Below are 115343 nucleotides of genomic sequence, written 5' to 3'. Positions count from 1 at the left end.
TTAAGCTGCTCCGCAATGACACGATACCCTCTTGCATTGGGATGCACTCTGTCCCAGAACAACAGTTCACGTTCACGACCTTCAAACCTGTCATACACCTGAGCACACGCATAGTTGCCTGATCCCACACCATTCAAAAACGAATTATATTGGCGCACCCAGTACGCAGCTTCCGTCGCTTGTGGATACGGGTTGTACAATCCGATGGATCGGACCATATACCCATGGTTGCCCTTTAACTGCCGAATGTGCCGCATGATCTGGGATACATTACTGCGGGTTTCTCCGAGCACCTGTGTCATTTTGCTGGCATTTGGAATGCCATTACTTGCTTTAAACGTACGAATCAGATCATTCCCGCCAATGGATATGGTAATGATATCCGCTTCACGGAGCGATTGCCGTACACGGGGATGCGAAGAGATCATCTGTAACATTTCTCCCGACGTCAGTCCATTCACGCCCATATTTTCCATGGATACAAACGTACGAACATTCATTTCCGCCATTCGCCGATATAAAGGAACAAAGCCGGTGCCCAGCAACGCTCCTGTACCTACCGTTAATGAATCGCCTATAGCCACATATCGATATACCATCCCGTCGCCCCTCTCTGCTGTGATGTCTCTGAACAATAATGAACTGCTCTATATCTTATGATGAGTGGGACGACAAAGCGCGGGATGGTGTCCTTAGGCATGCACCTTTCTTTTGCACAAGTTGCAGCTTTCTGTAGAGGCAAAAAATAAAAAAAGCCCTGCCACATAACGCGGCAGAGCCAGATTCATTGCAAAGCATTACATGCCTATGGTCCGATCCGAATCAACGGAATCTGATTGTTCCTTGTTCGGGAACGGCCACCAGTTGGCCCGGCCAAACATCTTCACCATCACTGGGACGAAGAATGGCAGGAACAACAGAGAGTACAAGATCAATCCGCTAAGGACTACTGTGGCAATCTGCATCATCGAGAGAACACCAGATGGATACATGGCAGCAAATGTACCGCTGAGAATGACCGCGGCAGATAGAATAACGGTGCCCATGTTCTTCATCGCGTACAACATGGCATCCTGTACTTTCATGCCTTTGTTCTCATTGAAACGGTCCATCAGGAAGATGCTATAATCCACACCGAGTGCAATCAGCATGACAAATCCGAAGAACGGAGTAACCCAGCTGATACCTGCGAATCCGAGGATATTAACAAAGATCACTTCGGTTAACGCCATCGATGTGAAATAAGCCAGTAATAAGGAAACGATCAGATACAGTGGCATAATGACTGAGCGGAGCAGCACAACCAGAATAATAAATGTGCCTGCCAGCATCAGCATTACAGTACGTGTATAATCGTTATTCGAGATCTCCTGCAGATCTGCAAACGTACTGGTAACGCCACCTATGGCGATGTCTGCTTTTTCAAGCGTACTGCCTTGTACCGCGCGATGTACTGCCGCCTCAATGTCAGGAACACGATCAATGGCTTCTGTTCCGTATGGATTTTCGGCGAAAATAACATCAATTGTCATCGTTTTCCGATCTTCGGACAGATACGTATCAAATACCTGTGTGAAGTCTTTGCTGTTCAGTGCTTCATCAGGAACGTACCAACCTGCCAGATCGGAATCTGGTGAATTTTGCAATTGCGTCAGGTAGTCCTGCGCTGAATCCAGTCCCCCGGATACCTGTTTAATACCATCGACACTTTGATTCAAGCCATCTGTCAGTTGTGTTAGCTGACCACTCAGATCTGAGAAGCCTTGCTGAATTTTCTCCTGACCACCCTGAAGCTGGCCAAGTCCATCCTGTATGGAAGGAATTTCGCTAATCACTTTGCCTTGACCATCTGCAGCCTGTTTGAGACCGGATTGCAACTGACCAATTCCCGTTACAATCTGGCCCAGGCCATCGGCAAGCGCCTTTTGTCCAGCTGCGGCGGAGGCAAACCCTTCATTGGCCTGATTAATTCCAGCAGCGGCTTCCCCAAGTTTGGTCTTAATCTGACCCAGACCTTGAGCAAGCTGCGCTGTGCCAGAACCCGTTTCACCAATCGTGCCTTTGATACGCTGGTAATCAGCATCTTGCTGCAATTCAGGATAACGCTCTTCAAGTGCTGTGAAGGATTCGGACAGACTGGTTAGAGCTGATGAAACCCCGTTCAGCTGTTGTTCCAGTTCGCGGGTTCCATCCCCCAGTGCAGCGACTCCTGCTCCCGCCTGACGATAGGCTTCAAGCAACTGATTGTTCGCCTGTGCAAGTTGATCTGCACTTGTTTTGGCTTGCTGGAGCCCTGCTTTCAGATCCCCTGCACCTGCCGAACCATCTCGAATGCCTTTTTCAATCTGCCCAAGTCCCTGACTGAGTTGCGTGATACCCGATTGCAACTGGGAGGTTCCTTTGGTAAGTTCACCTGCTCCATCAGCAGCTTCTTTTAACTGTGGTTCATTTTTACTTAGCTGACTGCTGGCTTCACTCAGACCATCACGGATTTTGTCCAGACCCGTCTTGCCTTCACCCAGTCCATCCGATAATGTTCCCACTTGCTGTGTAACTTCAAAATCTTTAATCTCATCCCCCGTAGGTCGTGTCATACTGCGGACACCAGCGACTCCGGCTACTTTCTCTACTTCCCGGCTAATTTTCTCGGCAACGGCCATATACTTCGCATTATCCATCGCTTCATCGTTCTGAATAACGATCTGACCTGGCAGCGATTCACCCGGACCAAAGCTGTCAGAGATAATGTTAAATGCTTTTACGGAATCATATTTCTCGCCAATCTCATCAAGACTGTTGAACGACAGTTTGCCATCGTAGGTTGCCAGAAGAGGCACACAGACAGCTGCAACGATGAGCAGCGCAGCCCATGGACGTTTAAGTGAAAAGCGACCAGCTGCACCATAGATCTTGCTCTCGGCATGTTCAAGTGAACCCTTCGACGGCCAGAATAACTTCTTGCCCAGCACCGCCATGAAGAATGGCACGATGGTCACCAAGGCAAGCATCATCACAGCAATACCTACAGCTACGGCAACCGCAGAACGGTACAACATAAACTGGGCAAAGCCGATCGCAATGAATCCAACCAGCACAGCTAGTGCTGAGAAGAGTACCGTTTTACCGGCAGTACGATAGGTAGCAATGATGGCATCCCACGTATTCTCATGATGAGCCAGTTCTTCCTTGAACCGACTGATCAGCAGGATGCAGTAATCCGTACCAATCCCGAACATGACGGCGACCATAAAGATCTGTGTAAATGTGGATATCGGGAAGTCGAGCCCATCCACCAGGAATGCAACAATCTGTTGCGATACAATGTAACTGATCCCTACCGTCAGTAGCGGTACAAACGGAGCTACAAACGAACGGAACACCAGGAACAGAATAAGTAAAATAAAGACAACGGTAATATATTCCGATTTCTTAAGCCCCTCTTGTGAACTTTCAATGGTGTCCTCATCAATCAGACCTTTACCGGTTATGTAGTGCTCCACATTGACGGACTTCAATGCTTCATTCAGGTCTTCACGCATTTCCTTGACCGTACGATCTCCCTGATCAATGGATAGCGATGTTAGAATCGTTTTGCCATCAGCTGAGATCATCTTCTCTGACAATTCAGGCTGAGAGAAAGGTTCCAGAATGGACAGAATGCCCAGCTTCTCCTTGTCGGCCTCCAAGTTTTTAACGGCCTTCTCTGCTTCTTGTTTCCCCGTGGTACCCAGCCCATCGGGATTATAGAATACAAGGGCGATCTGGCTGCCTTGCTGCTCTCCCTTTTGTGCTGCAGCTTCATTCAGAATCGCCGCTGCCTGTGTGGAAGAATAGCCTTCCGGAACCGAAAACTGTCCCTTTTCCCGAATCAGTTCACTCATGTTAGGGGCGGTAAACATCAACACGGCAGCTACAACAACCCATAGCCCCATTAACCACCATCTTGCTTTTAGTATCGTTCTCATTCGTTCTCCCGTCCTCCTTCATGCGATAGCAAAGCTGCAAGCTTCTCAAAAGATTCAATGAAAATTCGGACTTCTTCCGGTTTAAAATGAACCAGATACGGCTCCAGAATCTGCTGTATTTCCTGTTCTGTTTCCCTGTATACCTGTCGTCCGGTATCCGTCAGTGTCAGATATACAACGCGGCGGTCGCGTTCATCCCCGGCCCGATGGACCAAATCGCGATCCACCAGCTTGTTGACCAAAGCAGTAATGCTGCTCTTGCCTATGCACAGAAGCTCTGCCAGATCAGAGGGTGTGCAGAAAGGTTTCTCTTCAATCAGACGAAGTGCGCAGAACTGATCGGTCGTTATGGTCTGCCCCACTTGTTCACGTATCCGCGTATCAAACCGCTTATTGACCATAAAGGAAGCATCCAAATAGCGGTTCACCAAACTTTTTGCATCCGGTGTAGTCATTCTTCATTCTCCTTTCCCGAATCTATATAGTTCACTTGACGAACTATTCTTCTGTGAAACTATTCTATAATGAAACAATCTCACAAAGCAATACTTTTTTCCTGCTTTTTTGATGAAAACGACAAAAAAACAGGACGTCCGACTCAGCTCATTGCCAAATCCAACATCCTGTAATGATTATAATCCATATATTCCTAAAGTAATAAAAGGCCTCTGTGCTACTCTTCGTCTGTATCTTCCTCTTTTTCGAGCACACAACGGAATCGCTCCACACCTGGGTATAATTCACCCAGACTATATACCACAAACCCCGTATTCCGATAAAACTCGACGGCTTCCAGCTCGGTCTCCGCAATCAGTCTATCGGGATTGTATGTTGCCAGCAGTTGTGAGATCATACCACGTCCATAATTTTTAAAGCGGTTTTCAGGCAAAACCGAGATATGATGTATGGTAACCTCACTTGTTCCTGTCTTCTCATATCCAATCAGACCGATCAATTGTCCCTCATCTTCGTAACCGCCCATTTGCAGTTCGTCTCTCTCTACATATTGTTGCAACGCACGGTTCAAGTGATCCGGATCAGGGAAAACCGAGTAGGACAACAGCTCCTGTACTTCCGGCTCCTGTATGCGTGATTTCAGATTAATTAACACCTTGATTCCTCCTATACCTTGCTTGTTTCCGTTATCGTATTGTAGTCGTTAGCCTCTAAAAGTTCAAGTCGTGTGCCGATTCAGCTCCGATTGAAGCACAGTTGAGATGTTATCCGATACGTTGATCTGCGCCAAATAATAGGCATCCAGCAGTGCGCCCCCAACTGCCGGCAGGTTACTGGTTATGTATTGAATTCTTTTTCCTTCGGGCATATAGGCAGCATCCAGCCCTTTCTGAACAGCCTCCACCATATATGGTGAACGCAGACAGCTTCCGGTAAGCGTCATGGACACTGTGGGCTGATCGAAACAGGATGCCAGCATGAGGATACCGACAACAGCCGTGTCAGCAGCCGAGTCGCATACCCTAACTGCGAGGGGAATATTGCGAAGTAGCAGCTTCAGTCACCATAGACGCCATCTGACCAAATTTCCGGTTGGTCGCCTGTTTATTTTCGGCAAAACCGGCTATCCCCAGCGCAGCGAGCTCTCGAATTGAGGCAACATTCCAATACGTTAAAACCTGCTCAATCCATTCTTGATCCTGCAACTCATAACGTCCAGCCAGTATGGAATGAACCGTGTCGTAAGCCAGAAAACGTGCTGCTGTCGGCGCATAATGACCGAACTGATCATTGCGGAGCCAAGCTCCCTGTTCGGTTCTGCCAAGGATCAGAGATCCTGTTCCTCCAATAGCGACAATACCTGGCTCACCGTCGAAGGCCGCTGTATGTGCGATGTGCGTATCGTTTACCGCACTGATCCTGCCTGTAATCCCCGTACGAGCGAGTAATGCCTCCGCCCAAACTGTATCTTCAGGTCGATTCAGACCCGCCATTCCGGCCTGAATGGCAGCGATCTGATCTGATTGGAGTCCAGCCTGAGTTATGGCTTCAGCGATACCCTCCAGCACATTTTGCTCAGCATTGGTATCGTGATAACGGTTGCAACCATTCTTTTGCACATAGGATACAATCTTCCCGTTCTGCTCTGCGACAGCCACACGCGTGTGGCTCCCTCCTCCATCGATCCCTATTACATATGTATTCATCCTTAACGATCTCCCTTCAAACCACACATTAAGAGTGCCGGGTCCATGGTCAGGTCCCGGCAGAGAATTCATTGCTTTTGTACAGCGAAACGAAGCAGTTCACAACGAAATTGTGTCGGTTCATCATACTTTTCCTCTTCAATCGTCTGTGTAACATGTTCCTGAAGCAGAATATTCCATCCTTTGTAGACATCCTCCAGCAATGCGATCGCTTCAACTGTCGACAAGTTCAGTTCAATTAATGGTTCAATCTCCTTGCCTGTATTGATTTCTTTTTCCTCCACATTGGTACTCATGGTAATACAATGAATACCACCTGTGCGAGTTCCGGCCTGTAACCGGTCTATCGCTTCCATGAAGGCTTGCTTATTGGAGACATGCTCCAGACAAGAACAAGCAGCGATATAATCAAAATAGTTTGGTTCCACAGCATAATGTTCAACATCTGCTCTCACTGCCTGCACGATATGATCAACCTGATATTCTTTCGCATACTTGCGAAGTCCGTCTACTGCCTCATCCAGCAAATCCACACCGATGACTTCACTGTTCGTTTTAGCAAGACGCTGTGCAATCGGTATCGTATGCCTTCCCACTCCGCATCCCAGATCGAGGACACGCAACTCCTCCTTGTGAGCAAGTAGACGTTCCAGCATATCCATCACCATAGGCATGGGCCTCGACATCCAGGTACCGGAGGCAAATAATTCATTATTCTGATAGAAGTTGGAGTGATAACCTGCCTCTGCTTTTCGCGCAGCCTCAAATTGTTCATTTCCCATCAAGATACCCCCATCGTTTAGAAAATGATTTGCATCTTCTACTTAATACCCAGATTGTCACAAAAGAAAATCAATTAAAAGCAGGCGACAGATTTTTCTTCATAAAGGATTCCAGTGCCACCTCATATCCGGTGCGATCGACTTGAAACGCTGTGCCATGGCCCGCACAGGGGACGGTCAGCAATTCCTTTTTGGTTGGGCAAGCTTCATACAACCTGTACACCATTTCCGTTGGTACAAACGTATCAGCCTCACCGTGGATGAATAACACGGGAACGTTAACTTTGGCAAGCTGCTTGAGAGCCGAAGCCTCTCTAAAGGAATACCCTGCTTTCCATCGGGAGATTAGACTTGTGACAGGTATAAACGGAAATGCAGGAAGTTTGTATAATTGCTTTAACTGGAACGTCAGTTCTTCTTCCACGGATGTATACGCACAATCAGAGACAATCGCTTTAACCTGAGTCGGCAGGGCTTCACCACCTGTCATCAGTACGGTTGCTCCTCCCATGGATATGCCGTGCAATAGGATTTCCCCTTGTGTACCCACTTTTTCAAGCACCCAGTTGGTCCACTTGACATAATCCTTCCGATCTAACCAACCAAAACCGATGATATCACCTTCGCTCCGGCCATGACCCCGATCATCTGGCATGAGTACGTTATAACCGTGCTTTTCCGCATAAAACCGGGCAAATCCAGCCATTTCTCTGCCTCTCCCCGAATAACCATGTGCCAGAATAACCGTCTGATCCGACCCTTTATTGGAACCGAGCCATGTACCATACAGTTTTAATCCATCATGTGATTGAAGAGATATCTCTTCTGTAGGCTGAGCATCCAGCCACTTCAGGTCAGAAGCACTGCTAATGATTTCATTGTCCGGTTCAGGCATCAGATTCGGATTATCCACCAAAAATGTTTTTGGCGTACGGCGAATGGCCGTTTTGAAAAAATAAAGCCCACCTGTCCACAGAAGAGCAAGAACGATCAGTACCAGTGCTGCAAGTACGTAGAATAACATGAACGAGTCCTACCCTCTTTCCTCATTAAGATATGTTCAATCTTTACTTATTTGTTGCAGTGATGCACATGCTGCTTGATAGGCGGGTAACAAAGCATCCAGCAAAGGTTCTGCTTTCCGTGATTGACCTTCCTTCGCGAACTGCTCTACCCGCGCAAACAAAGTTGATAGATAACGAATCCCCAGACTCAGACTCCCTGATTTCAGATCATGGGCTACCTCGGTTGCAGCAACATGGTCGCCCGACACAATATGTCTACGCAGCACCTCAATCTTGCCGGGTGCTTCGGTACGATACATGTCCAACAATATACCGAGGAGTGTACGATCACCATCGGTGTTTAATTCCGCAATCTCACGTACGATGCTCATATTTAGTACCTCGGTCGGTTCGGAGGATTGCTGCCACTTCTGGATCATCTTACTCAGAATATCCAGCGTGAAGGGTTTGCCAATAAAGTCATTCATCCCGGCTTCCATACACTTGTCTTTCTCTTCCTGCATGACATTACCTGTCATTGCAATAATGGGTGTGGTATGGCGCATTTCATCCATTTCTATCGCGCGGATTTTGCGTGTTGCCTCCAAACCGTCCATCAATGGCATCATATAGTCCATGAGAATCAAACTGTATTTTTTGCTGAGAAAAGCAGCTATTGCCTCTTCCCCATTCACTACAGCGTCCACTTGGGTTATTCCCAGTTTCTTGAGCTGCAACATAACAAGCTGCCGGTTGATGACATTATCATCGGCCAGCAATACAGATACAGAAGGAGCTTCATCATCCATATTCTGCTCCTGATGCTCTTGAGTGGAAGCAACAGATGGGTTAGCGGACTGATTACCGTCTTTCTTACCAAGTGTAAGTTCGAACCAGAATGTTGATCCTTCACCCTCCTGACTGTCTACTCCAATCTGACCTTCCATCAGTGTAACGAGCGACCTGCAGATCGATAATCCAAGGCCCGTTCCTCCATATTCACTTGAGCGTCCTCGTTCAGTCTGCATGTAGGGTTGAAATAACTGGTTCTGATCTTCTTCCGAGATACCAATCCCCGTGTCTTCCACTTCAAAGCGGATCATTTGTGTAGTTTCATCATCTTTCATAAGGGTGACTCTTATCCGCACCGAACCTTCTGATGTGAATTTGTTCGCATTCTGAATTAGATTGATCAGTATCTGTGTGATTCTCGTTGAATCCCCTACAAGAAGAGTAGAGATTCTGGGGTCACAGTCTATCGATAACTGATTTCCGTTCTTTCTGACTTGGGGTTCGAGCAAACGAATAATATAGTTTATCGTCTCTTGCAGATCCACTTCCCCCAGTTCAAGTCGCATCTGACCCGCCTCAAGTTTGGACAGATCCAGAAGATCCTGAATCAGCTTAAGCAGCAGTTTGGCAGCATCCTGTATAACGGAAACGGAATTCTCCTGTTCTTCAGACAAGGGGGACAACTTAAGCATCTCAGCCATCCCCAATATTCCATTTAATGGCGTGCGAAAATCATGACTGATGCCTGCAATAAATGCGTTTTTTGAATCACCCGCATCTACTGCTTGCTGACGTGCAGCTTCAAGACTTTTATTGTTCTTCGCAAGCAGACGCTGGAGTGTCACCAGTTCATTATTCATATCCGAGAATTCCGAGAGTGTCCGTTCCTCTTGCTCTTTACTCCGGATCATCTGATCCGATAACTGCTCAATCGTTCTGCGTAGCCTCTGTATCTCTCCGCTCTCATTAGACATCACATCATCCCTCTCCTAATCCCTAACCATATCAAGATGATTACACGCAGCTGGCTGAGCCAGTAATTGTTCTGCAACCGCCACCGCTTCATCGGCTCCTGGAGCATAACCGTCAGCTCCTATCGTTTTCCACAACTCCTGATCAATATTGAAGGGATATCCTCCAACCATAATCTTCACATGTGCCGTTGCCGGATGATGACGGATCAGATGAATCAACTCTTTGGCCAGATGAAGGTGATACGTCATCGTAACTGAAATCGCAACAACATCGCCCTGATGCCGCTCTATAGCCTCTATTACACTTCCATTGGGGACATTGGCTCCCAGATAGTGCGTATCCCAACCTTCCATCTCGAACACATCTGTGAGCATACGCAGCCCGATCTCATGTTGTTCACTGCCTACACAGGTAGCCATTAGTTTTTTATCCTGACCTGTATGAATCAACCAGCGAGAATAAAGACGTGATATGAATGACTGGGTCGCTGCCGTACAAAAGTGTTCTTGCCCCACACTGATACGATGGCATTGCCACAATCGTCCAATTTCATATTGGGTGGGCTGAAAGATATATCGATAAATATCACGAATCGTCACCCCAGCTTCTAACTGGGCTTCAATGATCTCGAAGGCTTCTGTCCGTTTATTCTCCAGCAAACACTGTAAGTACGATTGCGCGGCATCTCCATATGGCATGGATTCGTTGATGTAACCCGCCTGTGACTCCGTGTGTGTTGCTCTATATATTCCCATCTCCAGATACTCGAGCAGAAGTGCCTTTGACGGATGGTCAAATTCTTCTTCCAATGTCTCTTTGATCAGATTGAGATTAATAATAAGGTCTTCTGGTGATACCTTATAACCCTCAAGTAGAACTTTCAGCCAGGCAATATAATGAGTAAACAGACCTGGACTCTGTACGAGCGCACTTTCTGCCAAATAGTTCAAGCTATACTCCGAATCCTGTTTGGTTCGCATTTTTCCATTCTCGCCAAATCGCTCAAGTAAATCAGGCTGTCTGAGATACTGTTTCTCCGTTATTTTATCAGCTAAGTTTGCAGATTCTTGGAGCAATCGTTCTCCTGCTTCTTGATGACTCATAGATGCCCCTCTCCTCATACCCGCATCACACTCAATCTTCATTTGTGGCTAATCCAGAATGAGATCAATGTTAGCTAACTTGCAATCGGGATAGGTTCTTCTACTTATTCCAATCCATCCATTCCGCTCCTAATTGTTCTGTTCCATTATACATAAACTTTCGATAATCATGTTTTACACACGATGAAGGTATAGAACAATCTTCCTATATTAAGGAGGGCCTTGCAAGTCAGTCAGCCAGTATATGCCTGTACTTTTCGAGTTCCACAAAAAAACTGACCTGCGTTATGAACGCAAGTCAGTTTTCCCTTCTGCAGCCAGTCCCAGCTTCTTCAACATCTTAATCGCATCCACTTTCTCAGAAGGATCAAGTCCTTCCAAAGCATCAATGATAACCTGATGATGTTGAGGAAATATCTGTGTAAACAATTCTCTTCCTTCCTCGGTTAACTCAGCGTAAATGACACGCCGATCTTCCTTGGATGGTCGACGAAACAGCAGATTTTTATTTTGCAACTTATCTACAACATACGTAATATTACCACTGGACATTAAGACCTTTTCACCAATCTTTTGCAATGCCTGCGGTCCCTTATGATATAACAAATCAAGCACACCAAATTCTGTCGTATTCAGTCCGTGACTCTGAATGTCCCGATTGGAACGTGAGGTCACAGAATTGTAGGCCCGAACAAGAACCACGAATAATTGTAAAGACAGTTCCCGGTTGTCCTCCGTGTTCAGCATTTCAATAATCCTCCATCAGTTGTTTACATTTCGGCTCGTATGGGGGGCCAGCCTCTGCTCCCACTCCTCACGGAGCATCCCCATACGAATTGAATCATAGTACTGCCCGCGAACGATACGACACTTCCGCATTCGCCCCTCCACCTGTAGTCCGGCTTTCACAGCCGCACGCATCATTCGTTCATTACCAGACCAAGTAGTCAATCCAACCCGAACCAAAGGCAGCTGTTCAAACAAATGACTTGACCACATGACAAGTGAACGTGTGCCAACCCCACGTCCCCACTGAACAGATCTGTATATTACAATCCCCATTTCCAGCCACATGGATAACTCATCTTCTATGTAATAGCTGACTGTACCCACAATTTGTCTGTCGGATTCAATAATACGGATTGATACGGGTTTGGAATCGCCTGGATCTACGTCCATACGTTTGAGCATACCTTGTTCAAAACTTTCATAACTTTCGTGTTTAAGTGGGTAATAGGGTGCATCCCATTGCTTCCATTCAGGTACGTCATCACTGTAGATCAATTCATAGAGTTCTTTCAGATCCTCTTTCTCCACACACCTGAGTACAAGTTCACCATCAACGATTGGCAGTTCTTTCATACGATGAAAAGCACCCTCTTCCATATTAAGAACGATGAAGCTCTTCGATACTTCCGTCCGCATTGGCAAGAATGACTGTACTAGCCATATCCACAAATAGTCCGTTATCAACAACACCTGGTAACATGTTCAATTGAACATTAAGATCGGCAGCGTGATCAATCGCCTCCAAGTGGCAATCTGCTATCAGGTTTCCATTGTCTGTCAGATAACGTTGCTGTCCATCCATCCGCCACTGTGGTTGACACCCCAATTTTTCGAGCGCCTGGAAGGTCCACTCAGAAGCAAATGGAACCACCTCAACTGGAAGCGGGAATTTCCCCAACTTTTGCACGGCTTTGCTGCCATCCGCCACAATAATCAATTTGTCACTATTGGCTGCCACGATTTTCTCACGCAAAAGAGCCCCGCCCCCCCCTTTAATCAGGTTAAATTCGGGATCTACCTCATCAGCGCCATCAATGGTCAGATCCAGACGTCCAATCTGGTCAAATGGGACGATGGGAATCCCCCATTCACGGGCAAGTTTGTCCGAAGCCTCTGAAGTGGCAACCGCTTGAATGTTCAATCCATCGCGTACCCGCTCACCGATTCGGCAGATGGCATAATAAGCTGTTGAACCTGTACCCAATCCAACCTTCATTCCATCTTCAACATATTCTGCCGCACGCTCTGCTGCTATCTGTTTAAGATTCATCTATAAACCCCCGCTGCTCATAATTTGAGAAATGCATATGTAGTTATTATAGATAAAACCGCTTCCGATGTATATCCGTGCCTTCTGTTGCATCTTTGCCAACATATTTTTGTTTTGTTGAAGGATGTATTTTTACCCACCATGTTATAGAATACAGAATGAAGCTAAAAAATGGGAAATTTAAAAATAAACAGTTCTAAATACCTATAAACCATCTGATATGTCCATAAATACGTAAAATATTAAAAAAAATTTAACGATACTATTCAATTTAACGACATTTTATACGACATATTAATTATAGATGTGTTTTAATAATTAGACACCTATGGTTCATACGGTACATAAGTCTCTACGAAAGCGACTGATAAACCAAGACCATGGTCGCATAAATTTCCTTTGGAGGGGATCACGGAATGATCTAGTTCACTGTACCAATGCAAACCTAAAGTTTCTTAATTTAAAGAAGATCAGGAGTGGAATTTAGTGAAATCATTAAGTTGGAAAAGCATGTCGTTTTTCTCCAAAAATTTGTTACTCTCATTTACTAATATCGTTATCATCGGGGTAGCACTTATCGCAAGCAGTTACTATTTTCAAAAAACAGTTCTTGTTGATCAACTGCATGGACAGGTGGAGCAAATTACCAAGAAGTGGGCTGAAGATATCAATCCTGCCGAGGTACAAGCTGCTATTACGGAAGGTAGCTATGATGGAGCAACACAAACGAAATTACGAGCGTATTTCGATGAAATGCAAGAATATTATCCTAACATTGCACAAGCCTACATCTTCGGTGTTGAGCTCGGTGGCGATAACAAGAGATTAACTTCCCTTGTAGCGATGCCGACCAACCTAAGAGAGGCTTTTCAAAGTGAGAACGTAAATATTGGTGACATGTATGAGCAGCCAGTCGTTGTAGCCAATGCACTGAAAGAAATGCTTAATACGGATCGCCCAACATTCACAACATTTTATTCTGATGATTTCGGTACATGGACAACCATTGCATATCCTATCAAAGACAGCAACGGTAAGATTTTCTCATATTTTGCCGTTGATGCAGATGCATCAGCCGTACCCGCGGGACTGAACTCCTTGCTCAAAAACGGAATTATCATCCTTGTGGCCTTCTTGCTGTTATTCCTGATTATCCAATACCTTGTAGTTAAAAACACACTTTCCCCTATCCGTCACTTGATCAAAGGAATTGATGACGTCAGTCGGGGTAATTTGAATGTCAACATTCCGACAGGCAAAGACGATCTGGGACTCGTTAACGAGAAGTTCAACACCATGGTTCGCAAAATCAACGATACTATCGTAAAAGTGCAAATCACATCTCAAGAAGTAAATCAGTCTGCCAAAGAGCTATATGAAGTTTCCGAGCGCAACAGTGAGAATGCAGATTCTATTAATAATAATGTGACTCAAATTACTTCCAACATTCGTTCACAGGAACAGGCAACCCGGGATAGTGCACGTGCCATGTCCGAGATGGCTACCGTAATCCAGACGATTGCCAGCAGCTCGGCAAGTGTAGCGGATGAAGCCTATGAGATGGAACGTCGTTCGCAACAAGGTAACAGCGTTGTCCGTCAGGTATCTGAACAGATGAATCTGATTACGGAATCGGTTAAGAATACCGCTTCTGCCATTGAGGTTCTGGAGAGTCGTTCACAGGAAATCGGCGATATTCTCAATATTATCTCGGGAATCTCCAGCCAGACCAACTTGCTTGCTCTTAATGCATCCATTGAAGCAGCTCGTGTTGGTGAAGAAGGAAGAGGATTTGCAGTTGTTGCAGGTGAAGTACGCAAACTTGCCGAGCAGTCTGAACAAGCAACCAGCCAGGTTGGCGTGTTGATCCAAGAGATTCAAGCTGGAATTAAACAAGCTGTACGTGCTATGGAACAAGGTACTTCAGAAGTAGATACAGGGCTCAGCGTAGCCGATCAAACAGGACAACTGTTCGAAGATATTTTAGAAGCAGCGAAAAAGGTATCTAATCAGATTCAGGAAGTATCAAGCGCGACGGAAGAAATCTCTGCGGGTACGGAGGAAATGACCGCTACAGCAGACGACTTGTCTTCAAGCGTAAGTAAAACAGCAAACAGCAGTGAACAGATTTCCTCATCTGTTGATGAGCAAAAAGCATCTTTGATTACACTGGTAGACTCCTCCACACGTCTTAACAGCATGTCTGAGGAACTCCAAGAATTGATCTCTCATTTCAATGTAAGCAAACAATAATTCAAATCCAAAACATTCGGTTTGAACCAAGGAGGAATAACTGAAGTGATTGAAAACCAAGCATCTTTTTCCCATTCCACGGAATCTAGCTTGCCAGTTCTGCAGATTCCACTGGATTTTGGGCGACGTCAACAATCATTCTCTTATCAGTCTGCTCAAATCACATTACATGCTTCTCTGAGCCGTGAACTTAAACAGAAGTATGGAGAACAGATGGTGTACCCGGTACTCCTCTCAGCTTATGCAGCCTTGTTATTCCGATTGTCAGCTGAACAGGAACTTGCCATAGGTATACTTTCCCCAGATCAGGCAGCTTCCTATCTTTCATTACAGATTCAGGGAAAATTGACCTTCAGCCAACTATGTCATGAGGTGTCAGAGCAGCTCAAGATTGAATACACGTTGCAAAACGGTGGATACCCTGAAACGTTTTTTATGCTGAATAGTGTGCAGTTGCCTCAAGCTCCTCAAATATTAAACTGGAACGTTCGAGATGATCAGAACATGCTCATTCTCGATCTGTTCTATGATAGTTCACTGTTGAAAGAGTCTACCGTGCTGAGATATGCAGAATATTATCAGACTCTTCTACTCGCCCTAGTGCGTGACGGTGAAAAAGCAATCGGTACGGTAGATATTCTTTCCGCCTCAGATCGATTGCTTTACCGTGAAATGAACGATACTTCTGTTCTCGAACCAGAGAACCAAACGGTTCATGGCTGGTTCGAAGCAACGGCAGCGGCATATCCGGATTCACCGGCGATAACATCGCCATCCAAAAGTTATACGTACAGGGAATTGAATGAACGAGCTAATCAGGTTGCACGTGTTCTGTTATCCAATGGATTGCAGAAAGGTGAATTCGTCAGTATCTTTATGGATCGAAGTCTGGAGACCATCATCTCTCTGCTTGGTATTCTGAAAGCAGGTGGTGCATATGTTCCGATCGACCCTGAGCATCCACAAGAACGTAACAGTTATATCGTGGAAGATACGGCGTCCTCATTCGTGCTGACAACGGAGGCTTCTTATGCCCAAGCTTCCAGCTTGTTCTCCAGTATAGCTACGGTCCGTCAGATTCTCGCTGTGGATGGTCGTTTAGCCGGATTTGCAGCAAGTAATCCCAATCTGGATATTCAGCCAGATGATCTTGCGTATATTATCTATACGTCAGGGTCGACCGGTAAACCCAAAGGTGCACTGATTGCCCACCGGGGTGTAACCAATCTTGGCAGTGTGGTTCAGCGTGATTGTGACATTCAACCAGGTGATGTATTAACCCAGTTTGCCACATACAGCTTTGATGCATCCGTGTGGGATACCATTGGCGCCTTGTTCTATGGAGCAGAATTATATCTGTTGTCTGCGGAAGAACGTGTATCCGTTGAAGAGTTCGCAAGTGCAATTGAACGGACAGGAACAACCATCATTACGATACTGCCTACGATTTTCTTCAATCAGCTTGCTTCCTACTTATCCGATGAAGGTTTCCACAAGCTGGCCAAAGTCAGAATCATTACTGTAGCCGGAGAAGCGTTATATGGTGAACAAGTTCGTGCCTTCCAGCGTAAATTTGGAAACCAGATTGATATTGTTAATGTGTACGGACCTACCGAATGTACAGTAGCCACAACTACTCACCGCATCAGTGAGCAGGTTCCCGAACATGTGGTGAACATCCCTATCGGTAAACCGATTCATAACTATAAAGTATACATTGTAAATGAAGAACAACAGCTCTGTCCGGCAGGTGTACCTGGTGAGGTATATATCGCTACCCCTGCACTGGCCAAAGGTTATCTGAATCAGCCAGAACGTACAGAGCAAGCATTCATTGAGAACCCGTTTGCGATAGGTGAGAAAATCTACAAATCTGGCGATATTGCCAAATTGCTGGATTCCGGTTTGCTTGAATATGTTGGCCGCAGTGACTCACAGCTAAAAATTCGTGGTCACCGGATTGAGATCGGGGAGATTGAAGATCACTTTGCACGGCTTGATCAGATCCAGAACGTTGCCGTCATTCCGAAGAAAGAATCCGACGGACAAAATATGCTGGTTGGTTACTTTACATCGAAAGATGGCAGTACGCTCTCTGTTTCGGACATCAAGGCAGAACTGGCGGAGAAACTTCCTTCTTATTTTGTACCGAAGTGGATCTGTCAGCTGGATGAAATGCCGATTGCACCGACTGGGAAAATCAATCGCAAAGCGATGGTATCCCTGCCTCATGTGGAACGACATGAAGATCGTCCTGACCGAGTCATGCCTGAGACGGAGACGGAATCCATTATCCTGGACGCATGGAAAGAAATCCTTCAGCATGATGACTTCGGTGTCGAAGACAGCTTCTTCAATATCGGTGGGGATTCACTCCGGGTCATTCATGTACTGGTCATTTTGAAGCCACATTATCCGCAACTGAAAATTGCCGATTTCTTTGCCGAGAAAACAGTCCGCGCTCTCGCTCGTCGTGTAGAAGTATTGTCCCTCAGTGCAGCAGAAGTTACGGATTCAGTGGTGACCGATGGTATGATTACACAATTATCCGAACACCCTGTGGAGCTAACATCCCAGTTGGGGTATCCGCTCATTCGTGAACCTGAGCATGTGTTACTGACCGGAGCAACTGGTTATCTGGGCTCTCATGTGCTGCAACAGTTAATTCTGAATTCCAGTACACGAATCTACACCCTTGTTCGTCGACCATCCAATGGAATAACTGCAATGGAACGTTTGGCTAACGTACTGGAAGGTTATTTCGGCAAACAACTGACTGACCAGCTCTCCACTCGTGTGGAGATTATTGAAGGGGATCTCGAACAACCTAATCTCGGTCTATCCGCTGAACAAACGGCATATGTACAAGATCGAATTGACCGTGTTATCCACTGCGCTGCAGACGTACGTCATTTCGGAGATGCCGATCAGTTCGCCAAAACAAACGTGGAAGGAACGGTCGCATTGTTAGACTTGATTCGCAGCAAACCAGGTGCCTCCTTCCACCATGTATCCACGATGGGTATTCCGGAAGATCTGGCACTCAGCGGACAATGGGAATCTTCCCTGCAATATGATCGGTTCCCGGCTGACTTGCATGTGGACAACCTGTATTCGGACAGCAAGCTTGAAGCCGAGAAAGTGCTCATGATTGCCGCTGAGCAAGGTGTACCTGTCAGCATCTATCGTGCAGGTAACCTCACTTGCCACTCTGAGACTGGACGCTTCCAGTCCAATATTGACAGCAACGCCTTCTATCGTATGATCAAAGCGATGTTATTGCTCGGCAAGGCTCCTGCGGCAGACTGGATGGTTGATTTCACACCGATTAACTATGCAAGTGAAGCGATCGTTCATCTGGCCTTACGTCAGGATACCGCCGGTCGTGTATTCCACATCTGTAATCCGGAGCCTATCCGCTATGATGAGCTGATCCGTTCTGTGAATCGGGCTGGTTACGAAGTCGAGACGCTACCATTCGCGGATTACACACGCTGGTTGTTCGATGCAAGCATCAGCAAGGAGCCGGAAGCTCTTCAGTTGGCTATTGCACAGCTTGAAGGCGACGGTGCGAAGGATTCAGCATATGTCTATGCTTGCCCTGTCACAACGGCTTATGTGGAGCCTGCCGGAATCTCATGTGCGAGAACAGATGATCGCTTCATCTCCGCCATGTTGGACTACGCCGTTCAGATTGGATATTTCCCGTCTGCAATCCGCCACCATAACGGCACTTCTACAGCAATGGAGTAAGTTCACACTATCACGAAGAGAAGCCATCTATCGTCATTCACTGACGATAAGATGGCTTCTTTACTTCGCATTTTTGGATCATTCTTTTAGACCCATCGGATAATTGCAATAATGGCGAGATGCGCAGGATAGAAATAGCGCCACACCCAACGTGGCCCCTTCATACGGAATCCCGCTTGGTAATACTGAGCAATAGCAATGCCGGCGGTTGCGAGCACACTATACATTTGCACAGAGCTGTTATGCAGCAGAAGATATAGTGCATTTAACAAGACATGTGCCACGACAAGTACAGGACCCTGGAAATAGCGGAATAACAGAACCAATAACAACCCGTACATCCCGTAATCCATTTGGCTAATTTCCATGAACCAACCTGCTCCAATTACAATCGGAATCCCCAATAGTTTGGATGGCAATTTATCAATAACGAATAATACCAACAGGGCTGACCATAATGTCCATACCACGTTCAGAGAATAATGATTAAACGCAGCCATAAACGGCACCTGTGATATGATCGCGATCCAGAACAGCCGCCATATGTATTTTTGTACGTCTCGTGTATGTTTATAACCGATATATACTGCAAATGCATAGATTGGAAAAGCGATACGACCTATGATCCTCAACTCTATAATATGTGGAAAAAAGACAGCTCCTATATGATCAATTAACATCGTGATCATGGCAATCCACTGCATCATGTTGCGACTCCCCCCCTTGTTCCCGACGACACGAGTCTGCCATTCATTTATATAGGCTTATATATTGCGCCTTTTGGAGCATCCCTTTATACATTAAGTTCATAATACATGAATTTGGTATCCTGTGCATATCCTTCGGATTCATATAAAGCTTGGGCTTGCTTGTTACTTAACTCAGTTGAGAGTGATATACGAAGAACTCCACGCTCAGATGCCAATTGCTTGGCTACTTGCAAGAGCTTCCTCGCAATGCCTTGCTGACGATAATTCGGATGCACATATAGATCATTAAGCACCCAAACAGGCCCCATCGATACCGAACTGAAACTGGGATATAACTGAACGAATCCAGTACAAATTAAGCCATCCGAGAGTGGCTTTTCTGCTACCAAAATCACCGATTCATGGCGTTCCATTCGTTCTCTAATATACTGACGTGCTGCCTCAATGGCAGCATTTTGGTTGTAGAACATCCTGTACTCATTGAACATTTGTCCCACTTCGTTACAATCTGAAAGACCCGCTTGTCTGATTCGATGCTGCATTTCACTCAACTCCTCTGGGATGGAGACCATCGTCTCATCGTTTGTATTTCTTCAATTGTAAAACAGTCCCCTCCCTTTCCCCATTCATCATCTGTATCAATGTTTGTAGTATCCAGAACTTTTCTCTAGAGATACCGAACATTCATCGTTCGGAGTATATTTCAGTCGAAGCGTTGCACACTATAGTATCGCTCATAGCGGACAGGCAACCGAACCATTCATTGATTTAGGAGGAAGGGATCTATGAAAGAAAGCATTCTGATACAGGTGCAATCACGTCTAGTCGGCGTGGCAGATATGATCTATCAGCCTCTTCAGATCGGTCCGCTCCATTGCACTTTGCTCTATATTCAATCTATTGTCGATACACAGATCATGCGTGAAGCTATTGTCAAGCCTTTGCTTGAGGAGGCTGCACGGAACGAGGTCGGTCCCGATTTCATTACGCAAGTCGTGAGCGGAACCTTTTTTTCTCTTGAAAACGAGCACAGGGATTCAGCGGAAACGTTGGTAGATGATATCGTAACCGGTAACGCAGCACTCTATATCGAAGGCATGTCTGGCATGATCATTTTTTCAATTCAAAATTATCAGAAGCGCTCCGTACCTGAATCAACAAATGAAGTCGTCGTCGTTGGCCCCCAGGAAGCATTTATCGAAGATATTAATGTAAATATGTCTCTGCTGCGACACAAAATCAAACATCCCGATTTTAAAATGATCAAATTTACCATCGGCAAATATACCAAAACCGAAGTTTTTGTTATTTACATTCAAGGATTATGCAAACCTGAGATTTTGGAAAATGTATTAACCAGTCTGGGTGAGATTGATATGGACAGCAGTCTCGGGGTCAGCTATCTATCAGAGTTTCTGGAAGACCATCCGCTTTCTCCATTTCCACAGTATCAATATACCGAAAGACCAGATACCGTTGCAGCTGCTCTCGTAGAAGGACGAATCGGGGTCATGCAGGATGGAACACCCTTCTCCCTGCTTATTCCAGTCACATTTTTCTCTTTGATGCAGTCGTCCGAGGACTATTATCAGCGGTTCCATTCGGCTTCATTTATCCGAATTATCCGTTTGCTGTTTGCCGTCATTGCTTTCCTGCTGCCCTCCGTATATGTAGCAGTTACTACATTTCATCCCGAGATCATTCCAACCAATCTGCTCATTACAATTGCCTCCGCGAGAGAGAACATTCCTTTTCCGGCATTAATTGAAGCCTTCATTATGGAGATTACCTTCGAAGGATTACGTGAAGCCGGAATACGTATTCCCAAGCCGCTTGGACAGACGGTTTCTATTATTGGCGGTATTGTCATTGGACAAGCTGCTGTACAGGCAGGTATAGTCTCTGCCCCTTTGGTTATTGTGGTGTCCATTACAGGCATTGCAGCCTTTATTATTCCGCATTTCGAGTTAGGTCTGGCCTTCCGACTGCTCCGCTTTCCTGTTCTGTTGATGGGTGGAACACTGGGCCTATTCGGTGTAGTCATTTCTATCTATCTGTTGTACTGGTATATGGTCAGCATGCGTTCATTTGGTGTTCCGTACATGCAGCCTTTTGCCCCACTCGTCCTGCGTGATTTTAAGGATACGTTTATTCGGGTACCTTGGTTCTTGATGAAAAAACGAACCAAAGCCTATGCGACCGATAATGAAAGGAGGCAGGATACATCATAATATTTCGAAAGTCTCCCCTTCCACTTATGGTCGTCATTATTTGTTGTCTGTTATGTACCGGATGCTGGTCGAAAGTCGAGATTAATGAGCGCACCTTTATTACGGCCATGTACGTGGACAAAGCAGATACTCCTGGAGAGATCGAGGTCACCCTTAGCATGCCGCTCCCCAATCGTCTTTCTCCCGAAGGTGGTGGTACAGGCAAAGATCCCTATGCAGCGGTTTCGGCAACTGCACCGACAATTGCCGATGCGATAGAGCGTATCCAGACAGACTTGACACGTAAAATATCCTGGGGACATACGCGAGTGATTGTCTTTGGCCAAGCTTATGCACGTGAGGGGATTGAAGACACGATGGAATGGATTGCACGTCAGCCCCTTTTCCACCTGAGTAGCTACGTAATGGTTGCGAATGGCAGAGCCAAGGACGTTTCTGATCTGACTCCGGTGTTCGAAGAAACGCCGAGTGACGTGCTTCGGGAATTCTCCACCGAGGAAAACCTGCTAAAAACCCAGGTGTTAAGCATATTTACATCCGATAAAATGAATCAGGGATTTGCCTCATCGATGTTAGGCAGCAAACAAACCAACATGGTCAGTGAAGAGGGAGAATCCAAAAAGTGGGTCAGTCAAATCGGTGGCTCCATATTCAGTCAGATGCGGATGGTTGGAACACTCTCACCGGATGAAGCACGCGCTGTTGCCTGGGCAGGACAAAACCTGGATTCGATGACCATTTCGGTTAGAACCAAAAAACAAAAAGCAAGCATGAAGTTATACCGCATGCATTCGGATATACATGTAAAGCTCCAGAATGGTGAACCACATTTTGTAATCAATTTGTCGGGCAAAGCGGAGTTGAATTCGGTCATTCCTGTACTAAAGGCCGAAGATATTGTTGGGATTAAGGACATTGAACAAGCTGCTAATGAAAAAGTGAGTGCTCATCTTACTCAGGCCATTCAAACCGCGAAACACCAAGGCTCCGACATACTCATGCTTGGATATCGGCTCGAATGGAGATATCCGAAGGTATGGAAGAAGCTGCGGCCTACATGGATCAACTATGTAAAGAATGATCTTCAGTTTACTGTCAACACAAATATCAACATTCAGTTTGTTGGCTCGGAGTCAAGCTTCTAGCTTGCACGGGAATGGATTTTTAAGGAGGTTACATACGTGTTAGCCGTTTTAGTATTTGCGGGACTGTATTTACTGGATTGGTCATCTGTAAAAACAAGCAAAAAAACAATCAGACGTGCCTATTTCATACTGCTCGGCCTATTTCTCGTATGGAACACGCTCGCTGTAAGCTGGTCAGCATGGCCTAATCCCAATGATGTAATCCAGTTGGTCTTTGGCTGGGCTGATCACATGATTAAGAAAGGAGATTAACCATGAACCATCTGACTGCGGGGCAGGGTTACCGCTTCATGTTTGTTTACCTGTATTCCGAACCCATTGCCTTTCTTCTGCAACGTTTATTCAAAATGAGTGGCTATCAGGGATGGTTATCCACGATCGGCGGATTTTTAATCAGTCTGATTTTTCTGTTCTTTACATACCGTTTGGGTTCCATTAACCCCGACAAACCCTGGATTTCCTATGGAGAAGATATCGTGGGCAAGGTTGTGCATCGCTTTTATATCGGGTTAATTGTAATGTTGTGTATCTACTTGTTGTCCATTGATGTGGAGAATTTCATTATCTTCCTGCAATCGATGTATCTGCCACAGACTCCGATATGGTTAACATCAACCCTCACTTTGCTGTGCATCTGCCTGACTGCGCGTTCAGGATTGGTTACCATTGTATTTATGTCGGAAGGTATTTTTCTGGTACAGCTTCTCACTTCCGGCTTACTTATTCCGGCGGTTGGGGGTGGGGGTAATCCTGGCATACTGCTTGCGATGGCAACCCATCATGATCTGGGTGAGATCATGATGGGTTCTTTGTCCACCATGCCATGGTTCTCCGAATGGATGTTTTTCCTCTTCCTCGCACCGGTCGTTGCTTTCAGGCGTCCTATGCTGAAAAGCATGTTATTTGCCGGCATCACCGTTGTTATATTCATCGTTGTATTCTGGATATTCATCTTGATGAATTTTGGTCCGTATGTTGCCGCCGGGCTTCGCTATCCTTTACTTGAGATGGTACGCTTTGCGCGATACGGAGATTTTCTGGATAATCTGGACCCTGTTCTGATCGCAATTTGGTCAACAACGATGTTCACCCGCAGCTCATTTCTGTTGTATGTCGCTTCCGTCTGTCTCTCCAAACTCAGCGGGATCAGGCAGCAAAAATCTGTTGTGTATCTAATTGGGGGAACGGCTGCTGCCATTGTCCTTCAATATGCCAGAGATGCCGCCTCTTACGAGTTGGCTATCCGCTCTTACGCCGTACCTTTGTACACGGTACTTATCGAATCCATGCCCATTCTGTACGTTCTGGTATACTGGCTCCGCAATGGTAAAAATAAAAAGGCGACCAGAGCATCCACTGCTCCGTCGCCGTAATTATTCAGTTCGATTCAGCATTCTGCTGTTCCTGACCAGGATCAGCATCGGGGAAAATGACACCTTTCTTCAAAATCAGATTGGCATATTGCGCTCGCTCACCAGTTGCAACAATCACATAGGCATTCGAAGCACGTTTATAAAAATCAAATCGCTCTTCATGATCAAAAGCATCCGTTATGCCTTCATATTCTTCAATCAACCGGCGATAGTCTTCCCATATGATCGGGATCACCTGGTCCCCTTCCACAACCTGCATGACAGCAGCGGGACGCTCAGCATAGGTGTCCAGTGGATATAATTGCAGGATGGCATCCAGCAATTCAACGACTCCCAGTGCATCACAGCGTACCAGTCGCTTGGCATGACTGGCTGCGGGGAAATTGCCATCCGCCAGAACCAACTCGTCTCCATGGCCCATTTCGGACATGATTTTGAGTAACTCTGGAGGTAGTATTGCGGGTATATTCTTTAGCATGCACAGCTCTCCTTGGTCATCTCCAACATTTGTTAGAGCAAATTGGTTTTCTACATTTTTCAGAGCACTCTAGACATCGATTCCATAAAAGCGGTTTCATTACTATTCTAACAGTATTTTCAGATCATTGCACAGCGTACCCGTACGTTCAATATGAGAATATTTCATTTTGACAAAAATACTTGTTTAACATATAGTTGTTATAACAAGTAATTGATTGGGACATTTTATTAGGGAAGCGAGGTCTAGCAATCACATGGACTATACACTGGAACAATCTGTTGGATTCATGCTGGGTTTCACACATCGTAAAGCTGTAGCTTTACTTGCAACACGATTCAAACCTTATGATATTACGACAGAGCAATTTTCTGTTCTCTTTAATGTTGACCGCGGTGAAGGTGTGAATCAGAAGGAGCTCGCTGCACGTGTCTTCAAAGACCAACCCACCACTGCGCGGATTATTGATCTGCTTGAGAAAAAAGGCTGGGTAGAACGCCGGACCAGTGAACAGGATCGCAGAGCCTATCTGTTATATCTCACCACAGGAGGCAAAGCGTTAATTGATATCCTCGTTCCGATTGAAAGAGAAATGAATAAAGAACTTGCTGAAGGTATACCCGAAGACCAGATGGAAGCATTTAAACATACTCTTTCCCTCATTAACCGCAACTTGTAATGAATCACAACTCAGGGGGAATACATCATCATGAAAGAACAATCTACACAAGTTAGACTATGGACCACCGATTTTATTCTGCTGATGCTGTGCAACTTCTTGTTGTTCTTGCAACTGCACATGATCGTCTCTCCGCTTCCGTCCTACGTTCAGGAGCGATTTCACGCCAATGCATTTGAAGTAAGTTTATTCACCTGTCTGTTTGCACTAAGTGCCATTGCAGCCCGTCTTTATTCCGCGAAAGCACTGGAGAAGGGCCTTCGTAACGCCATGATCTATATAGGCCTGTCCGTAGCCCTGCTGGCAACGCTCGGCTATTATTTTGCTGCCGGTATAGCTGTGCTCTTGTTGCTGAGAATGTTGTTTGGTATCGGGTTTGGTATGAGCAGTACCGCTTTTCCAACGATGGCCTCGGACATTGTGCCTGTCAAACGAATGGGTGAAGGTATGGGTTACTTTGGTCTATCGACTAGCCTGGCTATGTCTATGGGGCCAATTATTGGGGTCACTCTGCTACAGGGTGCTGGATTTGTAACCCTCATGTTATGTACTGCGGGTGTCCTCGCTGTGATCTATCCACTGAGTTATTCGCTGACACGCAAAAAAGCAGTCAGAACCGATAACAGTACAACCATCATGCCACAAGCCACAACAAGTGCTTCAGGGTCCAACCCAAAACAGAAGACACCTTTCAACCGCAAGCTGATTCTGCCCAGTGTGCTGAATTGCCTGTTATCCATCACCTATGGTGGGCTTGTTGGATTCATCGTTCTGTATGGCAAGGAAGCCAATCTGGCCAATCCTGCGCTGTTCTTTTTGTTCAATGCACTCGCCGTGTTATTGGTTAGACCCTTTGCAGGACGGATCTATGACACTAAGGGTCCAAAAGCACTTCTCATTCCAGGGGCTATATTTATTGCTGTTGGCCTCATTCTGCTCTCGTATGCAACCTCCATGTCCATCTTGTTCATTGCTGCCTTTATCTACGGGATCGGCTATGGTTCCATGCAATCGTCTCTGCAGACCTGGATGATTCAAGTTGTATCTCCATCTCAACGGGGTATGGCTAACGGTATGTTTTTGAACTCGCTGGATCTGGGTATCGCAACCGGTGCCCTTCTTCTTGGCGCCATTGCGGCCATAACCAGTTATACCGATATGTATCGATATTCCGTGATGTTTATGATTCTGTTCTTGCTTATCTATCTGATTCAGGGAAAACGAAGCGGCAGTTTCTCCATTGAACCTCATGCTCTGCTCGCTCATACGCATATACCTGCAACAAATACAGATCAGCCCAAGGATTCGGAACATAATACGCAAGATACCAGAAATAAGAAATAAACCCGTCCATGGGAATGACACGATTATGTGGTTTATTCTTATGATCAAGAAAACGCGTTTACACCGAGAATGCATACTTTCTCAGGCGTAAACGCGTTTTTTATGGTCCATGGTATTCAATTAAAGATAAGAATGAATTGTCGGCTAATACCTTCCATCTAGAGTGGACTTTTCTTGCGCCGTATAGGAGCATAACCTCGACTCGTCTCAATCCGATCGATATGCCGTTCATCCTGTTTATGTCCGCTTCCTGAAGTAGGTTGGTCTCCCTTATCGGGTTTGACCGCAAATAAGGTGAGCAATGCCCCTACAGCTCCAGATGCGGCGAGCACACCAAAAAGCCAAAAATGTTGTGTGCCAATCAACAGGGACACAACAGGAGGACCAAGCGATACACCGATGAATCGCATGCTGCTGAACAAACCTGTAATTGTACCACGCTGTTTCTTATCCACACCTTCAGTAATAAGGGCATCCAGACATGGTAAGGTTGCTCCTACTCCGGCACTTCCTAATGTGAACAGTCCCAACACAACGTAGATATTATCAAAAATCCCAATAACACCCAGCGAAACGGTTACAAGAACTAGTCCTGCGAATCCGAGCCATTTCATGCGAGGCTTACTCTTTCCAATCCACTTTCCTCCGAAAAAGGAAAAAAGACATAAGGCTGCCAACGGAATCGCAAGTACAAGACCTTTTACGACCCCTTTCATGCCGAACTCACTCTCCAACGTCTCGGATAGATAATAAAGCACACCAAAAAGAATAAACATGCAAATTCCACCGATTGCAAACAAAGCATATAACCATCGACCTTTTTCTTTCAATACGTCCCGAATGGAAGCCACAAATTCCGTAAAGGTGGGTGGCTTTTCTTTTTTCTTGGGAGACTTCACCAGGAAAATAACCAGAATCACCGAGATTAAACACAATACAGGAATAGCCATAAATGGTAAAAACCATAGCCAAACAGCCAGTGCTGCACCCAAAATCGGACTTAACACTTTACCAAATGTATTCGAGGTTTCAATGATTCCCAGGCTTTTGCTAACCTGATCTTCATCATTAAACATGTCCCCAACCAATGGAATGACAATAGGGAATGCGCCGGCTGCTCCAACCCCCTGTAATAACCTGCCACCCAAAATGGTCCAGTAAGCTACATTTCCATCCAGCATCCATGCACCTACACCAGCTACAGCACCCCCGACGGCTGCAATGATGAGGCTGGGAATAATGACTGCTTTTCTGCCAAAACGATCAGACAAATACCCTGCGATTGGAATAAGCAGGATGGCAACTACAGCGTAGACTGTAATAAGCATACTGACCTTGAATGCAGATACCTTCAATTCACGTTCAATCTGTGGCAAGATCGGTATAAGCATGGAGTTACCCAAGGTCATAATTAAAGGGATGGAAGCAAGTGCGACGAGGTCCCACTTTTTATCATTCATACCACAACCACCTTTACAGATTCTACACACAACAGCATTATTGTGCTTGTTTCGGAGGTTGATTATTCAGGACATGCTACAACTACAACAATCTAAAGTGCCGTAACGCTGCTCCGCCTTTGAAAATAATATACAGCTCATTCACCTTATGTGGCGCCTCAAGCGAACACTGGACTGTTGTCCACTTGATATCTTTCCCATTCACACTGCCTCCAGGTCCAGAAACTTCACATACACCGAGCAGTTCGCCCTCCAGTCCTCCAGAACGAATCTCCAGACTGCCCTCTTCCCCAAAAGCTGCCACTCTGGCTTCAAATCCTTGCACTTCTTGAACAGCATTATGGTTGAAAGCGATCCAGGACAACTGCGTCTCTTGATATAAGGGTTCTTCCCGAATGATTGCCCGAACTGCCGAACGCCCTTCCAGACATTCATCCAGTAGAACACCTGCACAAGCATCGTAATTCTCGGCAAAGGTAAGCAAGTTCAGCGGACGATCAGGAATCGCCTCACCTTCAATTTCAATATCAGCCGACTGACGTATATCTGCGGAAGAGCGCCCTGCCAGGATGGACCAGGTTGCTGTCTCCAGGCAGTATCGATCTCGGGTAACATCCCATAGCGCCAGCTTCTGAACAGGGACTTCTAGACTTATCGTAACACGTGTCCCTGCTTTGACATGAACACGGCGGAAAGCAAGGAGTTGCTTCTGAGCACGTTTCACTCGGGAGGTATGCGAAGATCCATAGATCTGTACGACTTCATCACTGTCACGTTGACCTGTATTGTGTACCTCCACTTCAATTTTCAATTGATCTGTGGTCGTGGATTCCTCTGTAGCACTGCGACTTACACGAATCGCTTCGTATTCGAATTCCGAATACGTCAGGCCATGACCAAATGCATATTGAACCGGTCCTTCATGATACATATAGGTCATGCCATTCTGAATGATGTCATAATCCATCATGTCAGGAAGCTGTGATTCATCTTCATACCATGTCATGTTCAATCTGCCTGCTGGGGCATAATGACCTAACAGCACATCTGCAAGCGCGTTCCCCAATTCCTGACCTGCATGTGTCATATAAACGATTGCGCGGGCAATACCTTTCAACTCCTGCAAGGCAAATGGATAACTGCCCATAATGACAACCACTGTATTGGAATTGGCTTCACACACAGCTTTGACAAGTTCGACCTGACTCGGCGGAAGCAGCAGACTTGGGCGGTCAATTTCTTCTTTGCCGTTTATGTATGGGCTGTTGCCAACAACAACGACAGATGCCTGACTGCTACGTGCAGCTTCTACAGCTTGTTGTATTCCGCTTGTCACAATATCAATATTGAATGCAGAAGGTATCTGTGTATTGCCAGGTGATTGACTTGCGTGTCCAGAGTCACCAATATCATTCGGATTTGTACCTGTAGCTGTAGTCTGTTCTCCTTGTGGCCGGAGTGGAGATACAGCAGACTGTCCCTGATATTCGCTCAGCCCAACAGGAATACCGTTCCACGCCCGCAAGGTGTTACTTCCATCCGTTAGAGGATCTATGCGAACAACTTCCTTCACGAACCAGCCACCAATCTCCGGTGCATTTGCCTGATAGATACCTTGCTCGGTTAAGCTAACGTATCGATTATTGTTCACACTTCTCAGCGTATGACTTCCCCAACCCCAATCCTGATGTACAAATTCGGCGGTTGGAGGTGCACTGGCTTCCGGTACAGCGACGAGTGTACCTTGCGCACCAAGAGTTACAACTTGTCCATCTGTTGTCTTCAGCTGAATACGGTCATTCCCATCTGCATACGTTATGTCTGATTGAGGTAGTCGATTACGCAGTCCATCGAGGACGGATACACGATAAGGCAGTGTGCCACTGTACCAATCGGTATAGACAACATCCGCAAGGGGTCCAATCACACTGATTTTCTGCAACGCTTCTGGCTGCAATGGAAGCAATCCATCATTTTGGAGCAAAACAATGGATTCGGCAGCGGCACGATAACTGAGTTTGGCGTGCTCCGGTGCACATAATACCGACTCGGGAATAGACGCATATGGATTTTGCCCCGACTGATCCAGTTGTCCAAGTCGCATCCGCACACCAAAGATGTTACGAATCGCTCGGTCCATATCAGTGACATCCAACAGATTCCGGTCAAGAGCCTCCTCCAGAGCAGACACAACAAGATCAACTTCATCTGTAAGACAATCCACTCCTGCCTTCAACGCACCTGCTGCTGACTCGGCATGGCTGGTATGATAACCATGATAATTCACCGTCTGTGACAGGTCTCCACCATCACATACAATGAAACCTGGCATCGCCCACTCACCCTTAACCACATCATTCACATATGGACTTTCAATAGCAGGTGTACCATTGATGGAATTGTAAGCTGTCATCATGGACAAGGCTCCGCCTTCCACAAATGGCGTTTCAAATGCTTTTAAATAATATTCCCGCAGATTGCGAGGGTCGATGCTGGATGAACAATTCAGACGATCTTTCTCATTATTATTGGCAAAAAAGTGTTTCAATGTCGCGACCATTTTCAGATAAAAAGGATCATTTCCCTGCATGCCTTTAACGAGTGCTGCCGACATTTCTCCCGTGAGGACCGGGTCTTCGCCATATCCCTCTTCCGTTCTGCCCCAGCGTGGATCACGTTCCAAGTCAACTGTTGGTGCCCACAGTGTTAACCCGTGAACTTCAGGATCACGGTGATGATATGCCCTCGCTTCATCGCCAATGACTGAACCAATCTCCCGCATAAGTCTCGTATTCCAGGTACTTGATAGACCGAGAGGTTGCGGAAATACCGTTGCCTCCCCTTTCCATGCAACCCCGTGGGCAGCTTCGCCCCCAACGTTGTAGGCTGGAATGCCCAGTCTTGGTACAGCTGCTTCGCGTGTAGGAATTAGTCTGATCTTCTCCTCTGTTGTCAATCGTGCAATCAGGTCATCCAAACGTTCCTCAAGTGAACGTGACGCGTCCCACATCGGGTATTGATGATACTCCTTCATCCTTCATTCCTCCTACGAGTTAGTTGTATTCCAGTCGCTTCCATTGCTCCAATAAATCCAGCGTACGCTGGCGATACTTCTGACCATCTTCAGGTTGATTAACCTGATGTTCATGAACGTAGGCATTGAAATACGAAGACAGTATTCGGTAGGCAAGCCTGCGTGCCTGTCCTTCAATAGATGAGTCCAGAGGACGATCATATCCTTCATGGAAAGCCACCGACTCTGTCGACAATATGGCTTCAAACTCCCTGTCGGCAAACATGGATCGATCCCCGTCAATGATTGCCGCAATGTTCAGCTCACCCTTTTCCTGATGAACAAGTACATTTGCTTCCCAGAGGTCATTATGAACGAGTACCGGGCGGGTCACTTGATCAAATAAGTCTTTATTTTTGATGAAAATAGCGGCGATCTCTTCCCCTACACCTAGCATATAATCGGCTTGGGCCGCTTTAAGAGCAGTTTCTTCTGCAAAAGAGTGCAGCACCTCGGACCATTGATCCGAGCCTTTAATCGTCCCATCACCCTGCGGCCAGCCAAACGATGTACCCTCGATCTGATGCATGATGGCGGTATATACACCAAGCTGATGATACAATCGCTCTTTGTCTATGTCTGAAATTGATACGTGATCCAGCTGCTTACTCGGGATAAACGCCATAAACATGTACGTTCTCGGAATGATGGACCCGCTGTCATCACAGGCGATAATGTTGGGAGCAGGAATGCCTGCCTTGCGGTAATATTCATATACAATCGGTTCAGCCGCCATCATCGTGCGTTCGAACGAAAATAGTGGATCCCCCGCAGAACCAGCGGCCATCTCTCCCCGCTCTGGAGCCAAACGTAAAATCACATCCGTATAGGATGTATGTTCAAGGTGAATCCGATAGGTTGTATTAAAAAGTCCACCTTGCAGGAGACCAAACCCCTTCACTTTGGTATCGCTTCCAAAATGAATTTCTACCAGTTGATGCAGCATCTCTGCTGATATCGTACAGTGCAAACCCGAATTCATTGTACTCATTTCATTCAATCTCCTATCATCGTAGACAAACAGACGGCACCTTTCGGCACCGTCCTTTTCTTCTACTATATCATGTTACAGTTGGATTGTAAGCGCGTTTGAGCCTGTTGCTGCCGTAACGACAACACCATTTGCACCAGACACTTGGGAACCGCCTTCAACGCTGGATACACTCTCAATGCCGCGAAGCACCAAGCTCCATGGTTTGCCCGCACCTTCTGCACGAACATCCAGCACTGATCCATTACGTGTAACGTTAACTGTCAGCTCCTGTTCAGCCGCTTGGTTCACAACGACAGCTTGAGCCGTTTGACCATCAGCCAGTTCGAACAAGTGCAAGGACACATCATTCGCAAAGTCATAATCTGGTTTACTATCCACCGCACCGACAGCGATCAGGCTGTTTGGCTTAACCATCATTGGCAGTGTTTTGAAGTCATGGTTTTCACTGATCCAGCGTCCACCTTGTACTTTCGCTCCAGTCAGATAGTTCGTCCAAGTTCCTTCAGGCAGGTAGTAACGAACATCGCCTTCCTTGTTGAAGATTGGAGCCACCAGGATTGAATCGCCAAACATATATTGCGTATCCAGGCTGTATGTTGTTGGGTCCTCTGGGAAGTCCAGCAACATAGCGCGCATCATCGGAATTCCTTTTACCGTTGACTCCACCGCAGAATTGTACAGATATGGCATCAGGCTGATTTTGAGTTTGGTAAAGTCGCGAACAACGTCCACGGATTCCTCGTCAAACAACCAAGGTACACGATACGAAGTGCTTCCGTGCAGGCGGCTGTGTGAAGATAACAATCCGAATTGTACCCAGCGTTTGTATACGTCAGGGCTCGCCGTGCTTTCAAAACCACTGATATCATGGCTCCAGAATCCGAAACCGGAAAGTCCCAGTGAAAGGCCACCGCGAAGTGATTCGGCCATGGATTCATACGTGGAAGAGCAGTCACCGCCCCAGTGAACCGGGAATTGTTGCCCACCTGCTGTTGCAGAGCGTGCAAACAGGGCAGCTTCGTTTTTGCCAATCTTCTCTTCGAGCAATTCAAATACAGCTTTGTTATAGAGCTGTGTATAATAGTTGTGCATTTTAACCGGATCAGAGCCATCGAAGTACACAACATCAGTCGGAATTCTTTCACCAAAGTCGGTCTTGAAGGAATCTACACCTTGATCCAGAAGGACTTCAAGCTTACTCTTATACCAATTCACAGCATCCGGGTTCGTGAAATCAACCAGAGCCATACCTGCTTGCCACATATCCCATTGCCATACGCTGCCATCGGCTGTTTTAACCAGATAACCATTCTCCATACCTTCATCGAACAAGTAGGATTTTTCTGCAATATATGGATTGATCCAAGCACAGATTTTAAGTCCCTTTTCTTTCAGACGTGCAAGCATGCCTTCTGGATCCGGGAACATCGCTTCATCCCATACAAAATCAGACCATTGGTATTCCTTCATCCAGAAGCAGTCAAAATGGAATACAGACAGCGGAAGATCACGTTCAGCCATGCCATCTACGAAATGGTTAACCGTTGCTTCGTCATAATCCGTTGTGAATGATGTTGTCAGCCACAGACCAAATGTCCATGCTGGTGGAAGCGCTGGTTTACCTGTTAATTTCGTATAATTATCAAGTACATCCTTAGGATTGTCACCGCCGATAATGAAGTACTCCAACGTCTCGCCCTCTACGCTGAACTGCACTTTGGATACATTCTCGGATGCAATCTCGTATGATACGCGTTCAGGATGATTTACAAATACGCCATATCCTTTATTGGACAAATAGAACGGAATGTTCTTATAAGACTGCTCACTGCTTGTACCGCCGTCCTCATTCCAGGTATCTACGATTTGACCATTCTTAACAAACGGCGTGAAGCGCTCACCGAGTCCGTAAACGTATTCACCAATACCGAGATCAAGCTGTTCGCGGAAATATGCTTCCTTGCTTGGACCTGTAATATAACCAGCAGCTCTTTGACCGCTACCTGTAATCCGTTTTCCTCCATACAGGAAGCTAATGTCCCAACCATTTGTTTTGTCGATTTGAACTTCCAGATTGCCGCTTTTCAAAACAGCACCTTGTTCATTTTTTGCGATCTCAACGTTGGCTTCTTGTGTGTTAAGCTCAAATACAGGTCCTTTTTTCACGCCGCCTTTATGGTGATTCAGAGTTACACGAATAACGTTAGGCATTGGTGAGCTGTACGTTGCTTTCAGCAATGTACCGTTCAGAGTGTCGCCTTTGCTACGAATATATTTAGTTGCCGCATATACGGTCACAGAATTGTCTTTTTGCACAATATCACGAATGTCAGTCGGGTTTTGAATCTGGTACCCTTCACGAGTCATCCAGAATCCATCAGTAAATTTCATGTTTTCTTTCCCCCTTTGGTTATATTATAATAATATTGATATTAATAATGAATTTCTTCTCTTATTTTGACCAAATATATCACGATTTTGATAATAAACATCCGATTCTTGAACATCATCACCAATCTATGGAAACGATTACATTAATAATGATACAAAAGGAGAATCTGATATGGAACGTGAACGATTACGGGAAGACCGGATTCACGGCAATGCCATGTATCCCGTCAGTGTGTACCCGGATATTCAACAACTAAACGGGGATAGCATTCTCGATTGCCACTGGCATGATGAGATGGAGTTCACCATGGTGACCAAGGGCTGCGCTGTCTTTCAGATTGATATGAACACCGTTGAGGTACAAGCTGGAGAAGCCATTTTCATTAATAGAGGCGAGATTCATGCGGGGTATCTGAAGGGCGATGTTCCCTGTGTATTCTCTTCCATTGTATTTAATCCCGAGCTGCTTGGCAGCCGTACCTTCGATACAGTTCAAGAGAAATTCATCGGTCCACTAGTACGCAAAACGGTGATTCCCCCCAGTCATATCAAGGCAGATGAGGATTGGGGACAAGAAATTCTGGATCTTCTGAAACGTATATTTGCAGACCATGCTACCCGAACCGAAACGTGTGAAATGTCAACAAAAGCGTACCTGTACCTCATATTTTCCAGAATGTTCGAACATATGAAACCTGCTCCGCTCAAAGGCACCGTGGCTACAGGGAGTCATGACAAGGTAGAGCGCCTGAAATCCGTGCTCGGTTATATCCACAAACGTTATCCTGAACCATTAAAGCTGAAAGAACTGGCCGATGAAGCCAATATGAGCGAGGGACACTTCTGCCGTTTCTTCAAACAGATGGTGCAGAAAACCCCTGTAGATTACATTAACTATTACCGTGTTCAACAGGCCTGCGTTCAGCTTGAGAATACAGATCACAAGATTGTTGATATCGCCATGGATGTGGGTTTTGAGCATCTAAGCTACTTCATCACTACATTTAAAAAGCATAAAGCCACCACACCTTCACAGTATCGCAAAATGTTCTATGAGAACGTGGCCATGGATTCTGCCCTGGTTCAGGTGTAAAAGAAGAAGGTGCTCGCAGCTATTCAGCTGCAAACACCTTCTTTTATCAACTTCCAATTCCCGAAAACTAACAAAGTAACGCTCTGAGACACGTTGTTTCAGTTAGAACTCTTTCATATATTACTTCGAGCATTGCGCTAAGAAGCTTATTGGTGTCTTACTTTTTCAGGGTCTTCCATGAAGTGTACTCATGTACGGAGAAACCGTTAAAGGAGGCATGTACTGAAGCCATTTTTTCGACCAACTTTAATTGTGTTTCCATATAAGCAGATCCCTCTTCATAAAAAGTAATGAAGTCGCCTTCCTTACTTTGCTTTGTCTCCACCGCGATCGAGATCGTCTTGCCAAGCAGAGCTGCTTCTGCAAGTTCATCCTTCGCTACACTATAGATTGCAGCAGCTGTATCGCGGTAAGCCATAATGGTGATGGAATCAAATTTGCGAATCATCCAACTGCTTACGGCCATCGTGGAACCCGGGATTTTGTAGTTATCGAGCCAGAAAGGCAGATCAGCCGCTACCGGCATCTTCATCCGTGATGCTCGCTCAACAATGTACTCCACATTGCCTTGCCACTGGGTAATTACACTAGCCTGATTGATTTTCCACTGCGGGTGCACATGTGGCTCAATATCCAGATGGATACCAGCAAACTTCTCATTAGGCAACGCCTGCGCCTGATATGTCTCGATCCAGTCCAGGAAAGAAGCAATCTGCTCCCGGCTTTCCGTCAAACCCCAGGCTGATCTTCCGTCCATGACATCCACCGCAATATTCTTGACTCTCGCCTGGCGGATAAAACTTTTATACTCAGGAATCTTTATATCCCGGTTTATCTGCAGATAGATCGTATTGATCTTGTTCGCTGTAGCGTAATTTAACACCTCTTGAGGATTACTTCGGATCTGGGTCGTATCCCACACCCAAGTCGCTCTCACCGGCACATCAAGTTCTCCATGAATCGTTGCATAACTGTCGACTGAACCATCCGCAATGGCTTTGGAAGAACAGGCTGTACTCACACACAGGATCAAACAACTCAGTAATAAGATAAAACGGTAACCCCTTTTGCTTTTCATATTTGTACACTCCCTCTGAAGTTATCAGCTCTGACGTGCAAATCTGGATGAAATTGTGTCGTTTCATATTCATTTAATGGATACTTATTAGGTACGACGAATTTGGATTGCTTTTATATGCAATATCATCTTTAAGACTTACGACGAAAGAATCATATAACTATATTTCGGGAATTCGTAGTTCTGTATGTATAGTTCAAAAGTCGCAATTATTCATTTTTTTTAAATTCAATCCTTATTTCAGCATGACTTCAGTCATTATTGCCATATGTACATCAAGCTCCAGAAGACCTAGAAAGCGTTTTCTCCCAAAATACACCAAAAAACCGCCCTAAGGCGGCTTTATATGGAACCCTATTTAATGATGTTCTAGTCGACATTTCCGTTCATTCATTACCCGATGGAGCTACAGGTGTATTCTCAACCACTTCATCGAAAAGGGACACCAGTTCAATACCTTCTGCCGAGATCCGCACAAGCCCCTTGTCGGACAAACGTAATTCCGGAATTACAACCAGCGCGAGCAACGAAAGCGTCATGAACGCATTATTCAACGTACATCCTCCGGACTGTAAAGCTTCACTGACTGCTGCCGATTGGGCTGCAACGACTTCAAATGGCTCGGTTGACATCAAACCTGCAATCCGCAGCGGGAATTCGGTTACACCTGCTGCCGTTACCACGGCAACCCCGCCCTGCATACGAATGACGCGATTACCGGCTTCAGCCATTAGCTCATCATCATTACCGATAATCAACAGATTGTGACTATCATGAGCAACCGTCATCGCAATCGCTGCAGGTGATGTGAAGCCGATGCCTCCAACAAGCGCTACCGCTCGATTCCCGGTTTGTTTGTGACGCTCCAAGACCGCAATTTTACATACTTCCCCTGAAGTTGAAACCACAACCTTGCCGTTCTCTACGGAGACTGGCAGGTGTTTCTCCTTTGTATCCACATGATTCTCTGTCACATGAATGATTTTGGCACCAATCGTCCCCTCTTGAATCGGTGCAGCCAACTCCAGATCTTCCGGCTGAATATTAGCTTCTAATTTCACCGTGTTCAGCGCTTCCTCAGGGTACGTGAAGCTGTCCCATACCGCCGTCATTTTCCCATTCTCGGCTACAACTTGCCCGGCAGCAATCGTCATGCCCACACGTACATCCGCCAACCGGCCGTCCAGCAGAATAATATCGGCTATATTGCCAGGAATGACCGCACCAATGTCGCGCGCAACTCCGAAGCGCTCAGCCGTGTTAATGGTTGCCATCTGAAAAGCCGTAACCGGCTTCACTCCTTGGGAGATTGCTAGACGAACAACAAAATCCATATGTCCTTCTTTGAGCAGGGATTCAGAGCTTCGGTCATCGGTCACCAGCATCATCCGGCGTGTATCCAGACCCAGCTCAGTACAAGCTTTGATCGTCTCTGCTACATCATGCCATGCCGAACCTTGGCGCATCTTCGCGTACATTCCGAGTCGCAGACGTTCAACCACATCTTCCTTGGTCACACATTCATGATCTCCCGTAACGCCACTCGCTGCATACGCTGGCAGACGCCAGTCATCTGCAGCCCAGGTGAAATGACCGTCTGCCACTTTACCTGCCCGGAGGGTCGCCTGTATCTCACCGATCATCGTCTCGTCCCCATAGACTACCCCAGGGAAGTTCATCACTTCACCAAGACCAATCATGTCCGGACCCCAGGAAAGAGCCTCCGCTACCTCTTCAGGCCCGATATAAGCACCTGTTGTCTCCAGTCCTGGATGAGTGGAAGGCACACAGGAAGCCACCTGCATATAAGCAGCCATCGGTGTGGTCCGTGCTTCATCCAGCATCAGTCTCAGTCCTTTGAGACCAAGCACGTTAGAGATCTCATGAGGGTCAAAGAAACCTCCGGTCGTGCCTGAAGGCAACACCGCTCTCGCAAATTCGGTTACTTTCATCTGTGTGCTTTCGATATGGCAGTGTCCATCCAGCAGACCAGGAGCGATATACTTACCGTTCGCTTCAATAATCCGGGTATGTTCTCCTATGGTGTGGCTTACATCTTTACCGACATAAGCGATTCGAGCTCCCTGTACAGCTATGGACATCTCAGGCAAAATCTCACCCGATATCACGTTTACCAGCGTACCTCCCCGAATGACCAAAGTCGCTGGCAAATCTCCCCGTGCTGTAGCGACCAGATCAGGTACACAATCGGCCATAAGTGGCCGTTCAAATGATGGTTTGTTCATTTTGTTGCCTCCTTTAATAAACGATCCAAAAAAAAATATATTGTTACGATTATATGAGTCCGGACTTCATGTGTAAAGAAAAATCACATCCATTGTGCTTTAATACAAATTATGCCGTCGTATTTATTCACGGGACCCAATCCTTACGGATTCACGTTAGGTATTTCCATTTCATACGATCAACTATATATGGCCGAAACCTCATCATGTACACTTCTCTCGCTAAGCTAGCTTCTTCCCGAGAAATGTATCATATACAGAAAAACTCCCGTTCCATTGAACGGAAGCCTTCTTCATGCATATGAAATGTTAGGTCAGTCCACTTGCACAGCAGACACCTTGCCAAGATCATACCATTCTTCCGACTGGGCGGTAATGAACGGACTCGGTGTGCCGACACAGTATACGTGCAGTAGATGCATCGCTCGTGTGCAAGCCGTGTAGAACAACTTGCGTTCATGCTCCTGGGCATACTGCTTCGCAGAGCCGTCATAGATCAGGACAGCATCGAACTCCACGCCTTTGGCCAGATACGCCGGGATGACATGAACACCCTGCTCAAAAGCCAGCGTCGTTTTTTTGATTAACTTCGGTGCTGTGGGCAGTGCCTTGCTCAATGCAGCATGGACGTCTCTGCTCTGTTCGGCGGTCTTGCAGATGACTGCAACCGATTCATACCCTTCCTTAATCAAGTGCTTAAGGTCTGTTGTGATGACATTTATATGACGCTCTGAATCAGAAGAAACGATCACTTTAGGTTTCTCACCGCTACGGTTAAATGGAATAATCTCTTCCCCACCAGGCACCATGCCACGTGTAAACTCCACGATCTCCCGGGTAGATCGATAACTTCTGGTCAGCTCAATCACTTCCGTATTGTCTGGTCCGTACAGGTTAGTCAAGGGTCCTGTTCCGCTAAGTACTGAAGAGTGGGCATAGATTGCCTGATTAAAGTCACCAAGTGCTGTTATTTTCGCCCGTGGGAACAGTCTCTTCATAAATGCCAACTGAAACGCAGAATAATCCTGGGCTTCATCAATGATGACATGGCGAATATTGGAGTTAATATGGAATCCAAGCATAAGCTCACGCAAGTATAAGTATGGCGTAATATCTTCATATGCCAACTCCTGAAGCTTCAATCTGCGTAAAGTCATCTTACAGATTTCATCCCATTGAGCAGGCAACGCTTCGTCACCCAGCAATCGCTCCATCTGAGCCTGATCGTTGAATAGATGTGCATATAATTGTCTTATATCAACGAATCGTAAGGACTTAATCCATTTACGCAACGGTTTGAGTCGGTCACTGACCACCATACGTGCCAGAATTTCTCTTTCCTGCTCGAAGTCATTAAACGTATGGGTCTTTCCTTTTTGTTTGCGCTTCAACCGTTGATACGCACGTTGCAGATCCTCCGGCTCCATCAGATCAAGTTGCTGATCCACCCAAGGCGCATCCAGTTCACCTTTACCAAAGGCAGACAGTTCTTTCAGCATCCAGTCCCGCAGCATCTCCAGTCGACTCACCAGCTTGACGGACGACTCGAAACTGTAGAACTTCTCAGCCATAGCCTCTGACGTGACAATCGCTCGGCCCTGGAAGCGTACCGGCTTGAATTTCATGCCACCTGACAACATGCTTTCCTTATAACGTGTAATGACTTTCAGGAAAGATTCGGATGACTTGAAGCGAATGCTGGACATGCGCACATCGTAATCGGGATCTTCCGTCCCCGTAAGTACATATTCAAGTTGAATAAACGGATCTTCCAGTTGATATTCACGACCCAAACGGCGCTCCAGATACTCCTGGAAGGTCGTTTGCAACATGTTTTCCTCCCCAAGCTCAGGCAGTACCGTGGAGACATAACTGTTGAACATGGGATTTGGTGAAAAAAGAACCATCTGATCCGCTTGCAGATGCTCGCGGTATTTATAGAGAAGATATGCCACTCGCTGGAGCGCCGCGGATGTTTTGCCACTGCCGGCTGCGCCTTGCACAATGAGCATACGTGTCCGGTCATTACGGATAATCCGGTTCTGCTCCTTCTGAATGGTCGCCACAATGCTCTTCATCTGTGCATCCGAAGTTCGACTGAGCACGGCCTGCAACAACTCATCACCAATCGTAACCCCCGTGTCAAACATAAAACGGATACGTCCGTCCCTAATGACAAACTGCCGCTTCATCTCTATATCACCGCTGATCTCACCGCTTGGAGTCTGGTACGTAATTGGACCCGGCGCTCCGTCATAATACAGGTTAGAGATTGGTGCACGCCAGTCGTAGACCAGAAAGGATTCTTCCTTCTCATCCAGTAACGAGGCAATACCCAGATAAATGCGTTCTGCATTTGGATACCCATCTTCCTTAAAATCAATGCGGCCAAAATACGGTGAATGATGCAGTCGTTTCATTTTGTCCAATGCAGCCGCTGTATTGAGATGACTGCGCTCCCGATCAGACAGTACCTGTGACTGCTGCCGCATACTGGTTGAAGTTTCCCCGACATCATCCGCTTCACTAAAGTTCATTGTGACTTCGTCCCAGAAATCTTTTCTCATGCCAACCACTTCGTCCCGGAAGGAACCTACTTCATCTTCCAGCGTTGTGATCTTGCGCTCAATCTGATCGGTCACCGTGTTGACCCGTTGTTGTTCTTCACTCCACTGCTGCTCTGTACTCATATGTTAATAGCCCCTCTTTCCCCGGATTGTGTCCTCAAAATCCCATTTGACAAGCCCGAAAAGGCAATGGTATAATTATTAGAAAGTAAACATTTTAATTATATGTTAATTAGTTCTAATTTTCTGAAAACCATTTTTTATTGTACCAGTGACAACGTCCCGATGCAAGCGGAGGCGTTTTTTGTTGTTTTCTTCTTCATTATTACCCAATCACCGGGTCCTCATCTGACTTAGCTACTCCTGCCTATTTTCGTAATTCTTCAATCGTCTCTTTCCAACGTGTAATTGCTCCATGTTCATCTTTTAATTGAAAGGTTATTCCTGAAGTGATCTCCGCATATGGCGCGTGATCCACACGTATTTGGAGCACTTGTGCTTCAAAACGATCTCTCGGATGAACAGCGCCCTTCATCTCAGGCAGTCGTACTGCTTCTATACGGATATGCAGCAATCGATGTCCTTGAACCGCAATCAAGGTAGCCTTGCCTGTTTTGCTCATGTTCATACTGGTCTGTGTACCCTGCCATAAAGCCAGTCTTAGCTGATGCGGATTTATCGCAATCACTTCCCCCATACTGATCATCGCCTGATGGGGCCATTGATCCTCAGATACGGTCAGCAGTTGCATGGCTTCATGCTGTTTATGCGCCAGATTTGTCCCACTCAACCATTCCATTAGTCCAGCGTCCAATTCCTCTATAATCATGTCTCTATCCCTCAGTTCGTTAATATTCATTCATGCCCTTCAGCCGTATGTATGACAAAACAACCCGGACACGATTGTCCGGGCAATGTTGTAACTACATTGTATATGATCGCCAAGCAGGTGCGCAATTCGCACTTAGAGGTTGTTCAAAAAGTCTAATTTTGATTACAAATCATGCCTAACGGCATCATCAGCATCGAATATGAAATTCAGCCGAAATGTCCGTTGCTCACGTAGTTGTCCTACGCTCCGCTACTCCATTTCTATCTTCATTCCATCTTCTTGGTACTGAAAACCAGACTTTTTGAACTTGAATTTAAGGCCACTTAAGCCAATTCAAAATTTTATCCTGTGATTCTTTGTCTTCGCTAGCGCTATGCACATGTTCGGCAAGTCGATTCAAACGTTCCAGCTGATATCCGTAATCATAGATCGCAGCGGCCACGATGGACAATCGTAACATCCCTTCCTTGTCGATATCAAACTGGGTGATCGCCTGCTCCATGAAACGGTCATTATCCAATACAAACTGTGCGGCCTCTTCACCATTAGGCTTCAGCTTATCCTCGAACTTGAGCAGTGCATGCTCATGGAATTTGATAACCAGTTCAAGATGTGAGTCAAAAAACTGATCCATGGCCGTTGTCCGCGGTGCCTGGAAATAGTGGCGTTCCACCGAATCCAGCACCTCATACCCTTTTTGCAGACTCAGCAGCATTTGTTTGTAGACCACCATCTGACGAGTTTCGCTGAATTTCGAACGTTTCATCTTTTTCTGTTCCTCTTCGAACAAGTTATACTTGTCGGACAAAGACTTAATGGAACCGCCCAGGTTGCTTTTCTCCTCCCGGAATACAACTTCCTTGATCTCATCCGAGATCGAGGTTCGCAGAAGCAACGACATACCGCTGAATACACTATGGATCTGCTTCACGAACTGAACCTTCGGTTTCGGCGGAAATACCGTAATGTTGATGAGAAACGCCGATACAATACCAACCAGTGTCAACAGAAAACGATTGAGTGCAAAATGCCAGTCACCCGATGCTTCCATAATGGATACAACCGTGACCAGTGTCAGGCCAACCGTCTCACCCATATTCAATTTAAGACAGATCATGATGACAAGTACAATAATTAATCCAACAGCGATTGGCTCATTGGACAACACCATGCCCCCCACCAGGGCGACAATAGCTCCCAGCGTGGTCGTTTGCAATTGATCCAGGAAGTATTTCCAGGAACGATAGATGGAAGGCTGCATGGCGAATATAGCCGCGATTGCGGCAGGCACGGGAGATTGCGGGTTCAAGAACAGGCTGCTAAGGTACAAGGCAAGCGTAACCGCGATCCCCGTCTTAAGTACACGTGCACCAAACGACATGGTGGTGACCCCTCCTCTTTACCGAACCTGAAATTTTACATTTGATAATCATGTTCATTATTACCCCATATTTCTTTTTTTGCCTGAATTCATTCAGGAGAACGATTTATTGTACCATGTAAGGTCTTCCGTTGCCATGTCATAAGTCAGAGCTATTGTGAAATTAATTTCTTTATGTATGTTAATACACATTATTAACCCAAAAAGAAGCAAATCTTCAAAATGGATTTTCGCCACTTCAAAGATTCGCCTCGGTTACTAATTATACCTCTGTGGAATACTCATGCTTATTATGCCTGCCTAACGGTCCGTGCCCTCCCATTCCCTTTTGAACTGGTCCACGAACTGCACCATATAATCATGACGCTGTTCCGCCAGCTCCCTGCCATAGGAGGTATTCATCAGATCCTTGAGCTTGAACAACTTCTCGTAAAAGTGATTTATCGTTGTGCTGCGCCCATTGCGATATTCCTCACGGGTCATCTGCTCCCGTGGGGGAAGGGACGGATCGTACATCTCGCGCCCTCTGGCTCCTGAAAAGGCAAAGGTTCGCGCGATCCCAATCGCACCCAGTGCATCCAGTCGATCTGCATCCTGAACAACCTGTGCTTCAAGCGAACTGACCGCAGGACGCTGACCTCCCGCATATGAGATGGTGCTAATAATACCCACAACCTTATTACATATATCCGAGTCAAGAGGCTGGGTATCCAACCAGTCATTCAGTTTGGCCATCCCGGCTTCCAAGCTCTCATTCAGCTTCTCATCCGGTACATCATGTAATAATGCAGCCAGCTCACAGACAAATGGGTCTGCACCCATGCGGTGAGCGAGTTCAACCGCAAGTGCCGTTACCCGTTCAATGTGCGGCCAGTCATGACCATCACTATGCTTGGATGAGTCCCCTTGAACAAAGGATCGCGCGGCGCGCAGAACAGCCTCTCCTGCCGTTATTCCATCTATATTATGCATGTGCCCTGATTCTTGCAAATTCCCACCAGGTTGAAGAGGGTTCTCTGGCATCTTACGATTCCCCACCTTCACGGGCCTGTTCACGAGGAATACGCCGAGCTACACCCGTCTTAACAGCTGCTTCAATCACGCGACTGCGCATCGATTTGACCACTTTATCATTGAACACACTCGGAATAATGTAATAGCGTGTACGCTCTTCATCCGTAATGGCCGAAGCGATCGCTTGAGCGGCTGCCAGCTTCATTTCTTCATTAATTTCGGTGGCTCGGCAATCCAGAACTGCCCTGAACATGCCCGGGAAACATAACACGTTGTTGATCTGATTCGGATAATCGGATCGGCCTGTTGCCATTACAGCCACAATGTCTTCCACCAAGGCAGGCATAATCTCTGGTACCGGGTTTGCCATTGCAAACACGATTGGATCTTCCGCCATGGTCTGCACATCTTCGCGAGTTAACAGATTCCCTCGGGACAGGCCAATGAACACGTCGGCTCCGCGAATGACATCACGCAGCGAGCCAGTCTCCAGTTCGGGGTTAGTACGAGCTGCATAGTCACTCCAGACTTCATTCTCATAGGTTTGTGTCCGTACAATCGCACCCTCACGATCGACACCTATAAGTCGACTGGCTCCTGCGGACAATAAGATGTTACTGCATGCTACACCTGCTGCACCGATACCACAGACCACAATCTTCACATCTTCAATGGACTTGCCCACCAGTTTAAGCGCATTGATCAGACCGGCATATAACACAACCGCTGTGCCATGCTGGTCATCATGAAATACAGGAATGTCCAATTCCTCATTCAGACGACGTTCAATTTCGAAACAACGCGGTGAAGAGATATCCTCCAGATTAATGCCGCCAAAACCAGGTGATATCGCTTTCACAGTGCGTATGATTTCCTCGGTATCCTGTGTGTCCAGGCAGATTGGGAAAGCATCCACACCTGCAAACTGTTTGAATAACATTGCTTTACCTTCCATGACGGGCATCGCTGCACGAGGCCCAATATTACCAAGCCCAAGCACCGCACTGCCATCAGATACGACGGCCACTGTATTCCGTTTAATTGTCAATGAGAAGGCTTTGCCGGGTTCTTCTGAAATGGCTGAACATACACGAGCCACATCCGGAGTGTACACACGTGACAGATCTTCCCGGTTTTGAATTGGGGTCTTTGGTGTTACTTCGATCTTACCGCCCAGATGAAGCAGGAACGTCCGATCCGATACATTAATAATGGATACACCTTTAAGCTGGCGCACCCCTTCTATAATTTTACTGTTATCTTGTGCATCTGTAACTGCGACCGTCAAGTCGCGCACGCTTACATCCTGATTGGTGGAAATCACGTCGATGGCAATGATGTCTCCCCCAGCTTCCGAGATGACCGAAGCCACTTCGCCAAACTTGATATCCTTAGTTGTCATTTCCAGTCGAATAATAATGCTGTTACCATCCAGATTTCTTTGATTCATTTCCATTCCTCCCAGACTGAAAGTCTTGAGTTACATGTTACGTGTTTGTCTTCGCTACGCGGACACGTTTATCCTTTATCTTGTCCAGAAAAAGTGGTTCAACAGCCAAATGCATAAATAAAAAAGATGGCTTGAACACCAATGCAGGCGTTCAAGCCATCTTTTCTCAATACTAACTTCATTCATTTAGTACCATATAGAATCTATATTATTTCCGTGCAACTGGTCTGCGCAGAACACAAATGTCATATGGCTTCAAGCTGAGACTTGCTTCCACAGCATCACCACTGAGCAGATCGGTATAGGACTGTCCATCTAATTCAACCAGCTTCTCATCTGGTGTGTAGTTCTGTACAAACACATAATCAGCTGTACCATCTGTACGCGTATGCGCCGTTGTTCCGGCAGGCAGCTCGGTTTCAAGTCCACGCTCAATGTTCAGGTCAGCGATTAGTTTCGCATAGAAATCATCATAGAATGGTGCTTTCAGACGTGTCGCTACATAATATGCTTTCCCTGAACCCAACTGGTTAACCGTCAATGCCGGACGTCCGGCATAAAAGTCTGAACGGTACGTAGCCAGGGACTTCGCGCCTTCCAGATGAATCAGATCACACAGTTCAATTGCATCGTACGCTGTATTGAGCTGAAGCTCATTGCCCTTCTCCGGGATGATTCCGTTCAGATCACGATCATGCAATCCGTCAATTTCCTCGGACCAGATACCAAGTGTCTTACGCAGTGGGCCTGGGAATCCACCCAGGAAGCACAGATCGTTTTCGTTAACAATACCAGACCAGTAAGTTGCTACGAACGTACCACCTTGTTCTACAAACTTCTCAATACGTTCCCCGACACCTTCACGTACCAGATAGAGCATTGGCGCAATCAGCAGCTTATACTTGGACAGATCTGCATCCATATCAATAACGTCTACAGCGACTCCCTTTTTCCAAAACGCTTCGTAATGCTCTTCCACCGTCTGCTCATACTTCACACCGATATTACGCGGACCCTGGGAATCATTAACGGCCCAGCGGTTTTCCCAATCAAATATGATTGCAACTTCTGCCGGAACCGCTGTTCCTACAATAGCTTCCATGCCTTCAAGAGCCGTTCCTACGTCGGTGACATCTTGGAACACTCGAGTGTGTTCCGTTCCTACGTGGTCTACCACCGCACCATGAAGTTTCTCACTAGACCCCCGGCTTTTTCTCCACTGGAAGTACTGAACACTATCGGAACCGTGTGCCACAGCCTGGAGGGAAGATAGCAAATGCATGCCAGGTTTTTTCAGTTTGCTGACATCTTGCCAATTCGTCGAACTTGGAGTACTCTCCATCAGCAAGAACGGCTGACCCCCTTTGATGGAACGAACGATATCATGCATCATGGCGATCCGGGATGCCTGTTTCGCGTCATCATCTGCATCATGCCAAGTCGGATAGCTGTCCCAAGAGAGGAAATCCAGAATATCGGCGAACTTCCAATAGTTCAGACCACCATAGAATTCCATCAGGTTCGTTGTGACTGGCAGATCGGGATTTTGAGCTTTCAATGGTTTCGTTTCATGCACGATAAAATCAGCTGTCTGATCCGTAACGAAACGGCGCCAATCCAGATTCATTGCGTGTACCTGTGTCTCACCGTGTGGAGCCGGAGATTCCACTTGACTCCAGTCTGTAACCGTATGGCTCCAGAATGTCGTCCACCACGAATGATTCAGTTCATCGAGTGTTTTATACTTCTTCTGAACCCAACCACGGAACGCTTCCTGACAATAATCACAATGACAGTCTCCGCCGAACTCGTTCGAGATATGCCAGCCGATTACAGCCGGATGATCCGAATAACGTTCTGCCAGTTTTGTGTTGATTGCAGTAACCTTCTCACGGTATACCGGGGAAGTATAACAATGGTTGTGACGGAAACCATGCAGATTACGGACACGTTTCTCAGAGACACGGAGTACTTCCGGGTACTTGGCGGACATCCAGGCTGGTCTCGCACCACTTGGTGTAGCCAAAAATGCATAGATGCCATTAGCTGCAAAACGATCCAACACCTGATCCAGCCATTCGAATGTATATACGCCTTCTTCCGGCTCAAGGGACACCCATGAGAAGATACCAACAGACATCACGTTACACTTGGCAAGCTTCATCAAGCGAATATCTTCTTCCAGGATTTCAGGATAGCGGAGCCATTGCTCCGGGTTATAGTCTGCGCCATGCAACATGTGCGGGGCTTTGGAACTTACAGGTGGAAATTTGTATGTCATAAGGACAACTCCCTTGCTTTAATTGCTGTTTTTTTAAATTTATATACGATAACAACGACTTCACAGACAATACATATTACGCTAGATTACACGTATGTCACGACATCTGATTCTTCAACAGTAGTGAGTGCTGTAAACGATTCCAACTTGCGACCTTTAAAATCAAACATGGTGAGGTTGCCCCAGTTATTCGGATGACCGACGGACCATTCTTCTTTACTTGGTATCCAGGCAGGTTCCCAATAATAGAATCCGTGCCCCAAACCACCAGGAACTTCGCGAATAATTTGCAATAGATCCTTCAGATATTTGGTCTGTCCCTCTACACTTGCAGGGTATCCTGGTAACAACATATCTTCCTGATTCAAAATCCATTCAATGCCTTCCGGCTGCTCCAGCGTCCATGGATAAGCGGTTTCAACTACATTGATCGGTTTGCCATAACGCTCAGCCAGATCATGAAGATTGTCACGTAACGCTTCGAGTGTGCCATGCCACCAAGGGTAATACGAGAGACCAATGATATCGAACTCCACACCCAGTGCTTCAAAGCGATCATAAAACTTGCGGCTCTCGGCGTTATCTCCACCACGATCAATATGTATCATAATCTGAATATCCGCGTCAACGGATTTGACCGCAGCAATTCCGTACTTCACAAGGCCTGCAAAACGCTCCCACTGTTCATCCGTATCATGCTCTTCTCCACCGACACGTCCCTCATTCCATAACATGCCTGGTGTAATCTCGTTGCCCACCTGCACCATGTCCGGAAGCGCATCGTGTTCCTTCAACGTTCTCAGAACGTCAGCCGTATACATGCATACCGCACGTTGAAGCTCTTCATAGGACAGATTCTCCCATGCTTTCGGCTTCCATTGATTGGCTGGATCAGCCCAGCGATCGGAATAATGGAAATCAAGCAAAAATTTCAATCCCTGTTTCTTGATCCGTTTGGCTACCTCCACCGTCCGCTCCAGATTGCAGAATCCACCAACAGGATCATTCCAGATTCGAAGTCGTATCGCGTTAGTGTCATTAATCTTCAGGATGGACAGCAAGTCTTGTTCCTTGCCATCCACATCACTATAACTCCCGCCATGTTGTTCGATTTCATCCATAAAGGACACATCCATTCCCAGAATGAATGTCTTTTCCGTCAAGTTGCTCACTGTATCAACCTCCATTAATTTGGGGTACAGGCTCAGCCTTTAACTGAGCCCAACGTCATACCTTTGACAAAGAAACGTTGCAGGAAAGGATACACAATCAATATCGGTGCACTTCCGATGAAGATCTGAGCTGCCCTTACCGTGGTTTGAGAGAGAGCTTCCATTTCTTTTGGATTCATGCTCATGCTACTCATATCACGTCCAATAATGACCGTTTGCATAAATGTAGCAAGTGGATAATCCTTGGCGTTATTCATGTAGAGTAATCCATCAAACCAGGAATTCCAGTGGAACACCATACTGAACAATGCAATTGTTGCAATGGACGGCATCGAAATGGGAAGGAAGATCCTGAATAATGTTCTGAAATGGTTAGCTCCATCCATCAGCGCCGCTTCCTCCAGCTCTTTTGGAATACCGCGGAAGAAGTTCAGCATCAAAATGACAAGGAATGTGTTCACTGCCCCTGGGAGTACCAGTACCCAGAAGGAATCCATCAACCCGATCTTCTGGATAACCATGTAAAATGGCACCAGTCCCCCGTTAAAAATCATACTGAATACAAAAATCCAGGAGTAGATCGTTCTGCCTTTGAATTCACTATTCTCTTTGGACAACGGATACGCCGCCAGGAACGTAATCAGCAAGGTAATCGCTGTACCAATTACTGTACGTAGAAGTGAAATCCAGAGCGAGTTCAAGAAAATTGGATTGTTCATCGTCTTTTTGTATGCCTCAAGTGAAAAACCTACGGGCCAGAGATTGACCAGATTGGCGTCGGCAGCAGCCTTTGTACTAAAGGATACTGCCAGTACATGAATCATTGGTACAATACACATAATGGCGACCAAAATCAGAAAGCAGGTATTGATTATATTAAACACGCGATAAGGCAATGATTTATGATACATCGTGGTCCCTTCTTTCTCTGTTCATTCGTTTAGAATATGCGATATCCGGCGTATTTTTTGGCTAAGCTGTACGATACAAGAATCAAGATCATACTAATGACCGATTTGAATAATCCGATCGCGGTTGCAAAGCCCATCTCACCATTCTGCATTGCGGAACGATATACGAATGTATCAATGATGTCACCCGTTTGATATACGAGCGGGTTATACAAGTTGAATATCTGGTCAAATCCGGCATTCAGTACGTTACCAAGTGCCAGTGTTCCTACAACCATCAGCATCGGCACAAGCGAAGGGATTGTAATGTGCAGTGTCTGTTTCCAGCGTCCTGCTCCGTCAATTTCCGCTGCTTCGTACAATGCTGGATTAATTCCGGCAAGCGCAGCCAGAAAGACAATCATGTTATAGCCAAATTCTTTCCACACATCTGTCAGAATGACCGTAGATCGGAACCAACTGTTGTCTCCCAGGAAGAAATATGGCCCGAGTCCGAAGGTTCCCAGAACCCGGTTAACCAAGCCGCCTGTTGACAACAGATCTATCAAAATCCCGCCCAGAATGACCCAGGACAAGAAGTGAGGTAAATAGACAAGTGTTTGAATCGTTCGCTGTACAGCCATCTTGCGAACCTCATTCAAAAGAATGGCAAAAACAAATGGAACAAATAAATTAAAGATCAGTTTAAGTACAGCAATAATCAATGTGTTCCAGATGACCTGTAAGCTGTCTTCACGTTCAAACAAATATCTAAAGTTGTCCAGCCCAACCCATTCAGAACCGCTAATCCCAAGCCATGGCTTGTAGTTCTGGAATGCCATAATAATCCCGCCCATAGGCACATAACTGAAGATAATCAGAAAGATAATGGCTGGCAACAGCATAACGTGGAATGGCCAAGTGCGTTTCAAAGTTCTCATGATTGCTCCCCCTGTATTTCTTCCTACTCAAGTACTCCCTGAGTGGCTTATAAAGCGATTATATCAACCTTTTACGGGGTCCAAACAGCACATAAAAGCAATATAAATGGCACAAATTCAACCACTTTGCCTTAGCATGAATAAACATAAAAAAGCGCCCAGACGTTAGTCGTCTGGGCGCTGCTTGTAACTATTTTTTCACACTGTCATACCATTCGTTAACCTCTTGCGTGATTTGGTCGCCGCCACCCGATTTCCAGGTTTGTACAAAGGTATCAAACGCATCAACCGGATTTTTGCCATAGATAATTTCGTTAAATGCCTGATTCTCGATTTTGTTCAGATAGTCAAGCTTGGATTTCATCGTCTTTGTTGTCGGACCTGTGAACATGTTTTTGAAGGAAATTTCTTCTTGGCTAAGTAAGACTTTCGCTGCTGCTGGAGTTTCTTTACCATAGTTGACAGCAACATCTTTCTCAAGCTTGGTTTCAGGCTCTTTGCCATTGGCCAAATTCATCAGAGCTTTCATCTGTGCATCTGGAATACGAGCACCGTCACGAACAAGCAAATAACGTACAACGTTAACATATCCGCCTTCGATCTCGTCAATCGGCATTTGTTTTCCATTTGCATCTAATTGATAGTCATAGCCTGCAAACAGACCATTGTCATAAGGGCTACCTGGTGCCGGGTCTGCATAATTGTCGAACAGGTAGTTCTGGTACGTAAAGAATGCTTCTGGGTGCGCCATGTCTTTTTTGATCAACGTAACACCATTAACGAACTGTGTCCCGTGACGCATCGCTTTGCCTTCAGGACCAGACGGAATTTCAATCGGTTTCCACACGGCACTCGGTACATTTTTCACTGTATCGAGAAGTGGCCATCCACTCATCCAGTAAGGTCCTGGAATAATACCGGCAGTTCCTGCAACTGCTGGCTCTGCTGTTTTGTTCTCATCCCATAGAGCTGCTTCCTGCGGGATATATCCTTTTTTGAGCCATTCGCTCAATTTGGTCAGACCTTGTTTCATACCCGGATTGATGGAGCCATACTCCAGCTTGCCGTCTTCCCCCAGATTCCATTGGAACGGCAATGTTCCATATGCTCCGAAGATCCATGATGGGTCTCCCATCCATGTATTCATGGAAGTTTTGAAGCCAATGCTGAGCGGAGTGACTTTATCAGGAGCCAAGCCGTCAGGGTTATTATTTTTGAATGCTTCCATAACAACTTCTAATTCATCAATTGTTTTTGGCGCTTTCAGATTTAGCTTGTCCAGCCAATCCTGACGAATCCACAATAGATAATCATTGTTGTAGGCATAGTCCAGAACAGGGATACCCATTCTTTTGCCATCACGACTATATTGGTTCCATACGTTTGGATCTTGTTCAATTGCTTTTTTCCATGTATCCGAAGCATACTTATCGAACAGTGGCCCTACTTCTTGATACATTCCAGAATCAATCAGATCCTGAGCAAGCAGATTATCACCCACGTTTACAATATCAGGCATTTCCTGTCCTGATGACATCGCAAGACGAAGCTTGGTTGCAAATGCTCCGTTTGTGTCTGTTACTGACCACAACGATTTGATTTCAATACCGAATTGATCTTTGGCCCACTTGGTTGCCACGTTATTTTCCATGGATTCGCCATTTTTGAATTTCAGCTCTGGATCGATTCCCCAGGCTGTTGTAATCGTAACTGGCGGATCGTATTTCTCTTTGTATTCGTTTTCAGTTCCTGTTGTGTTTGAAGCTGCATTATCTCCGCCTCCACTGCCTCCTGAACATCCTGCAAGAACGACAGTCAGACACAGCGTTGTAGCGAGAAGCGACAAGAATCTCTTTTTCGTTGATTGCGCTCTCATGTTGTTCCCCCTTAAATCGTTTTGGTTACCCTTTCATTATAGGCTGACCAGGCCTTTGAGCCTATGATACGAAATCAAGATTTCTGCACCTTTGCCAACCTATATTCTGGAATGTTGTTGTAATTATGCCTGATCCCGAAATTCATTGGGTGTCATGCCATAATGCTTTTTGAACATTTTGCTGAAATATTGCGGATTTTGATAGCCAAGTTCACTCGTAATCTCGTATATTTTTTTGTTGCTATTCTTAAGCAGATATAGAGCACGTTCCATGCGCATACGAATCATGTAGTCCCCAAGACCTTCCCCAGTCTCTGCCTTGTAAATTTTCGATAGATATACGGGGTGTAAATATACCTTGTCCGCAATCATCTTCACCGACAGAACCTGTCCTGTATCTCTTGTCACCAGCTCCTGAACTTGCTTGATCACATGTCTGCGGCTCTGTACACCTTCCTGATCGGACAACTCTTCCTGAAGCTTCGCCAGCATCTCGGTTGCCCAGCGCCGCAGCTTCTCGGGTGATTGAATCAACTGATGGGCAAGGAGCAGGTCGAATCCCGCATGATCAATCTCATGCACCAGATGCCCCTGTTTATGGGCGATATACATAAATGCATTGGTTACCGACAGATACATCTCATACACATGTTCTCTGGACAATCGTACCTGTTCTGCCGCGTCAAAGACCATGTTCAGCTTACGGGCTGCCGCTTCCCATTGCTTGGTCTCAAGCAATTGCGGAAGTACAGGCGGTTTGTACAGCTCTTCGAGCGCCTGCGTCGCATCATTCTCCGGTCTTTTGCTGAGTGCCTGATCCATGTCCATATATATGATCTTGTGTTCTTCCGGTCCAGAAAGGACAAGCGAACCCAGACTTTTTCGATAAGCTGCTGTCAACTCATTAAAGGGAAATGACGGGGTAACTACCATGGACAGATCTCCCTGTAAATATCGAATGACATGCTCACGGAATGTTTCAGCGGAGATTCTCAACGTCTCCAAGTCCATCTGCGGAGATTCGATCTGATCTTGATTCTGCAAGAACATAACCAGACACTCATGGGGTCCGCGACCAAACCACACGTTAAATTGCTCTCCGAGTACTTCCTCAGCAATATTACCTACCGCAAAATCCATCAGATCCAGAGACTGCTGGTCCATTGATGAGAAACGTCCTGTTAGGCGAATCAGCATCATCACAGCCGATTGTTCCGGATCAATATGAATCTCATACTGTTGCAGTTGTTCCCGAAGTGCCCTCGCCGTGATTTCACGTCCCAGCAGCAGATCATGCATGAGATTTTCCCGTAAAATTTTATAGTCAGACTTCCGGCTGTATAAGAGCCGGTGATATTTATCGAATTCATCCCATTCATCGCGAAGAGACGTGATGGCTGCCGACACGGAACTCATAAATTCATCATCGTTTACGGGTTTCAGGATATAATCCGCTGCCTGCAATTGAATAGCTTTCTTCGCATAAGTAAAATCACTGTGACCGGTCAGCAAGATACAGCGGATATGAGACCAGCGTTTGCTTACCTCTGCAATGAGATCCAATCCCGACATACCAGGCATTCGAATATCGGTAACTACGATGTCTACTGCATTTTCCTCCATAATCTCCAGCGCTTCCTTACCGGATGCGGCACGCAGCACGGTCGTTACCCCAAGTTCTCCCCAGGGGATCGTAAGTTCCAGACTTTCTGTTACGTATGTCTCATCATCTACCAGTAATATATCAATCAAGTGATTCACTCCCTATTTCGTTCATTCTGCCAATAGATTCCATCGTTCATCATACGCTGCACATTCCAAGTGCTTATCCTTCATTCTCCAGAAGAAACTCCTGCTCGGCAGGCCATGACAGCGTAACTCGTAATCCACCAAGTTCCGATTCCGTTATATCAAGCCCTGCCTGCTCCCCATATCGAAGCTGGAGTCTCTGATTCACATTCCACAGGCCACAGCCCATCTCCTGATCCATCGTTCCCCTGAGCTTATTCAGAAGCGCCTCACGTGCCTCCTGCGTCATGCCTTGCCCATCATCTTCTACCACAAGAACCATGACACCACCCTGTTTTTCCCCGGATACTCTTATTTCTCCGGCTTCCGCGTCCGCCTCGATACCGTGAATCACCGCATTCTCCACTAGTGGTTGCACGATGAGTGGCGGTACCTCCTGTCTTAACATCTCATCAGTCAGATCAATCTTGTAATGAATGCGGTCCATACGCATCCGTTGGATCTCCAGATAACAGCTGACAAATTCAATCTCTTCTGTCAACGGTACCACGTCCCGCTCCTGTCTTGTCGTATACCGATAATATCGCGATAGATTATGCGACATCGCTACAACAGCGTCCATACGCTTCAGCTTCGCCATACTTGTGATGAAGGAGAAACAATTGTAGAAAAAGTGCGGGTTAATCTGCGACTGCAGCTGCTTCAACCGGGCTTCACGCACATGAATCTGTTCCAGGTAAACGTGTTCAAACAACTGCTGGATCTGCTCCACCATCAAGTTGAAACGTTCGGACAGAAAACTGAATTCATTGCGGCCTTTTGGCTTAATCCTCACTGAATAATCTTCCTGCTTCAACCGCTGGAACCCGCGAATGAGTTGTTTCACTGGTACCTGTACCTGAACATAGAACAAGTACGCCACACCAAAACTCATTAACAACAAACAAATCATGGAAGAATAGAACAACATATTGGATTGATGAATGGGCTTCAGAATATCTGACAGGGGCATGTAGTCCACCAAATACCAGCCTGTTGTACTGGATTTCACGGTGTTAACCATGTAAGGTTCATTCCCGATCACTACTGTACGATTATCAACGTCCTGAAGTTTATGGGCGGACAGTTCTTCCATCAATTGATTCGTTAATGAATGGTCTGAAGTCCGATTATAGATAACCCCCGACTCTTCTCGGAAATAGAAGGGATCATGCCTGCCATCGTCTTTGAATTTGTCGAGCATATCCCGAATGTTGTCACTATCAAACTCCAGTTTGATAATCGTTTCCGCATTATTAGCTGGGTCTTTAATGCCGTACGGAGATACTGTAATCCAGCTAAACATGAACCGATCTTCTTCCCCATCCTGAATTTTGCGTACATCCCAGCCGGAACTGATATTCTCCCTTAACGCTTGTTTATCGTAAGAACGTGCGTCCCTTTCGGAAACTACCCTGCCTAGCGAAGGGGAGTACAGATATAATTTCGTGGCCCAATTGGATGAGCTTTCCTGAATACTCAGCTTATTCTGAATACGTTTGACCAGGTTGATCGCATCTAGGTCAAAGTAATTACTGTCCGCATAGATTCGGCGGAAGCTGGCAATATCAGGATCATGTATGAGCAGATTTGGCCATGAGGATAACAGTTCGATGTGTGTGTTCACTTGATTTTGGAAAAATTCAAGCTGGTTACTATTCGATCGATTCAACTCGTCTCTGAGAACAGCTGTTGTTTTGTGATTGGAGTACCAGTACAGAAGCACTACAGGGATCAGCATAATCAGAATAAGAATGACCATTTTGGAAAACAGGTTTGTCCGATATGACATCTTTTCATCTCACCTTGTCTAAATTTGTCGTGACATTAATTGTAATGATGTAAGCGCTAAAGACAAACTATTTTTTTGAGACAAACCGATTCATTATCTAGCGTAAGCGTTACCAATTCAAGGGGGAAGGAGATAAAACCAACATTTCTGCACTAATTGCAACTTCCACGCACAAAAAGAGCCAGCGATTAGCCAGCTCTCTCTAATTTCAGTATATGCCTTTGATCTTTCTATTCTACTCAAACCTTATTCCACTTCTGTTTATGTAATTATTCTTTTTTACTATAAAAATATCAACTATGGAATATCATAATCAAATACCGTATTCGCTCCATCCACGCCTACATCCAGCACAATATCCATAAGCTTCCCATTGACGAACAGAGGGGATTCCGCTTTCCCGTAAAACTCCAACTTGCCTGTAAACGTTCCATGGGGTTCAATCTCAACATGTACCGGCCTTAACTGGACAGACTGCAAGGCTTCCAACAGTGGATCGTCCTTAAACTTATAACTGCGTGCGAGATCAGGCAATAACACGGCGGATACGGAATCTCTGCCGTAATTTTTGAGTGTCAGGTCACAGGTGGCTCGGGTCTCACCCGTTTTTAGCACGTTAAAGGTACAAGAGCTTGCATTCTGTACATAGGATACCGCATTAATGCCTGTAGCTCCCCACTTGGCTACATACATCAATTTATCCGTCATGTACGAATAACTGAGAATGATAGCGATAACTACGATCCATAAGCCTTTTGCAAGACCGGGGAATGATTTCCCGATTTCTTTGCGTGTAAGGTAGAAGCCGCAGGCGAAAATCCCCAATCCGAGGAAAAGTGTGATATGTACACCACTTAAATAAGACGTAGTATACGGTGATATACCTATTGCTGACAGCATGGTATCCCCAACAGAAAAACCAAGATGATGGTTAAATGTAAAGATGATAGCAAATAGCAATAAAGCCCCTGAGAACACAAGTCTGGTTCTCGACACACGAACACCCCCTAATCAACCACCTGATTATATCATATTTTTCCTATTTATGATTAACAATCCAAATCAAAAAACAACAATAAAAAGAACGTCTTCGGTTGTTCACCGAAAACGTCCTCCATTTTCACCGCTGACAAGAGCTTGTAGTAACACAGGTCTCTCTGGCATGGCTGACGATCATTTATTGCTTAGACAAGAATGTATCGAGTTGTTCCTGTTTGGCTGCAATAATTTTATCAATTCCCGCTGCTTTCAATTTCTCCAGATATTTCGGAATCATCTCATTTGGATCAACGGCGCCCGATGTCATACCCGGCTTGAACTGTTTGTTCACGTTGTTGACCGCAGCAATTTCATTTTTGACAGATTGGCTGTTGAACGTAAAGCCCAGTGCTGGCGACTTCACACCTTTGGCGTTAAACTCTTTGAACTTCTCCCATTTCTGTGGATCTTCATTATCCCAGAGGAAGTTCAGGAACTGGTTACCCAGTTGCCATTGTGCACCTGGATTGTAGGTACGACTGTTGGCATCTACGCCATCAGGGAGAGCAATGATATTATCCTGTCCGTCTTTTTTCACATAATGTGTACCTTCAATTCCGAAGTTCAGCAAGTTGTTAATTTCCTTGTCCGAATGCAGCAGGTTAATGACCTGCATCGCTTTCTCCGGTTGCTCGGAAGAACGGGAGATTGCAAGCATCGCTCCAGATGCATCACCCGTCGTGATTGTTGGCTGTGTCATCTCAATCTGAGTGAGCGGGAAACCCACATACCCTTCTTCTTCTTTATCCTTGCCTGGCTTCATGCCATCCGTCCAGAGAAACGCTTTTCCAGCCTTCGCCTGGTCTTTCGGGAACACATTGGACGTAGCAGCATCACTGTTGATATATCCCGCTTGATACCACTTGCGAGCGAGTTCAGCCGCTTCTTTGAATTCAGGGGTCTCCACTTCATTCAGCACCGTTGTTCCGCCTGCTGTTTTGGAGATGACTCCAGGTACGGAAGCATCACCGAGATAATCCCAATCCAGATTCTCCAATAGCCCGTTACCATTGGTATTGGACATATAGAACGGTGTAATGGCTGGCTCGTTTTCCTTGATTGTTTTGAGAAGTGGCTCCAGATCAGCCCATGTCTTTACAGCTGTCAGGTCCAGCTTATACTTGTCAGCCAGATCTTTACGTACCAACACACCACGTGTGGCAGCAAGTTCCTTATTCGTAGGAACGCCGTAATTCACGCCGTCTACCTGGGAACCTTCCAGAAAGGCAGGGTCCAGGTTTTTCTTAATATCCTGACCATGTGCATCAAGCAGATCATTCAAGGGCAAGAATGCGCCTTTAGCTACATTCACCGTGTAGTTCTGCCAAGCTGCTGTGAAGATAATGTCTGATTTTTCACCTGAGGAAATCATGAGATTCAGCTTGTTATCCCATTGTCCCCAGTCAATCGCATTGATCTTAAGCGTGGCCCCGATCTTTGGTTCCATCTTTTTGTTGATCTCAGCTTCCACCAGAGCGACATCCTTCTGTGGTGTCCCTGGGTAGAACAGTGTCACTTCATAGGGTTTGCCCCCACCTTCACTTGCTCCTCCGCCTTCTGCGCCAGGTGTTGTTGTTCCACCTTTGTCTGATGAGCAAGCTGCCAGCACCAGGCTCAGCGTCATCACCGTTGCCATCATGCGTGACCATACCTTTAATGATCTAACCAATTGAACCCCTCCTGTCATGTGTTGAACCATACAACCGAATTCCCCAATTCACAATTAAACCGATAACTACTTCTGTATATGCCCTTTCAGTCCATCTTCATTTACCTTGCCCACTCCGCTAACCGGTTCAGAGTTATCCCTTCACAGCGCCAACCGTAAGACCTTTGATGAAATAACGCTGGAAGAACGGATATGCCAGTACAATTGGACCAATACCGACCACAGCCATCGCCATTTGCAGAGTTTTGTTAGGCAGATTCAGCAATCCACCCTGCGACGAAATCTGTGAAGAGACGTTGGAGTTGGTTGTTAAATATTGAATATCGAGCAGCGTCCGATACATAAGGTACTGAAGGCTGATCGTCCGGTTATCTGATATAAAAATCATGCTAAGGTACCAGTCATTCCAGTAATTCAGTGTACTGAACAACGCGACGGTTGCCATTACGGGAAGAGAGAGCGGAAGCACGATACGTGCAAACGTTCTCAATTCTCCCGCACCATCAATCCGAGCCGATTCCAGAATGGACACCGGAATGGAGTTCGCGAAGAATGTACGCATGACCAGTACAAAGAATGGGGATAGCAGTAGCGGCATAATGAGTGCCAGTAGGGAGTTTTTCAGATCCAATACGTTGACATAGACCAGGTACCAAGGTACCAGACCCCCATTGAACAACATTGTGAAGAAGATGAAAAAGGCGAACCAGCCCCGGTAAGGCAGATCTCTCCGTGAGAGCGGATACGCATACAATGCGGTCAACGCAACACTTGTAATGGTACCTACAACGGTAACAATAAAGGATATACCATACGAGTGAATGATCTGATCCATATCTCTGAACAGAAACTCATAAGCCGTCAGGCTGAATTTCTCTGGAATAAGCTTATATCCATTGGCAATTACTGTTGTCTCGTCCGAAAATGAGATGGCGAAGACAAGCAGGATCGGCACGATACAGGCAATGGCATAGAATAGAAACATCGCATGAATAACGGATGCGGAACGCTTCGATACGGCTAGTGGATCACGTGATTTCACAGCTGACTTGCCTCCTCTCAAAATAATGCATTATCTTTATCTATTCGCCTTACGATGGTATTGGATACAAGAACCAACACAAATCCAACGATTGCCTGATATAGACCGGCTGCTGATGACATCCCGATATCTCCACCGATAAGGAACGTACGATATACGTAGGTATCCAGTACATTCGTTACAGGGAACAGCGCTCCTGATTCCAGTGGAACCTGGTAGAACAGACTGAAGTCTGCATAGAATATACGACCAATTTGCAATAACGTCATAATGACGATTAATGGCACGAGAAACGGAATGGTAATGAAGCGTATCTGATGCCATTTGGTTGCGCCATCGAGCACAGCTGCTTCATAATATTCTTCATCGATACCCACGACAGCTGCCAGATAAATGACGGCATAATATCCAATATTCTTCCATGTGTTCACCAGTGGCAAAATATACGGCCAATACTTCGGCTCTGAATACCAATCGATCGGCTGACCGCCGAACATCTGCAGAACCGTTGAGTTCATGAAGCCTGAATCCTTGCCCAGGAAAGCCAGTACCAGATAACTGACCACAATCATGGACAGGAAATACGGTAATAACATAAGTGATTGATATAACTTGGACATTGCCTTGTTCTTCACTTCATTGAGCAGAATAGCAAGCCCGACACCTACTAAGAGATTTAGTGCAATAAACACCGTGTTATACGCGAGTGTATTTCGGGTAATTTCCCATGCATCACTGGTTGAGAACAAATATTTAAAATTGTCCCATCCACTCCATGGGCTACCCCAAATACCATCAGCATAGTTTACATTTTTGAATGCGATCAGAACGCCGAACATCGGCATATAGTTGTTCACCAGCAGAAACAGGACACCTGGCAAGAACATGAGATACAGCACCTTGAATTTGCCAAGATTGTGCCACACCGACTTGCGCTTTCGGACTGTTTCTCCCGGTATTTCCGATATCCGTACTCCCTTACCCGCCTGGGGTTGTGTCTTCATAACTTGTTCTCCCTCACTCCTCTTGAATTCTTCCTCAGGATGAAGCTCCGTTGCGGCTCCTGTGGTTCAAGTATACGGCGGGGCGAGTAAGACCTCTATCTGCTGTGGTGACCTGTTGACTTATCAAATTATGACTTTAGTTCCAAAATAAACAAATCAAAAGGCGCAGCATGCTGCGCCCTTAACTATACGGTACGTGACTGTTTTCTGAACTCCTGTGGCGTTATACCCGTGCACTTTTTGAACATTTTGGTGAAATGCGAGTAATTATAGTACCCCACCTTGCCAGCGATATCCGTCACTTTGACGGTGGACTGGGACAACAATGTCTTCGCTTTGGCTACTCTGCCCTGCAGGATAAACTCAGATAGGGACATCCCCTTCTCTTTCCGAAACAGACGCGATAGATAAGCGGGATTGAATCCGGCAAAAGCTGCAAGCTCCTCTCGCATAAGTTCTTCACCAATATGAGTTTCAATATAAACGCACAACTGATCCACAATGGTCATGGGGCTATGATCGTCCGGGTACAACACCGGGATAACACGATCAATCAGATCAGACGTCCACTGCTTCAACTGCGGCAACGACCTTGTCACCATCCCCTCTTCCGGCTCCCGTTCACCCGTATACAGACTGCGTATGGACACGTTTTTCTGATGAAGCAACGGATAGACCACATGCAGCATGGCATGATAGTAGAGATGCAGCATTTCAGGAGACAAACCCTCCTGGGCAGCAAGCAACTCAAAAATCTCATCCACACGTTCTCGCAAATCCCCTACTTTACCCGTCTCAAAAAGAATAGATAATTCCGAAAACCATGGAATAGGCAAAAAGCGATCTTCCTGATCTCTTCCCCGCTCATCATAGACAAACACTTCTTCAAGCTCCTTAATATTGCGCCGCTCCATATCCATCAGTTCATTTAACATGCCTTGCAGCTCAGTTACAGCAACCGGGGCTCCAACATAACAGGACAACCGGCAGTAGAAATACGTACCACATTCCTGAATATACCCCTGACAACGTTGTGCCACTTCGCTCGCACTCGGAATGATACTGTCTTGCTCGTAAGCAAGGACAATATTTAATCCACTTTGATCCTGAAATACCTCACCGGGCTTGTCGCCAAGCAGCATCTCCTTGGCTGCATTACGAAGGGCATATTCCAATACCTCTTCGTCACGCAAATCAAAGTCACGCACCCATTCCTCTACCGAGATCACAATGGGTAACACACGAGCTTGCGGGTCAATCTCGGCACCATACAATTCTGCGAGCTCTTGTAGCCGTTGTTCGGTTAACGTGATACGCTGAGAGATGGCATCTTTCCAGAAGCGTTCTGTCAGCAGCGGTTTATGGGTTTTCCAGCGTTTGTATACGGTCTCATAAACTTCGTTGGTACGGGTACGCTGCTCTCCATCCTTGATCTTCTCCACCGCCTGGGTTACTACCTTAATCAATTGATCCGCTGGAGCCGGCTTCAACACATAATCAAAGCTGTTTAGCTTAATTGCTGTCTGAGCATAATCGAATAAAGCATGCCCTGTCAGGAAAATGGTCAGTATACCTGGATCATGTTTCAACACCCAACTTTGCAGGTCAAGCCCTGTTTCACCAGGCATCTCGATATCACAGATCATGATATCAATAGCATCTGCCCTTAAAATCTTTCTTGCCTCTTCGGCATCACCAGCACTGTATACCTGGTCAATGCCTGCTGCTTGCCAATCGACTCCTTCAACCATTGCTTGTAATGCATACACTTCATCATCCACGATCAACAGGTTCCGCATAGGCTCCCCCTTCTTCCTCTTCGGTCTGAGCGGGTAAATCAATGATGACTTTGGCGCCATGATCCACCTCATTGCCAAACTGCAAACTGGCTTGATCACCATACTTCACTAATAGCCGATGAGCCACGTTCCATATCCCGATATGCTGTCCATTCGGGTCTTCAGCGTATTGTCCATGTTGCAGACGCCCCAACAATTCCTCATCAAATCCGACGCCGTTGTCCACAATCATCAGTTGAAGCACCGTCCCATCGACCTGACCGGACGACTTCTCATCGAGGCGCGCCACGATCCGAATGACAAAGGCTTGTGTCCGGCGCTGAAATCCATGAATAATGGCATTCTCCACAAAAGGCTGAATGGTTAATGGCGGAATCACATAATGTCCCAGATTCGGTTCAACATCCAGTTCAAAATCGAATCTGCTTGGAAACCTCAGCTTTTGAATTTCTAAGTAATGACGAATGTGCTCCAGCTCTTCATCCAGACGAATAATACGTTTGCCTGCACGCAGACTGAATCGAAAATAATCGGCCAGATGACCCGCCATCTGCTGCACCAACTCATGCTTTTGCAAGGAAGCCAGACTATGAATAATATTGAGTGAATTCAGGTAAAAGTGAGGATTGATCTGCATCTGCAGTTGTTTGAACTCGGCCTCCCGCGTCCGCAGCTGTTCCTCATACACATCAATCTTCAGATGCCTGATTTCACTGGTCATTTGATTGAAACTTCGTGTCATAAATTCAAGCTCAGAGGAAGATGGCGGGTCCAGCTTCACATCGAGATCTCCACGACTCACCCTTCTCATGCCTCGAATTAACGCATTCATCGGGCGGAATAACAGATGCCGCAAAAAGATCAGTGCAGTAACCAGAATTACTGCCGCACCAATGGGGAGCAGACGAATGATCTGCTGGAAAAACGGGAGGTTACGCATCATGTCTTCCTCAGGCAGCAGCACGATATAATTCATCTGGGACATGGCCGAGGCAGTACCCAACATCAAATATTGACGTGCTTCTCCCTTATTCACAACTTCAGAGATCACCTGATACGGATTCTTCAAGCCGGGAAGATGTGCTGCAGCCAGCTGAATCTGTGCAGTATTCAATGTGGAATCCGATAGTGCCCCACCATCTGTTCCAACAATGACTGCACCTCCCCGATCTCCGGATTCAGTGAATTGTTGTGTATGATTCAGTGCATTCATATCGACAAGTGCACCTGCATAGAACTGTTGGTTGATTCGCACCGTTTTCACCAGCGCATTCCACGTCCCGCCACGCACGATGCTCCATTCCGGCTTCTGGATATCCCCTTCCAATTGCTGCATCTGGACTGGCATACTCTCCTGCACAACCGACTTTTTGACATCATAATTGCCTGAAGTGGCGAGCAGAAGATCATCATTCACGGCATCGTATAGAAAAAAAGAATCGATTAGATTATAAAAACCGATATCTGTCATGAATTTGTTCATAATCCGTTGCTTTGCAATGATATAATCACCGCTGCCGTATTTCAGAAAAAACAGAGAGATAATATCCGGGTCCCGCTCGCCCAGACTATATAAATACCGATTCGTCTCCTGTAACACACGTTCATTCTGCTCCACACTCTTGGCGAGATGATTCATATTGGTGAGGGATACTTTGTCACGTACAACTTTCATGGCGTAGACATTGTTATAATAAAGCAGCATGAATAATGGCAGCATGATCAATGTAAGACCCACTATAAATTTAAAACGAAGTGAACGGATTAAACTCATGGATTATGGATTCCCGCCCTCTTAGAGGTAGTTCAAAAAGTCCGCTGTACTGAACCAGACTTTTTGAACACACACTTTATTTCAACATAGTTTTTCTATTTTCTTCCTTATGATGGCATGTTTATTGTAATCACCCCTGCTTGCCATTGTCTATGGGGTCCCGTGACCTTCACATATCAATTCTGGTGACTTTCATCCGCTCCAATTTCAAAAGTAACACGCTCCATGTTGTAATAAATTCTCCAGTTGTAAAATAAATCCTTCATTTATAGCTCAGAAGCTTCTCCCTAAAAATAAATGCTGCGGCAAGCCCCGGACTCCATGAACGCCCGATCTTGACATGCATACGATATATCACTCCTCGGGTTAGTCACCAGGATGTAGGGAGGCCTGTTCGATGAATATTCAACTCACTGCGTTACACTATGTCTATCTGGCATTTATCGTCTTGATCATCGCCGTAATGATCCGGCGCAGGGACACCACGATCATCTGTGTTGCGGGTATTATGACCATTGGACTTCTGGCAACCGAAACCTTAAGCGGGTCAGTTGCTGGGATCTTCAGCAGTTTTATCTATGCAACAAAAGAATTGCTGAGTACGATCTTCATCATCTCGATTATTGTGGCAATGAGCCGTGTTCTGATCAGAACAGGCATTAATGAGGTCATGGTAACACCCGTCACCCGGTTTATCCGTTCTCCTCAGGTCGCGTATTGGGGTATCGGATTGATCATGATGGTAGTATCACTATTTTTCTGGCCATCCCCAGCCGTAGCACTCGTCGGTGCAGTACTGCTTCCTGTAGCCGTGCGTGTAGGTCTTCCTCCGATTGGAGCTGCTATTGCCATGAACCTGTTCGGACATGGGATTGCACTGTCGGGGGATTACATTATTCAGGGGGCTCCCAAACTTACAGCTGATGCGGCGGGTATACCGGTTACTTCCGTCATGACGGCCAGCATACCTCTGGTCATCGTCATGGGAACGGTATCTACACTTACAGCCTTCTGGATGCTGCGCAAAGAGATGAAATCAGGTTCACCTGCTCATTCCCCAAACGTTATATCAGGTACCATGAGCACGGAACCTTCTTCCTCATCAGAGGCTGTGTCTACTTCTCAACCAGGCAATTTGTCTGTTGAACGTCAAGCAATTTCACTCCGTTTGCAAAAAGCATTCGCTCTGCTTATCCCTCTGTTATTCGCAGTTGATGTGATTCTGATGTTTGTATTGAAGTTGCAAGGCGGCGACGCAACAGCTCTGATTGGCGGAACCGCTGTGGTTATATTGATCGCTGTCACCCTTGCCGCACATCGTCATGCCGGACCAGAGGAAACGACCAATTATTTAATAGAAGGATTTCAGTTTGGTTTCAAGGTGTTTGGACCGGTTATTCCTATAGCTGCATTTTTTTATCTGGGAGATGCTGCGATTACGGAGTTGTTCATCACCCCTCTTCCTGAAGGTTCACACGGGATCGTGAATGACCTGGGGGTCGCACTTGCTGGGCTGGTGCCATTAAATGATACGGTGGGCGCCATTACAATGACGGTGACCGGAGCAGTTACTGGAATGGATGGTTCGGGGTTCTCGGGGATATCCCTGGTTGGCTCGATTGCGTCCATGTTTGCAGGATCGGCAGATTCCGCACCTGTGCTGACAGCATTAGGTCAGGTTGCAGCTATATGGGTGGGTGGTGGAACCTTGATTCCATGGGCATTGATTCCTGCTGCTGCAATCTGCGGCGTCAATCCTTTTGAACTTGCAAGACGCAACCTGAAGCCTGTACTGCTGGGACTTACGGTAACAACAATTGTAGCCATCTTTCTAATCTGACCAAAAGTTATGCTAAACCGTTTAAAAAGACGTGCGTGAACGTGCCCAGTTCCAGAGATCTTCTCGCTGCATCTCGGCCAGATGCAGCATGTCCACATATGGATCTCCCTGTAATCCAAGAACAGAAGCAAATGCAGGCTCCGTCTTCCACCCTGCCTGTTTCAGTCTGCGGATCTCACGGTGTCCCGCGTCTCCCCACAGTTGCAACAATCTCCACTCTACGATCATATGTAGGTATGCATTCTGCCTGTTAACTGGCACGGATTGGGCAAAAATCTCCACAGGCCAATGTCCCACTTGCAAATTACAAGTCACATAAGGACGTTGGTCTGGAAGATCCCCACCACGTACACATTGAAATTCAGCAACGGCTCCGATTCGATCGTATATCTCGGCTTCAAACATATCCAGATCCTCTGCATAACACAGCAGATCCAGATCACTGCCCGGAAGATCAATATCAATCGGTACCGTTCCTGCTGGATATGGGTGATAGTCAGCTAATATATCGAGCAATCCACTGCTCTGCAACACATGATAGGCGTCCTGCTGACGTGAATTACCCGAAACCAGATGTGCCATTACTTCTGCGGTAGTACTCATCTCCCCGCCTTGGGCCACAGTTAGTTCGTGCCTCCTGTAATGACCTGTTTCACACGTCCCACTTGACCGCTCGTCAGTCGTACTTTAATTCCGTGTGGATGCGTAGGTGACTTGGTTAACAGATCCTTCACAATGCCACGCGTCAGCTTTCCTGTAGCTTGGTCCTGCTTCAGCACAATGTCCACTTCCAGACCTGGTTTAATATTTACACGTTGTTGTCCATTCATTATGTTCGCTCTCCTCTATGTCGTGATTCATACCATGTATACTATATAACCCTTAAACACAAAGCTCCATCTATTGTAGACGTTTTGGTTTCAAAACAAAAGGGACACGGTAATAACCTCCTAAAGGCTGATTCCATGGTTGATATGAAGACCAAGATAAAGAAACCGCAGGTCTCTTCATCTGAGACCTACGGTTTCTATTTGGATTGGCCATGTTCGGGCTGCACATGCTTCAGAATAGACGAAGGCGAAGTTCCATCCTTCGCAGCTTCGCGTGCCTTCACAGCAAGCAGCTCAGACACCGTCACGAATTGATATCCCTGCTGCTGTAACTTCGGCAAGATTGTTTTGAGTGCAGCTACCGTATGGGACTTGCCCTCCACCTTATCGTGGAAAAGTACAATATCCCCATTGCGCGCGTTATTCAGTACTTTTTTAACGATAGCCGATACACCTGGAGAAGCCCAGTCCCGTGTATCCTGATGCCAGGACCAGAGTACAATGGTATACCCTTTTTGTTTGGCAGCCTGGATGACCATGTCATTGTAATAGCCGCCCGGTGGCCTGAACAACAGGGGACGCTCCGCGCCTGCTTGAATGATGGAACTTTCTGCTTCGTTCATATCCTTCATGTACTTGTCCGCACTAGTTGATCGAACTGCATACGTGTGCGCATACGTATGATTGGCGATTTCATGCCCTTCGAGCTGTTCCTGCTTAATCAGTTTAGGAAATTTATCTGCCCATTTGCCAAGTACAAAAAAAGTTCCTTTAGCATGATACTGCTGTAACAAAGCCAGGATCTGCGGAGTCTGAATCGGATCTGGCCCATCATCAAAGGTAAGGGCGATGAGTTTATCCTGTGTGGGAACTTCCCACACAATCTCTCCTCGTTCCTCATAATACTGACGGTTCTTCTGTACAGGCTTTGCATAGGCAGAACTGCTACCCAGCAAAATAATTAGCGTGAACATTCCGATGACTCGGGCTGCCTTCAGGTTCATGTGGTGTCCTCACTTTGTCTTCATACGTAAACTCCCTGTTAGCATTTCCCGATTCACCCGAACTCATTAACGAAAGATCTGATCCACGACTGCAATTTCCTCAGCAGTTAATTCCACATTTAATGTTTGCAGATTGTTAATGACCTGCTCAGGTCGCTTGGCACCCGGAATCAATGCATCAATAGAAGGCTGAGTCAGGTACCAGGCCAGAACCAGATGGGCGACCTCAACATCCTTGGATTGTGCTATGCTGCGCAGTTGCTCAACTTTATCGAGATTGTCAATGAAAGCTTCACCTGTGAACAGCGGGTTCTTTGCCCGTCCATCCTGAAAAGTTGTATTGCGATTATATTTCCCGCCCAGCAGTCCCGCTGCCAGAGGGAAGTAAGGAACAAAAGAAATGTTATGCTCAGCCGTATACGGCAACAGCTCTTTCTCCGCATCTCTTTTGAACAGATTATATTCAGATTGCAGTACGTCTACATGCCCGTCCTTGTTGGCTTCACGCAACTGATCGATGGAGAAGTTGGATACACCAATGGCACGAATTTTGCCAGCGTCTTTCAATTGTTTTAACGTATCTACCGCTTCATCCTTAGGTGTAAGTTCATCCGGAAAGTGGATGTAGAACAGATCAATGTAATCGGTTTGCAGACGTTTCAACGCCTCATCCACGGATGTTTTCAGAAAAGCAGGTGAGTTATCTATGACAATTTTGCCATCCACTAATTTATGAGCTGCCTTGGTTGCAATGATGGTATTCTGCCGCTGACCGGTTTCCTTCAGTACTTCACCAATCAGTCGTTCGGAATGCTCCGGTCCATAGATGTACGCCGTATCCACAAAGTTAATACCTTGTTTCAAAGCTGTACGAACCACTTCCTTACCTGTCTCATCATTCAGCATGTCCGGATATATATTATGTCCGCCTACTGCATTCGCACCCAATCCAATGGGATTCACGATCAGATCCGTCTTGCCCAACCGAATTTGTTGTTCTGCCATGTCTCATCTCTCCTTCACTGATCGAATAAGTACAATTTAGTTGTAACGTCTTTCTTGTCCCATATTATATCAAACCATTTAGCATATTTAAAATATCGGATTTATCGGATTAGGTATTTTTCAGCGCAGTTGCTTCCACGTCGTTAATAAACCGGCGCAGTTTCGCAGCCACATCACGGGTGATTTCGCCGTTTTCATACAGTTGTTGCACTGTATTGCGCTGTTCCTGAATCGCCACCATCTGCAACTCCAATTTCTCCTGATTAAACGGATCTTCCGTTTTACCCTGGTTCCAGGTGCGCAATTTGGCAATTACACGCTCATACTTGGCAATGACCGACAGTGCGACGACTCGATTCCCATCATTCATATGAGCACGAATGGCCTTAATTGCCGCTTCGGAGGTCCGCAGCTTCACCTGACGGAACAGTTCTGCATTTTCAAGCATGAATGGTTGATTCGGCTTCTGGGACCGTTTGGTGAACAGATGTCCTAACACACGCCCGATCTCGCTGATCGACGTCATGAACTGAGTGTTTGCGCGATTCGCCAGCATCATTTCCTTGCGATCCAGCCAGCTATCACATTTGAAGGCCGCATCAGAAGCAATTGCATTTTCGTCCAGCATTACTTCAACTTCTTTACGCTCCGCCCGGGTGGCGATCAGGTTAATAGCCGTTTCTTGTTTCTGAATATCTTTGCGTTTACCGGCGGTGAGCTGACCTGCGGTCTGCCTGATGTATTTGGACAGATCTGAGACGACCGCGAGAGCCGCAGCTTTGTTCTCATCGTTCATTTCGGATTTGACAGCTCGTATTGCCGCATTCAGCATAATGTCATGTGCTTTTCGTTCTGACTTCTGCGGGGTTTCTTCTGTGGATTTCCCATCGTCCTTGGCCAGAACTGGAAGAAACACACTCGCCGCAATCAGAGAGAAGAGGATAACCCCTGCCGCCAGGAAAATAATCAGATCCCGTTCAGGGAAAGGTGATCCATCCTGAAGCACATAAGGAATGGAGAACGCACCCGCCAATGTTACAGCCCCCCGCACCCCAGAGAGGGAAATGATCGTAATATCCTTGAATCTGGGCCTGCCAATAGAGGATTTGGTACGAAGCAATTCATTCCCTTGCCAGAACAGATAGATCCAGAGGAAGCGCAGAACCAGCAGTAACACCGAGATCAAGCACACATATCCCAACACCTGCAGATTATTAAACGAAACATTTTCAAAAATGGTACTCAGCACATCCGGTACCTGTACACCCAAAATAACAAACACAAGGCCATTTAGTATAAATAAAATGACTGACCATGTGCTCGCAGATACCACCTGCATTTTCAACTGAACCGATTCAGCGCGGTCACGCTCAATGGCGTGGATAATACCGCCTGCCACTACCGCAAGAATACCTGATACTCCAATTTCTTCACTCACCAGATAGATGATAAATGGCGTCAGGATTTGCAGCAACATGTGAATGGTCACATCTTCCATGCCCAGTCTACGGATCCATACCCCGAGCCTGATTAACAGAAAAGATAACAATGCCCCGACAAGAAGTCCGCCAATCGCAATCAGAATAAAACTGAAGGTTGCCTGCGCCAGGGAAAACACACCTGTAACCGTGGCTGCAATCGCGAATTTGAAGGCCACGAGGCCGGATGCATCATTCATTAATGCTTCACCTTCAAGAAGCCTATGTATGCCTTTGGGCAAATGTACCCGCCCTGCCATGGCGCCAACGGCAACAGCGTCTGTCGGCGACAGTATGGCTGCAAGAGCAAAAGCAGCAGGTAACGGAATCGAAGGAATCAGCCAGTGAATGGCATATCCCGCCACGACCACCGACACGAATACAAGCCCCAGCGCAAGCAGAAGTATAGGTGCACGCAAATTCCATAATTCATTCCTTGGTGTTCGCTTACCGTCGTTGTATAACAAAGGTGCGATGAACAGCACAAAGAACAATTCCGGATTCAACGGCAGATGAACACCTGCAGGAAGCAAAGCTATAGCTACACCAAGCACGATTTGAATGAGCGGAACGGGAATAAAGGGTACAAACCGGTTTAAAATATTGGATAAACCGATCAGGACCAGTAACACAAGTACGGCTATAAATATTTCCATGATGACAATCCCTTTCCGCTATAGAAGTGGTGAAACCTTTGTTGTATAGGTTTATTTTAACATAATCCAACCTTTGTTATAAAAATATTGTCATATTCATATACCCATTTAACTGCTCTCAAACTAGTTTATATAATTGAAACTAATCATTTACACGACAACGGAGAGGACAGAAAAAACCTGAAAAAGCGAAGCGCTCGCCTTTATCCCCGGATTTTCCCCTTCGGAAAAGGGAATCAAAAAATCTGGGGATAACAGCGATTGGAAGGTTATTCTGTCATCGTAGTGTCAGTGTAAATAATTTTTAGTTCAACTTATATAGATTAAAGATTTCTGATGGATTCTGTATATAAGATGTTACAATATGCTCAGGACAATACCCGTTTGGAAAGGAACTTGCATCTATGGCATTTGGAATTAAACGACAGGAGCTTGCTGCGTGGAAGGAACAAGTGGCTCGTGGTGAGATTGCGTACCTCACTCATTTCTGGATTGACAACCGATTCCCCGGTATCACCAGTGTCACCAAAGTTGGCTGTGCAGATCTGGAACGTCTCGAGCGTTGGTGCAATGATCATGGGCTGAACCCGCGATACATTCATCGGCGGCAGCCATTTCCCCACTTTGACCTGATGGGCAGCAAACAAAAAGAAGTTTTGATCCAGGAAGGCTTTACGGATCATGTGGTTCGCTTTCATTTGTAAACCAACTCAAAAACGCCAGTCTTCAAGGTTCATCCCCCCGCAATTAGGGACGAACTCATGAGGACTGACGTCTTCAAGGATTATGTCATATATGGACTACCGGTGGATCTGCTCAAACGACTTCATGTTCTCCAGCAGTTTCAGTTCAATTTTCTTCAGCATGCCAAACATCTGCTGTTGCTCCTCTTCGGAAAGTGCTTGCAACAATTCCCACGTCATTCGGCCGCGATTCGCATTAAGTGTCTTGGCAAGCTGCACGCCTTCATCCGTTAAGGACAGCCACACAATTCTCCGATCTTCTTCACTGCGCACCCGCTGGATCAACCCTTCCGTCTCCAGTTGATTCAGTACAATGGTGGTTGCGCCGGAAGACAAACTGAGTTGTCTGGCCACATCAACCGCCATGCAGCGTTTTTCACGTAAAATCATGCCCAATATATGACTTTTTGTCGGATTCAGTTTACAGTTGGTTTCGTTCTTCTGCTGCTGATCCAATAGTTTGTTTTTATATCTGAAGAAGGCCTCCAACAATTGATCTACATTTGCCAATTGAGAGTTTCGCTCCGTATCCGGGCTCATAAACGTTCCTCCGCCTTTCATCATAACCTACCTTATATTGTAACATATTTACACTATGATGTTTGTGAAAAATGCGCTTGTATCCGACACCCTATCGTTGACTGCAAGACTCTTGTTTTATTTTGGTTTTCACCTATTGCATTATGGCAACGGGATTGTTTATAATAACCTATATCTAAAGTTACTTTTAGTTACTTAATGATTTTAATAAATCTGTTGTTATAAAGTAAATAAAGCATCACCATTATACTGCAAGGGACTTATGCACATGAATCAGAATATACAATCTCAACTCAAAACAGATGTTTGCATCGTCGGCGCTGGACCTGGCGGTGCTTTGCTTTCTTATTTACTGAATCAAAAAGGAATATCCACGATGCTCATTGAACGGCAGCCCCATCTGCACAAGTCATTTCGCGGGGAGTTGCTCAATGTGGACGGCGAAGCCATTTTAAATAAACACAGCCTCTATTCCCTCATCCAGGAACGCGGAGCACTGCTCTTGGAACAGATTCAGTATTGGGAAAATGGGCAGATTATTCATACGGTATCACCGGGCAATGGAGAATCTCATGTTGGTATTCATGTACCCCAAGATCATCTCCTGGAAGCCATCGTGTCGCATGCTCAGCAGCACAGTTCATATGAACAAGTACTGTTCAATACGATTATGACCGGTTTGTTACGAGACAAGAACGGCCAGGTCGTGGGTATTAACATTCGGAAGAACGGCGTTCCTGCCTCCATTGAAGCATCTGTTATTGTGGGTGCTGATGGCAGATACTCTGCTGTACGCAAACATTCCGGTATGACCCCGGAGATTCGCAAGCACGGGTATGATCTGCTCTGGGCGCGCATTCCGGCACCCGTAGGCTGGGAACCCGCTGTTCGAATGGCCAGCATGGATGGTCAACAGCTCGCCCTGTTCTCACAGTTCGGCGGTTATGTTCAGATTGGATGGAACATTCCCGAGGGGGCTTACTCCAAGCTGCGAGAGCAGCCGATTGCTCCTTTTGTAGATAAACTTGTATCTGCTTTTCCTTGCCTGTCTGATTCAGTAGCAGCCAACATCCAGAGCTGGAGTGATTTTGTTCTGTTATCTGTTGAAAGCAGCTATTGCAAGTCGTGGGCACAGGACAATGTTGTACTCATCGGTGATGCCGCTCATACCATGACACCAACCGGTGCGTTTGGACTTAATGCTGCGCTCGAAGATGCGGATGTGCTCTCCGAATTACTTGTCCAAATGGCTGCAGATCAATTCCGTTCCACTGCACAACTTCAGGAACTTCAGACGATTCGCGGTGCAAAGGTACAGCAGCAACTTGCTCGGCAAGTGGAGATGGAATCCTCTTTCCAACAGCGTTATGAATCCTTTCTCTAAACCCAGTTAATACGGATTAAATGCCTATATGCCCAAACAGCCGATCACTTCCTCATGGAGAAGAATCGGCTCTTTGGTTTGTTGGTTTATCTTTTTTATGTAATTCCATATCTTCATTTTCGTTTGCGTGGAGCAAACGTGTCTTCTCTGGGTGCTTCTTGTACAGTATCCACATCCTTCGGATAGGATGAGATGTTATCTTTTTCATATACTGCTTTCTCCAAATTACTTAAGCGGCGCAATACTTGTTTGCTTTTACGAACGATATATACAATACCAATAATCAGCAGGATCAACATCAGAATGAATATGACCATCTCGGGATAAAAGACAAACGACATGAATCCACCTCCTTTTGAAAACGATTTCTTTCTATCATTCTAACCTTAATGATCCAAGATGTGAACCCGATTGGAAGTATCACTTGTGGACTAAGGACAAAACTACCTTGACACGACGATATGATCTCACCTGCTGCAAAGGTAAAAAAGGTGGCATCCCTGTTCAGGATTACCACCTTGAACCTCGAATAAGATTCGAAGTCTATTCTTATTCTTTTATCCTTCTCTGCCGTTCATGGCACTCACTCGAAGTTCCTTCAGAGGCAGAGACGACTGCTCTGGATGACGAAGCCTTACTGTTCGACTCTCACCAGGGAGCAGATCGAAATAATTGTCACTGAATCGGACACGCCCAAGGGGAAGCTCCAGCTTCACCAATCGTGCAATTGCTCCACTGCCCGTAACCGTGACAGACTGCTCCTCTTCGTTCACATGTACGCTCAATTGCGACTCTGGCAACGTCACATCCTTGGGATCACGCAAGAAGTATCGATTGCTCGGTGCCGCAAACCCTTCAGATACCAACTCAACCATTACTTCCTCCGCACGTCTGCCCTGTAACACCTCTACTTCAGTTAATTCAGCAATACAGCGTGAGGATTGGGATGTTACCTCAACAGCATGTGAGCTGGAGTAGATCTTCTCTCCATTTAATGCATAGACATTGAGTCGAAGCTCCCCCTTCAAGACGTCACATGTATCGTTCACAACCCACAACGCAAGCGGCTCCCCCGGCTCATGCTCCAGTGACAACAGGACAGGATGAAAGAATATTTTCCCATAATAAAAAGATGCCTTCGGCAGCAGTTCATAATCAATCATGGACCAGCTTGTCCCTGGCCAACTGTCATTCAATTGCCACACAAGCGCACCGCTGTTACGGTGATTAATACGTCGGAAATGTTCAATTCCATAGCGCAATCCTTCTGCTTGAGTCAGCATGGAATAGTTCATGTATTCCTCTATATTTTGCGGAATCCCTGTATAACCCTCCATTAGCAAAATGCCTTTCTGGTGATTGGTATCCTTGTTACGATAGGCCATCTCCGGACTACCCCAGTAAAACTGCCCTGCAGGCATATTTTTCTCCAGCGTGTAACGATTGGCCGAGGCATGCATGCCAAATTCACTGCTGAACAACGCATGATCGTTTTTGTAATTTTTGAACGTTACACCTTCAATACTGTAGTCCAGCAGTGGTGGCTCTCCATGCTTCCTTGGATAGACCGAACCATGCCATACCTGCCAGTTGTGGCGATCCCCCACATCCGGGTCATTCGCATCCTGACCGTTGCTGTCCCCGAACGGCGAAGAAGGCCAGTACGGACGAGACAAATCCAAGCGCTCAAGCACTTCAGGGATCAGCTCATGATAGATAAGTTCACCGTAGAACGGGCTGGTAATATCTCCACTTGCAGACTTCATATCATAGAGCCAATCTATTTCATTATTCCCACACCAGAGGGCAAGCGAGGCACGGTTACGCAGGCGCAGGACATTGTTTTCTACCTCTTGCCGTACATTATCCATGAAATCACGATTGAAATCCGGGAACAATGCGTTCGCGAATGCAAAATCCTGCCACACCAGCACCCCTTGCCGATCACACTCATCGTAGAAGACATCCTTCTCATATATACCACCAGCCCATACACGCAGCATGTTCATATGACCTTCCACCGACAGCTCCACAAGCTCACGATACCGGGAGTTTGGGATGGCACCAATCAGATGATCAGCCGGAATCCAGTTGGCACCCTTGGCATATACTTTGACTCCGTTCAGAATAAAAGTATATGCATCCTTACCCTGTTCATTGTGAAGAGCCAGCTCAATCGTTCGTAACCCATAAGGCTCGTTATAACGATCCACCTCAACGCCATCGGCGTATAATGTAACCTCCAGCGTATACAGATACGGCTCACCCAGATCATGAGTCCACCATAACTGAGGTGACGTAACGTTTAATGTGGTATCTGCCTTCCCACCTTCTACAGGTAGTTCAGTGGCACCTGCCACCTCGTTTCCGCTGCGATCCAGCAGACGAATATTACAGGTCGCAACCACAGCCTGCTCACGTTTCTGTCTGCTACGGTAAGACAAGACCGACTTCACATCCGCCGTGACATGTAATACAGCAAGCTCTGTACTGACTGATTCCGTTCGGGCATACACACTTTCCAGCTTGGCGATTGTTCGTTTTTCCAGCCGTACAGCACCCCAGATCCCCACCGTAACCATGCGTGGCCCCCAGTCCCAGCCAAAGTTCATCGCTGCTTTGCGCAACCATGGCCGTTCCTTCGTATACGAGGACCAGTCGAAGGTTTCTTTGTCCCGGTGATGCAGGTGAAGCGGATCAAACTTGACAGCAATCGCATTCCAGCCGCTCCGCACCAGTGACGTTACATTAAACGTATGTGACATGAGCATATTGGCCGTTTTCCCGACCTCATGGCCGTTGACATATACCGTTGCAAACGTATCCAATCCTTCGAACACCAATTCAAAGTGCTCCTCGATCTCTGCATCTCTCACCAGATTGAAGGTTGTGCGGTACCACCATTCCTTTTGCTCAATCCAGCGACTTTTGGCATCATTATGTCCGTAATAGGGCGGATCAATGATACTACGCTCAACCAGTGCGGCGTGTACATCGCCAGGCACTTCAGCCCCAATCCAGAAACGGTCATCCAGCGCAGCTGCTGCCACATCCATTGCCCGCTTCTCTCCAACTTCAAAATGCTGTATCTTCCATTGTCCCGATAAATCCTGACTTGAACTATGGGTCTTCATCAGTATGCCCTCACTCTCCAATATCCCTGAGTAATACCATATCGAAAACGTTTGCAGAAATGCAAGACATGTTTCCCAATCTGCTCATTTCTAACTTCCCGAAGGCTTAAACGACATTGCCTCCTCGCGATATTCACTCGGGGTTTTGCCCGTATGTTTTTTGAACAGCCTGCTAAAATATTTTACGTCCTCGTAACCGCTGATGGCAGCGACTTCACTAACCTTCGCTGGAGACACCGCGAGCATATCCATCGCTCTTCGTATACGCATATCGGTGACAAAATCTCCGAAGGTCACACCCATTTCTTTTTTAAACAATTCACTGAGGTGACCCGGATGCAAATGAACATGTCCAGCTACCTGCTGCAGATTAATATCCTGCGCCAATGAAGATTCAATATAACCGATAGCCCTCTGCACATGGGCAGCCTGTCCCTGACCCATTCGGCTATGATAGACATGCATCAGACCATACAGATGATGGAACAGCATATCCCCGAGGTCACCAGCTTCAGCATCCGGTTCCGGCAACCAGGGCTCAAGCCTTGTGGGTTCTTCATGCCCTGTGGCTCGCATTGTGCGAGTCAGCCAGCGATGACATGCAATGACGGCTGAGTGCAAACAAGCACTGAACGATTCTGGTGTGACCTCCGGTTCCGTAACAAGATTAGCCACAAGTTCCCGCGTCCATGTCGTTAACGTGACTGAATCATTATCCAGCAATATTGTACCAAGTCTGGTCTCCTCTTCGTGCGTAAGTACAGTTTTACCGCCTTGGCGATCCTGAACGTGCTCATAATGCCATACTTTGTAATTCATCAAACCCCGATATCGGAATGCAGCTGAAGCAGTTCTGTAGCTTTCGTGCAGATCTGCATATCCACGCACAGGCAGACCTACGGCTGCGCGCAGGGTGCACTTCAATAATTGCTCCACCCGACGTAATGCACTCTCCAGCCTGAACGTAGTTTCATGCTCCACAGGCGGCCATGAAACTACACAAATAATTTGCTGTTTCTCTACATGAGCAATGGCACCAGGTAACATATCCTCCAGAGTATTCTGCACCGCAAATCGTAATAGCGCATCCGAGGATCGATCCCAACCCTCCGCTCGAAGAATAATGACTTGTCTGAGAATCTGTTCATCATCAAGGCCACCAACCCCTGCCTCTTTTCCAGCATCAGATCGCAAGAATGAAGGAAAATAGCCCGAAGCGGTGTCACCATCAATGATCCACCCGGCAAATAACCGCTCCCGATTCTCCCGTATAAGCTGTCCCTCTCTGGACTTCTCTGCCCAATGTTCCGTGATTCGCTGTTTGGCCTGTAATACGGTTTTGATGATCTCTTCCGGCTTGCTTGTTTTGAGCAGATAATCTGTGACTCCTTGGCGAATCGCCTGTTGCGCATAAGAAAAGTCATCGTATCCAGACAAAATAATGACCTCCAGCTCAGGTAGCAATTGCAGGCCCTCTTCTGCCAGTTCTAGTCCCGATCTGCCTGTCATCCGAATATCCGTCATCAGGATATGTGGACGTTCCTCAGCCATGCGTGTTAACGCCTCCTCTGCCGAGGCAGCAGGTTGAAGAAGTTCAATTCCGAGGTCATGCCAAGCGATAACGCTGGCAAGCCCTGTACGGATAATCACTTCATCATCAACAATTAATAGTCTCATGGCGAACCCTCCAAGATTGGAATGGAAAACGAAATCCGGGTACCTCCCCCAACCCTGCTGTCTACTTCAAGCTGTGCATCTGCTCCATAATGGAGCAGCAGCCTCTCATTCACATTGCAGAGCCCATAACCGCCTTGGTTTAGCTGTTTTTCCGGCTGTTTTCCCTTCCATTCCCTAATGCTTATCCTTAATTGCTCCAGTCTGTCCGACTCCATGCCGACACCATCATCCAGCACGAGCACATTCATCCGTTCATTATCCGGGTCCTTGCGAATCATTATGGTGATGGTGCCCACGCCTGATTTCGGCTGAATGCCATGAATCATGGCGTTCTCAACCAGCGGTTGCAGCAATAGCTTCAGCATCATTCGCTTCTCAAGCGCTGGATCTACGATATAATGCAACACGAATTGATCAGGGAAACGAATCGACTGCACACGCACATAATGGCGAATATGAGCAATCTCCTGTTCCACAGGGCAGTAATCCTGACCATTATTCAAGCTGATACGTAGAAAATCACTCAAGCCCTCAACCATATCCGCGATCCGCTTCTCTTCAGACATCAAGGCAATCCAATGAATTGAAGAGAGTGTGTTATACAGAAAGTGCGGGTTAATCTGCGCCTGAAGCACCCGAAGATCCGCTTCTTTTTTGCGAGCTTCACCTCGAATAACCTCTTCCTTCAATAACTGAATATGTGCACCGAGCAGATTGTAACTCTCCCCAAGCCTGCCAATCTCGTCATCACTTTCAGAGCGGAACAGCGGAAGAGGACGCTCCGGATCAATTCGGGACAGATGCCGGGTAAGCACACGAAGCGGCCTCGTCACACGCCGCACCGTAAACCAGACCAAGCCAGCACTAATCACAGCAGACATCGCAACGGCACACCCGGTTAGAATAAGGATATACCGATTCTCCGACTTGTACTGGTCATAAGGAACCGTTCCAACCAATGTCCACCCCGTCAATTCTTCTGGATAATAGAGCAACGTCCGTTTATTGTCACCACTGCCATACGTGGTGGTTCCGCTACCGCCATCCTGAATTAACGTCGAAATCCCTGGTTCGACACCTTCCAGCTTAAGTCCAAGCCGGGATTTGTCCATCGAAGACAGAATCTCTCCAGAACTGCCGATGAGCTCCAGTCTGCCTTGCCCTCTGCCTAATCCCAGAGCGGCCCATCCCTTGGATATGGCCTTCTCATCCAGACTAATGGCTAACCAGCCGATGGGTCGATAATCATGGATACTGCGAATCGGCCGAACCAATGTGATCACATTTTGTATACCCGCATAATTCTGGACCGGATATACCCCCGTCCATTTTTTCACTGCTTCTCCGCTCGGCACTGGTGGATAAGATAAGCTTGAATTATTGGATTCATACCAGGTAGCCGTAGACAATGTGGCATCGAATCGGCTTGGATATATGGCGATGTTCGCAATATATTTCTTGGAAGCAGCCAGATTGGTCATCCTGCCCAGGATATCCACCCGGTCCAGCTCATGATCTTCATTGTGGCTAAGATACTGCTGGATGTCCCGTTCTCCAATCAGGAAAATGGAGAGATTCTCGGCATCCTGCAGCATATAACGAAGATTTGCTTCCACCTGTTTCAGCGTATCCATGCCGGACAGCTTTGTTTTTTGCTCTGTGATGCGGGAAGAGATCAGAAAGGCGAACAGGCCCAAGGCCAGCAAAGGCACAATCATTGAAGCCGTCACAACGACGGATAGCTTCCTTTGTAACGAAGATGTGAGCCAGCGTGCCAAACGTTTCTCCTCCTCTGGATGCGCTCTCGCTTACCCTTTGACAGCTCCTGCGGTCATGCCTTTCATAACTTGTTCCTGGAATATAAGATACAGAATAATGGTTGGAATGACCGACAGGGTCATGGCAGCAAGCGTTAATCCGTAATCCGTCTGATATCCATCCGCAAAGTTCGCAATGGCCAGCGGTAACGTTTTCAATCCGGTTTTGTTGATGAACACAAGCGCAAATGAAAAGTCATTCCACGCATGCAGGAAACTCAGGATCGTAACCGTGGACAACGCAGGGACGGACATCGGTAGCATAATTCGGGTAAATAGTCCCCACAGGCCTGTTCCATCAATAAAAGCCGCCTCTTCAATGTCACGTGGAACACTTGTCAGATAAGCCGTAAGCACAAAAATTGCCGTAGGCAGTGCAAAAGCCGTATAAGGTAATATTAAGGCCCAGTACGTATTTAACAAGGACATCTGTTTCATTAGAATAAATAAGGGGACAAGTGTACTATGGATCGGAATGAGCATGCCAACAACAAAGAAGGTCATGATTAACCCTTTCCAGCGAAACTGGAAACGAGCCAGGATGAATGAAGCCAGCGCTGCAATAAACAGCGTCAGAATAAGAGACCCCACCGATACGATTAGTGAATTGCCAAAAGCGGTCCCCAGCCTGGAGCTTTCCCATGCATTGCTGAAATTGGCAACATTCCAGTTTTCCGGCAGTCCAAAGGGACGGCTATAGAAATCTTCATTTGTTTTGAATGCACTAATCACGAGCCAGTAGAACGGATACAATGTTAAAATACCATAGACCGTCAGCAGCGTCCAAACAATTCCGCTACGTAGGCGGCGAATCGGATGGCCCGAGCTGCTTCGTGGTGATGGCATGGATACAGGTGTCACTTGCATGATAACTCCTCCTCTCTATTGATTCTCTTTTCGTTTGCGACTGGTTAGCCACTGGCTTGTTCCGATCAGAAGCAGCGAGATCAGTACGATGGTTGTTGAGATCGCACTACCAAAACCATATCGGTATGTTGTAAAGGTTGAATTGTACATATACGTTGCAAGCAGTTCTGTCGCATGTGCCGGACCACCCTTGGTCATGATGTAGACCAGATCGAATGATTTCAGACTACCCGAAATACATAAAATGATCGCAACCTGAACCGTACCCCAGATCATGGGCAATGAGACCGATACCAGCTTCCGGATTCCTGAAGCACCGTCTATTTTGGCAGCATCATGAATCTCGCCGGGAATATTTTGCAGTGCCGAGATAAAGATAATCAGATACAAGCCAACAAAGCTCCAGAGCAGTGGTGGTACCAATGAGAAAATGGCAATCTTGTCATCGGAAAGCCATTGCAGCTTCCAACTTTCCAGCCCCAGGGCGTCCAGCAGAAAGTTCAATATCCCGATCTGCGGATGATAAATATACTGCCAGATCATACCGATAACTACAGTGGATAACACCATCGGCAGAAATACGGCTGAGCGCAGAAACCGCTGTAATGGATTGCTTTTGTGTAAGATGACCGCCAACATCAGTGCTAACGGAATTTGTCCAAATACCGATGCCAACACAAAAATAACGTTATTTTTCAGTGCCCGCCCAAATACAGGATCATGCCAGATCTCTACGTAATTATCCATACCAATATATTTGGATGCGCCAATGCCGGACCAGTTGAAGAAACCGTAGTATGCCGACCATACGACCGGTACAAATACAAACAATGCATAAATGATGACTGCCGGGGCCAACCCCAGCATAATAAAACGCCGACTGCGCAGTGCGTTCATCTGTTCACTTCCCCTCCTTGAATGAATGCCTTTCTCAACTTGCAACTGACTATCTCGTCCAGACTCAAAACCCCTCCCCTGCCGGGAAGGGGTTCTAACGAATGATTACTGACTAACTGCATTGGCTTGAGCCACCTGAATTTTGGCTGCGATGTCTTCGGCCTTGCCGCCCATTAGTAGCTCTTGCAATGCATTATTAATAACCTCAACCGTTGCTGATCCCAGCTTGGAATCGTATACTGGCGTGATCTTCACTTCCTGCATCAGATCATATAATTCAACGAACAATGGATGTGCCTTGGTTTTGTCCAGATCAATCTTGTAACTCACCAATGTGCTGCTATCCAATGTGGCCTTCTGACCATCAGGTCCTGCCAGCGCGTAGAACAGCTCCATCGCTGCCTCTTTTTGTGCGCCGCTCAGCTTTTTACTTACACCCAACCCGGTTCCTACAACACCGGATGTTGTTCTTGGTTCACCTTGACCTCCGTCCACTGGAGGAAGAATCGTAATATGGGTGTTGTTCAACACCTCTTCAGGTGCATTGTTCACCAGATTAGCCAAGGCCCATCCGCCGTTCATGACCATCGCTGCCTTACCTTGGAAATAAAGCTGCATCATCTGTGTCTCATCGATACTGTTGAATCCATCCTGGAATGCCTTGGTCTTGCCAAGCTCCTGCATCTTGTTCAAGGCTTCAATAAATTGCGGATCGGTAAAGCTTGCACCCTCTTGTTCTGCCGCTTTCAGGAACCAGTCTGTGCCGGTAATCCGATCAGCCAGTGTACTGAATATCGTTGATTGAGCTACCCAGTTGGCCTTGTTGCCAAGTGCCATGGGAATGACTTTATTTTGATTAAAAGTAGCAATCGCTTGTTCCAGTTCCGCCCACGTCTCAGGCACTTTCACATTGTACTGTTTGAAAAGAGCTTCATTGTAATAAATGAAGGAACTTGGCGCCAGATTCATCGGCACGGAGTAGATATTCCCGTCCACAGTGTATCCATCCAGTGCATTCGGGATAAAGTTGTCTTTCCACTCCGGCTTTGCGTCCAGCTCTGCATTAATGGGCTGTAACAGGTCACCTTTCACAAATTCCTTGGTCATGGCATCCGGCCACATCACGAACAGATCTGGCATCTCGTTAGCAGCTGCTACCGTACGAAGCCGGGTTTTGAGACCATCTGTTGGCAGACCTTCATCCACAACTTCAATATCTGGATGCGCCGCGCGAAAATCTTCAATTATTTTGCGCATCGCAACCGCCTTTGCATCCTGTCCGGTCCAGTTGTGCCAGAGTGTGACGGTTACTTTGTCATTGCCGCTGCCTCCTTCTGAAGTGTCTCCGCCAGCACAGCCAGCCAGAATAATGGAGAACAATGTTATTGCCAGGAAACCCGAAAGCCATTTTTTCAACATCTCTATAATCCCCCTCGGCGATTTGAATACACTTATTGTAAATGGTAACGCTATCATACCGTAAGGTGACGATCCACGGATGCAGGGGTGAAAAATATCGGTTCCCCTGTTTGGAATTTACTTTGCTGGCTTATTGTTCATAACATATAAAAAGAGCCCTCACAATGAGAGCTCTTTCTTGTTGCAGCCGTCGGTAGCTTCACCCCAGGCTATATATTGAATAAGTGCTAAATCGTATTAAATATGGATTGCGTATTATTGGATACTGTTCTTCACCAGTTCTGCAAAAGCTTCGGACCCTTGCGTAGTGAGATGTACGCCATCTTTTTCAAAATATTCGTCATGTCCCTCACTTGCACTGTTCCAGTCAATCAACGAGACATTGCTGTATTTGGATGCTGCCTCATTCAACGCCCTGTTCACCGTTCGTTCCCACGGACGAGGTACGCGCACGGTAACCAGATATACCCGATCCTCATCCTTCAGATAATCAAGCACAGCATTCAAGTTCTTGGAGTTAAAGGAACCATTCGTCCCGAGCTCCAGCACCACTTTGCTGCCCATTTGGTTGTTTTGCTTCAGACCTTCCAATACATCGCCTGCCTGCCACATCTGACGACCGACATGTCCGTCCACATACACTCCCGATATACTTTGCTCCAGATACGGTTTTGCATCCAAAATTACCGAATCTCCAATGACAGTATAATGAACCTTGCCATCCTGTGCTGGAGGAGCCGTTTCTTCATTGTCTTGAGATGAATCAGGTGTGTCATCCGCATGATCCGTATTATCGGATTGATTCGCTCCTGCGTCATCCGGTGTATCATTCTCGTTCGTCACGGATTCATCAGCCGGCTTATCTTCAGACTGACCGTCCTTGCCAGCATTCACTGAATTGTCTTGTTCGTCAGGTTTTGAATCTGGTGCAGGCTCTCCTGTTGGCTTCTCATTTTTCCCCGGATCATCTTTCGTTCCTGCTTCCGGTTTATGGGTATGAGCATCGTTCTTTTGACCAGAGCCTGACGTCGCTGTAATAGCTGGCAACACATCCTGTCCCTGTTCCTCAGCTACGGAATTCTCTCCATTCAATGTGTTGGACATCGATACCGAATGGGAGTCGGAGTTCGCTGCATGTGAGACCATCATCTGAGATACCGTATAGGACAACAGCAGAATCGTCATCAACAGACCTGCACGCTTCCACCATACGTTACGTATACCGATCGATGACCGCCCTCTTCCCCATAATCGGGACCAAGAATCACGGAATCCATTGTACCGAATCGGATTTTCAATATATTTAAGGGACAATGAGGCCAGTACAACCGTTGCAGCAACCTGTAAAATGATTCGTACAGGATGTGCTCCTCCCGTATCCACCGCGGGATTGGTTAAAATAATGACAGGATAATGCCACAGATATAATCCGTAGGATCGCTCTCCGATCCAGCGTAATGGCTTCGCGCCAATGATACGTGCCAGTAAAGACGATGGGTGAGCCAACACCGCTACCAGCAACGTTGTTGCGATAGCCTGAAGCACCATGCCCCCTTGATACAGAAACGGATCATATTCACTGCTGTTCAGCATCATGTAGATTAACAAAGCGAGCGCAGCAAGTCCCGACACATCGAGCACAAGCCGGTTCATGCCAGACAGAGAGTTCGACAGCTTGCGACTAGGCCACACCACGGCAAGAGCAGCACCAGCAAGCAGTGCAAATGCCCGCGTGTCTGTTCCATAATATACACGGCTCGGGTCCAAATCCGGATTATACATGATGGCCATTGCGCCAGCAGATAATTCAGCTGCGACGACAATGAAAACGACCAGCCATCCCTTTCTTTTGAACACTACGATTGCTGCGATCAGTAGAAGAGGCCATATAAGATAAAATTGCTCTTCCACAGCCAGCGACCAGAAATGTCCAAACGGTGATGGAGGGCCAAAACTTTCGAAATAGGAAACGTTGTGAAAGATATACCACCAATTGCTTATGTATAATACACCCGAAACGATATCACCACGAAGCGCAGCAAGTTGGGATGGGTCTGTACAAGCTAACCAGATCATCACCACAGCTGTCATGGTCAGCATGCCTGGAAGCAAACGCCTTACCCGTCTTACCCAGAAATCACCGAGTGAAATGCGTCCATGTTCCTGCCACTGTGACACGAGAATATCTGTAATTAAATATCCCGAGAGAACAAAGAATATACCTACACCGAGCAGTCCGCCCGGAATAAAATCCAAATTCAGATGATACGCGATTACCGCAAGTACAGCGATGGCTCGCAAGCCGTCAAGTCCGTTCATATGTCTCTTACGATTTAACGATTGTGACATGCATGCCCCTCCTTGTTACTGTGAGTCAACAACATCGGTGTTGGGGGCTTAAAGGAACTCCTGATCGTTCTGGTTGTCATTAACATACGTATTGCACCTTCCATCTTTCATTTACAACATAAGAAAAGCCTCTGTTTGAAGCACGATCCGATGATGCGACATTCTGTGTGAATTCTATAATCTTAAAGAAGACGATTTGCCTGTCCATTAAGTTTAATTATTAAAATATTCTTTATATTCATTCGTGAGTTCACGTTTAGCATTATACGCCCGAAATAAGCCTCATACTTTACAGGAATAGTTACAAACGATTAAACCGATGTAACCTTTCCTGCCAGCTCATATAGCTGTAAAATCATACTCTAATTTTGTCGTTAAATATAGTACTTTTCATCGAGTGGCTAAAATTACCTGTCCCGCTTGCGCAAACCAGCATACCCACGCACACATCGATTGAAACAATTGAATTCATAACAAAAGGCTGCCGACTTGCTCAGCAGCCAATATCCATTATAAACCTATGTCAGACCGGATTGAAAGTTTTGCTCATAATTGCTTCTTCTTGCCTAGGACCCTAGAGGTGGAACGGGTGAATCTTTTCTTCTGTCCTCGCATCCATGATCCGGTATGCTGAACGCCCTGTGTACATTGGGATTTGCAACTTCTCCAGATCAACCATTCCATTCTCCAGAAAGTACTTCTGATCCTGATATCGCTGCAACACTTCCCCTGCAATCCATTCATGGTCACCATATGTCGTAATCTCCATAACCTTGCATTCATAAGCAAAATAAGCGTCTGTCAAAATCGGTACACTTACCTTGATTCCTTCCTCATACGGAATGCCGAATCTTGTGAATTTATCCGTATCTCTTCCGCTGAACGTTCCTGCAGCTTGAATCCACTCCGATCGATGACCTGGCAGGAAATGAACACCGAATACGCCACTCTTCTCAATGAGTTCATAGGAGAATGTTTCCTTACGAAGGGAGATGCCATATACACCTGGTGATGATCCGATGTATGTATGCCATCCAGACGCCATCACATTCTGAACTCCCTCATGACGTGAAGTCACCACCGCTACCATTCCAGGATAAGAATAAAATATGGGTTCTTCTATCGGCTGACGCATCTAATCCCCTCTCTTCTTCGTTATAAACACAACTTTAATTATAAAGTAAAGATGCTGGTTGAAAAAGCGTTTTGCAGAGGATTTCGCTATAAGCAACACATTCACTATCATGTTATACTGAGATGGTCAATTTCTAAAAATACGATACTGGGAATGTGATAGGATATGGTCAAATCAGTCAAATATACCTCCTAAATAAAGACATTATTCAAATTTAGGAGGTTATAACTTATGTTTAATTCAATCGTGTTAGATCAGTGGGATCGAAAGCCATACTTTGACCACTACTTGAATCAGGTCAGATGTACCTACAGCATAACTGCTAATCTGGATATCACGCTATTGATCACCAAACTCAAGCTTAAAGGATTGAAGTTCTATCCCGCTCTTATTCATATGATCTCTACGGTCGTCAATGCACACAGGGAATTTCGAACCTGTTTTGATGCCGAGGGGAAATTGGGCTACTGGGACGAAATGTCTCCGAGTTATACGATTTTTCATGAGGACAACAAAAGTTTCTCAACGATCTGGACAGCATTCCATGAAGATTTCGAGACGTTCCACAATCGTTATCTGGAAGATATGAAGAATTACAAAGATCACAAACAATTTGTTGCCAAACCCAATGAACCGCCAAATACATTTCCCGTTTCCAGCATTCCCTGGGTGAACTTTACGGGATTTAATCTGAATATTTACAATGAGGGAACCTACTTGTTGCCTATTTTCACGATGGGAAAATATCTTCAACAAAACGATAACGTCTATCTTCCCTTATCTGTTCAGTTACACCACGCCGTGTGTGACGGCTACCATGCTGGCGTTTTATTTAATGAATTGCAATCACTTGCAGATCGATGCCAGGATTGGTGTTAGTTAGCTAAATGACAAAAAGGCATTCCTGACTTCGTAATGGAGTCAGGAATGCCTTTTCTTTTTTACTTTTTCCAAATGCTATTTAATTGCACTTACTGTACCCACAGTTGCTGCATGTTTTGCATCCTTCCACATTCATCAGGGATGCCGAGCCGCATGAAGGGCATAAATCTCTCGATTCGATAAAGCTTTTCTGATCCTCCACTTTGGGATACGTGCTCTCCACTTTGTTCTGTTCTTGTACTGCTCCAGTTTCGTTCTCCTGCACATTGCTCTGTACATGACTTTCCAATGCTTTGGCGACTGCATCAGCAATCGATTCAACCCGGTTGGCTCCGAAGCCAATCGCGCCCGAACCACCGATTCCCTTGAGATGTTTGATCAACAGTTCAACCTTGTGCCCATGATCTCCGTATCGAAGGAACAGAGAGCATACTCGACCGAGTGCTTCAGCCATCGCAAACACGTCCGAGCCCGCTTTGCCCACGTTCAGGAAGATCTCACCCGGCGTTCCCTCCAGATCATTGATCGTAATGTAAGCCATCCCAAATGGCGTATTGATTTTGTATGTCGCACCGCGCAGTACTTGAGGACGGTTTCTGTATTGTTTATCCAGCACTGTAGAAGAGGAAGGGGGTTGCTCGGAAGAATGCGTGCTAACACCATCCTGGCTATTGGAAGTTCTATCACTTGCCTGTACTTCAGCATTATTCGGGTTTTCTATTACAGATACGACTGTCTTCTCTTCAGCTTCCGCCGTGTTCTGATCTTCAGCCTGGGTCGCTTCCTTCTTCGACGTGGACAACACCTGCACATCCCTGCTGCCGTCGCGATATATCGTTACTCCCTTGCAGCCTAGGTCGAAGGCCAGTTCGTACAGCTCAGCCGTGTCCTCCACTGTAAAATCAGCCGGACAGTTTGCCGTTTTCGAGATCGAACTATCCACCCATTGCTGAATGGCAGCCTGCACCCGGATGTGATTTTCAGCCGACAGATCCATCGCCGTTACATAATAATCTGGTAAGGCTTCACCCGGATGTTCATCCAGCCAATCTTGTGCAATCGGTACGAACTGTTCATCATAACCTAGACGGCTTTGACGGAAATACTTGAAGGCGAAATACGGCTCAATACCTGTTGATGTGCCCACCATCGTACCTGTACTTCCCGTTGGCGCTTGTGTGATCAGTGTGACATTTCGAATGCCCTGTTTACGAATGGCCTCTCCCACTTCAGGGTACGTCGCCACCATATTTTTCATGAATCCACTCTTTAAATACGGTTCAGCTTCAAAAGCTGGGAAAGCTCCCTTCTCTGCTGCAATCTCTGCCGATGCCAGATAGGCCTCCTTCGCCATGAATCCATACAGTTTATCCAGAAAAACAAGAGATTCAGGACTGCCGTATCGAATACGCAGCTTAATCATCAGCTCTGCCAGTCCCATCGTGCCAAGCCCAACCCGGCGTTCACGTTGTTGATTCAGTCTATTTTCCTCAAAATGATATGGTGTTGCATCGATGACATTGTCCAAAAATCTAGCCGAGATGCGAGTGGTTTCCGCCAGTTCATCCCATGCCACATCATGATTTGTTTCATCGTAGAATTTGGACAGATTAATGGCAGACAGATTACATACACCCCAGGCAGGCAGACCCTGTTCCGCGCATGGATTAGTACAGATGATCGGGTTAAAGTACCAGCTGTTGGACATCTGGTTATAGTACTCCATGAATACCACACCAGGCTCTGCCGATTTCCAAGCTGATTCAATAATAGTATGCCAGATTTCGCGCGCCTTCAGTGTACGATAGTGTACCACCGAATGACCTGCGGTTTTCCATTGCTCCATATCCCCGCTCCACTCGGTGTCGTAGTCCGGATCGTTTGTATCGGGGAAAACCAAGTCCCAATCACCGTCCTGCTTGACAGCCTCCATAAATGCGTTGCTCACACATACAGACAGATTAGCATTGGTCACCTGCCCCATCGTTTGTTTCACGGTAATAAAATCAAGCACATCCGGATGCCAGTCATTCATCATGAGCATAAGCGCACCTCGGCGGCTTCCGCCCTGTTCAATCAGTCCAGTCGTATAACTGAACAATCCGCCCCACGATACGGAACCGCTGGATGATCCGTTGACACCTTTCACCACCGCTCGGCGAGGACGCAAAGAGGACAAATTAATGCCAACACCTCCCCCACGTGCCATAATCTCCGTCATCTCGGTCAAAGTCTTCATGATGCCACCCCGACTGTCTTGCGGAGACGGAATGACATAACAATTGAAGAGTGTCAGCTCATCGCTTGCCCCCGCGCCCGCAGCAATGCGTCCTCCGGGTACTAACTTCCAATCCTCCAACACAGAGCGGAACTTGGACTCCCACGTTGCCCGCTGATCGGCTGTGGATTCGACAGAAGCCATCGCTTTGGCAAGACGGTCCCACATCTCTTCCGGTGTTTTTTCTATGTTGAGTGTCAATTTCTCCACTTTCGTCTCGATGATCTCTCCACTTCGAGTCCTTACCTGTACAAGCTGACCCTGACGTTCTATGATTTCGCCCACTTCCTTGGTTGGGAACTTTGGATCATCCTTCGTTAATACCAATACCACATCTCCGACCTTGGCATGATTCGAATCGGCGTCCTTCCAGGCGTATCGGTCCAGAAATATTTTTTCGCTGAGTCCTTCTAATGGGTACGATCGTTGGTTCGATTTCATCGCTACGTTCAACCTCCCGAAATAAATCTCCATTTTCACTATAAGAGTAAATTATGATAAAACACCACATATAGTGATATAAAACCAGTATATTACACCATATATTGATTTTCCATAAGACTTTTATCACAGACTTTATTTTATAGACTCCCCTGCTCGGACAAATTTCTTCACACACCCTCATACGCATGAATACGATATCTGTGAATTTTTTTGGGACAGAAAAAACATGTGCCTTTACTAAATTTCTGGGTTCAATATAAGTTAAACTAATCATTTGCACGTCAACGGAGAGGACAGAAAAAACCTGAAAAAGCGAAGCGTTCGCCTTTATCCCCGGATTTCCCCCTCCAGAAAAGGGAATCAAAGAAATCTGGGGATAACAGCGATTGGAAGGTTGTTCTGTCATCGTAGTGTTCGTGCAAATAAACTGTAGTTCAACTTATATAGTTATGAACTGACTCTCATTCGTCCATACTATTACCTACGAATAAAACGTCATCACGTATGGCAGGGGAGGAAACACCATGAACCGGAAAAACCCGCACCACACGAATCAACCTGTAGCCGAACTGCCCGTTCCGTTAGAATTTGATCGGAGCTGGATCAGTCAGTTGGAATCACGACTGGATAAAGGAGGTCCTTGGGGGGATTATCGACTCTTCCAACTGGGCATTCAAGCCGAAGAAACCAATCTGATTCCCAATTTTGACGAGATCCAGTGTTTGAAGCATCTACAAGGCCTTACTCCACTTCCTCATCAGATGGACACTGCACGCAGAGTATTATTTGAAATGTCAGGCCGTGCCATTCTCGCCGATGAGGTGGGTCTTGGCAAAACCATTGAAGCCGGTCTCATTCTGAAAGAATATATGGTTCGAGGTCTCGTATCCAAGGTACTCATTCTCGTGCCAGCGTCTCTTGTGCTGCAATGGGTACGGGAGTTGAATTCGAAATTTGGCATCCCTGCTATTGCCCAGAAAAAGGCCTATTCCTGGCAGAATGAAGTAGTTGTTGCTTCCATGGATACAGCCAAACGTGACCCGCATAAAGATATGCTGCTGAATACCGATTACGACATGATTATTATTGACGAGGCTCATAAGCTCAAAAACAAAAAAACAACCAACTATCAATTCATGCTGAAATTGCGCAAAAAGTATTGCCTTCTGCTCACAGCTACACCTGTGCAGAACGATATGAGTGAATTGTTCAATCTGATCAACCTGTTGAAGCCCGGTCAACTGGGTCGTCAGGGTGACTTTGCGGCCAACTTTGTTGTAGACAAACGGGTTCCGAAAAATCAGGAACAGCTTAAGAACGAGTTATCCAAAGTCATGATTCGTAACCGCCGCGGCGAAGGCCCCGTTCAATTTACCAAACGGAACGTCTCCAACGTGAATCTGCAATTATCGCCCGAAGAACAAGCGCTTTATGATGGTGTGACTTCCTTTGTCAAAGACCAGTACCAGGAAGCTGGCGGCAATCTGAGCAGCATGCTCTCCCTTGTTACATTGCAGCGTGAAGTGTGCAGCAGTCGGGATGCTGTATTCGTGACGCTCGTTAATATGTCGAAGAAACTTCCGCTGGACTCTCCCCTTCGGGACAAGATTTGGGAACTCGTTGCCCATATTAAAGCGATCAAGGAAAATACCAAAGCCGAGAAAACAATGGAACTGATTCGGAACATGAATGAAAAAGTAATTATCTTCACCGAATACCGGGCCACGCAGGAGTATCTGCTAAACTATTTCCGCAACAACGGGCTTACGGCTGTACCTTATCGGGGTGGCATGAATCGTGGCAAAAAAGACTGGATGATGGATCTCTTCCGCGGGCGTGTGCAGGCCATGATTGCAACCGAAGCGGGTGGTGAAGGCATCAATTTGCAATTTTGCCATCATATGATCAACTTTGATCTGCCTTGGAACCCTATGCGGGTAGAGCAGCGGATCGGCCGGGTACACCGGCTTGGGCAGCAAAATGACGTGAACATCTTCAATTTATCTACGACTGGAACCATTGAGGAACATATTCTGAGTCTGCTGCATGAGAAGATCAATATGTTTGAAATGGTGATCGGCGGGCTGGATGTCATTCTCGAACGGCTGGAGAAAAAGGAGTCTATTGAGAAAAGTTTGTACAAAATCATATTGGAATCACAAACTGATGAAGATATTCGCAGTAAAATGGACTCACTTGGACAATCGCTGAACTCCATTCAACGTGAGGTTGCCGATGAAGGCCCTGCCGTATCCGGGTTGTTAGATCTTCGCAAAGGAGGAAGCTAACTCATGACCATGTCTCCCCATGAAGTGCAGGCATATGTTCTCACCTATCTGGAAGCACTCGATTGTCAGATCATGGAACGTTCCCCTGCACATGTTACAGTCAAACTCTCGCCTGAGGCGGACAAAGCGTTGACCAATCGCCCCTATTATTGGGGATTCGTGGAACGAACCGGAGCACCCGCTGAGACGATGTCCTTTACATTTATATTTGATCCTGACAGTTATCAGCAGGCCATTGAAGCAGCAGAAGCCAAAGCTGCGCAAGCATCACCTCCTGTTGTGCCTAACCCTGCTGAAACGAATGGCATAACCAACGGTGGTCCTCAAGGCGAGCCACCAAAAGAAACTATTCTAGGCCGTTACTTCGGTATTACGCCATCACTGCCACAGCTGGGGCCAGGACGAATATTACGTGAAGAAGTGGTGTACGGCAGTCGCAGACTCCAGCAGATTTTCGGCGCTGCCCGTGAAGGCGGTGCCTTCGTGAACCTGTTCGAACAGGCTGCCAAACGGCAATTGCGGGCTACAGCGCCAGCCGTATATGAGCCTTGGCTTGGTGTTTGTTTCAAGGTGGAATTCGCCTGTGATTTGAAACGGGAGGAATTGCATTTTCTCGGCATCTCCCTTCGCTCGGGTGAAATTATAGAAAAATTCGGCACCAAGCTAAACCGACGTGACCTCAGTCCGAGACTTGCGGAGAACATGCATGTGCAGACAGCCAAAGTTTCGATATTTGATGCCGGAGCTGCTTTGGAATCTCATTTGACGAACCGCTTGCTGGAACTCGATTATAGCTGGGCCGAGAAAGCCCAAGAGCGGCTTGATCTGGAGCTGGACGTGTTGGACACCTACTATGAAGCGGTACTCCGAGAAGATACGCCTGAGGTAGAATCATCAGGTAAGATAACCTCAGACACGGAGAATGTCCATTCTAACCGCACGCCACCTGTAAAACTGAAAAAAGTTCTGGATATAACTAACGCTAAACCCATTGAAGCAGATGTAGAACTGGCGGCAGAAGTCGCAGTACCGATCGACTCCGAGGCAGATGCCGAAGAAGAGAAAACAAAACAGGCGGTAATAGATCGTGAAGCTATGAAATTGCAGTATGAGACACGCCGTACCGAGATGATCTGGCAATATGAACCCAAAGTGAAAGTGACTGCCATTAGCAGCGGCATGTTTCACTTAAGATAGACGAAGACACTACTTTTCCTGCAAATGCTGGCAAAAGTAGTGTTTATTCATGATCGGCTGCCCGACAGGTTGCGGCAACCTTTGCATAGCCTGTCCCCTAGAATGAAACTAGGACCCGCTCAGGTAACGGATAAATGAAAAGTAGGTGTAAATTTGAAACGATTCTTTCATACGTGTTGGAACAACGCTCGGAAAACAACCTGTATAACCTTGGGCTTGCTCAGTTGTCTTGCCCTATTCTCTTTTTGGTCGATAGCCAATGCAGAGGAACAAGAAACGTCTTCACTATCCCCTGCATCACCAACAGAGTATAGTCCCAAACATCTTGCCGTTGAGAATGACAGATTAGCTCCCGCTGCTGTACGACGGTTTGCAGAGCAACAAACTGTTGCACTTGGCTCAGTTGATACCGAAGCGCATTGGAAGAACGCCGACCTGGACTTCTACCCTCTGGGTCCGGGTACACATAGCTGGCTCGTTCAAGCTGAGTTTGAAGGCAAACCGATCGGATATATGATTATTACAGCCACAGAGCAGGGTCAGATGATGCTTAGTGAATATGGTCATGGAGAACAGTCACCATACAACAATGAACTTCTTGGACAAGCCTTGGATCGGCAACATGTTAACCTTGAGGCATTACTTGCTGGCGGAGGAGAGCTTCATCTTGGTTATACTCTTCCCCTGCTGGCTTATTGGAAAGTGGAACAACCTAACCATCCTGCACTTTATATTGATGCTACGAACGGAGATTTACTACCGTCAGAGTTCCTGAACCTGCTGGAGGCTGATTCCAAACAGACCTCTGTCAGCATAACTGATTTATCCACAACACCATCTTCATCAGTCGACCCACTTCATCTCCGACCCGTCTTTAATCCGACTGACAATCTGTTGTGGATTACCTCCAAGCCTGTTGATGCCGACCGGGCAAAAGATGTGATACAACACGGGGAGAATCAAGAGATTGTTTTCTCAGCGGGTGATCGTAACGTTGTATATGGCGGTCCTCTACCTGTTAGCGGTTATCAGCTGTGGCATACTGATCAGGAAGCAGAGTCTATTCTATATGTAGCGCTAGGTGGAAAATCATCCATTCAACGATTTGTCCCTTTGAGCACATTGCAGCAAGATGGCCATTTTTACATCGTAAATCCTTGATCATCAGCAAATTCTTAAGATACAGTCAGATAACCTGTAAAACAACAAATAAGACGCCTTCCCATTATATTAAGGGATTGCGTCTTTTGGTTTTACATTAGTGAAATAGGTAAGCTATGGTCACCCTTCGCCCGAAGAACTTCGTTTATGAGACTTTGTATCGAATTCTTTTTCCTTTTTCCCCACCCACAGGGATACAGCGAAAGGGATCATACCAAACCACTTCATCGCCCACGGCTCTTTCCTTTTGGTGCGCCCTTTCCGCTCATCCTTCGGTGTATCGATATAATGAACAACACGCTGCGTAATGTATTTTACCAACTCATCACTTTTGGCCATAATTCTGCCTCCTTCGCTCCTGCACATTTGCGGAGCTTACGATAGTTCTATTGTGTGCAGGATGTGGACTGGTTAAACATTTTTTTATTGAAAGAAGTATGAAAACCCTCAGAATGCACAGTCTAATGCCAAAGGTATCCATCGAGTCATTAATCTGAAATTTGATACCTATTCCATGAAGGAGTGTGTATTCCCATGTATAAGCTGCTGACCGCTTCGGTAGCCTTGCTAATCAGCTTCCATTGCCTTCTCATGCTGCCCCATGTGGCTTATGGAAAAGCAGCCCTGTCCCAGAACAGTCCATCCATGCTGCCAGTGACCGATGGAGATGCATATCGCTCAAGTCATCATGCCTTTGCAGCACCAGTTATCCTGCTCGATGTAGGCCATGGCGGTATTGACGGAGGTACGTCAGCCCAAGGTGTGTTGGAAAAAGATATCAACCTGGCCATTAGCCAAAAGGTCTATCTGCTGCTTCGCAGCAAAGGTTATGCCGTTATCATCAATCGACTTGGTGATTATGCACTTAGTGATGAGAACCGCTGGCTGAACAACCGCTCCCGTCATACCAGAGATCTTGCCCAACGTAAAAGCCTTAGCGAAGAAGTAAGTACAGATATCGTGGTCAGCATTCATGCGAACTGGAGTCCCCGATCGAATGTACACGGCCCGGTGGTACTACACCAGAAGGAAGGCAGGAGTTATTTGCTGGCCCAATCCATTCAGGATGCCATGAACAAGTTGTACGGAACGGAGCACAGGATCGTATGGGGCAAGCCCTTTTATTTATTGAATTACGTGAAACAACCTGCCGTTATCGTCGAAACCGGATTTTTGAGCAATGCGACAGATCGAGTCAGAATGAGTGATCCCGCTGAGCAAAAACGAATCGCCCAGTCCATTGCCAATGGCATTATTTATTATCTGTCGGTAGTGTAGGAGCAGAATGCCATTGCCACACATCTCGAACCAGATCACCGATTCCCACAAATTGAACCTGATTTTGCAGACGGGAGACGGATTCACGAATGACTGCGGATGTGTTCATCCCCGAATGACCGACATGACCAATGACAACACAGATATTCTTATCGATCGCACGCTGTGCAGCCAGATCCAGTTGTTTGCGAATGTGTTGCTTGGAGTTTTGATCATCCAGGAAAATGTCATTACCTACAGGTGGCATATTTTTGGATACAGCCAGTTCCCCCACTACGGAGCGAAAGTTCGTACGGCTGTCTACAAAGAAGAGGCCCCGCTCATTGCATACATCGAGCACAATGGACATGATGCGTTTGTCCGAAGTAATTTTGGAACCCATATGATTGTTCATGCCAATGGCGTGGGGCACATCATCAATCGCTTTCTCCACGCGTGAGCGGACTTCTTCATCTGTTAGATTGGATGTGATTGCACCCGGGCCCAGCCATTCAGGTCGTCCTTTCTTGGGTTCCATGGGCATGTGCACAATCACATCCATCCCCTTTTCATGTGCAGCTATCGCATCTTTCTTCGTTGTTGGCAAAAAAGGCATGACCGCTACCGTTAATTTAACTGGCATCGCCAGGATCTCTGCCGTACCCCTCATGTCATTACCAACATCATCGATGATAATCGCTAACCGTTTGTCATTCGATGGGGACTCTGAAGCTGCCGCTGTAGGCCCTCCTGCCGATATGCCTGCGTAAAACACAATCAAAAATGCCATGATACCTGCAATGAATCGATAATTCTTTCTCTGTTCATTCATCATGATTCCCTCCCCGTAACTTCTGTGATCTCATTGTTTGATAATGAAGGGAGGATTATGTAAGCCAAAGCCTTCCTTAATAACAATATCCCCGCCATTGGAGACCTCTATCTCAAACGAAGATCCCCATCATTCCTATTTTCTTCTTTGCATTCAGACAAAAACTGTCATTGAACAGTTAGAGAATAGAGATTAATTAGAAAAAATACTGTAATTTGTCAGGTTTTCAGTTTAGGAATTATTTAGTAGAATCAACAAATGAAAGAGGTTATGTGCTGCATTTCTTTCCTATGATTTATGGAAGGAGGTTTTGAAAGGGTTTACATAAAATAAATGCCAGACAATCCGCTATTCTTGTTTGTTATCCCTGGTCGCGGTTTCTCTATGTAACCATTTACTATTATCGAGGAGGATGAAAGTAGTGAAATTCAAACTAAAAAAGACGATTAATGTTCTTTTGGCCTGTTTAACAGCTCTGCCTTTGATGTTAACCCCGACAAATGTGTCAGCAGCCAGCGATGCCAACATTAATTTGTCCTCGGAAAAACAGCTAATCAAGGGCTTTGGAGGCATTAACCTTCCTGCCTGGATTGGTGATCTGACTCCCGCTCAACGTGAAACTGCTTTTGGTAATGATCAGAATCAGTTAGGCTTCTCCATTCTCAGGATTTACGTCGATCCAGATTCTAATAACTGGTACCGTGAAGTTGCCACAGCCAAACGGGCTATCGAAAAGGGTGCTATCGTATTTGCATCCCCATGGAATCCTCCAAGCAGCATGGTTGAAACGTTCAACCACAATGGAGACACAAATGCCAAACGCCTGAAATACGACAAATATGCCGCCTATGCGCAACATCTGAACGACTTTGTAACCTACATGAAAAATAACGGCGTAGATTTATATTCCATTTCTGTGCAAAATGAACCGGATTATGCTCATGACTGGACCTGGTGGACTCCACAAGAGATCCTTCGATTCATGAAAGAAAATGCCGGGTCCATTCAAGGTACCAAAGTCATGGCGCCTGAATCCTTCCAGTACTTAAAGAACATATCAGACCCAATCCTGAATGATCCGCAGGCGCTTGCCAACATGGACATTCTGGGAGCGCATACGTATGGAACACAGATTTCGAATTTTGCCTACCCTCTCTTTAAGCAAAAAGGAGCCGGTAAAGAACTGTGGATGACTGAGGTGTATGTTCCGAACAGTGATAACAACTCAGCAGACCGCTGGCCTGAAGCATTAGACGTTTCCTATCACATGCACAATGCCATGGTAGAAGGTGATTTCCAGGCCTATGTGTGGTGGTACATCCGCAGACAGTATGGTCCGATGAAAGAGGACGGTACCATAAGCAAACGCGGGTATAATATGGCTCATTTCTCTAAATTCGTTCGTCCAGGCTACCTGCGAGTCGATGCAACGAAAAATCCGGATACGAACACATTTGTCTCAGCCTATAAAGGTGATAACAAAGTCGTCGTTGTGGCAATTAACCGTGGAACTTCAGCCACAAGCCAAAAATTCGTTCTGCAGAATGGTAATGCCTCCACTGTGTCCTCATGGATTACAGACAGCGGTCGAAACTTGGCAAGCGGAACCCCGCTTACTGTATCCAATGGAGCCTTCACGGCACAGCTCCCACCTCAGAGCGTAACAACGTTTGTTGCCAACGTTACTGGCGGTAATAGCGGCGGGAATACAGGCAGTGGCACTACGTATGAAGCAGAGACCGGAACCTCACTTACGGAAGCTGCCATTGAAACAATCTACCCCGGTTACACTGGCTCCGGGTATGTTAACTTCAATGCGATGACTGGTTCGGCCATTCAATGGAACGGCATTAATAACACTACAACAAGTACCAAAAACGTAAAGTTTCGTTATGCGCTGGAAAGCGGCACTCGGAACCTCGACATTTTTGTGAACGGAACCAAAGTCATCAGCAACGAGCCCTTTCCAGCTACGGGAAGCTGGTCCACTTGGGTTGAAAAAACAATACAGGTCCCCATGAACACGGGGACCAATACATTGAAAGTGGTTACCACTGGATCGGAAGGACCGAATATTGATAGCGTTAATGTTACCGCAGCACAATAAACGTTCCGTATGGCTGATGGAAGACATTTGCTGAACGTGCAGCTAAGCACTAACCTCTTGGATACTCGAGTCTAAAGTTAGTGTTATATCAAAAAATGCAAAAAAATACTCCTTAAGCGTTAGCTTAAGGAGTATTTTTATTAGATGCGGTCGAGAGGACTCGAACCTCCACGGGGGGTTAGCCCACACGGACCTGAACCGTGCGCGTCTGCCAATTCCGCCACGACCGCATATTGTATCTCCGTGATCAATATCGGCGACAAGAAATAATATATCATGTGGAATCTATCATGTCAACAATGAAAATAATTACAATAAAGCCCGAATCGAAACAGACGTCCATTTCGATTCGGGCTTTACCTTTAACTGCTAATAGTTTGGTTCATTATAACGGAAACATAATACAAATTACAGCTTGGAAGGCCAGTTACCGTACCAAGCATAACCGCCTCTTCTTTCTTTATCAATATCACTTAGTTTGTATTTAACGACCCCGTCACGACCAATAAAGATCGGTTTATCCGTTCCCACTTCGTAGAAACGAGCCCAGATCGGTGCAGCTTTGGAATCAGCGATAATTTTGCTGTCTCCGTTTGCTCTTTCATACTTGTAACCCGTAATCTTCACTTTGTTAAACCATGCTTCAGCTCCCTTAATGGATGCCGTAATTTTAGCGGTAGCAGGTCTGGTTTTCAGGAATTTAACAATCGTTACACTCTCTCCAGCCGTCAGTGATGGTACTTCATAGATTCTTGCGCTTGCCGGTTTAAGAGAACTGGAATCATGTTGTTGTCCCCATGCTGTCAGCTTACCGCCTGAAACAACCTGTGTATTCAGAATTGCATCTACACCTTTGGCAACTGAGTTTTTACTGCGGTTAGCAAGAGTGCTGTCGATAAACGAGAAATCACCTTTACGTGTCGCTACTTCATCCAACATGATCATTACATTAATCATGGCATCATCATTGTAAGTGATGTGCTTGTGATATCCGGAGCTTTGGTAAACTTGTGGCCATCCGCCGTTTGAATACTGCATGTTGATCAAAAAGTTAATTCCTTTGATTGCAGCTGTGGAGTAACGCGGATCATTCGTCTTTTTAAATTCCTTCGCCAATCTTCTAATTTCTGAGTATGTAGCCTTGTTGTCGATCGTGGACTTCGCCCACTCTCCACTTGTCTGTTTATAATCTTTTCTCCAACCTCCATCCGGCAGCTGGTTCTTCAAAATATCAGAAATACTCGCTGTAGTACCCGATGCATCCGCAGCAGATACCGTCCCTACAGGGAGAACTGCCATTCCAACTGCCGAGAACACCATCGTGCATGCCAGGACAAAAGTAATTATTTTCTTCGCTTTCAAATGTAACACTCTCCTATGTTCGTTTTTATAAATCTTCCACTTTTACTTACCTATGATACGCGTCCCCAAACCTCCTTTATTTGTATTTATCACATAATAAAATCAATTTTAATCCAATATGTGGATTGGATAATCAGATAATATGCAAAAAATCGATTTTTGTCAATATATGCAACTTAATGAATATAATCTCTCTAATTCTACATAACGGGATAGTTCTTTTAACTCATGACAAACCTATTTATTTATCCAAATTCGTCTTAAACGAATCAATAATGACGTTTTTGTCATGAATGATACCCAAACTTGATCCCTTCTTTCATATAAAAACCTTAATTCCGCTAACATTGAGGTATTACGAAGGGTTTTAAATAGGTTTGACAATTACGCATTTATGCAATATAGTTTCAAATAGTTACAAAAACTTAATTATTCATTGCCGAGTTTCATGTTTGAAAACGGGGGAACCAATTTGGGTGAATTATTCTTATACATAGGAAATATAGGGAACCTTCTACCGAACCCTTAGCTAACTCCGTAGGCATCGAAGGGAGAACATTGATTTTGAAAAAACTGATTATCTCCATTTTTGGAGCAGCTGTATTATTTACATCCGGGGCAACAAGCACAGAGGCAAGCAGTATCAACTCCGTAGTGAACAACATGACAGGTATACCTTACAAATGGGGTGGCACAACTGTAGCCGGCTTCGACTGTTCTGGTTTTATGAGATATCTTTTCAACAAATACAGCATTGAATTGCCACGTACTTCTCAGCAGCAAGCCAAAGCAGGTACGCCTGTATCCAAGAGCAATGTTCGGACAGGTGATCTGGTGTTCTTTAATACAACAGGCAAAGGCATTTCACATACAGGTGTATATATCGGCGGCGGACAATTCGCTCATGCCTCCAGCAGTAAAGGTGTAAGCATCACAAAGTTATCGAATCCATACTTTAATGACCGCTATGTAACAGCACGTCGGGTAACTGGACAGTTTATGTATGATAAAATGTTGGGTAAAATGTAATTCACATACAAAAAGGCATCGGTTATTAACCGGATGCCTTTTTTGTACTTAAAAATGTATGTTGCATTACTTACTAATGCAGCGCCTTCTGCACTCGCATCGCACCCTGAGACAGTGCATGTCCTCCTCCAACAGCTCCGGCCACCGCAACGGTCTCCATAATCTCCTGATCTGTTGCACCCTTAGCACGGGCTTCTTCTACATGGTAGAAGGTACATACCTCATTGTTGGCAAACAATCCAATCCCAAGCGCAATTAGCTGTTTTGTCTTCGCATCAATCACGCCAGGTTGGAAACATTCTCCGGTAAACTCATGATATGACTTCACCACACCTGGCAGTACATCGCTTAATGCTCCAATCTGATCCTTGTAGGCATGAACTTTATCATTCATCAATGTCATCGCTTGTAGCACACCCTCTCGGCTATAGTTACAGATCTTCCTCACTGTACCTATCTTCTCTCCCGAATGAGTCAATTATGCCAAGAAATCATGGTAATTCCAAACATTTAACGCTCATGGCTCTGCCATAATTATAAGCTGTTACTCACTAAGTGGACTCTGGCGCGGCTCGCTGAACAGCTGATAGCTGTAACCTCGGTCCAGCTTAACGACACGTCGATTCTGACGACGGATAAGTACCTGCTCGCCATCCCAGGCAACCACAATCCCCTTCACGTCGTTCGATTCCAGCTCGTCCCGTACTACTCTAACTTTCTCACCTGACAGACGCAGAGCGTCCAATTCTGTATCACTAATCATCTTCATGGCTCCTATATTTCAAATTTATTTACAAAAAGAGACCTAAATGAAAAGTCATTTAGGTCTCACGTGACTGTATTGGACTGTCATGTCATTCGAAATTATGTCCCGACTGAAAGTTACCGCTGCGCGTGCTCTTTGCTGTCGTTCTTCTCAAACCAAAAATCAAGCACTTTGGCGGACATCACACGTTCTTCAAGGTACTCCACTTGATGCGGTGTAAATTGTTCTTTCCAAGAGAAGGACAACTCTTCGCACAAGCCTACAATCGTCAGTAATTCTGACCAGGCAACATAGCGTTTGTACCAGAAAAATTGAGGATGTTCAATCATATAGGGATAAAGGTCATCGAATTCCGTATGTTTACAATCCAGGGCACGTTCAAAATGAACTTTCGATTCCGCCAGCTTATCATTAAAAAATTGTTCTGTTGCCAGTTGGTTCCCCATGGTGTTGCCTCCTCTCCCTAACATAACCCCATTATAAATGAAATCCGCGGTCATGCAAAGGCATAGTTCAAAAAATAGGCCCTATTCCTTTAAAATGTCACATTTCGTTATCGTCAAATTGTACCGTACCATCGTTCAGGGAACGAATGCGTACCAAGGCTTCCACCGGAATACCCTGTTCACGAATTGTGCGTGCTCCTGCCTGGAAACTTTTCTCGACCACAACGCCGAATCCAACGAGTTCCGCACCGGAACGCTCGATAATTTTGATGACGCCACGAGCGGCATCTCCATTGGCAATAATATCATCAATGAACAAAATGCGGTCATTCTCATGAATGAACTCGCGGGATACCATAATATCAGTTACAATTCCTTTGGTAAAGGACGGTACACGTTCACAGTAAGCATCAGGATCAGCCAGAAGTGTTTTTTTGCGACGGGCGAATACAAGGGGCACCCCAAGTTCATAAGCTGCGGCAAACGCAACCGGAATGCCTGAGGATTCTACCGTGATTACACGAGTTACTCCACTTTCACGAAAACGGGCAGCAAACTCACGTCCCATCTCCATCGTTAATGCAGGATCAATCTGGTGGTTCAACAGACCATCCAGCTTTAAAACTTGATCCGAGATAACCACACCTTCTTGTAAAATTCGTTGTTTCAATAATTCCATGATTTGACCTCCCAAGCCTATCCTATGAGGTAAAAGTATCATATATCTATCTATAAGTTCAAGCGAAATTGCCTGGGCGCTGTCCTTGAGACACAATTCAAGCCAAAGCTCATTATCGATTGTCATGACTTTCGTGGGTCAAGCATACCTTGTACCATGGTACCCGCATGTCCAAACTATACAGGGGCCTGAGAGGGGAAACACATGAAACAGGCATTTCGGGTGCTGCAGATCGCATTTACATACATCGGAACGGTTGTTGGAGCTGGCTTCGCTACAGGGCAGGAAATTTTGCAGTTTTTTACCCAGTATGGCAAATGGGCCACCGTCACCATAGGCTTATCCACCATGCTCTTTGTCTGGTTAGGTACCAAAATGATGCTGATCGCTCACGATACCGGTTCCCGCTCTTATGAGGATCTGAACAAACATTTATTCGGCCACAAGGCGGGCAAATGGATCACCTGGGTGACCCTTCTCATTCTCATTGGCGTGAACAGTGTCATGCTTGCCGGAGCAGGTTCCGTTTTTGTTGAACATCTGGGTTTGCATTATCAGACAGGTCTGATCGTCACACTTGTAGGGTCATATCTGCTTCTCGGTCGAGGCATTCAGGCCATCCTACAAATGAATAGCATTGTCGTGCCCATGATGCTCCTGTTATCTCTGCTCATGATCACCAGTACCATCCATCATCCAGGTGCTTCCCGATTCATCACACTGACGACAGATTCAAACCCTATTCAAGTGTGGCTGTCTCCACTGTTGTATACTTCATTCAATCTGGTGTTGGCTCAAGCTGTTCTTGTGCCTGTAGGTAACCAGATTCGTAGTCGGAATGTGCTGAAGTGGGGTGGAGTATTGGGTGGAATTGGCGTAGGTTTCATGCTGATGGCAGCTCATTTTGCCATGTCAGCCCAAATGCCCGGCATCATTCAATTCGAAATCCCGATGGGCAGCATTGCCTTTCAACTTGGATGGGCAGTGCAATCTGTATATGTATCCCTTATTTTCATGGAAATATTCAGTACCTTTGTAGCCGATATCTATGGAATGACCTTGCAACTCAGCCAACATATACGTGTCCATCCCCGTTTCATTACATTAACCATTATGATGTTGTGTTACTCACTCAGTCAGTTTGGATTCAGTTCCCTGCTGTCCATCCTTTACCCCATCTTTGGAAGTATGGCATTAATCTGGGCTGCCAAATTGGTACTGAACCGCTGGGGCGCCTTTCGTAGACGCAACAATATATAAATCTCACGGTCCATGTACTTCATGAATATGAGCATCTGTTTGCCTCATAACCACAAGTCATCGCAGGTACTCTTTCCTTAAACATGACAAAAAGCCGCTGTTTATCACAGCGGCTCGCACTTTTTGCTCTACGTTTTAAGCTTTGCTAGGAAACTGTAGATACATCTTTTTTAACTCATTGACCGATCTGCCAAGCGAGTAATGTGTTTTGGCTTTTTCACACGCCGAACGGGCAAGTTCATAACGATAAGCCGGGTCCAGCATCACTTTTTCAAGCGCTTCAGCTAATGCAGAAGGATCTTCTGCCGGTACAAGCAACCCATTGCTACCGTTCTCGATCTGTTCAGGTATTCCACCTACATCCGTACCCACAAGGGCAAGACAACTCAGCGCCGCTTCAGCGAAGACAGAACCAAATGCTTCTGCCCGTGAAGGAAGTACAAAAATATCAAAGAATGGCATGAATTCCTCAGGGTGCAGTGTATAACCATAGAAAATGGTCTCATTATAGATCCCTAATCGTTGCGCCAATTCTTCCAGATCAGGACGAATCGGTCCATCTCCAATAATATGTAACACATAATCATGACCTCGGCCCTTCAGTTCCGCACAAGCTTTGAAAAGAATATCCAACCCTTTTGCCGGAACAAGCCGACATACCGTGACCAGTTGTGGTATCGCATTATCATGAGGAATCGGCTTAAACCGCTTCTCATCAAATCCATTGGGAATCACACCGATGACATCAGGTTCCTTCACGTAGGGAACCAGATAACGACGGAACGAATCCGACACCGTTAAGAGGCGCTCTGCCTGGTGTTCGAGCTCACCATATATCGCAAGCAGGAATCGATGCTCCGGTCCATCCGTTTCAATGCGTCCATTAAGGATTAATTCTCGTTCATAACTGGAGTGTATCGTCTGAATGAGGGGTGTATCCGGGAAAACCGTTTTCATCGCAAGTCCTGCAATTGGGTGGTGGGCATGGATCAGATCATAGGGCTTCTGAATACGCAGTTTGGTCCACCATAGATAATCACGATAAGTTTGAATATATTTTTGGACAACAGGACTATCCTGATACTCCGTCCAATCAAACGTTTCGAACTGAACTTCCTCTCTGCCCTTATTGCGAATTCGCTTTGGCAACGAGAATAGATCCATTTCCCACCTCGGGGTTGTAAATCTCTCTTGCATATACGGAATCATAGAGGATACACCTCCGGGCTGCTCCGGAGGAAAGAAAAGCGCCTGCAGCAATCTCACCGTTAGTTTCCCCCTTTCTAACTTACGTACTGCTCTACTATCCATTATGACATAGGGAAGCCGGAACATCTATATTACGATAACTCGTATATACAACATATTCATGAAACGTTCCCCTCAGAAGTAAAAGCTTTACCACTCGCGCTTGTCGTCAACATATTCATTGGATAACCAGAATCTCAGCTCCGTAGCTCCACGGGCTTCTCATATGTACTGTAACCATCGGTCTCTCCCAAAAAAGTATACCCGTTCCGCGTGTAAAAGGCGTTCAACGTAGCATTGCTCGCTCCGCAATCTAACCGAACAGTATGTTTGCCTTCAAAATGTATGCCGCTGCTGGACCATTGCAAAATGGACCGTCCGAGACCGCTCTGAGCATATTTTCTTCGAATCGCTAGCCGATGCAGATAAATTGCACCATCCTCGGCATGAGCTTTTGAACCCCAAAGATGAATATCCCAAGGGCTTGGCTGAACCAAAAGGATGACCATCCCCGCTACGTCCGCTCCTTTTTTAAATACAAACACATCCCCACGCCGGATTGCCCCTGCCGTATCATGTGAATCTTCACCTTTAAGCAAAGCGTTCCATTGGGAAGAACCTTGGCTCTGTAACCACTCGGCTGTCTCCACCAGCAGCGACATCACATCCTCCGTATCTTCCGGCTTCGCCTGAACCGCTTGAAAACCATCGTTAATATATTCGCTACTGATCCTGAATGAGTGCATCATTGTTCTCCTTCCGCTTCCTGATCTCTGTTAAACTAATGGTACTATACCGGGAAATGAATTTTTCGTCAAAATGAGAATTAAAAAAGGTAAAAGGCGGTTGCCCTTTACCCATCTATTCTGGCTTCATCGATAATCTGATTTCGATACAACATCGTCAGGTGCAAGGTATCAAACTCCATTTCCTTGTCCAACTCCTGCATCAACACTTCGACCAGGCTCTTTCGCTGAATGCTGGTACCAGGAACCTCGTAATCAATGTATCCCGTCAGATCGGAATGAGAAGTATCTATTGTTGCTGTTCCCACAGGCAATCCACCTCGTTCCTGAAGAAAAAGCTCATATACCCGGAACTCCCGATCCTTACGCTTCAGCATGACATAACATGTTTCTTCAGCAGCTTCCAGCTCATCCAGATCCGATTCATCGGTATCCTCAAAATCCTCGGAGAAATCGCGATGTACCCACTCTAACGTCTCGAGTTCGTTGCCCTGATGCCACATGCGGATCGTAATCGTATCGATGATATCTTCATCCAGCTCTCTGACCAGCAACTCTGCCGCAGCTTCCAATTGATTCTCTTCCGGCTCGTCATACCAGTGTATTTCACCTTGTACATCAGCGCCATATTGTTTTAAGGAAGCTTCTGCAAGTTCCTGCCCTTCGACATCATTGAAAATATACGTCGATATGCTGCGTCCTGCGCTTACCATTTCCATCTCCAGAACCTGATCCCGATCTTCATATGTAAACGATTCGGCTTGTGAAACAGGGATTACCTTACTTCCACTGCTGTCTATATCGTCATAACTGCCTTCGTCATGATTCATATCTTCAGACGGCCACACGGTCTCTGACTCAGGCTTATGCAGAACCGAGTGTAATGAACCACAACTAACCAGCACTTCATAATAAGCAGCTTCCAACGCATCTGCAAGAGATCGGACATAGGCATGCACTTTTTCCACGATACGTTCCTCTGTACCATCTGGCAGAGACTCCTGCTCGATCTGAAGACTACCTGATAAACGATCTCCTTCTCTGTACACAAGGAAAAGTGAGCCTGCATATTGTCCATTGTCCATCACGTCCTGTACTTCTCCACCTGATGTCCGCAGGTCTGCAACCAATTCCACATCATAATTCATCACATGTCCTCCTTCATTCCTAACGTTATTCTCTTAGGATGCCCCTAAAGACGGTAGATTATGAGGGAAGCGTGCATTTCAAAAATAAGATGTAGGTTAGATGGATAACACATATTTTTGGATTGCGTGTGCCACACCCTGCTCGTTATTGGAGAGTGTAACCTCGTCCGCAGCAGCTTTCACCTCGTCCGGTGAGTTATCCATGGCAATGCCTTTGCCCGCAAAGGTCAGCATCGTAATATCATTGAAGTAGTTACCAATCGCCATAATCTCCGAAGGCATGATTCCCTTCGATTCGGCAAGCCTTTTCAGCGCAGCGCCTTTGGACGCTTCGGGATGCATCAGATCAATAAAAAAGTCACCACTCCGTGTCATATAATAAGGCAGATTCCAAGTTGACCATTCCTGAAGTACTGCATCCATCTGTTCAATCGGACCAAATGCAGTGAATTTCGCCAGCGGTTCTGTCATGTCAACCCACTTGGGTAACTTCAGTGGCTCTGCCATAAAGTTGTAATACATCTCGCGCACCTGCAAACCCAAACCTTCCGGTTGATCCACATACAGACCAAATGCTGTATTGATGTCAAAATGTACTCCATTGGTTCGGCAGTAGGATATGATTGGCTCCAGTCCTTGTCCATCTAATGCAAAATGATGAACCACCTCACGGGTATCGACTTGCGCGGTAACGGCGCCATTATGCGTAATCACATATCCATCCAGTCCCATCTGCTCCATAAAAGGAATCGTGTTGGCCGGACCTCTACCCGAACACAGGACAATCTCCGCTCCCTGACGGGAAGCTTTGATCAAGGTCTCCTGAGTCCATTCGGTAAGTTCATGATGATCATTCAGCAGTGTTCCATCTACATCTAGTGCAATTAATTTATAAGTCATTCTGGCTTCATCCTCATCTGTTAGTAGTCGCACCCACCCAAACCCTCCCTTCCGAGGGAGGGCCCCAGAGGGCTCTGCCCTCTGGACTCCCGTCCTGCTCACCGGTGTTAGGTCGGGTCTTGCTATGTCACGGTTGTCGTAGGAACACTTGTTGCCGGGCACACCGCTGGTCAGCGGCGGTCCCGCCCAAGCTTAACCGGGACCAATACGGGCAGGGCTTCGCTTTCTGCCCGACTCCCTGCTCCGCTTCGCGAAGGACGGGAGCTTTTACTTCCGCAGAAGGCTCAACTCGTCTGCGGTTAGTTCACGATAGCTTCCAATAGTAAGATCGGAAGCTAGTTCCAGCTCACCCATGGCAACGCGTTTCAGATAGATCACACGCTTGCCTACCGCCTGAAACATACGTTTCACCTGGTGAAACTTCCCTTCGTGAATAATAAGCGAGATCGACGAGATCGTGCCTTCTTCCGTTTCTTCCTGACCAAGTATAGTCAGTTCGGCCGGCAGCGTCTCGTATCCGTCATCCAATTGAATGCCCGCCTTGAAACGTTGTACATCCGCTTCATCCACGTTTCCCAGTACACGGGCTTCATAGGTTTTGGGCACATGCTTGCGTGGAGATAACAGATCATGGGCAAGTGGACCATCATTCGTGAGAATGAGCAGTCCCTCCGTATCCTTATCCAGTCGTCCCACAGGAAAAGGATTGAACACCCGATCCTCTTTGCGCAGCAAATCCAGTACCGTCTTATCTCTGTTATCCTCGGTAGCAGACACGACACCCGGAGGTTTATGCAGCATGAGATAGATCATCTCCCGATACACAATCCGCTCGCCATCGGCTTCAATGACGTTGACCTCAGGGTTCACCTGTACACCACTGTCTTTCACCGCTTTGCCGTCCACATGGATTCTGCCTTGTTTCACCATCTTTTTGAGTTCACTTCGTGTTCCCACACCCATATGGCTTAATATTTTGTCCAGACGCAGCGTTTGTTTGCCTTTTCCACTCATACCGATGTCCACCTCCACCCTGCCGGATATTCATTCTTCAGTACACCATCCAGCCATTTCCCCCAGCCAGCAGCATAACCTTCTACACATACAAGAACGTACCCTTTGGCAACCGTATCCGCCTTGAGCACCACTCGTTCTTCTTCCATATTTAACGTTTCACCCTTGAGATACCTCACGGCTTCGCCATCAGCGGATGACAGATTTACGCTTCGCCGTGCTTCAGATGCATTCAGAGCACACGCAAGCGGGTGGGACGGAACAAATCGTCCATTCTTGATCGTGCCCATAAACCAGCCTGGACGAATGACTTTCAGTCCCTCCAACCGAGCTGCACCAACCGATGATTGATACACACGATCTCCATAACATACCGTCTCTCCTGTTAACTCAATCTCCAATTGTTCTTTCATAAACTGACTGTAGATCGCAACCGGATCAATACTTGCCGAATCAGCTCCGCGTCCCTGACCCCGTTCCGATTTACGTCCACCGTGATCTTTACCTTTTTTGCCCTGTTTACCCGAATTCTTGCCGCCCCCAGCCTGTCTGTCATGGGACTCTCGGGATTCGATTCGCAACAAACGTTCCTTTTTACGATCAGCCTTGGTCATAGCAATTGAAGAAGCAGCAATAGAGTGATCCTTGTTCCCCTCTACTTCAATCCTGGACACATCCACGACCTGTCCATACTCCATTGCTCCTTCTTTAACTACTCCAGGTTGATCTGTTTCTAATCCTTGTCCTGCACGATGCTCCAATACAGCGACATAATGTCCCTCTCCTTCCAAAAGGTGAGGCCACAATCTTACGGTTCCACGCGTTTGATCCAGTACAGCTTCCGTCTCTTCAGCCTTCTCCGGCATCATCTGACGTACCCATTCCGGACGTCCTGGAGCAAATCCTGTCTCTTCAGGAATGTCCATGACTACGAAATCATGGTTTATATTCAGGAACTCCGCAATCATTGCTTCGTTTTCCTCCGGCGCAAAGGTACATGTCGAATATACGATGGTTCCTCCCGGGGCTAGCAACCGTGCCGCAGTCTCCAAGATATCCCGCTGCATGAGCACACATTTTTCCACCGAATGATGTTCCCACGATTTCACCATGTCTTCATCCTTGCGGAACATGCCTTCACCTGAGCAAGGCGCATCAATTAATACTTTGTCAAAATAATGAGGAAATGCATTTGCGATCCGCTCTGGCGACTCATTCAAAACAACGGCGTTACGCACCCCGTACAATTCCACGTTTTTGGCCAGCGCTTTGGTGCGTTCCGCATGGATATCGTTCGTGACAAGCACGCCCTTGCCTTGCAGCTTTGCTGCAATCTGTGTCGTCTTGCCTCCCGGAGCTGCACACAGATCAAGCACGCGATCTCCAGGTTCCACTTGCAATAATTCAACGGGAGCCATTGCACTTGGTTCCTGTATATAATACAGACCTGCATGATAATAAGGGTGCAGCCCCGGTTTAACACCATGAGGTACATAGAATCCTGTCTCACACCACGGAATAGGTCTTAGATCAAACGGAGCAATCTCATCGAATTGTTCCATCGATATTTTTAGCGTATTCACTCTCAGTCCCGCATGAGGAGACTGTTCATAAGATTTCATAAATTGTTCAAACTCATCGCCCAGCAAACTTTTCATTCGCTCAGCAAATATCAAAGGTAACTTTACACCCATATTCCCACTCATCCTGTCTTGGTAAGATTGCAATATCGTTTTATTTTATCATATCCAAGCTTTGCTTTCCTATCATATCGTATCTATTCCACTACAGCGTGTAATGTAGTATAATGGCAAGTAGATTGATTCCTGAGCAAAAATTCGGGTGTTTATGCATATTATCCCAACCTTTATTTTTGCCCAAACTATATTTCGATATGATCGATGGGGGATGTCCAATGAAATCCAAGAAGAAAAAGAAAAGTGCTGCGATCCTTATATTCCTGGGTATTTTAATCATTATGATTGCAGCACTGGTTGTCGTAGACCAGCAATCCAAGAAACAGATGGATTCAGTGGAAAATGCTTATGGCATCGCTGCTTCCAAGCTTAATCCAGCTACAAGGGAGCTACTTAGTGATCCCAACTATCAACAAATTATTGTTCCCACTGATCTCAAAGCCAAAATCGATAACAAAGACAGCTTTTTTGTTTATTTCTTTGCTTCCGACTGCTCGCACTGCCGTGCCACAACACCTCAGTTGATGCCACTGGTTGACAGTGAAGGTATTGAGCTTCCACAGTTCAATCTGCGTGAATTCGAAGCAGGATGGACTGATTACAATATCGAGTTCACACCTACACTCGTCTATTATGAGGCTGGTGTCGAGAAAGACCGTATGGTTGGCGGACTGCAAGAAAATGGCAGTGACCAAGGCTATACACTGGACGATTACAAACAATTTTTCCAAAAATATAAAGGCAGTGCTGCTCCTTCGGCAAGTTAACTGCTAGTTCCGTTTCCACAATATCTACAATCAGGCCTTGTATCACCGATACTGTTCTGTTGAAGGACAGGCTGTGCCACCATGCAATCATCTGAATATGACGCAACATTCAAAAACACCCCGATCTTTCCCTTTACAGGAATCGTCGGGGTGTTTCATAACCATGGAACTTCATATCCATGGGATGCTCATTTGAATGTTAACGCTGATTACGGTTCAACTTTTACTCTGATCCATCGCCTTCATCTTCTCTTCGTATATTCGCCCTCTGGTAGGACTCCGGCGCTGCGGAATATTAGGTTTTAACTCAAGCGATCTTCTAGATATCTCTTGTTCCAAGACCTCATTAACAATTCGTATGGATAAATCCCTGTAAGTCACAGACTGAACATCTGATTGGGACAGTTGCTTCACGATTTCCTGTACATCCCGTACCAAAGCCCCTAGGTCTATGCCCAGAACCGTAGCAGGATAAGGTTCCAGAAGATCAAGTGAGCTCTGTAACATCATCGTTGCTCCGCGGAGATTGCCATTCCTGAAGTGGTATAAACCAACCGCAACTTGCAACAACCCTTTATAGAGAGAATCCCGGTTACGTTCAAGCCACAATTCTTCCAGCACCTCATGGCACTCGAAATAATCCTGATCACGATTGAAGTAGATTAAGTAGTCAACGTACAGTGGCTCATAGATGCTCATCCGGGTTTTCGCCCTTTCTGGCGTTGTTCAGAAGTTTCTTCACGTCATCCAGCAAGTCTTTGAGCCCTTCCATATCATGCCGTTCCCAGTAATCGTTAAATCGCTTTTGTGCTTCAATTGCTTCACTGACAAGATGGTAGAAGTATAATTGATGAATGATATTCAATGTTCTTGACACGATATTGGAATCATCCTCAAATGCCTTCTGCGCCTCCAAAATCTGTAGACGAATTGCAGACATCTCGTTGTCCAGTATAAACGCCGCCTCAGCCGTTTTTTTCAGCCTGGTTCTCATCTCATCAGGTAACCCTTCCCGAAACTTGTAACTCAGCGAATGTTCAATGGTAGCCCAGAAGTTCATGGCAAGCGTCCGGATCTGTATCTCGGCCAAAACTTTCTTTTGTCCAAGAGCCGTCTGAACGGGATACTCAATAATCATATGGAAGCTGCGATAGCCGCTCTCTTTGAAATTCGTAATGTAATCTTTCTCAATGAGTACCGTGAGATCCTTACGACCTCGAATATACTCGGCAACCCGACGGATATCATCCACGAACTGGCACATAATGCGGATACCTGCAATATCCTCGATGCCTGTTTCCACGTCATCAAGCGACACATTCAGTCGTCTGGATTTCTCCAGAATACTGGATATTTTTTTGACACGACCGGTAACGAATTCAATCGGGGCATACTCTTCCCGTTTTTTCAGCTCCGCCCGCATTGTCTTAAACTTGACTTTTAATTCCTCTACCGCTTGTTCATAAGGAAGTAAAAATGTACCCCAGTCTCTACCGTCCATGCTTATGCCTCCTGTCTCTATAGCGTCCCCTGTTCTATTCCATTATACATGATGTTTGGTGGGGGGAAGAGTCCCGAACCATTTTACGCTCTTCCATGCTTCTATA

Annotated in this window: 92 protein-coding genes, 1 tRNA gene and 1 riboswitch (1 of these 94 only partly in view); of the genes, 21 read left to right on the top strand and 72 right to left on the bottom strand. The window is 46.2% G+C overall.

Annotation, left to right across the window (positions count from 1 at the left end; genetic code table 11):
- From MHB43_RS11655 to rpiA, 13 genes are all read right to left on the bottom strand, one after another.
- On the bottom strand, positions 1-599 hold the 5' portion of the coding sequence (locus MHB43_RS11655; RefSeq protein ID WP_405132012.1) for an SGNH/GDSL hydrolase family protein. Its footprint begins 28 nt before the window's first position; the window shows 599 of its 627 coding nt (coding positions 1-599); it begins with the start codon at positions 597-599; its stop codon lies beyond the left edge, outside the window.
- Positions 600-797: 198 nt separating this feature from the next.
- Positions 798-3965 (bottom strand): MMPL family transporter, encoded by a 3168-nt coding sequence (locus MHB43_RS11650; protein ID WP_405132011.1) that lies wholly within the window; start codon positions 3963-3965, stop codon positions 798-800.
- Entirely contained in the window at positions 3962-4420 is a 459-nt protein-coding gene (locus MHB43_RS11645; protein ID WP_405132010.1) for a MarR family winged helix-turn-helix transcriptional regulator, read from the bottom strand. The genes MHB43_RS11650 and MHB43_RS11645 overlap by 4 nt, the downstream gene beginning before the upstream one ends.
- Positions 4421-4638: 218 nt before the next feature.
- Entirely contained in the window at positions 4639-5076 is a 438-nt protein-coding gene (locus MHB43_RS11640) for a GNAT family N-acetyltransferase (protein WP_339300608.1), read from the bottom strand.
- A 63-nt stretch (positions 5077-5139) separates the two neighbouring features.
- Entirely contained in the window at positions 5140-5400 is a 261-nt protein-coding gene (locus MHB43_RS11635) for a hypothetical protein (protein ID WP_405132009.1), read from the bottom strand.
- 43 nt (positions 5401-5443) lie between these two features.
- On the bottom strand, positions 5444-6127 hold the full coding sequence (locus tag MHB43_RS11630) for a BadF/BadG/BcrA/BcrD ATPase family protein (protein WP_405132008.1): 684 nt from the start codon (positions 6125-6127) through the stop codon (positions 5444-5446).
- 68 nt (positions 6128-6195) lie between these two features.
- Positions 6196-6909: a class I SAM-dependent methyltransferase gene (locus MHB43_RS11625; protein ID WP_405132007.1), complete on the bottom strand. Its 714-nt coding sequence runs from the start codon at positions 6907-6909 to the stop codon at positions 6196-6198.
- A gap of 70 nt (positions 6910-6979) precedes the next feature.
- On the bottom strand, positions 6980-7933 hold the full coding sequence (locus MHB43_RS11620) for an alpha/beta hydrolase (RefSeq protein WP_405132006.1): 954 nt from the start codon (positions 7931-7933) through the stop codon (positions 6980-6982).
- Positions 7934-7969: 36 nt separating this feature from the next.
- Positions 7970-9679 carry an ATP-binding protein gene (locus MHB43_RS11615; protein WP_405132417.1) on the bottom strand — a complete coding sequence of 570 codons (1710 nt, stop codon included), beginning with the start codon at positions 9677-9679 and terminating at the stop codon, positions 7970-7972.
- Positions 9680-9694: 15 nt separating this feature from the next.
- Positions 9695-10783: a B12-binding domain-containing protein gene (locus tag MHB43_RS11610; protein ID WP_405132005.1), complete on the bottom strand. Its 1089-nt coding sequence runs from the start codon at positions 10781-10783 to the stop codon at positions 9695-9697.
- 285 nt (positions 10784-11068) lie between these two features.
- Positions 11069-11530, bottom strand: coding sequence for a MarR family winged helix-turn-helix transcriptional regulator (locus tag MHB43_RS11605; RefSeq protein WP_017689273.1), 462 nt, complete (start codon positions 11528-11530; stop codon positions 11069-11071).
- 15 nt (positions 11531-11545) lie between these two features.
- A complete protein-coding gene (locus MHB43_RS11600) occupies positions 11546-12145 on the bottom strand; it encodes a GNAT family N-acetyltransferase (protein WP_405132004.1) in 600 nt (199 codons plus the stop codon).
- A gap of 25 nt (positions 12146-12170) precedes the next feature.
- Positions 12171-12842 (bottom strand): ribose-5-phosphate isomerase RpiA, encoded by a 672-nt coding sequence (gene rpiA, locus MHB43_RS11595; RefSeq protein ID WP_047842431.1) that lies wholly within the window; start codon positions 12840-12842, stop codon positions 12171-12173.
- Between the two features lie 510 nt (positions 12843-13352).
- Between rpiA and MHB43_RS11590 the strand changes: the two genes are divergently transcribed.
- Both MHB43_RS11590 and MHB43_RS11585 read left to right on the top strand, forming a co-directional pair.
- Positions 13353-15095: a methyl-accepting chemotaxis protein gene (locus MHB43_RS11590; protein WP_237176430.1), complete on the top strand. Its 1743-nt coding sequence runs from the start codon at positions 13353-13355 to the stop codon at positions 15093-15095.
- 45 nt (positions 15096-15140) lie between these two features.
- A complete protein-coding gene (locus MHB43_RS11585; RefSeq protein ID WP_405132003.1) occupies positions 15141-18848 on the top strand; it encodes an amino acid adenylation domain-containing protein in 3708 nt (1235 codons plus the stop codon).
- Positions 18849-18934: 86 nt separating this feature from the next.
- Here MHB43_RS11585 and MHB43_RS11580 read toward each other — a convergent pair whose 3' ends face one another.
- Positions 18935-19555: a TraX family protein gene (locus tag MHB43_RS11580; protein WP_237176010.1), complete on the bottom strand. Its 621-nt coding sequence runs from the start codon at positions 19553-19555 to the stop codon at positions 18935-18937.
- An 86-nt stretch (positions 19556-19641) separates the two neighbouring features.
- A complete protein-coding gene (locus tag MHB43_RS11575) occupies positions 19642-20100 on the bottom strand; it encodes a GNAT family N-acetyltransferase (protein ID WP_339183950.1) in 459 nt (152 codons plus the stop codon).
- Positions 20101-20343: 243 nt separating this feature from the next.
- On the opposite strand from MHB43_RS11575, the gene MHB43_RS11570 reads away from it, so the two are divergent.
- From MHB43_RS11570 to MHB43_RS11555, 4 genes are read left to right on the top strand one after another with little or no spacing between them, the layout of a single operon-like run.
- Complete coding sequence (locus MHB43_RS11570; protein WP_405132002.1) at positions 20344-21789, top strand: spore germination protein; 1446 nt, start codon at positions 20344-20346, stop codon at positions 21787-21789.
- A 26-nt stretch (positions 21790-21815) separates the two neighbouring features.
- On the top strand, positions 21816-22934 hold the full coding sequence (locus tag MHB43_RS11565; RefSeq protein WP_405132001.1) for a Ger(x)C family spore germination protein: 1119 nt from the start codon (positions 21816-21818) through the stop codon (positions 22932-22934).
- A 36-nt stretch (positions 22935-22970) separates the two neighbouring features.
- Entirely contained in the window at positions 22971-23186 is a 216-nt protein-coding gene (locus MHB43_RS11560) for a hypothetical protein (RefSeq protein WP_221824272.1), read from the top strand.
- A 2-nt stretch (positions 23187-23188) separates the two neighbouring features.
- On the top strand, positions 23189-24307 hold the full coding sequence (locus tag MHB43_RS11555) for a GerAB/ArcD/ProY family transporter (RefSeq protein WP_339183945.1): 1119 nt from the start codon (positions 23189-23191) through the stop codon (positions 24305-24307).
- Between the two features lie 4 nt (positions 24308-24311).
- Here MHB43_RS11555 and MHB43_RS11550 read toward each other — a convergent pair whose 3' ends face one another.
- A complete protein-coding gene (locus tag MHB43_RS11550) occupies positions 24312-24785 on the bottom strand; it encodes an RbsD/FucU family protein (RefSeq protein ID WP_405132000.1) in 474 nt (157 codons plus the stop codon).
- Between the two features lie 256 nt (positions 24786-25041).
- Between MHB43_RS11550 and MHB43_RS11545 the strand changes: the two genes are divergently transcribed.
- Positions 25042-25464, top strand: a complete 423-nt coding sequence (locus MHB43_RS11545) for a MarR family winged helix-turn-helix transcriptional regulator (protein WP_405131999.1) — start codon at positions 25042-25044, stop codon at positions 25462-25464.
- A 30-nt stretch (positions 25465-25494) separates the two neighbouring features.
- Positions 25495-26808: an MFS transporter gene (locus tag MHB43_RS11540; protein WP_237176017.1), complete on the top strand. Its 1314-nt coding sequence runs from the start codon at positions 25495-25497 to the stop codon at positions 26806-26808.
- A 158-nt stretch (positions 26809-26966) separates the two neighbouring features.
- On the opposite strand, the gene MHB43_RS11535 is transcribed toward MHB43_RS11540, so the two are convergent.
- From MHB43_RS11535 to yicI, 4 genes are all read right to left on the bottom strand, one after another.
- A complete protein-coding gene (locus MHB43_RS11535) occupies positions 26967-28268 on the bottom strand; it encodes an MFS transporter (RefSeq protein ID WP_339183940.1) in 1302 nt (433 codons plus the stop codon).
- A gap of 82 nt (positions 28269-28350) precedes the next feature.
- Positions 28351-31302, bottom strand: coding sequence for a glycoside hydrolase family 3 C-terminal domain-containing protein (locus MHB43_RS11530; protein ID WP_405131998.1), 2952 nt, complete (start codon positions 31300-31302; stop codon positions 28351-28353).
- Positions 31303-31321: 19 nt separating this feature from the next.
- Entirely contained in the window at positions 31322-32332 is a 1011-nt protein-coding gene (locus MHB43_RS11525; RefSeq protein WP_221823479.1) for an aminoglycoside phosphotransferase family protein, read from the bottom strand.
- Between the two features lie 75 nt (positions 32333-32407).
- Positions 32408-34726 carry an alpha-xylosidase gene (gene yicI / locus MHB43_RS11520; RefSeq protein ID WP_405131997.1) on the bottom strand — a complete coding sequence of 773 codons (2319 nt, stop codon included), beginning with the start codon at positions 34724-34726 and terminating at the stop codon, positions 32408-32410.
- A gap of 172 nt (positions 34727-34898) precedes the next feature.
- Between yicI and MHB43_RS11515 the strand changes: the two genes are divergently transcribed.
- Positions 34899-35819, top strand: a complete 921-nt coding sequence (locus tag MHB43_RS11515; protein ID WP_405131996.1) for a helix-turn-helix domain-containing protein — start codon at positions 34899-34901, stop codon at positions 35817-35819.
- Positions 35820-35976: 157 nt separating this feature from the next.
- Here MHB43_RS11515 and MHB43_RS11510 read toward each other — a convergent pair whose 3' ends face one another.
- The 20 genes from MHB43_RS11510 to MHB43_RS11415 all read right to left on the bottom strand — a co-directional run bounded on the left by MHB43_RS11510 (position 35977) and on the right by MHB43_RS11415 (position 65453).
- Complete coding sequence (locus MHB43_RS11510) at positions 35977-36897, bottom strand: hypothetical protein (protein ID WP_405131995.1); 921 nt, start codon at positions 36895-36897, stop codon at positions 35977-35979.
- Between the two features lie 386 nt (positions 36898-37283).
- A complete protein-coding gene (locus tag MHB43_RS11505; RefSeq protein WP_405131994.1) occupies positions 37284-39143 on the bottom strand; it encodes an adenine deaminase in 1860 nt (619 codons plus the stop codon).
- Between the two features lie 314 nt (positions 39144-39457).
- Positions 39458-41833, bottom strand: coding sequence for an RNA polymerase recycling motor HelD (helD, locus tag MHB43_RS11500; RefSeq protein WP_405131993.1), 2376 nt, complete (start codon positions 41831-41833; stop codon positions 39458-39460).
- A gap of 244 nt (positions 41834-42077) precedes the next feature.
- Positions 42078-42569 (bottom strand): pyridoxamine 5'-phosphate oxidase family protein, encoded by a 492-nt coding sequence (locus tag MHB43_RS11495; RefSeq protein WP_405131992.1) that lies wholly within the window; start codon positions 42567-42569, stop codon positions 42078-42080.
- 286 nt (positions 42570-42855) lie between these two features.
- Positions 42856-43923, bottom strand: coding sequence for an aromatic acid exporter family protein (locus MHB43_RS11490; protein ID WP_017689291.1), 1068 nt, complete (start codon positions 43921-43923; stop codon positions 42856-42858).
- A gap of 300 nt (positions 43924-44223) precedes the next feature.
- On the bottom strand, positions 44224-44946 hold the full coding sequence (locus tag MHB43_RS11485; RefSeq protein ID WP_339307839.1) for an HD domain-containing protein: 723 nt from the start codon (positions 44944-44946) through the stop codon (positions 44224-44226).
- Between the two features lies 1 nt (position 44947).
- Positions 44948-46387 (bottom strand): NAD-dependent malic enzyme, encoded by a 1440-nt coding sequence (locus tag MHB43_RS11480; protein ID WP_036670229.1) that lies wholly within the window; start codon positions 46385-46387, stop codon positions 44948-44950.
- A 208-nt stretch (positions 46388-46595) separates the two neighbouring features.
- Positions 46596-48668, bottom strand: coding sequence for a beta-galactosidase (locus MHB43_RS11475; RefSeq protein WP_339307837.1), 2073 nt, complete (start codon positions 48666-48668; stop codon positions 46596-46598).
- A gap of 86 nt (positions 48669-48754) precedes the next feature.
- A complete protein-coding gene (locus MHB43_RS11470; RefSeq protein WP_339307835.1) occupies positions 48755-49840 on the bottom strand; it encodes an arabinogalactan endo-1,4-beta-galactosidase in 1086 nt (361 codons plus the stop codon).
- A gap of 32 nt (positions 49841-49872) precedes the next feature.
- Positions 49873-50751 (bottom strand): carbohydrate ABC transporter permease, encoded by an 879-nt coding sequence (locus MHB43_RS11465; protein ID WP_339307833.1) that lies wholly within the window; start codon positions 50749-50751, stop codon positions 49873-49875.
- A 29-nt stretch (positions 50752-50780) separates the two neighbouring features.
- A complete protein-coding gene (locus tag MHB43_RS11460; RefSeq protein WP_017689297.1) occupies positions 50781-51671 on the bottom strand; it encodes a sugar ABC transporter permease in 891 nt (296 codons plus the stop codon).
- Between the two features lie 190 nt (positions 51672-51861).
- Positions 51862-53547 (bottom strand): extracellular solute-binding protein, encoded by a 1686-nt coding sequence (locus MHB43_RS11455; RefSeq protein ID WP_221823458.1) that lies wholly within the window; start codon positions 53545-53547, stop codon positions 51862-51864.
- 123 nt (positions 53548-53670) lie between these two features.
- Positions 53671-55299 carry a response regulator gene (locus MHB43_RS11450; RefSeq protein ID WP_405131991.1) on the bottom strand — a complete coding sequence of 543 codons (1629 nt, stop codon included), beginning with the start codon at positions 55297-55299 and terminating at the stop codon, positions 53671-53673.
- 73 nt (positions 55300-55372) lie between these two features.
- Positions 55373-57127, bottom strand: a complete 1755-nt coding sequence (locus tag MHB43_RS11445) for a sensor histidine kinase (RefSeq protein WP_339307827.1) — start codon at positions 57125-57127, stop codon at positions 55373-55375.
- A 297-nt stretch (positions 57128-57424) separates the two neighbouring features.
- Positions 57425-58123 carry a hypothetical protein gene (locus tag MHB43_RS11440; protein WP_339183920.1) on the bottom strand — a complete coding sequence of 233 codons (699 nt, stop codon included), beginning with the start codon at positions 58121-58123 and terminating at the stop codon, positions 57425-57427.
- Between the two features lie 181 nt (positions 58124-58304).
- The gene (locus MHB43_RS11435; protein ID WP_221823450.1) at positions 58305-59834 is read right to left on the bottom strand and encodes an ABC transporter substrate-binding protein; all 1530 of its coding nucleotides are present in this window, start codon (positions 59832-59834) and stop codon (positions 58305-58307) included.
- A gap of 133 nt (positions 59835-59967) precedes the next feature.
- Entirely contained in the window at positions 59968-60876 is a 909-nt protein-coding gene (locus tag MHB43_RS11430) for a carbohydrate ABC transporter permease (protein WP_017689303.1), read from the bottom strand.
- 17 nt (positions 60877-60893) lie between these two features.
- Complete coding sequence (locus MHB43_RS11425) at positions 60894-61880, bottom strand: sugar ABC transporter permease (protein WP_036670214.1); 987 nt, start codon at positions 61878-61880, stop codon at positions 60894-60896.
- A gap of 185 nt (positions 61881-62065) precedes the next feature.
- Positions 62066-63679: a helix-turn-helix domain-containing protein gene (locus tag MHB43_RS11420; RefSeq protein WP_405131990.1), complete on the bottom strand. Its 1614-nt coding sequence runs from the start codon at positions 63677-63679 to the stop codon at positions 62066-62068.
- Positions 63654-65453: a sensor histidine kinase gene (locus MHB43_RS11415; protein ID WP_221823444.1), complete on the bottom strand. Its 1800-nt coding sequence runs from the start codon at positions 65451-65453 to the stop codon at positions 63654-63656. Before MHB43_RS11415 ends, MHB43_RS11420 begins: the two co-directional genes overlap by 26 nt.
- Before the next feature lie 397 nt (positions 65454-65850).
- On the opposite strand from MHB43_RS11415, the gene MHB43_RS11410 reads away from it, so the two are divergent.
- Positions 65851-67293: a hypothetical protein gene (locus tag MHB43_RS11410; protein WP_339307824.1), complete on the top strand. Its 1443-nt coding sequence runs from the start codon at positions 65851-65853 to the stop codon at positions 67291-67293.
- A gap of 21 nt (positions 67294-67314) precedes the next feature.
- Here the strand turns inward: MHB43_RS11410 and MHB43_RS11405 are convergent, their stop codons facing one another.
- The 5 genes from MHB43_RS11405 to MHB43_RS11385 all read right to left on the bottom strand — a co-directional run bounded on the left by MHB43_RS11405 (position 67315) and on the right by MHB43_RS11385 (position 72266).
- Entirely contained in the window at positions 67315-67896 is a 582-nt protein-coding gene (locus tag MHB43_RS11405; protein ID WP_221823440.1) for a DUF4269 domain-containing protein, read from the bottom strand.
- A gap of 20 nt (positions 67897-67916) precedes the next feature.
- The gene (locus tag MHB43_RS11400) at positions 67917-68123 is read right to left on the bottom strand and encodes a YwbE family protein (RefSeq protein WP_221823438.1); all 207 of its coding nucleotides are present in this window, start codon (positions 68121-68123) and stop codon (positions 67917-67919) included.
- 197 nt (positions 68124-68320) lie between these two features.
- Complete coding sequence (locus MHB43_RS11395) at positions 68321-69127, bottom strand: polysaccharide deacetylase family protein (protein WP_221823436.1); 807 nt, start codon at positions 69125-69127, stop codon at positions 68321-68323.
- A 66-nt stretch (positions 69128-69193) separates the two neighbouring features.
- Positions 69194-70132 carry an aldo/keto reductase gene (locus MHB43_RS11390; protein WP_221823434.1) on the bottom strand — a complete coding sequence of 313 codons (939 nt, stop codon included), beginning with the start codon at positions 70130-70132 and terminating at the stop codon, positions 69194-69196.
- A 109-nt stretch (positions 70133-70241) separates the two neighbouring features.
- Complete coding sequence (locus tag MHB43_RS11385) at positions 70242-72266, bottom strand: Na+/H+ antiporter (RefSeq protein ID WP_405131989.1); 2025 nt, start codon at positions 72264-72266, stop codon at positions 70242-70244.
- A 404-nt stretch (positions 72267-72670) separates the two neighbouring features.
- Between MHB43_RS11385 and MHB43_RS11380 the strand changes: the two genes are divergently transcribed.
- Positions 72671-72970, top strand: coding sequence for a hypothetical protein (locus tag MHB43_RS11380; RefSeq protein ID WP_221823430.1), 300 nt, complete (start codon positions 72671-72673; stop codon positions 72968-72970).
- A 96-nt stretch (positions 72971-73066) separates the two neighbouring features.
- Here MHB43_RS11380 and MHB43_RS11375 read toward each other — a convergent pair whose 3' ends face one another.
- Positions 73067-73549 (bottom strand): MarR family winged helix-turn-helix transcriptional regulator, encoded by a 483-nt coding sequence (locus MHB43_RS11375; protein ID WP_405131988.1) that lies wholly within the window; start codon positions 73547-73549, stop codon positions 73067-73069.
- A 268-nt stretch (positions 73550-73817) separates the two neighbouring features.
- Between MHB43_RS11375 and MHB43_RS11370 the strand changes: the two genes are divergently transcribed.
- Positions 73818-74933, top strand: coding sequence for an FAD-dependent monooxygenase (locus MHB43_RS11370; RefSeq protein WP_405131987.1), 1116 nt, complete (start codon positions 73818-73820; stop codon positions 74931-74933).
- Positions 74934-75046: 113 nt separating this feature from the next.
- Here the strand turns inward: MHB43_RS11370 and MHB43_RS11365 are convergent, their stop codons facing one another.
- From MHB43_RS11365 to MHB43_RS11325, 9 genes are all read right to left on the bottom strand, one after another.
- The gene (locus MHB43_RS11365; protein WP_047842410.1) at positions 75047-75274 is read right to left on the bottom strand and encodes a hypothetical protein; all 228 of its coding nucleotides are present in this window, start codon (positions 75272-75274) and stop codon (positions 75047-75049) included.
- A gap of 216 nt (positions 75275-75490) precedes the next feature.
- A complete protein-coding gene (locus MHB43_RS11360) occupies positions 75491-78067 on the bottom strand; it encodes a glycosyl hydrolase 2 galactose-binding domain-containing protein (RefSeq protein WP_405131986.1) in 2577 nt (858 codons plus the stop codon).
- A 90-nt stretch (positions 78068-78157) separates the two neighbouring features.
- Positions 78158-79744: a helix-turn-helix domain-containing protein gene (locus MHB43_RS11355; RefSeq protein ID WP_405131985.1), complete on the bottom strand. Its 1587-nt coding sequence runs from the start codon at positions 79742-79744 to the stop codon at positions 78158-78160.
- Positions 79741-81522 (bottom strand): sensor histidine kinase, encoded by a 1782-nt coding sequence (locus tag MHB43_RS11350; RefSeq protein WP_405131984.1) that lies wholly within the window; start codon positions 81520-81522, stop codon positions 79741-79743. The genes MHB43_RS11355 and MHB43_RS11350 overlap by 4 nt, the downstream gene beginning before the upstream one ends.
- A 30-nt stretch (positions 81523-81552) precedes the next feature.
- Complete coding sequence (locus tag MHB43_RS11345) at positions 81553-82407, bottom strand: carbohydrate ABC transporter permease (protein ID WP_164783106.1); 855 nt, start codon at positions 82405-82407, stop codon at positions 81553-81555.
- 36 nt (positions 82408-82443) lie between these two features.
- Entirely contained in the window at positions 82444-83325 is an 882-nt protein-coding gene (locus tag MHB43_RS11340) for a carbohydrate ABC transporter permease (protein WP_405131983.1), read from the bottom strand.
- Between the two features lie 105 nt (positions 83326-83430).
- Positions 83431-84744, bottom strand: a complete 1314-nt coding sequence (locus tag MHB43_RS11335; RefSeq protein ID WP_405131982.1) for an extracellular solute-binding protein — start codon at positions 84742-84744, stop codon at positions 83431-83433.
- A gap of 255 nt (positions 84745-84999) precedes the next feature.
- A complete protein-coding gene (locus MHB43_RS11330) occupies positions 85000-87093 on the bottom strand; it encodes an acyltransferase family protein (protein ID WP_405131981.1) in 2094 nt (697 codons plus the stop codon).
- Between the two features lie 574 nt (positions 87094-87667).
- Positions 87668-88228: a flavin reductase family protein gene (locus MHB43_RS11325; protein WP_405131980.1), complete on the bottom strand. Its 561-nt coding sequence runs from the start codon at positions 88226-88228 to the stop codon at positions 87668-87670.
- A gap of 231 nt (positions 88229-88459) precedes the next feature.
- Here MHB43_RS11325 and catA point away from each other — a divergent pair, with 231 nt between their 5' ends.
- The gene (gene catA, locus MHB43_RS11320; RefSeq protein ID WP_405131979.1) at positions 88460-89107 is read left to right on the top strand and encodes a type A chloramphenicol O-acetyltransferase; all 648 of its coding nucleotides are present in this window, start codon (positions 88460-88462) and stop codon (positions 89105-89107) included.
- Between the two features lie 82 nt (positions 89108-89189).
- On the opposite strand, the gene MHB43_RS11315 is transcribed toward catA, so the two are convergent.
- On the bottom strand, positions 89190-91829 hold the full coding sequence (locus tag MHB43_RS11315; RefSeq protein WP_405131978.1) for an adenosylcobalamin-dependent ribonucleoside-diphosphate reductase: 2640 nt from the start codon (positions 91827-91829) through the stop codon (positions 89190-89192).
- Between the two features lie 527 nt (positions 91830-92356).
- Between MHB43_RS11315 and MHB43_RS11310 the strand changes: the two genes are divergently transcribed.
- From MHB43_RS11310 to MHB43_RS11300, 3 genes are all read left to right on the top strand, one after another.
- Positions 92357-94120, top strand: coding sequence for a DEAD/DEAH box helicase (locus tag MHB43_RS11310; protein WP_405131977.1), 1764 nt, complete (start codon positions 92357-92359; stop codon positions 94118-94120).
- 3 nt (positions 94121-94123) lie between these two features.
- Positions 94124-95317, top strand: coding sequence for a YqhG family protein (locus MHB43_RS11305; protein ID WP_237176048.1), 1194 nt, complete (start codon positions 94124-94126; stop codon positions 95315-95317).
- 153 nt (positions 95318-95470) lie between these two features.
- On the top strand, positions 95471-96478 hold the full coding sequence (locus MHB43_RS11300; protein ID WP_405131976.1) for a hypothetical protein: 1008 nt from the start codon (positions 95471-95473) through the stop codon (positions 96476-96478).
- A 120-nt stretch (positions 96479-96598) separates the two neighbouring features.
- On the opposite strand, the gene MHB43_RS11295 is transcribed toward MHB43_RS11300, so the two are convergent.
- The gene (locus tag MHB43_RS11295) at positions 96599-96817 is read right to left on the bottom strand and encodes a YqzE family protein (protein WP_076209003.1); all 219 of its coding nucleotides are present in this window, start codon (positions 96815-96817) and stop codon (positions 96599-96601) included.
- Between the two features lie 195 nt (positions 96818-97012).
- Between MHB43_RS11295 and MHB43_RS11290 the strand changes: the two genes are divergently transcribed.
- Complete coding sequence (locus tag MHB43_RS11290; RefSeq protein ID WP_405131975.1) at positions 97013-97756, top strand: N-acetylmuramoyl-L-alanine amidase; 744 nt, start codon at positions 97013-97015, stop codon at positions 97754-97756.
- Here MHB43_RS11290 and MHB43_RS11285 read toward each other — a convergent pair.
- Complete coding sequence (locus MHB43_RS11285) at positions 97731-98525, bottom strand: divergent polysaccharide deacetylase family protein (protein WP_405132416.1); 795 nt, start codon at positions 98523-98525, stop codon at positions 97731-97733. The two genes, MHB43_RS11290 and MHB43_RS11285, sit on opposite strands and share 26 nt — an antisense overlap.
- A 454-nt stretch (positions 98526-98979) precedes the next feature.
- Between MHB43_RS11285 and MHB43_RS11280 the strand changes: the two genes are divergently transcribed.
- The gene (locus MHB43_RS11280; protein ID WP_405131974.1) at positions 98980-100674 is read left to right on the top strand and encodes a carbohydrate-binding protein; all 1695 of its coding nucleotides are present in this window, start codon (positions 98980-98982) and stop codon (positions 100672-100674) included.
- Positions 100675-100819: 145 nt separating this feature from the next.
- Here the strand turns inward: MHB43_RS11280 and MHB43_RS11275 are convergent.
- Positions 100820-100904, bottom strand: a tRNA-Leu gene (locus MHB43_RS11275).
- 178 nt (positions 100905-101082) lie between these two features.
- The gene (gene pelA, locus MHB43_RS11270) at positions 101083-102045 is read right to left on the bottom strand and encodes a pectate lyase (protein WP_313771489.1); all 963 of its coding nucleotides are present in this window, start codon (positions 102043-102045) and stop codon (positions 101083-101085) included.
- A 418-nt stretch (positions 102046-102463) separates the two neighbouring features.
- Positions 102464-102595, top strand: a riboswitch (cyclic di-AMP (ydaO/yuaA leader).
- Positions 102596-102600: 5 nt separating this feature from the next.
- On the opposite strand from pelA, the gene MHB43_RS11265 reads away from it, so the two are divergent.
- Positions 102601-103065: a C40 family peptidase gene (locus tag MHB43_RS11265; RefSeq protein WP_036609611.1), complete on the top strand. Its 465-nt coding sequence runs from the start codon at positions 102601-102603 to the stop codon at positions 103063-103065.
- A 73-nt stretch (positions 103066-103138) separates the two neighbouring features.
- Here MHB43_RS11265 and MHB43_RS11260 read toward each other — a convergent pair whose 3' ends face one another.
- The 4 genes from MHB43_RS11260 to MHB43_RS11245 all read right to left on the bottom strand — a co-directional run bounded on the left by MHB43_RS11260 (position 103139) and on the right by MHB43_RS11245 (position 104956).
- The gene (locus tag MHB43_RS11260) at positions 103139-103468 is read right to left on the bottom strand and encodes a carboxymuconolactone decarboxylase family protein (protein WP_017689352.1); all 330 of its coding nucleotides are present in this window, start codon (positions 103466-103468) and stop codon (positions 103139-103141) included.
- Between the two features lie 141 nt (positions 103469-103609).
- On the bottom strand, positions 103610-103828 hold the full coding sequence (locus MHB43_RS11255) for a hypothetical protein (protein ID WP_036609613.1): 219 nt from the start codon (positions 103826-103828) through the stop codon (positions 103610-103612).
- 119 nt (positions 103829-103947) lie between these two features.
- Complete coding sequence (locus tag MHB43_RS11250; protein WP_074094470.1) at positions 103948-104277, bottom strand: hypothetical protein; 330 nt, start codon at positions 104275-104277, stop codon at positions 103948-103950.
- A gap of 97 nt (positions 104278-104374) precedes the next feature.
- A complete protein-coding gene (locus tag MHB43_RS11245; RefSeq protein ID WP_036609617.1) occupies positions 104375-104956 on the bottom strand; it encodes a xanthine phosphoribosyltransferase in 582 nt (193 codons plus the stop codon).
- A 204-nt stretch (positions 104957-105160) separates the two neighbouring features.
- On the opposite strand from MHB43_RS11245, the gene MHB43_RS11240 reads away from it, so the two are divergent.
- Positions 105161-106216, top strand: coding sequence for a hypothetical protein (locus MHB43_RS11240; protein ID WP_221823389.1), 1056 nt, complete (start codon positions 105161-105163; stop codon positions 106214-106216).
- Between the two features lie 135 nt (positions 106217-106351).
- Here the strand turns inward: MHB43_RS11240 and MHB43_RS11235 are convergent, their stop codons facing one another.
- The 6 genes from MHB43_RS11235 to MHB43_RS11210 all read right to left on the bottom strand — a co-directional run bounded on the left by MHB43_RS11235 (position 106352) and on the right by MHB43_RS11210 (position 112966).
- Positions 106352-107482, bottom strand: a complete 1131-nt coding sequence (locus MHB43_RS11235) for a glycosyltransferase family 4 protein (RefSeq protein WP_405131973.1) — start codon at positions 107480-107482, stop codon at positions 106352-106354.
- 179 nt (positions 107483-107661) lie between these two features.
- Positions 107662-108210 (bottom strand): GNAT family N-acetyltransferase, encoded by a 549-nt coding sequence (locus tag MHB43_RS11230; RefSeq protein ID WP_339308665.1) that lies wholly within the window; start codon positions 108208-108210, stop codon positions 107662-107664.
- Positions 108211-108317: 107 nt separating this feature from the next.
- The gene (locus MHB43_RS11225) at positions 108318-109358 is read right to left on the bottom strand and encodes a hypothetical protein (RefSeq protein WP_339307792.1); all 1041 of its coding nucleotides are present in this window, start codon (positions 109356-109358) and stop codon (positions 108318-108320) included.
- Between the two features lie 96 nt (positions 109359-109454).
- A complete protein-coding gene (locus MHB43_RS11220; protein ID WP_339308663.1) occupies positions 109455-110258 on the bottom strand; it encodes a Cof-type HAD-IIB family hydrolase in 804 nt (267 codons plus the stop codon).
- 267 nt (positions 110259-110525) lie between these two features.
- Positions 110526-111272, bottom strand: a complete 747-nt coding sequence (locus MHB43_RS11215) for a pseudouridine synthase (RefSeq protein ID WP_405131972.1) — start codon at positions 111270-111272, stop codon at positions 110526-110528.
- Positions 111269-112966 (bottom strand): RsmB/NOP family class I SAM-dependent RNA methyltransferase, encoded by a 1698-nt coding sequence (locus MHB43_RS11210; protein WP_221823382.1) that lies wholly within the window; start codon positions 112964-112966, stop codon positions 111269-111271. The genes MHB43_RS11215 and MHB43_RS11210 overlap by 4 nt, the downstream gene beginning before the upstream one ends.
- 221 nt (positions 112967-113187) lie before the next feature.
- Here MHB43_RS11210 and MHB43_RS11205 point away from each other — a divergent pair, with 221 nt between their 5' ends.
- Positions 113188-113736, top strand: coding sequence for a thioredoxin family protein (locus MHB43_RS11205; RefSeq protein ID WP_047842389.1), 549 nt, complete (start codon positions 113188-113190; stop codon positions 113734-113736).
- A 216-nt stretch (positions 113737-113952) separates the two neighbouring features.
- Here the strand turns inward: MHB43_RS11205 and MHB43_RS11200 are convergent, their stop codons facing one another.
- Together MHB43_RS11200 and MHB43_RS11195 are read right to left on the bottom strand one after the other, a co-directional pair.
- A complete protein-coding gene (locus MHB43_RS11200; protein WP_221823379.1) occupies positions 113953-114435 on the bottom strand; it encodes a DUF309 domain-containing protein in 483 nt (160 codons plus the stop codon).
- The gene (locus MHB43_RS11195; RefSeq protein ID WP_036609636.1) at positions 114422-115237 is read right to left on the bottom strand and encodes a GTP pyrophosphokinase family protein; all 816 of its coding nucleotides are present in this window, start codon (positions 115235-115237) and stop codon (positions 114422-114424) included. The genes MHB43_RS11200 and MHB43_RS11195 overlap by 14 nt, the downstream gene beginning before the upstream one ends.
- Positions 115238-115343: the final 106 nt, after the last annotated feature.

It is taken from the genome of Paenibacillus sp. FSL H8-0317 (assembly GCF_045040685.1).
Classification (GTDB): Bacteria; Bacillota; Bacilli; order Paenibacillales; family Paenibacillaceae; genus Paenibacillus.
Note: the sequence above shows the minus strand (reverse complement) of the source record. Positions and strands in the feature narration are given on the sequence as shown.

Bases quoted from the DNA above. Each gene is read 5' to 3' on its own strand.
- MHB43_RS11210 (WP_221823382.1), bottom strand. From the start codon at position 112,966: ATGGGTGTAAAGTTACCTTTGATATTTGCTGAGCGAATGAAAAGTTTG.
- MHB43_RS11355 (WP_405131985.1), bottom strand. From the start codon at position 79,744: ATGAGACTATTAATTGTTGATGATGAAGTGATTATCCGTACAGGGCTT.
- MHB43_RS11455 (WP_221823458.1), bottom strand. From the start codon at position 53,547: ATGAGAGCGCAATCAACGAAAAAGAGATTCTTGTCGCTTCTCGCTACA.
- MHB43_RS11195 (WP_036609636.1), bottom strand. From the start codon at position 115,237: ATGGACGGTAGAGACTGGGGTACATTTTTACTTCCTTATGAACAAGCG.
- MHB43_RS11475 (WP_339307837.1), bottom strand. From the start codon at position 48,668: ATGACATACAAATTTCCACCTGTAAGTTCCAAAGCCCCGCACATGTTG.
- MHB43_RS11425 (WP_036670214.1), bottom strand. From the start codon at position 61,880: ATGAAGACACAACCCCAGGCGGGTAAGGGAGTACGGATATCGGAAATA.
- rpiA (WP_047842431.1), bottom strand. From the start codon at position 12,842: ATGAATCTTAAACAGATAGCAGCAGAGCGTGCGGCAGAATATGTTGAA.
- MHB43_RS11650 (WP_405132011.1), bottom strand. From the start codon at position 3,965: ATGAGAACGATACTAAAAGCAAGATGGTGGTTAATGGGGCTATGGGTT.
- MHB43_RS11260 (WP_017689352.1), bottom strand. From the start codon at position 103,468: ATGACATTGATGAATGATAAAGTTCATGCCTACAAGGATCAGATTGGA.
- MHB43_RS11415 (WP_221823444.1), bottom strand. From the start codon at position 65,453: ATGAGTTTAATCCGTTCACTTCGTTTTAAATTTATAGTGGGTCTTACA.
- MHB43_RS11220 (WP_339308663.1), bottom strand. From the start codon at position 110,258: ATGACTTATAAATTAATTGCACTAGATGTAGATGGAACACTGCTGAAT.
- MHB43_RS11385 (WP_405131989.1), bottom strand. From the start codon at position 72,266: ATGGAAATATTTATAGCCGTACTTGTGTTACTGGTCCTGATCGGTTTA.
- MHB43_RS11215 (WP_405131972.1), bottom strand. From the start codon at position 111,272: ATGAGTGGAAAAGGCAAACAAACGCTGCGTCTGGACAAAATATTAAGC.
- MHB43_RS11230 (WP_339308665.1), bottom strand. From the start codon at position 108,210: ATGCACTCATTCAGGATCAGTAGCGAATATATTAACGATGGTTTTCAA.
- helD (WP_405131993.1), bottom strand. From the start codon at position 41,833: ATGAGTACAGAGCAGCAGTGGAGTGAAGAACAACAACGGGTCAACACG.
- MHB43_RS11495 (WP_405131992.1), bottom strand. From the start codon at position 42,569: ATGAATATTAACGAACTGAGGGATAGAGACATGATTATAGAGGAATTG.
- MHB43_RS11330 (WP_405131981.1), bottom strand. From the start codon at position 87,093: ATGTCACAATCGTTAAATCGTAAGAGACATATGAACGGACTTGACGGC.
- MHB43_RS11625 (WP_405132007.1), bottom strand. From the start codon at position 6,909: ATGGGAAATGAACAATTTGAGGCTGCGCGAAAAGCAGAGGCAGGTTAT.
- catA (WP_405131979.1), top strand. From the start codon at position 88,460: ATGTTTAATTCAATCGTGTTAGATCAGTGGGATCGAAAGCCATACTTT.
- MHB43_RS11575 (WP_339183950.1), bottom strand. From the start codon at position 20,100: ATGCAGCATCGAATCAGACAAGCGGGTCTTTCAGATTGTAACGAAGTG.
- MHB43_RS11255 (WP_036609613.1), bottom strand. From the start codon at position 103,828: ATGATTAGTGATACAGAATTGGACGCTCTGCGTCTGTCAGGTGAGAAA.
- MHB43_RS11400 (WP_221823438.1), bottom strand. From the start codon at position 68,123: ATGAATGGACAACAACGTGTAAATATTAAACCAGGTCTGGAAGTGGAC.
- MHB43_RS11315 (WP_405131978.1), bottom strand. From the start codon at position 91,829: ATGAAATCGAACCAACGATCGTACCCATTAGAAGGACTCAGCGAAAAA.
- MHB43_RS11630 (WP_405132008.1), bottom strand. From the start codon at position 6,127: ATGAATACATATGTAATAGGGATCGATGGAGGAGGGAGCCACACGCGT.
- MHB43_RS11390 (WP_221823434.1), bottom strand. From the start codon at position 70,132: ATGGCAGAACAACAAATTCGGTTGGGCAAGACGGATCTGATCGTGAAT.
- MHB43_RS11535 (WP_339183940.1), bottom strand. From the start codon at position 28,268: ATGAATGATAAAAAGTGGGACCTCGTCGCACTTGCTTCCATCCCTTTA.
- MHB43_RS11605 (WP_017689273.1), bottom strand. From the start codon at position 11,530: ATGCTGAACACGGAGGACAACCGGGAACTGTCTTTACAATTATTCGTG.
- MHB43_RS11380 (WP_221823430.1), top strand. From the start codon at position 72,671: ATGGCATTTGGAATTAAACGACAGGAGCTTGCTGCGTGGAAGGAACAA.
- MHB43_RS11610 (WP_405132005.1), bottom strand. From the start codon at position 10,783: ATGAGTCATCAAGAAGCAGGAGAACGATTGCTCCAAGAATCTGCAAAC.
- MHB43_RS11360 (WP_405131986.1), bottom strand. From the start codon at position 78,067: ATGAAGACCCATAGTTCAAGTCAGGATTTATCGGGACAATGGAAGATA.
- MHB43_RS11240 (WP_221823389.1), top strand. From the start codon at position 105,161: ATGAAACAGGCATTTCGGGTGCTGCAGATCGCATTTACATACATCGGA.
- MHB43_RS11405 (WP_221823440.1), bottom strand. From the start codon at position 67,896: ATGAGTACTACCGCAGAAGTAATGGCACATCTGGTTTCGGGTAATTCA.
- MHB43_RS11565 (WP_405132001.1), top strand. From the start codon at position 21,816: ATGGTCGTCATTATTTGTTGTCTGTTATGTACCGGATGCTGGTCGAAA.
- MHB43_RS11310 (WP_405131977.1), top strand. From the start codon at position 92,357: ATGAACCGGAAAAACCCGCACCACACGAATCAACCTGTAGCCGAACTG.
- MHB43_RS11515 (WP_405131996.1), top strand. From the start codon at position 34,899: ATGGAACGTGAACGATTACGGGAAGACCGGATTCACGGCAATGCCATG.
- MHB43_RS11250 (WP_074094470.1), bottom strand. From the start codon at position 104,277: ATGGGGAACCAACTGGCAACAGAACAATTTTTTAATGATAAGCTGGCG.
- MHB43_RS11225 (WP_339307792.1), bottom strand. From the start codon at position 109,358: ATGAATTATGATGTGGAATTGGTTGCAGACCTGCGGACATCAGGTGGA.
- MHB43_RS11465 (WP_339307833.1), bottom strand. From the start codon at position 50,751: ATGTATCATAAATCATTGCCTTATCGCGTGTTTAATATAATCAATACC.
- MHB43_RS11420 (WP_405131990.1), bottom strand. From the start codon at position 63,679: ATGCGGAACCTGTTGATCGTGGATGATGAAGTGTATGCATTACAAGCA.
- MHB43_RS11480 (WP_036670229.1), bottom strand. From the start codon at position 46,387: ATGAATCAAAGAAATCTGGATGGTAACAGCATTATTATTCGACTGGAA.
- MHB43_RS11200 (WP_221823379.1), bottom strand. From the start codon at position 114,435: ATGAGCATCTATGAGCCACTGTACGTTGACTACTTAATCTACTTCAAT.
- MHB43_RS11445 (WP_339307827.1), bottom strand. From the start codon at position 57,127: ATGTCATATCGGACAAACCTGTTTTCCAAAATGGTCATTCTTATTCTG.
- MHB43_RS11645 (WP_405132010.1), bottom strand. From the start codon at position 4,420: ATGACTACACCGGATGCAAAAAGTTTGGTGAACCGCTATTTGGATGCT.
- MHB43_RS11395 (WP_221823436.1), bottom strand. From the start codon at position 69,127: ATGAACCTGAAGGCAGCCCGAGTCATCGGAATGTTCACGCTAATTATT.
- MHB43_RS11550 (WP_405132000.1), bottom strand. From the start codon at position 24,785: ATGCTAAAGAATATACCCGCAATACTACCTCCAGAGTTACTCAAAATC.
- MHB43_RS11590 (WP_237176430.1), top strand. From the start codon at position 13,353: ATGTCGTTTTTCTCCAAAAATTTGTTACTCTCATTTACTAATATCGTT.
- MHB43_RS11375 (WP_405131988.1), bottom strand. From the start codon at position 73,549: ATGAGCCCGGATACGGAGCGAAACTCTCAATTGGCAAATGTAGATCAA.
- MHB43_RS11635 (WP_405132009.1), bottom strand. From the start codon at position 5,400: ATGCTGGCATCCTGTTTCGATCAGCCCACAGTGTCCATGACGCTTACC.
- MHB43_RS11285 (WP_405132416.1), bottom strand. From the start codon at position 98,525: ATGGCATTTTTGATTGTGTTTTACGCAGGCATATCGGCAGGAGGGCCT.
- MHB43_RS11540 (WP_237176017.1), top strand. From the start codon at position 25,495: ATGAAAGAACAATCTACACAAGTTAGACTATGGACCACCGATTTTATT.
- MHB43_RS11620 (WP_405132006.1), bottom strand. From the start codon at position 7,933: ATGTTATTCTACGTACTTGCAGCACTGGTACTGATCGTTCTTGCTCTT.
- MHB43_RS11485 (WP_339307839.1), bottom strand. From the start codon at position 44,946: ATGCCAGAGAACCCTCTTCAACCTGGTGGGAATTTGCAAGAATCAGGG.
- MHB43_RS11245 (WP_036609617.1), bottom strand. From the start codon at position 104,956: ATGGAATTATTGAAACAACGAATTTTACAAGAAGGTGTGGTTATCTCG.
- MHB43_RS11205 (WP_047842389.1), top strand. From the start codon at position 113,188: ATGAAATCCAAGAAGAAAAAGAAAAGTGCTGCGATCCTTATATTCCTG.
- MHB43_RS11305 (WP_237176048.1), top strand. From the start codon at position 94,124: ATGACCATGTCTCCCCATGAAGTGCAGGCATATGTTCTCACCTATCTG.
- MHB43_RS11490 (WP_017689291.1), bottom strand. From the start codon at position 43,923: ATGTCGTTTGGTGCACGTGTACTTAAGACGGGGATCGCGGTTACGCTT.
- MHB43_RS11615 (WP_405132417.1), bottom strand. From the start codon at position 9,679: ATGTCTAATGAGAGCGGAGAGATACAGAGGCTACGCAGAACGATTGAG.
- MHB43_RS11525 (WP_221823479.1), bottom strand. From the start codon at position 32,332: ATGAGTACAATGAATTCGGGTTTGCACTGTACGATATCAGCAGAGATG.
- MHB43_RS11570 (WP_405132002.1), top strand. From the start codon at position 20,344: ATGAAAGAAAGCATTCTGATACAGGTGCAATCACGTCTAGTCGGCGTG.
- MHB43_RS11325 (WP_405131980.1), bottom strand. From the start codon at position 88,228: ATGCGTCAGCCGATAGAAGAACCCATATTTTATTCTTATCCTGGAATG.
- MHB43_RS11410 (WP_339307824.1), top strand. From the start codon at position 65,851: ATGAATATTCAACTCACTGCGTTACACTATGTCTATCTGGCATTTATC.
- MHB43_RS11600 (WP_405132004.1), bottom strand. From the start codon at position 12,145: ATGAAAGAACTGCCAATCGTTGATGGTGAACTTGTACTCAGGTGTGTG.
- yicI (WP_405131997.1), bottom strand. From the start codon at position 34,726: ATGAAATTTACTGATGGATTCTGGATGACTCGTGAAGGGTACCAGATT.
- MHB43_RS11335 (WP_405131982.1), bottom strand. From the start codon at position 84,744: ATGTTGAAAAAATGGCTTTCGGGTTTCCTGGCAATAACATTGTTCTCC.
- MHB43_RS11545 (WP_405131999.1), top strand. From the start codon at position 25,042: ATGGACTATACACTGGAACAATCTGTTGGATTCATGCTGGGTTTCACA.
- MHB43_RS11505 (WP_405131994.1), bottom strand. From the start codon at position 39,143: ATGAACAAACCATCATTTGAACGGCCACTTATGGCCGATTGTGTACCT.
- MHB43_RS11530 (WP_405131998.1), bottom strand. From the start codon at position 31,302: ATGAAGGAGTATCATCAATACCCGATGTGGGACGCGTCACGTTCACTT.
- MHB43_RS11370 (WP_405131987.1), top strand. From the start codon at position 73,818: ATGAATCAGAATATACAATCTCAACTCAAAACAGATGTTTGCATCGTC.
- MHB43_RS11295 (WP_076209003.1), bottom strand. From the start codon at position 96,817: ATGGCCAAAAGTGATGAGTTGGTAAAATACATTACGCAGCGTGTTGTT.
- MHB43_RS11460 (WP_017689297.1), bottom strand. From the start codon at position 51,671: ATGAGAACTTTGAAACGCACTTGGCCATTCCACGTTATGCTGTTGCCA.
- MHB43_RS11365 (WP_047842410.1), bottom strand. From the start codon at position 75,274: ATGTCGTTTGTCTTTTATCCCGAGATGGTCATATTCATTCTGATGTTG.
- MHB43_RS11340 (WP_405131983.1), bottom strand. From the start codon at position 83,325: ATGAACGCACTGCGCAGTCGGCGTTTTATTATGCTGGGGTTGGCCCCG.
- MHB43_RS11280 (WP_405131974.1), top strand. From the start codon at position 98,980: ATGAAAGTAGTGAAATTCAAACTAAAAAAGACGATTAATGTTCTTTTG.
- MHB43_RS11580 (WP_237176010.1), bottom strand. From the start codon at position 19,555: ATGATGCAGTGGATTGCCATGATCACGATGTTAATTGATCATATAGGA.
- MHB43_RS11555 (WP_339183945.1), top strand. From the start codon at position 23,189: ATGAACCATCTGACTGCGGGGCAGGGTTACCGCTTCATGTTTGTTTAC.
- MHB43_RS11345 (WP_164783106.1), bottom strand. From the start codon at position 82,407: ATGCCATCACCACGAAGCAGCTCGGGCCATCCGATTCGCCGCCTACGT.
- MHB43_RS11290 (WP_405131975.1), top strand. From the start codon at position 97,013: ATGTATAAGCTGCTGACCGCTTCGGTAGCCTTGCTAATCAGCTTCCAT.
- MHB43_RS11510 (WP_405131995.1), bottom strand. From the start codon at position 36,897: ATGAAAAGCAAAAGGGGTTACCGTTTTATCTTATTACTGAGTTGTTTG.